The organism is Verrucomicrobia bacterium S94, from assembly GCA_004299845.1.
Classification (GTDB): domain Bacteria; phylum Verrucomicrobiota; class Kiritimatiellia; order Kiritimatiellales; family Pontiellaceae; genus Pontiella.
In genome coordinates, this window is the sequence record CP036201.1 from 1095758 (window position 1) to 1211100 (window position 115343).

Genomic DNA, 115343 nt, shown 5'->3' on the forward strand with positions numbered 1-115343 from the left:
ACCATTGAGGCATCGGCATCGTACAGTTTCCGGTTTTCGGTTTTTGTAAATTCCGGATAGTTTCCACCGCCAAGGGCGTGAGGAGCTCCGGGATACCGTTTATCCGCATTCCGGTAAAATTCCACATAGTTCCGGATTTGCTCGGTCAGATCGGGATCCCAGCCGGCGCGCTGGCTGTCGCCCCCGTTATGTCCGAAATAAGGGCCCGTTCCACGTCCCGGCGAAATCCGCAGTTCCCGCAGTTCTTCCGCAAGCGCTTCATCGAACATGCCGGGGATGTGATAGGTGCGGAAATAGATGTTCCGGTCTATTTTCGCAGTTTTGTGCGGTCCGGCCTGGAGGGTAATAAACGTATTGGGTTCAATCTGAAGTGTTGCCGCCCGGCAGGCACAGGTTGCAAGGGCGATTACATAGTAACAGCGGGACATCTGCTAATGCCTGCCGGTATACCGGTCTGTATCCTGGGCGAGCGGCTGAGGGGGAACCCGTCCGTAATCCGGATCAAACCGGGGAATGCCCATGCCTTCGGGCGTCTGCCAGCCTTTGAAGGGTTTGTGCGTTACATAGACATAGTAGGGGGTAGAGATTTCGCCGCCGCCGGAAAAATAGGGGGCCAGTGTGGTCAGGCCTTTTTTAAGTTCCACCCTGAAGGTGATTTCCTTTGCTCCGGCCGGGATCGGTTTACTTTGTCTGAAATCCCCGATCTGTATGGTTGCCGTATCAAAGTTGAATCCTTTGTATCCGTTGGCTTCATTGATGGGCAGGTCGGCTTCGACCGGCCAGCGGCGCAGGGAGAATTCATAGATGCCGGCGTGTTCCGTTTCGACCGCCCAGTGTGCTTTTTTTGCATACATGCCATGCATGATCTGGGCCTGGTTCCAGGGGATCTGTTCGACCAGCCAGTCGTGGGAGCAGAGCTTAACAATGGGCGATTTATCGGATCCGATAATCATGTAACTGGTCAGGTTGTGTTCCCGGGAAACGTCGGCCCACCAGGTTTCATAGCTCCCGCGCAATCGTTCAACGACTTCGGGGTACTGTTCGGCAATATCGGTTTTCTGTCCGGGATCTTTGAGAATGTCATAGAGTTCTTTGCCGTCAACGAGTCGCCAGCGTTCGGTCATAACGGAGCATTTACGCCATTTAACCGGGTCGACTACGCGTTGTGTTTCAACCATGAGGGTCCGCTCCGGCCACGCACTGCCATCTGTATAGAGCAGATTTCGGATGCTTTTTCCATCGAAAGCAATATCCGGAGCATCCAGTCCGCAAAGATCGATAAGAGTCGGAAGGATGTCGAAGTGGGCGGTCAGCTGTTTCACACTTTTACCTTTATTCAGTCCGCCGCCGGGCCAGCGCAGAAAGAAGGGAACGCGGTGGCCTCCTTCGTATTGCGAGCCTTTGGTACCGCGCATGCCGGCATCAAATCCCTTGCCGCCCCAGATTCCGCCGGCCGTGCCGTTGTCGGTGGTGAAGATGAGGATGGTGTCATCGGTAATACCACATTTATCCAGCGTCTGGAAAAGTCGCGCCATGTTATCGTCAATATGCGTAATCATGCCGTAAAAACCGGCATTAGGAACTTCTGGATTGTCCTTATACCGATTGTAATATTCCTCCGGGCAGTAGAAGGGACCATGCGGGGCATTGGGGGTAATATAGACCAGGAACGGTTTGCCGGCTTTGGCATTCCGCTCGATAAAGCTGATGCCTTCATTGAACCAGATGTCGGTACAGAAGCCTTTGAACCGTTTCAGTTTTCCATTCACGGAATAGGTATCGTCAAAATAATCATTACCCCAGTAATCGGGGGCCTGACCGACACCGCCGGCCTGATGAATAACGGAATACTGAAAACCGTTGTCTTCAGGGCGGTAGGGATAGACATCACCCAGATGCCATTTCCCGAAAATGCCGGTAGAATAGCCGTTCTGGCTGAAAATATCGGCCATGGTGATTTCGCGGCGACGGATCATGTTGCGCCCCTGAACGGTGTGCCAGACTCCGACGCGGTTTGAATAGCGTCCGGTCATCAGGGCCGAGCGGGAGGGGGCGCATGTGGTATCGACATGGTAATTTTCGAGTCGGATGCTCCGGGCGCCGAACCGGTCGATATTCGGGGTCTGGATGAGGGTGTTTCCGTTGATACCGAGATCGCCGTAGCCCTGGTCATCGGTCATCACAATGACGACATTGGGTTTCTGTGCGCAGAACGCCTGTACAGCGAGCAGTCCGAAGAGAGCGAGTAGAAGTTTTTTCATGGTATCATCCTTGTGTCCCGGAGCTGTTTTTCAGCCGTCGGAAGTTCTGTTGGGTTAATAGGGAAAACGTTATAGCAGAGATCATTTGGACATTCCCGGCCCGCGACGATTTTTTTTGCGGTAGGCCGATGGCGAAATGTTGAGGTGAGAGCGGAAACTGCGGGTCATGGAGCTCTGGTCGTAGAAACCGCATTCGTCGGCAATTTGGGCAATAGAGCGGGTGGTTTCGGTCAGCATCCGGCAGGCGGATTTGATACGGAACTGAATAATATATTTCGAGGGGGTCGTACGGAAAAACTTTTTAAAATCCCGTTCAAACTTACTGACGGAGGCATGCATCAGAGCCGCCAGTTTCGGAATCTCGATCCGTTCGGAAAAATGATTTTCGATATAGATAAAAACCTGTTCAAACTGCTGGAAATGTTCGAGAGCGGCTTTGGAGCGTTTAATATCGCGGGCAATCCCGGCCAGTCCGATGACGTGTCCATTCTGGTCGTGAACCGGAATTTTAGTGGTGATAAACCAGTTCATGGTTCCGTCGTAGGACTGGTTGAGCTCGAGAATGTCATAGCTCGGTCGGTTGGACTGCATCACCTCAAGGTCATCTTTAATATATGCACTGGCCAGTTCCGGTGGACAGGTTTCCTCGGTGGTTTTTCCCAGTAGGTCGGTCGGGTTTTCATACCCCAGCCGCTGTGCAAAGTTGTGATTGAATCCGGTATAGCGGCTTTGCCGGTCTTTCATGAAAAAGTGGATGTCCGGAAGCTGATTGAACAGCGTTATGACGGAGGAGGGATCGCCCAGATTTTCTATAAATCTTTTATCAAAAAAATCCATATTCCGGCCTGAATTTAACGAAGGGATAGTTCTTTTGGTTGAATTTAGCCGAAATATTACAAAAAATGTCCCAGCGGTTACAAGAAAAGCGTCACTCTGTTTAGGTATGTTGTTCAGGCATCAGAAAAGCGGTTTTTACTGTAATCAAGGAGTGTTCAAGCATGAATAAAATGAAGAGAAGATCGGTGCTCAAAGCCGGTACCGCGGTTGCAACTGCACCCGCCCTGTTTTCCATCGGTAAGCCGGGACCGTCGGCCAACAGTAAACTGAATATTGCTATGATCGGAGCGGGTAATATTGCCGGAATGGCTTATGGCGGCTGCAAGGGGGAGAATATTGTGGCGTTGGCCGATGTGGATTCTAATATGTTCCTGCAACAGGCCGGCAAACATCCGGAGCTGAAAAAGGCCCGGCAGTTTGCTGATTTCAGGGTGATGCTCGATAAGATGGGGAATGAAATTGATGCTGTCTGCATCAATACGCCGGATCACACCCATTTTGTGGCGACCATGGATGCCATGCGCCGCGGCAAACATGTCTGCACCCAGAAACCCCTGACGCACAACATCTGGGAGGCCCGGATCTTGAAGAAGGCGAAGAAAAAATATGGGGTCGTTACCAATATGGCGGTGCAGGGGCATACGTTTGACGGAATTCGCCAGATGCGAGAATGGTATGAAGCAGATGTTTTCGGTCAGATTACAGAAGTGCACTCCTGGCGGAGCGGTCCTCCGTGGAAGGCATATAGCGGCGGGGATAATTTTTATTGGCATAAGCCCGCAGAGTTTCCGCCGCCGGCAGCGGCAGTACCTTCGAATTTCAACTGGGATCTGTGGAAGGGGCCGGTTGTGACCGATCTTCCGTTCAATCGGTTCTATCACCCCAAGAGCTGGCGCGGATTCAATATGTTCGGTAACGGAATTTTCGGCGACTGGATGCCCCATATTTCCGATGCTCCGGTCTGGATTCTGGATCTTTATGAACCGGCGGTGGTTGAGCTGGAAGAGAAAGAAGGCGGCAACGAATGGATGGTACCGGATGGAAACCGGGTACGCTGGGAATTTAAACAACGCGGGAACAAAGCCCCTTGTACTTTTTACTGGCATAATGGCCAGGGCGAGGTGGGTCCGGAATATTTTGATGACTGGACCTGGAGCAAAAAGCTGCCTTGGAGCGGAACCATCTATCGCGGGGAAAAACAGAACGGATTTACGGATCACCGTTCAAACCATCCGCGGCTGGCCAATAAAGAGGCGGCTAAAGCTTTTAAGGAATCGGGATATCCGGCAGAAAAATATCCTCGTATTGAGGGCGGGCCGTTTCAGGAATGGATTCGTGCAATCAAGGGCGATGGACCGGAACCGGGAGCTAATTTTGATTATGCTTCGGCGTTTACCGAAATGATGCTGATCGGTGTGCTGGCGGCACGCTTCGGAGGCCGGATTGAGTGGGATTCGAAGAATATGAGAGCCACCAACCGTCCGGAACTGGATGCGTTTATTCGGGAACCCGTCCGTAAGGGCTGGGATTATTCTGAATATCTTTAGTAACCAGCGCGGGAAGACACAGCGGGTCGGAGTGTTCCGACTCGCTGCAATGAAGGATGGAGACAGAATTATGAAAAAACTTTTAATCCTGGCCGGTCTTGTTGCGGTTTCTGCGTTTGCCGAAGAGGGGTTTAAGCCGATCTTCGATGGAAAGACATTGAGCGGATGGCACATTATGCAGAAACCGGCGGGCGATAAATATTATGCTACCGATGAGAACTTTTATGCGAAAGACGGCGCGATTCATTGTTTCCAGACGCCGGAAAAAAAAGGCGGCCTTCTGCTTAGTGACGAAAAGTACGGAGATTTTATTCTGGAAATGGAGATTAAAAGCGACTGGGGGTGTGATTCCGGCATTTTCCTTCGCTGTACGGAAGACGGCCGGGGTATTCAGGTGCTGAATGATTATCTGAAGGAAGGGAATGTCGGGTTCCTTTTCGGACAGGGTACGGGGGGATATATTTCCCGACCAATCCGGTTCTCGGAGGCGGGTGACAATGGCACAGCTTATGATGTCTACGATGGCGTTGAAATCGACGGTCTGAAATACGGTATTGATGCCGAAGGCTGGAATGCGATCTGGAGGCATGGTGAATGGAATACGGTCCGGATTAAATGTGTTGGTTCGGAACCGATCATTACGACGTGGGTTAACGGAGTGAAAATCATGGAAATGGATGGTACCGTGTATAAAGCCCGTATGCTGAGAGATGAAAATAAAAAGAATTGGTCCGCTCGGTCGGCGTGGGATCGTGAAAAGGTGCAGGATATTACCGGAGGGAAGGGTTCGATTGCATTTCAGATTCATCCGGGCGGCCGCTGGAAACCGGGAGGCGCGGCCATGTATCGTAATATCCGGATTAAAGCGCTTTAATTCTCCCGTCTGCGGTCATAGGTGCGGGCTGGCGTAAAAGTGCATGAATAAGCCGTTGCTGTCGGTATGAACCGGTTGCGCGGCTTTTTATCTTCCGGAAATGAAACTTCAATTGCTGCCCGTGCCTGATGAATCGGTATTTTCCGATCCGGATTATTTTATCTGGGGGGCATCGATGGTTCGGGAATCGAATGGTTTGTGTCATTTATTCTATTCCCGGTGGAAAAAAGAGTATGGCTTCAATGCCTGGGTCAGCCATTCGGAGGTGGCGCATGCCGTTTCTGAAAATCCGTCAGGACCGTACCGGCATCTTGATGTGGCGCTTCCGGCGCGAGGGGCGACGTACTGGGATGGATGTTGCACCCATAATCCGACGGTTCGGGAGGTGGAGGGCAGGTTTTATCTGTTCTATATGGGGAATACCGGTGACGGTAAAACGGAGCCGGATTCCGAGGTATGGAATTGGACGCACCGGAATAGCCAGCAGATCGGAGTGGCCGTTGCTGAACATCCTTCCGGCCCCTGGAAACGGACGGATCAGCCGCTGATTGCTCCGGATGAAACAGAATTGATGGTTTCCAATCCGGCGGTGACGCAAAGGCCGGATGGCGGTTTTGTCATGATTTATAAAGCGGTAAAAAAAGAGCGGCCGCTGCCGTTCGGCGGGCCGGTGGTGCATCGGGTGGCCTTTGCTGAAAAACCGACGGGACCGTTTGTGAGTGAGCCGTTTCCTATTTTTGGAAAAACAGGAGATGATTTTCCGGCAGAAGATCCTTTCCTCTGGTTTCAGGAAGATGAATTCCGGATCATCCTGAAGGATATGAACGGATCATTTTCAGGGGTGGGGCGCTCTTTGGTCATGTTTCATTCCAAGGATGGTAAAAACTGGAATCTATCAGATCCGCAACAGGTTTCCGGTTGTGATGTCCGGTTTTCAAACGGAGTATTGCGTACGTTTGATTTTCTGGAACGGGCTCAGTTGTTTATTGAAAGCGGCAAGCCATCCATCCTATTCTGCGCGGCGAGATCGGGGAATGATACGGTTAATATACATATCCCTGTCCGTACGGGATGAAGATGAAACGGGTCAGAGAAATTAAACGTGTGGCGATTCTTGTGGATTCCTCCACTTCGTGGTCGCGGTTGCTTATTGAAGGTATTCTTGAATATTCCAAGATTCATGGCCCCTGGCATATTCATCTGGAGCCGCAGCCGCGGGATCAATTGCTGCATCTGCCGGAGGGCTGGGAGGGCGATGGGATTATCTGTCGGGTTGCTTCCAAGGAAATTGCCGATCGTCTCCATACACTGAATCTTCCGGTGGTGAATATTTCGGCCATGCAGATTGAGGGCGCGGATTTTCCGCGGGTGATTACCTCGCCTGAATCGGAAGCCCGGCTGATTCTGGAAACGTTTAAATCGCGCGGTTTTCGAAATCTGGCCTATTTGGGTGATCTTTCACAGGCCTATGTAATCCGGCACTGTTCGATTGTGGAGTCGGAAATAAAAAAAGCCGGAATCCGTATGGACCGCTTTTCCACTGCCGAAGGTCGGGATATGACGGAGTGGCTGAAAAATCTTCCAAAACCGGTGGGGCTGATCTGCTGGGGACCGAGTCTGGGACATCAGGTGATCGATGCCTGCCAGCTGGCCGGTATTATTGTACCGCACGATGTTGCTGTGCTGGGGACGGACTATGATGAACTGCTGAGCGAAGCGTCATATCCTCCGCAGGCCGGTGTTCGTTTTAATGTGGAGCAGATCGGTATGACCGCCGCTTCGGTGCTCGATTGCCTGATGCAGGGAGAGGTGCCGAAGCAGAAAGAGTGGTTGCTGGAGCCAAAGGGCATTGTTGAGAAACTATCGATCGATACCGTCGCTGTGGAAGACCGGCGTATGGCATCGGTGATGCGTTATCTCAAGGAGCATGCACTGGAGCCGATTTCCGTTAATGATATTCTGAAGGCCAATCCGATGGCCCGACGCTCGATGGAGCGGAAGTTCCGCCAGCTCTATGGCTGCTCCATTGTGGATCAGATCCGCCAGCTGCGGATCAACCATGCCCGGAAGCTGCTGGCAGAAACGGATGAACCGGTTACGGTGATTGCCGAGGAGTGCGGTTTTTCCTCGTATAATTATCTGAACCGGGTTTTCAAGCAGGCCACCGGTCTGACACCCAGTCAATACCGTGCCGAGCAACATGCCGGTCCGGTGAAATAAGCGCTGTTGAAATCGGTTATTTTACAGAGTGGCGCTCCATCAGCTCCGGCGGCAGCAGTTTTTCCTTCGGTTTCGAAGTGCCGTTCTGAATTTGATGCAGCAACCGCTTTACGGCGGTTTGACCGATCCGATTTCCGTTCTGACGAAGTGTGGTCAGCGATGGAGAGAGGTAGGGGGCGAAATCAAGGTCGGCATAGCCGACGACGGCAAGATCTTCCGGTATGCGGAGACCGAGCTGCTCGGCGGCTTTATAAATCTGAGCGGCATAGATGTCGGTAATGCAGAAGACCGCATTGGGGGCGTTGCTTTTCCCGAGAAACTGAATCATTGGCTGAAGATTTTCCTCCAGGGTCCAGGTGCTGAGCGTCAGTTCGCGGATTTTTTTTCCGGCGGTTTCCAGCGTCCGGATAAAACCGGCGGCGCGCTGGCTGAGATTTTCAGAGGGACCGGAACTCTGGACAATACCGAACTTCCATCGTTTGGAAATAGAGAGTAAATGTTCGGCGGCGCACGTTCCGCCTTTGAATTCATCGGTGCCCACAAAATCAACCGGTTCGATATTTCTGAGCCGTGCATTTATGGTAACAACCGGAATACGGCGTTCGATGATTTCGGAAAAATGATTGGAATCGACCTGGTTTTCATGCGGGATCAGTAGGATACCGTCGACCCGGCGTTCGACCAGCTGGCGGATGCAGCTGCGCTCATCGGCATTTTCCGAGGTCTGCAGAACAATGGGGGCCCAGTCGGTATTGATGAGGGCATCCTGAATTCCGGTCTGTATATCTGCGAAAAAGGAGTCGCAGTTGGCGCGGGGAACGAGCACGCCGATACTGTAGGTTTTTCCGGCCACCACACTTTTGGCCAGCAGATTGGGGCGGTAGCCCAGCTGATCGGCGATCTGTTTGACACGATCCACCGTATCCGGTTTGTGTTTATGTTCTTTGCCGCCGAGGATACGCCCCGCCGTCTGGCGCGAAACGCCGGCCGATTCGGCAACCTGAGCCAGTGTTGCTGTCGATGTTTTATAGGTTACATTTTTCATACTGCTTCATTCCAGTTGATCGAAGAATACGAAAAGCGGGGAAAAAATCAAATAAAATGAGCACGAGAACATTTGTAGGTTGATTTTGTCCATTTCCAGAGTGTATATCCGTTCTGTTTAAAAATGAGCACGAGAACATTTGAGAAATGGATGAAGTGGAATGTATGTAGTTTAATGCTGTTTTTGGCGGTTGGTGTTCAGGCTCAGCATATGCCGGGGCAGTTTGAGGATGGCAGTGCGGAAGCCTATGTGGATTCCACAAATGGAAAACCGATTGTGCCGCGAATCGAAGAAAAGGATGGCAAGCGGTATTATTACTGGCCTAATTTTCATCAGTGGCAGAATGGTAAAATGCAGCTGCATAATGAACGGACGGATCATCCGGATGCGCAGTGGTGGCCGGAAGCCGGTTTAGGGCTGTTTATCTGCTGGGGTATGCCATCCGTGTTTGAACCCAACGGGGAAGGGTGGAGTGGCCGATGGACGCAGGATAAGGAGGAACGCGGGGTGTATTATCCGCAGACTGAACTGTGGAAATCCGTTGAGCACTGGAATCCGGAGCTCTATGACCCTGAAAAGTGGATGTCGGCGGCGGCAAAGGCCGGGTTTAAATATTCGGTGCTGACACTTAAACATCATGGCGGTTTCGCGATCTGGGATTCTGACTATGCGCTGATCGGTGTGCGGCAGTCGGCGAACGGACGCTGTCTGGTTGATCCGTGGGTGAAAGCCTGCCGCGACAACAATATTAAGGTCGGTTTCTACTATTCCGGTATGGATTGGTATTTTGAACGCGACTACATGAATTTCAGTATGCAGCCTGGTGACATTGTAAACTATAAAGGAGAGCATGTAAAAAGTCTGCCGAAGCGTCCGCCCGGTTTTTCGAAAGCTTATGAGGAATTCAACAATAACCAGGTTAAAGAAGTCATTGAAAAATTTGATCCGGACATCTGGTGGGGTGATGGTGGCCACGGGGCAACGCTGGAGCAGATTCGGAAATGGCGTCCCGGCATTGTCGTCAACAACCGGGGAATAGGCGGAGGAGACCATTGTACGCCGGAAGGGTTTCACATGGCCGAACCGCAGTATATTCGGAAGCCGATTGTTGAAAACGGCTGGTGGTGGGAAGTCAATGCCATTATTCAGGGAGGTTCCTGGCATTATGACCAGCATTTCGGTGAAAAGGTTTTCAGTACGGATAAGGTGCTGATGCAACTGGCTCAGGCACGTTGCATGGGCGGTAATCTATTGGCCTGCATCGGGCCCCGGCCAGACGGGAGAATGCAGGGGGATGCCTACCGTCTTTTTGATGAAATGGCGGAATGGATGGAAACAAATTCCAATTCGGTGTTCGGCATCAACGGCGGCGGTCCGTGGCCGGAGCTGGCCAGTGTTCCGGTAACCTGTCGTGACAATATCTGGTTTTTCCATGCCAGCAAAAATCAGCAAATTGAATTGAAGAAAATTGCGAAAAAGCCAAGGGCGGTCACGCTGATGGCAACGGGAGATCAACTGGATTATGTATTCAGGGACGGTAATCTGAAGGTGACCATTCCGGAGGAAAAGAAATCCAAAGTGGCAACAGATGTGGTGATTGTGGAGTTCGGTGATGATTTTGATTATAAGCCGTATCTGTTTAGGCATTGGTAGCAGTCGGTTATCTGAAACCGATGATTGGGGTTCTGTTAAAAAAACTATGAAAGGAATGAATGAGATCTGAGCAGGGGAGAAGAAGGTAGTTCCGATCTGAGTGATTGACTTTTTATTGGCTCAGATTAGTTGTCGAATGCAGCTTCGTTCGTCGGCTTTTTCTGATGTTTGAAGAATTATCGGGGCCCATTCGGTATCGGTCAGAGCATCCTGAATGCCGGTAAGAATGTCGGCAAAAAAGGAATCGCGATTTGCACGGGGAACAAGAACACCTATGCTGTAGGTTTTTCCTGAAACCACGCTCTTGACCAATAGGTTGGTGCGGTATCCGAGGTCGTCGGCAATCTGTTTTACACGTTCAACGGTATCGGGTTTATGCTTATGCTTTTTACCGCCGAGAATACGCCCGGCCGTCTGGCGGGATACGCCGGCGGCCTCGGCCACCCGGGCCAGCGTGGCGGTGTTTTTTTGTAGGTCTGATTGTTCATGTTTATATTTCCTGTTGTCTGGAAAGATACATGAACAGGTGGTTTTTTTAATCCCGATGAGCACGAGATCATTTTTTATATTGTGCTGTCCATATATGGCTTGTATATCCGTTTTATGTTAAAAGTGAGCACGGGAACATTTTAAAGGAGACGATGGATGAATATAAAGGGGATAGGATGGATTCTGATCTTGGTGGTTGGGGTAAATGCGCAGCATGTTCCTGGTCAGTTTGAAGATGGAAGTGTTGATACGTATACGGATTATGATGGAAATCCTGTAGTTCCTCGTATTGAGGAGCGCGACGGTAAACGGTTTTATTACTGGCCTCATTGGAATGAGTGGAAAAACAGTAAGATGCAGCTGCAGGGTGAACGGACTCAGCATCCCGATGCGCAGTGGTGGCCGCATGCGGGGTTGGGTCTGTTTATCTGCTGGGGAATGCCCAGCGTTTTTGAGCCGAATGGTGAAGGCTGGGCCGGGCGCTGGACACAGGCCAAAGAGGATGCCGGTATGTTTTATCCGCAGGCAGAGTTATGGGCTTCAACCAAAGGGTGGAACCCGGAGCACTACGATCCGGAAAAATGGATGTCGGCGGCCAAACGAGCCGGTTTTAAATATTCGGTACTGACGTTGAAGCATCATGGCGGATATGCCATGTGGGATTCTGATTATTCGGTTTATGGTGTGCGTCAGGAAATGGGCGGTCGCGATCTGGTGGCTCCGTGGGTGAAGGCCTGTCGGAACAACGGGATCAAAGTCGGGTTCTATTATTCCGGTATGGATTGGTATTTTGAACGCGACTATATGGATTTCAGTATGCAGGCCGGAACGCATGTAAACTGGAAGGGCGAAAAGGTGAAGAGTCTGCCGAAGCGCCCGCCGAGTTTTAAGCTGGCATATGATGAGTTTAATCAAAATTCAGTCAGAGAAGTGATTGAAAAGTTCGATCCTGATCTCTGGTGGGGTGATGGAGGACACGGTGCTACTGCTGATCAGATTCGTAAATGGCGTCCTGGGATTGTCTGCAATAACCGTGGAGTCGGCGGCGATTATGTAACCGCTGAAATGTTCGAAATGGCACAGCCGCAATATGTGAAAAAACCGGTCGTTGGCAATGGCTGGTGGTGGGAGGAAAATTCCATTATCCAGAAAGGGTCCTGGCATTACGATAAACATCTGGGCGAAGAGGTTTATCCGGCTGACCGGGTTCTGATCGAGCTGGCCCGTGTGCGTTGCATGGGCGGAAATTTTCTGGCGAATCTCGGGCCGCGTCCCGACGGCCGAATGCAGGACGATGCTTATCGTCTGTTTGATGAAATGGCGGAGTGGATGGAGACGAATTCCAATTCGGTATTCGGAATCAACGGGGGAGGGCCTTGGCCGGAAAAGTGCAACGTTCCGATTACCTGCCGCGACAACATCTGGTTTTTCCATGCTTTGAAAAATGAAGCAACCGCGAAGAATCCAATTATTCTGACCGATTCCGCCAAGCCGGTTTCCGTGACGCTGATGCGTACTGGTGACAGGCTTCCGTACGAATACAACGATGAAACGCTGGTAATGAGCGTCCCCGAAAAACTCAAAGCCGGCAATGTAACGGATGTCATTCTGGTTGAATTCGACAGGAAATTTGACCCCGGTCCCTATTGTTTTACGCATTGGAAATCGGATGGCAATATCCATGATAACGATGACTGGGGGGACAATGGCTGCAAAGAGGAGGGATAGCCGTTAGTTAAGCACACGATTGTTGAAGGGGAACGGCACTGGCTGCGGATTCAGGACAGATGAATGTTCGGGAAACCGGAAGTGTATGGTCTGGTTTATAAAAAGGTTTTAGCTGCGCGAAAGCCAGGTGGAAACAGTAGAGGTAAACGAGTGGAGAGAGCAGAATGACAAAGAAAAAAAACGGAGTGTTCGCGTTAATGCTGGTGGGTGCGCTGATATCGGCAGAGTCGAAAGAGGGGGCTGGTTCAATGACGGAAAAATATACTCCCGATTGGTCATTCTTGAAAAAGCACAAGGCGGCACCGGAATGGTTTCAGGACGCCAAGCTGGGGGTCTATTTTCATTGGGGTCTTTATTCCATTCCGGCCAGCGGTGGCGAGTGGTACCCGCGCTGGATGTATACGCCGGGAATCAATGACCGCGGCCAGTGGGTGTATGATTACCATCAGAAAAACTACGGCCCTGATTTTCAGTATCATGACTTTATTCCGTTGTGGAAAGCGGAGCGGTTTGATGCGGCAGAGTGGGTGGATCTTTTCGAGGAAACGGGCGCAAAGTATGTGGGTGCACTGGCTGAGCATCATGATGGATTCTCGCTGTGGGACAGCGAGGTGAACCCGTGGAACTCGGCGGATATGGGACCGCGTGTCGATATTCTCGGCGCCATTCAAAAAGAGGCGCAGAAGCGTAACCTTAAATTTATGGCCACGTTTCATCATGGATTTCACATGATGTATTATCCGAAGCCTGAGAACTCATATCCGCGGCCAGAGAGTAATTACAATATGCCCGAGAATCCGGACTTTACGTATCCCAAAGGCGGCGATTTCGACAAGCTGTACGGCAACATGTCGATGGAGGATGCCAATGAATACTGGCTGGCGAAGCTGAAGGAGGTGGTCGATCAATACTGCCCGGATTACATGTGGTTCGATTTCGGGCAGAAGTTTATCGGGGAAGAGCAGCGGAAAGAATTTCTGGCCTACTACTTCAACGAGGCTGAACGCCGGGGACAGGAGTCGATGGTGAATACCAAGGGCACGTTCTTCCCGACGGATCTCGCCATCGTGAATATTGAACGGGCGACCTTTCCGGACATTACGGAATTTGTCTGGGCCTCTGATTTTAAGCTGGGTCCCAACTGGAGTTTTAATCAATCCAAACGTACGGCGGTCGACTCCGGGCAACTGATCCGCATTCTCGCGGAAATCGTGAGTAAAAACGGCACCATGATTCTCAATGTGAGTCCCATGGCCGACGGAACACTACCGGCGGAGCAGGTGGACTCGATGCGGAAAATCGGAGCATGGCTGAAACGCAATGGAGAGGCCATCTATGCAACTCGGCCGTTCGTTGTTTTTGGCGAAGGGGTAACGGAGATCAAACCGGACATGGAGTTTGAGTGGAATACCCGCAACATGATTCGTACGGGGTTGTGGGATCTGAATGCGGGTGATGTACGGTTTACCCGAAAAGGAAATACGGTTTATGCCATCCAGTTAGGCTGGCCGGGAGCCCATACGCGCCTTTTGATGACGAGCTTTGCTGAAGAGGCAGAAGATCTGGTGGTCAGGGATGTTTCTGTACTGGGATCAGACGAGCCTATTCGCTGGAAACGTACCGCTGAAGGATTGGAAGTTTTTGCACCGAAAGAAAAGCCTGCAGAAGCCGATGCTGCGATGGTTTACCGGATTGAACTTAAGTAAGTTGGAATGAATAGAAGAAGGAGAGTTAAGTATGCGATTTTCAAAATCAGTATTATGGATATGTGCAGGGACGTTATGCGTTTCTGCTCAGGCAGCCCGGCTGTCGGGGCAGCAGAATGTAGATGGCAGTGCGGCGGCCTATTCGGGACAAAGCAGTGAAGATTTGGTTCCTGAAGTTCGGATTGAGAATGGAAAGAAGTATCTGTACTGGCCGGGCTGGAATCAGTCCAAAAACCGTAAACTGCAGGTAAGGCGCGAGCGGACGACGCATCCCGGAGCACAATGGTGGCCGCATGCCGGATTCGGAATTTTTATGCACTGGGGCATTGTCAGTGAATTTGAGCCGACCGGTGAGGCCTGGGCCGGGCGCTGGACACCGGAGCGGGAAGAGCGTGGAGAGTTTCATCCTCAGCAGGAAATCTGGGATGCTGCGAAAACTTTTAACCCGGTGAAATATGATCCTGAAAAATGGATGGCCGGAGCAAAACGTGCGGGATTTAAATATGCGGTGTTGACCACGAAGCATCATGACGGCTATGCGCTTTGGGACTCAGACTGGGCGCTGATGGGTGTGCGGCAGTATCTCAACGGCCGTGATCTGGTGGCGCCTTTTGTAGAGGCCTGTCGCAACAACGGTCTGAAGGTGGGGTTCTATTATTCCGGTATGGATTGGTATTTTGACCGCGACTACATGAATTTCAGTTTTGATCCGGACCGGAAAATGAACTTTAAGGGCGAGTGGGTGAAAACGCTGCCGAAACGTCCTGCCAAACGGTGGGCTGCGTATCAGGAATATAATGAACATCAGGTGAAGGAGCTGATTGAAAGGTTTGATCCGGATATCTGGTGGGGAGATGGCGGTCATGGCCTGTCGGTTGAAGAGATCCGCAAACTGCGCCCCGGAATTGTCTGTAACAACCGTGATCCCGGCAGTGGTGATCATGCGACAGCGGAAGGGTTCGGTATGTCGGATCCGAAATTTATTAAGCCGATTCTTGAAAACGGCTGGTGGTGGGAGGTCAATTCCATCATTCAGGGGGGATCGTGGCATTATGACGCCCGTTACGGAGAAAAAATTCATCCGACCGATGCGGTCTTAATGAAGCTGGCCGAGGCACGGTGCATGGGAGGAAACCTGCTGGCTAATATCGGGCCGCGTCCGGATGGAACCTATCAGGATGATGTATGGCGTCTTTTTGATGAGTTAGAAGAGTGGATGTCCACCTGCAGCAACTCTGTGTTCGGTATTAACGGCGGCGGTCCGTGGCCGGAAAAATGCAATGTGCCGATCACCTGCAAGGACCGCACGTGGTATTTCCATGCGAAAAAGAATATGGCCACAGAACAGAACCCGGTTGTGTTGAAAGAGTGTTCTGCAAAGCCGGTTTCCATGACGCTGATGCGGACTGGAGATGCCATTCCGTTTACGTATAAAAATAAAACCCTGACCTTTTCGATTCCTGAAAAACTGAAAGCCGGTAAAGTGACCGATGTGGTGAAGGTTCAGTTCGGGGATGAGTTTGATGTGACTCCTTTTATATTCACGCATTGGTAAAGGATTTTAGTGCGCATTGGAAAATCAATGACTTGGAGCTGTTCTTTTTCCGGCCCGGTCAGGAAGCACATTCCAGGTATGATAGTGGTCTGTCTGCTCCTATGGGGGCAGGCAGTTTCTGCGCAAACCGTTATCCGTGAAATTGAGCGTGTTCGGGCGCTGTCTGTTGAGGATGCTGATCGGCATATTCCTGTTGAAGTGGACGCTCAGATCATCTGGAAGCATCCGCGGCGGTATGGTGTTTTCATTTTTAATGGAACGACCGGAGTTTTTGTATCGGCGTCTAAAGATTCTTCATTGCTGAAAGAGTGCCGCACGGGAGACCGGGTTAGGGTGCATGGGGTGACGTCTGCAGGAAATTTCAATCCGGTGATTGCCCTTGATTCCATCGAAGTGCTGGCACATGACCCGCTCCCCGAGGCCCGTTCCTTCGACGTGGATGAGGTTGAACTTTCGACGGTTGACTGTGATTGGGTTTCCGTTACCGGCCGGTTGATTTCGATGAAGGTTATTTCTGAATATCAGTCCATTATGCTGGTGATGAAAATCAGGGGACATAGGGTGGATGTTCAGGTTGTTAATACGAAGGCGGCAGTGGAACGGGTGTCTGAACTGCTGCAGCATGAGGTTGAGATTCGAGCGGTGGCGGGGGTGCTTTTTAATTCGCAGCGCCAGATGACAGGCCGTATTTTTTATGTGAATTCAGCTGATGATATTATGCCGGTTCAGTCTCCGGATGCTGATTCCGTACCGAGATTCTGCGCGATTCACGATTTGCAGCGTGCAGATTTTGATTGCCGTGAAATGGTGAAAACGCATGGCTGGGTGACCTATGCTGACGGCGGGGATACCTTTTTACGCGGAGAAAAAACATCCTTATTGGTGCGGATGCAGAACAGTTATCACGTTAAGGTGGGGGATTATGTGGAGGCGGTCGGATATGTCTGGCCGCAGCGAATCGGGCCGGCTTTCAGGGCGAGAACCATTAACGTCAAGGAGAGGAGAGGGCTGCCTGAACCGATTCGTCTGGATGCGGAGGTTCCACTTGCGGCGGAATTGAACTATGAACTGGTAGAGGTGGACGTCCGGCTGGTCGAGATCGGGAAATCATTCGGGAAAAGTGCCGGGAGTCAGCACACGTTGCTCTGTCGGGCGGGAGACTATTCATTTGAGACCCGCCTTCCACCGGGAATGGATGTCAGCGAACTGGAATCCGGCGCAAAACTCCGTTTGACCGGGATTTGTCATCTTACCTTAAATCCTAAAATAAGGTATCGCCTTGATTTTAACGGCTTTTGGCTGGTGCTGCAGGATGAAGACGGAATTGAAGTGCTGCAGGCGGCTCCGTGGTGGACCGAAGAACGTTTACTGCGGGTGCTGGGTATGGTGTGCGGAATTCTGGTGTTAGCACTGGTTTGGGGGTGGATGCTGCGCCGAACTGTAAATAAACAGACCGGAATTATTCAGGAAAAAGTGGCGGAGGAAACGATTCATCAGGAGCGGCAGCGGATTGCGCGGGAACTCCATGACAGTCTGGCGCAGGGGCTGGCCGGTATTGCTCTTCAGTTGAAGGGCTGTTTGAAGCTGGTTGATGTCAGCACTCAAAATCGTCTGGAGTGGATCAGTCAAATGACGGCGTTGTTGAAAGACGGGAATTCTGATATGCAGCATCAATTTTCGGAGTTGCGGGAGCTGGTGCTGGTGGATGACGAAAGAACCCGTGATTCGATTAAGATTGTTCAGAATGCTTTGTCGCACTGCAGTGCGGAATCACGGAGTATGATTTTTGATTTGCGGGGAGGTCTGCTTGAACGGATGGATCTGCCTTCGGCTTTACAGGAGACGCTGCAGGCATTGACTGAAGAGTGCGGTGCAGAACTGGTGATTCATGTTTCCGGAGAGATCTCGCGGTTGAAGCCGGTGGTGGAGCGTAATCTGCTGTCGGTTGCGAAAGAAGCTGTGATCAATGCTGTCCGGCATGGATCGCCGAAACGGATTGATGTGGAATTAATTTACACGGACTTTTCGGTGAAGCTGTGTGTCCGGGATGACGGATGCGGATTTAATGCGGATCAGCTGCCGCCGGTTGGACATTTCGGGCTGCGGGGCATGCGCGAGCGTCTTAAAAAACTGGGTGGATGTTTCCGGATTCAGAGTGAACCGGGACACGGTAGCACTGTTACAGCGGATTTATCGTTGTAGAAAGAGCGGGGATCGGAGTCGGTATGAGTGAGCGGATTCGGGTGATGATAGTGGATGATAATGCTGTGCTGCTTGTGGGGCTGATGCAGGTGATTGCGGCGGATCCTTTACTGGAGTCTGCAGGATATGCCGAGAGCGGTGAGGATGCTGTTGAGCTGTATCGGAGGTTGAGACCGGATGTTGTGACGATGGATTATGAAATGCCGGGCTGGAACGGGGTGGAGACGACGAAGGCTATTCTTGAAGAATTTCCGGCGGCAAAAATAATTCTGCTTTCGGTTTATGAAAAGGAAGAAGATGTCTGGCAGGCTTTCAGGGCCGGCGTAAAAGGATATCTCACCAAACGGGCGGGTGAGGTTGAGGATATTCTGGAAGCTATTCATGAAGTTGCCGCCGGCGGAACCTTCTTTCCGGCCGGCATTGCGCAGAAAATTGAGTACCGGAAAAATCAGCCCGAACTTTCTGTGGCGGAAATGAGTGTGCTGCAGTGGTTGAGTCGGGGATTGTGTAATAAGGAAATTGCGGAACGGCTCGTGATTTCCGAGGCCATGGTTAAGTTTCATATCGTGAACCTTCGGAAAAAACTGGGCGCAGCGGACCGCACACAGGCGGTTGTCGCAGCCTGTAAACGGGGCCTGATCCGGTTGGAAGAGTAATTCGGTACTTCGCATTTTTTTCATCGATTAGTCATTATCATATGGATAGCTGGCCGTTTTCTTTTTCTATGAGACATTCCATCGCATGATTTTGAATAGACGATTCAGGAAACCTATAGGATTCAACAGAAAGAGGAATATCATATGAAAAAGATTCGTTTACTGCTGATGTGTACTGTTATGCCCGTGTTCAGCAGTCTGGGCTTTTTTAATGCCGCAACCGATATTTTAATTCCGCAGTATGACAGCAATCATGATCCCGACGATATTCATTCAATTGCGGCACTGGGTTGTATGCTGGCTCATGAGGATTACAGCAATGTGAACTATTTTGCCGTTCATGGTGCCTACGGTATTCAGAACGATAATAACTTTATTGATTCACCTCAGTTTTTTAAGCTGGTTTTCGGGCAGGAGGATGAGAAATGGGTGAATGCTTCGCCTCAGGATCCGGACTGGAACGGGGCTGTTGCTAAAATAGCAGCAAAGGTGAAACCGGTTCTGGATGCCGGTGGGAAGGCCTGGGTTGCCGAGGCCGGGCAATCGGATATTACGGCAGACTGGGTTGCTGCGCTGATTGCGGATGGGGTTCCTGAAGCCACGGTTAAATCCAATGTGGTTGTGGTTCAGCATAGCGACTGGAATGAAGAGCACACTACGGCGGAGGATCTGGCCTATGTGAAACTGAAGTGTAACTATCAGGTCATTAATGACGGCAACGGCACCTCAACCGCTCGAGATCCCGGTGCTCCGGCGACACCAAGCTATCGATCGACAACCACCAGCTTTCAGGTGGATGCAATGACTTCACCGAACAACAAGGCCCGGGCGTATTGGCTGGAAGCGGACTGGGTTATTCAGGATGAAGGGTATCTGCCGAGTCATTCGTCCATTACCGTCGGGGGTGTGGATTTTTCCGATGCGGTTGAGGCGCACTGGATTTTCGGTTCCCCGACGGACTGCAATACCATTGCCAAATTCTGGGATAAATTTGTAACCAATGTTCCGGATCCCAATCCTGAACCTGAATATCCGGCACGCGATTACGGAGCCGGCGGAGAAGAAACAGAGACGGACGGGGTCTGGATCGAAAATAACGGGATTGTTGTCATTGAACCGGAACATGGAGAACTGCATGAGGACTGGGTGGTTCAACCCAGCACGTATCTGGATGATCCGACGATGGCCGGAAGCATGGGCGACGGCTGGATTGAGTGGAACGGGGCTCAGAAATTCAGCACGACATTAGACGATGCGCTTGCGAACGGAATCTCCACCTTCCGCTTTGAAATCAAGACGGCCGGAGACTACACATTCCGGTGGCGTTCAAAACAGTATGATGATGTAGAGGCCGGTGATGCCGGTAATGACACGTATGTGAAATTTGAAACCGGCACACCGTTGCCGATGACGGCGAACGACGGCAGTACTCAGACGATAACCAAATTCACAAAGGTCTGGGTGCAGAGTCAGGCTTCCTGGTCCTGGAATACCAGCTTTGAACCTGTGCATGGTGTATTTGTAACGAATCCGAAAGTACATTATGACGCCGGGATTCATGAGATCAAAATTGCTGGCCGTTCCAAGGGACATGCCATCGATCGGCTCATTCTTTATCACAGCACGGCAAATGGTTCGACAGCTCAGAATGCCCCCGAATCTGAACGTATTTCGACAGAGTCCTACGTCTATGAGGCGGTAAATGATTTTCCGGAAATCAATGCCGGAGAGGTAAATTACTATAAGGATAACGGAAACAACGCTCTGGCTATTAATGCCGCAACGGTAAGCAACCGGGGTAAGTTTGCCCGGGCAGAAACCGTCTTCAGCGGTTCAACAGGAGTGTATGATGTCACGATCACGGCGCTCAGGGAACTCGATGGAGAATGTGTTTATCAGTTTCTTGTTAACGGGGTTGTGAGAGGGTCTGCAACAAACAGTCCCGCTACTGTTGATTATGAGGAGCAGGATCACACCTTCCGCAATATCACCATTCCGGAAGGAGCCACAATTGCTGTTCAGTCTAAAACAGATTCCAACGGTCTTGTTGCAGAGGACGACGGCTTTGCCTGGGCGCGGGGACGCTGGCGCACACTCAGCGTGGTCGAAAACAGTTCGGGCACGGGACTCTCCGTATCAGCAGGTCCGGATCAGACGCTGTATTTTCCGCCGGCATCCACCCTGATTCAAGGTTCGGCGTCTGATGACAGTGCGGTGGTATCCACAGAATGGACTCAAGTTTCCGGGCCGAATAGTGCGACGTTGTCTGGCACAAATACTGTAACACTGAGTGCTTTAAATCTGATTGAAGGGACCTATCTCTTCCGTCTGACCGTCATGGATGATGAAGGAAATATCGGAATTGATGAGGTTTCAGTTATTGTAGAGAACGAGCCGCCGATTATTCCGACGATTTCGCTTTTGAAGGAGGATTTTGAGGGAGCAGCCACCGGAAGCCAGTCGCTGGCGGGAACGGTGGTTGAAGCCGCTAATACATTGTCGGCTAAAGTGGTTGAAGCTCCGGCTGCCTTTACCGGTGCATCCGGAAATGTGATTCTTCTTTCAACCGGTGCAAATAGTTATTCCGCCATACGGTCGCCCGGTGCAATTGATCTGAGTTCGTATTATTTCCGGGATGGTGATCACTATTCTATTTCGTTTGATATCTATATTCCGATCAATCTGGCGGTATCTGTAGGCGGGGTAAATTTCCGCTGGAAAGATGCATCTAACACCGGTAACGGGCCGACGGTTTCTGACTTTGCCACGTTAAGTGCCGGGGTTCATCATATTGATTATACAGGTACCTTTCCGGTAAATACCGGCGGCAGCGACTTCAATCCCTCCAGTGTTCAACCCTTTATCTGGTTTCATCAGGATGGTGCTGAGCTTGCTGATTATGTCTACATGGACAACCTCGAATTTAAAATCTGGGCGCCGAATGTGGCTCCTGAATTTGCATCCGATCCGATCAATGGCGGTTCGGTGCAGCAGGGATATTCCTACGTTGGAGCACTCGCGGATCATGCATCCGATCCGAATGGCGATGCTCTGGTTTTTTCAAAAACCAGCGGCCCCGCATGGCTGGAGGTTGCAGTCGATGGAACGCTGAGCGGAACGCCGGCGGAATCGGATGTCGGTACAAACCGTTTTGATGTGGTTGTTGAAGATCCCTCCGGGGAAACAGATACGGCCGAGCTGACCATTGTTGTGCTTGATGGACCGCCGCCATTGGAACAGACCATGTTATGGGAAGAGGATTTCGATACCATTGCGGTAGGAACCACTTCCGGCAATAATCAGACGCTGGCCGGCACAGCGGTGCAGACCGCGAATACCTTAAGTGGTGAAGTGGTGGCTGCTCCTGCCGGATTCAGCACGGCCTCCGGGAATGTATTCGTGATAAGCACTGCGGATAATGCTTATTCCGCCATACGGCCATCCGCTAATCCGATAGACCTGTCTTCCTATAATATTCAGGCCGGAGATGAATATACGCTGTCCTTCGATATGTATATTCCTGCGGATCTGGCAGCGGCGGTCGGGGATGTTCAGTTCCGCTGGAACAATGTCAATGATACTGCGGATACAACATTTGCAACGTTGTCGGCCGGAGTTCACCATATTGAATACAGCGGAATATTTCCTGTTTCGGTTGGGATTCCAACGAGCTGCAGACCGTTCATCGGTTTTGATCAGAATGGTACGGCCGTATCGGAATATGTTTACTTTGATAATCTGAAGTTTGAAATCGGCCCTGCCGGCGGAAATTCCGCTGAAAAAACCGGATTTGAAAAATTCGCGGAAGACCACGGTCTTTCCGGCGGGGTACTGGATGACGATGATTCGGACGGTATTGTTAATCTTCACGAATATGCTTTTGGCGGAAATCCGTCGGATGCCGGAGATGCCGGTATTCTTCCGGTGTACGTAGTGGACAATCAGGCCGAAAGCAATGTGTTTAAATATGTCTATGTTCGCCTTACTGATCCGGACAGTGGAATTATTTACCGTCTGGAGGTGAGCGACAGTCTGAGTTCAACGAATTGGGCTGATACCGGATACACCGTTTCCGTGGGAACAGAAAGCAACGGATTTGAGTCGGTTACCAATAGCATTCCAATGGTTGGAACAAATCAGTTTATTCGTCTGCTGATTGAATCGGGGGATGAAGAGTAAGAGGGGTTATCAGATAAACCGCAGTTCAATGCGGTTGTTGTTGGGTGGCTTCTCCGGGATTCCGGAGAAGCCTTTTTATGTTCAGCATATCCCGGTGAATTTTACCGGTATAGGGCCGACTATCATTTGATAGGTTGTGGCAAAATCTCTTCCTCTATATTTTCCCCGTTTGGCTGGTATCGGGCGGATGCGTAAGTACGAGCCGGTTTGAATGCAACCATGTGATCAATAAGGGAATTATGAAAGCGAAACAGATTATATCTATTTCAGTTTGTGTGCTAATGAGTCTGGCTTCCTTCGGAAGGGTTTCCGGGCAGCAGAATGTGGATGGAAGTGCTTCGGCATATAGGGATGATGGAAACACCGGAAAAGTCGTGCCTCGGATCGAAGAGCGGGACGGTAAAAAGTTCTATTACTGGCCGATGTGGAATGAGAGCAAAAACGGGAAGCTGCAGGTGGAGAAACCGCATACCACCCATCCGGATGCGCAGTGGTGGCCGAAAGCGGGGCTGGGCCTTTTTATGCATTGGGGCATTGTCAGCGAGTTTGAGCCGAACGGTGAAGCCTGGTCCGGACGCTGGACGCCGGAGCGTGCAAAGAAAGGGACGTTTTATTCGCAGCAGAAAATCTGGGATGCCGCGAAGACCTTTAATCCGACGAAATATGATCCGGAGAAATGGATGTCTGCAGCTGCGAAAGCCGGTTTTAAATATGCGGTGCTGACAACGAAGCATCACGACGGTTATGCACTGTGGGATTCCGACTGGGCGCTTATGGGAGTGCGGCAGTATCTGAATGGGCGCGATCTGGTGGAACCTTTTGTGAAAGCCTGCCGGAATAATCATCTGAAGGTCGGTTTTTATTATTCCGGCATGGACTGGTACTTTATTCGTGATTACATGAACTTCAGTTTTGATCCGAATAAAAAGATGAACTTCAAGGGGGAGTTCGTGAACTCGCTTCCGAAACGGCCGAAAGCGCTGGCGGCGGCCTATCGGGAATATAATGCGGCCCAGGTTAAAGAGCTGATTTCCCGATTTAATCCGGATATCTGGTGGGGCGACGGCGGTCATGGGTTGCCGATGGAGGAGATTCGTAAGTTGCGTCCCGGTATTGTCTGTAACAATCGTGATCCGGGCGGTGGTGATCACGCCACCGCGGAAGGGTTCGGTATGGCTAAACCGGAATATATCAAACCGGTGCTGGCCAACGGCTGGTGGTGGGAAGTCAACAGCATCATCACGAAAGGTTCATGGCACTACGATAAACATAAAAGTGAAGAGGTCTACCCGTCGGATGTGGTTTTGATGGAACTGGCTAAAGCACGCTGCATGGGTGGCAACTTCCTTGCGAATATCGGTCCGCGTCCGGACGGGCAGTTTCAGGAGCAGGCCTACCGGCTGTTTGATGATATGGCGGAATGGATGGAAACCAACAGCAATTCTGTTTTCGGCATCAATGGCGGTGGACCCTGGCCGGAACAGTGCAACGTTCCGATCACCTGTCGCGACAATATCTGGTTTTTCCATGCACAGAAAAAAGACGCCACAAGGAGCAATCCGATTGTTTTCCGCGGGGCTGCGAAACCGGTTTCCGTCTCGCTGATGCGAACCGGGAATAAACTGCCGTTTGAGTATAAGAACGGGGTTCTGAAGTTGACGGTTCCTGAAAAGCTGAAAGCCGGCAATGTGACGGATGTGATTATTGTCGAGTTCGGTAAGGATTTCGATACGTCGCCTTATCTGTTTACGCACTGGGACTAGAAGCGTCGCGTTCCGCCGTTGGATCTTCGGTCCAGGGGCGGAACGGAAGTGAAATGTTAATAAAGAGGGTGAAGATGGGCAAATGGGTTGCTGTCTGGGTGAGTGTATGGGTTTCCGGAGTCTATGCGATTTCGTTGACGGAGTCATTTATTACACCGGATTCGGTCCGGATTACGGTTTGCGATTATCAGGTTTAAACAGCTTCGCGCATGGCTGCGCTATCTGAGGGGTCGGGGCTGGTTTGGGGCGGCGGCTATACACATGCTTCGGTCAGTGCGTGGCAGGGCAGTGTTTTGATTTCGGGAAGTAACCGGAGGCTGGAGCTTTATGCGGTCGGCAGTGGCGATAACCGGTCTTTCCGGAACCATCCGGCCCTTTAAACATATTCTGGGGCGGCGAACCAATCTGGGGCATTTCCTGATCCTTCATGCAAACACGTCTGTTACAAATGAGCCCACAACACTTACTTTGGTCTGTGATTCGGAATCTGAGCCATCGGTGACGGTTGAACCCGCTTCGGCTCTGGTTTCCAAGGTTTGGACCGGGAGCGAGTTGAGCATTACATTATCCCATGAAAATCATGCCGTGAACATGCGGGTGGACCTGCCGTTGCCGGTTGCTGTTATCAGCAGGGGGGTGACACCCGAGGGATATTATGCCTTTGATGTTTTAACTTCTGTCGATCTGGAAAATGACATTCAGGTGTCTGGGATCTGGTTTCCAATGTCTGGAACACGGTGGAAATCGTGATGGATAAGGATTCTTTCACGTTTGTGGATACCAATGCTCCTCGGCATGAAGCTCGCTTCTACCGCGTTGTTTTCAGTGAAAAGAGTGCTGAAATCCATGTAGATCCTGAATCTGAAAAATGAGGGGACGGTTTGATTCCCTCGTGAAGTAAATTCCTTTTCTCGGTTTAAAAACAGACGTTGTGCCGGATGTTTTTTGGGGGACGAGTTCGCTATAATATGAATAGGTTGGCGTATGGAATTCTACTGATAAGTTGTCACAGTTACGAAGGTATATTCCTTTTTCATCGAGGCAGTTCATACGTGAAATAGATTCGGAGAAAATACGATAATGAAAAAACTGATGGTTCATTTCGGATGTGCAGTGCTGAGTGCGGTTTGTATGCAGAGTCAGGCTGTTGAACGACCGAATATTGTAGTGATTGTGGCTGACGATCTCGGGTATGGGGATATCGGCTGTTACGGGAGTGAATCGATAAAAACACCGCATATTGATGCTTTGGCAGCTGAAGGATTGCGGTTTACAGATTTTCATTCCAACGGGGCGGTATGCAGTCCGACACGGGCGTCTTTAATGACCGGACGCTATCCGCAGCGTACGGGGGTGATTGGTGTAATTACGGCACATAAGCATCGCCATGTGGGCCTGGCTCTGGAAGAAACCACCATTGCGGAAGTGGTGAAAAGTGCCGGATATACCACGGCAATGTTCGGGAAGTGGCATCTGGGCTATCAGCCGAAGTATAACCCGGTGCATCAGGGATTTGATGAATATATCGGATTTGTTGCCGGCAATGTGGATTTTCATGCCCATCTGGATCAAATCGGCGAAGAAGACTGGTGGAAACAGGATCAGCTCTGTCCGGAAGAGGGATACACGACCGATCTCATCACCAGGCATGGTGTTGAATTTATCAAACGGAATAAAGATAAACCGTTTTTGCTCTTCTTAACGCATGAGGCACCGCACTACCCGTATCAGGGGCGAAATGATCCAGTGCAATATTTGCCGGGAAAAGGTCTGGTGGGGTCGCCGAAGGGAACACCGGAAATTTATAAGGAAATGATTGAGGTGATGGACGAAGGTATCGGTCGTATTGTTCAGACTCTGAAGGATTCCGGACTCAGTGAAAAAACGCTTGTCTTTTTCTGCTCGGATAACGGTCCGGCGGGATTGGGATCTGCCGGCGGACTGCGAGGTAAGAAAAGTCATGTGTGGGAAGGGGGGCATCGTGTTCCGGGGATTGCCTATTGGCCGGGGGTTATCGAAGCCGGACGTATTTCGGATGAAACGGTGATGGGGGCGGATTTGTTTCCGACGATTGCTGAACTGGCGAATGCTCCGCTGCCAAAGGATGTCGTACTGGATGGAATTAATCTGCTGCCGCATATCACGGAAGGCACTGCGCTCTCATCGCGGCCGCTTTTCTGGGCGAACTGGCGGGGAATGGCGGTACGCCAGGGCAGATATAAACTGGTAACCCAACCGAAAAACTTTGCTGATCCGGAGCTGTATGACCTGAAGAATGATCCTGCTGAAAAGGTGAATATTGCAGCGGAGCATCCGGAAAAGGTTGAGGAGCTGCTGCAATGCTTGAAAAGCTGGCATCATGAGGTAACTGACGGAGTGAAAAAGATTCTATGAAGTGGAAAGAAAAAGTTTACCTGGGAGTTGTGTTAAGTGTGACCGGTTTGCCCTGTTGGGCAACGGGGCCAAGCAGGCCGAATATCCTTTTTATTCTTGCTGATGACCTGTGTTACGAAGCGCTCGGCTGTGTAAACGGAGAGGTGCAGACCCCGAATCTGGATCGACTGGCGGATGAGGGCGTTATGTTCAGTCATGCCTATAATATGGGCGGATGGGACGGGGCACTGTGTGCCGCCAGCCGGGCGATGTTTAATACCGGCCGTTCTCTGTGGCATAACTTTAAGCTGGATCGTGCTGTGCGCAGCAGGAAGTGGTTGAATCCGCCGCCGGAAGTGGATACGGGGACCACATGGAGTCAGTGGTTTTCCGCGGCGGGTTACCATACCTATTTTGCCGGTAAGTGGCATACGATTCTGCATGATGCTGAAAATGTGTTTGATGAGGTGGGGATCATTCGTCCGGGAATGCCGAATCAGACGAAAGAGCGGTATGAACGGAACTGGGAGCCGGGGTGTTCGGATTGGGAGCCGTGGGATAAATCCAAAGGGGGATTCTGGCAGGGCGGCCAACATTGGAGTGAAGTGCTGCGGGATGAGGCTATGGCGTATTTGCGTAAAGCTCCGCAACGTTCAAAGCCGTTTTTTGCATATATCTCCTTCAATGCTCCGCATGATCCGAAACAGGCACCAAAGGAATACATTGATCGGTATCCGCTGGAGGCGATTAAGGTGCCGGAAAACTTTCTACCTGAATATCCGTATGCACGTGAGATTCAAAGCCGGAATATACGCGGGGAACGGCTGGCTCCTTTCCCGCGGACCGAATATTCAATTAAAGTCAACCGGCAGGAATATTATGCGTTGATTACACACATGGATGATCAGATCGGTGCGATACTGGCGGAGCTGGATAAAACCGGCATGCGTGATAATACGTATATTATTTTCACGGCGGATCATGGCCTGGCGCTTGGGCATCATGGCATGATGGCCAAACAGAATATGTATGAGCACAGTTTGTGTGCTCCGTTGATGGTGTCAGGTCCGGGGATTCCGAAAGGAAAACGTTTTGATGAGCGGATCTATATTCAGGATATTGTGCCGACCACGCTGGATATCGCAGATATTCCAATACCGGAACAGGTGGAGTTCAAGAGCTTTCTTCCGTTGCTGAACGGTGGAGAATATCATGAGCGGGAAGCGATTTATGCTGCGTATAAAGATGTGCAGCGTGCGGTTATTGTGGAGGATTTCAAGCTGATCTACTATGCCGACATTCCTCTGTATCGGTTGTTCAATCTGAAAAATGATCCGTATGAAATGAACGATCTGGCGGGCAACCCGGAATATGCCGGAAAGATTGAGGAGCTGAAGCGGGTGATGCTGCGTGAGATGTCGCGTTATGATGATGAGCAATTGACCCCACGGCGGCATTATCGGAAGGAACCTAAACCGGATACTACCCCGAAATGAGGGTGAATCGCTGAACCTTGAAATACTTAAAAGCAGATTGTCGGAAGACCTTTATATATTTAGTGAATCCCGTAGTTTGTGATGGAGATCATGATGGGAAGGAGAGCTTTGGGAATGAAAGAGAATATGATTATTTCTGTATGCGCGCTGTGGAGTTCCATACTATGCAGAACGGTGTTCTTCTTCGTTTTTGTATCCGTTTTGCTAAATGCATATATTGTGAACAGTGCACCATTAGAAAAGCCGAACATTATTTTTATTCTGGCGGATGATATGGGGTATGGCGATGTGTCGTGTCTGAATCCGGAGGCGAAATTTAAAACGCCGAACCTGGATAAGATGGCAGCGAATGGATTGACACTGACGGATGCGCATACGTCATCGGGCGTTTGTACGCCGAGCCGGTATTCGGTTATGACCGGACGCTACTGCTGGCGTTCGAAGATGAAACGCGGTGTGCTTGGCGGTTACAGTCCGGCTCTGATTGAAGACGGAAGGGAGACTATGGCCTCGGTACTGAAGGCGCAGGGTTATCGTACGGCCTGTATCGGGAAATGGCATCTGGGAATGGACTTTCCGACCACGGACGGGAAACCGGCAAAGCAGTCGGGCGGCGGAACGATGACGTATCGTAACGGGAAGCGATTTATTGATGACGGGGAAATGAAAACCAATGTGGACTGGTCCGGCAGCATTCTGCGTTCGCCGACGAGCAACGGGTTCGATTATTTCTACGGAATCAACGGTTCATTGGATATGCCGCCTTATGTCTATATTGAAAATGATCGGTTTACTGGAACGCCGACTGAGATCAAAGCGTTTCATCGGCCGGGACCGGCACTCAAAGATTTTGAAGCGGTTAATGTTCTGCCGGAACTGACAGACAGACTGCTTGATTATATTCGGAAGCAGGATGGAACTGCGCCCTTTTTTGTCTATTTCCCGATCACAGGTCCGCATAATCCGGTTGTTCCGGTGAAAGCTTTCCGGGGGAAAAGCGGCATTGGTGCCTACGGCGATTTCTGTATGCAGATTGATCACCATGTGGGGCAGATCATGCAGGTGCTGAAAGATAAAGGGTTTTATGAAAATACCCTGGTTGTTTTTTCTTCCGATAACGGGGTTGAAAATCATGGGTATGAACAGTTCAGAAAAACGGGACACAGTTCGAGTGCACAGTTCCGCGGGGTGAAGCGCGATCTCTGGGAAGGCGGACATCATGTACCGGCGCTGGTGCAATGGCCGGCGGTGATTCAGGCCGGACGGGTTTCTGATGAAACCATCTGTCTGACCGACTTTATGCCGACGTTTGCCGAGATAACCGGTTTCCAACTGCCGGAAAATGCAGCCGAAGACGGTGTCAGTCTGTTTCCCGTTCTGCAGGGATTGGAACTAAAAGAGCCGTTGCGTGAAGGAACGGTACACCACAGCCTCAAAGGCGAATTCGCTATTCGGGTTGGCGATTGGGTCTTCATTGATGCGCCAAACGGCAGTGACCGGGATAATGAGCCGGAGTGGTATGCAAAGGCCCGTGGCTATATTCCGCATAATGAGCCCGGAGAACTGTATGATCTTTCGGTGGATCTTGAGCAGCGGAAAAATGTTTATGCTGAACATCCGGAGCGGGTACAGCGGATGAAGACACTGCTGGAAAAATATAAAAAGGAACCGCGCAGTGTTCCGTTGAACCGCTGATCATATTGAACATAAGTACAGTATCTTAATTTTTCCAGGCGCTGCATGCTGACTGGCCTTTAGAAAGGGATCAGATATGCAGTGTTTATATTCAGTATGTATTGCTACAGTAGTTGCCGTTTCGGCGATTGCGGATACCTCGGGGGTGACGGTTACGCTTGAGCCGCAGTGTATTCGTAATATCGGCGGCGTGACGAGGTTCTGTCGGAAACAGTTTATTACGATTCATGAATCGTTCGGTTCGATCGATTTCGCGGATGAGGATGTCCGCTATCTGGAAGAGTATCTGGAGGTGGAATACGGGCGCGACGGCGGCCTGATTCCCTGGTTTGCCACAGAGGCCGAAGCGGATCCTGAGAATCCGGACACATTCAAAGAGACCGATGTGGTGGATTTTGCGGCTGAACTGCGGGCGAATACGTCCGGATTCAGGCTGAATCCGGAAGATACACAGGAAACGGTGCTTTGCATGCATCCGGAATGGATGCATGCCACGCCGACCAATGATTTCCGTCCGTGGGGACCGAGAACCTATCAAACCACGGCGGAATTTATTGAAAAGACGCTGAAGGCGATGTGGCCGGACGGTGAAGGGATGCCGAAATATCTGGAGGTGCTGAACGAACCGTTTATTCATCGCGAGAAAAACGGTCACAATATCGATGATCTGTCGGAACAGCACAATGTGGTGGCGGAGCATCTGCATAAAACCGTTCCCGGTCTGATGGTCGGGGGGTACTGCGCGGCGTGGGTTGATGTGGAAGGCGGCGACTTCAACCATTGGAAAACCCATCAGAAACGGTTTATGGATATTGCCGGGCACAACATGGATTTCTGGTCGTATCACATTTACGACGGAGTAAATGTCAAGGGCACACCATCGAGCCGTGTGGGGAGTAATTCGGAAGCGGTGATGGATATTATCGACTCCTACAGTTTTATTAAATTCGGAGAGGCCAAACCGATTCTGATTTCCGAATTCGGCGGTATTCCACGTGGTAACATGAATGTGGTGCCCTACGATTCCGCTCGGTCGGCCCATATGATCCGGTCGGCGATGGGGCAGCTGATCACGTTTATGGATCATCCGGATCGCCTGCTCAAAGTGATCCCTTATTTTCTGGGCAAAGCCACGTGGACCTATGATTTGCGGGGGGACTACGAGCCCGGCAACGCCAACCCGTTTCTGCTCTGGCGCCGTTTGGCGGATGGTTATTTTGTAAAGACCGATCTGGTCAAATATTATGAGTTCTGGAAGGGCCTGAATGGAGAATGGCGCCGTGCGGTCAGTTCGAATCCGGACATTCGTGTTCAGTTGTTGGCTGACGGCGATGTGTTGAACGTGATTCTGATGAATATCGATACCAAAGAGCAGAACGTGAAGCTGGAAGGGCTTGAAGGGATTGTTCCCGAAACTGTAGTTATGCGCACATTGCGTACGGATGGGGATGAACCGGTATTGGCTAATAAATTTGCAGAAGAGGTTCCGGAAGAACTGACTCTGGCGGTTGGAGAAACCGTGATGCTGCGAATTTTCATGAAAAAGCCGGTGGAGCCGACGGAACAGGTTGAAGAAAGCCGGCATTATGCAACGGATTATCTGAAAAAGATTCATGCGCATCAGCCGGTTCAGTTCACGTTTGAAAATGTGCCGACTGGTCGGGGAACGGCCGTTCTGCGGGTTTCGGTTGGGCGAAAGCGGGATCGTAGTGTATTGCCGGAGTCGGTTGAGTTTAACGGACATCCGCTGGAAATTCCGGATAACTGGGCCGGGGATCAGGGGAAGCGCGGAAACTTTTTCGGAGTTACGGAATTTCAGGTGCCGATGGACCATGTTAAGTCCGTCAATGAAGTTAAACTGGTTTATCCCGATGACGGAGGGCATGCGGCCTGCGCAGTACTTCAGCTGAACCGGGTGGGGAAACTGAAATGAGGATGTTTATGGCTGAATATATGTTCCGGAGTCGGGTAGTTGGCGGAATACTGCTGTTTGCCATCGGATGTACAAATCAGCAGGCGTGCAAAGCGGAAGTTGTAGAAACCCGTGTGCTTTTTGATTTTGAAGAGCAGGAGCCAACGAATGGAATCACCGGCGATGCGGTGCGGCTGGAGTGGGTTGAAGATGCCGGGGGGACATCGGGTAAACGGGCTCTGAAAGTGGTTTATCCAGTTGAGTCGACATATAAAAAAGTTGTTTTTGAGCCGGCTGAATTGTGGGATGTGCGCGATATGGGATATTGTGCGCTTGCTGTGGATCTCCACAATCGTTCAGCGGAATCGGTTCAGCTTTTCATGACCCTTGCGGATACCAACCAGAGCGTCACCGCTCATGCAAATATCGCGGCAGGACAGTCGGGGACCTTTTATTATGATATTACGGGACCCAATACTGGACTGGATCTGGGGATGACCGGCTGGCCGGGGCGCCCTGCTGAAGAGATCGGTTTAAATCATCCGGAACCTTTCCGCTATGCCTGGGGCGCTCGCGTGCTGGATCCGGCTGCATTGAAGCAGATTGGCTTTTACCAAACCGGTATTTTAAAAGAACGCACACTGATTTTTGATAATCTGCGGGTGGTGTCTAATCCAAACGGTGATGCTGCGGAGCTGAATCCGCTGGTGGATAAATTCGGGCAATATGTCGGGGAAGATTGGCCGGGTAAAGTGCATTCAGAAAAAGAATTAGGGAGCATATCCGGAAAAGAGATGGAAGCTTTGGCTCAGGATTCCGGGGTTAAAGAGCGGTCGAGGTTCGGCGGTTGGGTGAATGGTCCGAAGCTGGAGGCGACGGGGTTTTTCCGTACTGAAAAAGTGGATGGAAAATGGGCACTGATTGATCCGGAGGGGTATCTTTTTTTTGCGACGGGGATCGCTAATTGCCGTATGTCAAATACCTATACTGTGACAGGAGTTGATTATGAAAATGCGGCAGAACGCAAGGGGGCTTATATTGCTTCCGAGTTCCGGCGCAATCTGTTTGCCTGGCTGCCGGAGGCGGATGATCCGTTAGCCGTGCATTACGGTTATGCCGGACATGTACATAGCGGACCGCTGAAGCATGGTCAGACCTTTTCATTTTACGGGGCCAACCTGCATCGGAAATACGGTGATGATTGGCGGAACAGATGGAGGGATGTGACACTGGACCGCATGAAGAGCTGGGGATTTACCTGTTTCGGCAACTGGACGGATCCGGCGTTTTTCGGTAACGGCCGGGTGCCGTATTTCGCCCATGCATGGATCGGTGGAAAGCACAAACGGGTTTCATCCGGCAATGATTACTGGACCCCCATGCATGATCCGTTTGACCCTGAATTTACGGAAAGTGTACGTGCGAGTCTCGCGCGGTTAGATGCTCAGGTGAAGGACGATCCATGGTGCATCGGAATTTTTGTGGAAAACGAACTGAGCTGGGGCAATGAAAACAGTGATGCCAGTCGTTTCGGGATGGTGATTCATACGCTCGGCCGTGAGGCTGAGTCCTGCCCGGCCAAAGCGGCATTTGTGGATATGCTGAAAGAAAAATATTCAACGGTTCAGGCGCTTAATAAAGCATGGAATTCCACGATCGCATCGTGGGCGGAATTTTCGGAAGGGTTCAGCCATGAGGGTGCACTTGACGGTGAACGACGAGCCGATTTTTCCATGCTGTCCGAGGCGCTGGCTGAGGAATATTTCCGTATTGTAAACCGCGAGCTGAAAAAAGTGATGCCGAACCATCTGTTCTGCGGATCGCGTTTTGCGGATTGGGGTATGACCCCTGAAGCGGTTCGGGCGGCGGCCAAATATACGGATGTTGTCAGTTATAATCTTTATAAAGAAGGTCTGACGGATTCCCTTCGCAAAGTGTTGAAGGAAATGGATCGTCCGAGTGTTCTGGGAGAATATCATTTCGGGGCAACGGATCGGGGCATGTTTCACGGCGGTATCCGCACGGCTGCGGATCAGAAAGGTCGCGGCTTGAAATACCGCAATTACATGATGTCGGTGATCAACGAGCCCTGTCTGGTCGGTGCACACTGGTTCCAGTATGTGGATTCTCCAACGACCGGGCGGGCGATTGACGGTGAAAATTATAACAGCGGTTTTGTGAGTATTACGGATACGCCGTATTCGGAGCTGATTGATTCCGTCCGGAAACTGAACAGAGAACTCTATTTGATGCGGTTCGGTAGATAGTGTCGTTTTTTATAAACGGTTGCAGTTGCTCCGGTCGTCGGACGGTGTGGGTGAATATATTTTGACATTCTCTTAATGAGAATGTTACCATTTTTCTCTTTTTATATATTTTCAAGGAGATGATGATGGGGAAAATGGTACAGGCAGGGTTGTTTCTATTCGGGGTTGTACTGGGTGGAAATGCCCAGGTTGCCGTGATTGACGAGGGGTTTGAATCGCTGTCTCCGAGCGAAACGGTGGGCATCAATCAGCCGATTGCAGATACCGGACTCCGCCTTCATAACCATATAACCGGAGAGGTTGTCACCCCGGATCCGGCTTTTATTTCCGCCTCGGGGCTGGTTCTTCAGCTGACAACCGGAACGAATCCGACGGGCGGGTGGGGTATCCTGTCCGCAGATAATCGTCCGCGGGCGGTTTCGTTGATTGAAGGGGAGGAGATCATTCTGGAGTTCGATCTGTTTGTGCAGGCCGTTCCTGAGGGTAGCGGAAATATCGAACTGAGCCTTTCCTTTGATGTCGGAGATTCTGTGGAGATTCCGTTTGATGCATTTACCGGAGCTTCTGCCGGTGATGTTCTTCATGTTTCGTGGACCAATACGGTTACGGCCGGTATGACCGCCGCATCCACCATCAGTCCCTCGATCGGATTTGAAGGCAGTCCGCAAAATTTTTCAACCACCGGTCCGAACGGCGACGGAACCGAAGTGAACGTGGCGCAGATTGACCATATTAAATTATTTGCACGGCCGGCTCCGACAGCGATTTATTATCTGGATGCCGATGGCGGAAATGACAGCAATTCGGGTACATCTCCCGCTGAAGCCTGGAAGACGCTGGACAAAGCAAGCTCGGTTACGCTTGCGGCCGGTGAACAGCTGCTGCTGGAACGCGGGGATACCTTTACCGGAAAGCTGATACTCGATGATGAAGCCGGAACGGCACAACAGCCTGTTATTATCGGGGCATATGGTTCCGGAGACCGCCCGGTGATTGATGCGGCGCAGTATGAGGCCGGAATTCGGATTTCGGATGTGAGTCATGTTTTGATTCGGGATTTGGAAATTACCGCTGATTCAGGTATCGGGCAGTCTCCACTCGACGGCTCCAATATGCAATATCGCTACGGTGTGTATATCAAACCGACGAGCGGCAATGCGGCCTCGGATGTAACGCTGACGAATCTGTATATTCACCATATTTTCCCTCCGCAGGAATCGGAAAACGAGGGGCATAATCCGACCACGTATATGGGGAGCGCCATTGAGGTGATCGGGCAGTCGGGCAACCGGAGTAAGGATATTGTTATTACGGATTGTGAAATTTCGGACACCGGCCACAAATTCCTCGGGCTGAAATATTGCGACAATGTGCAGGTACTGAACAACTATATGGAGCGGATCGGCGGTCCGGCCATGGTGCCCAATAATATTGATGATTTGGTGGTGCGCGGTAATACGGTGAACGGTTCCGGTCAGTATACGGATCCGCGCATGCATGGCCGCGGAAGCGGTATCTGGCCGATCAACTGTAATCGCGTACTGATCGAAAATAACCGATTTATGCATGCGCGCGGGCGATATGATTCCTGCGGTGCGCATATTGATATCGGGAATAAAGACGTCATTATTCAGTACAATCTCAGTATGGATAATGAAGGCGGTTTTGTCGAAATTCTGGGGGTCAACTCCAACTGTACCTACCGCTATAATATCAGTATCAATGACGGTGCGCGCCGTGCGGGTGTGAATGAAAACGGGCTTGCGCAGGGTAGCGGGCATACCATTCTGTTCAGCGGGCATAATTTCGGAGAACAGGAACGCCATGGCCCCTACAACAGTTATATTTATAACAATACGATTTATGTAAAAGAGGAGCAGCTGGCTTCTTTCTCCGTTGAGCAGGGTACGCTGGGTGCGCTGGTGGCGAATAATATTTTTTATATTGAGGGAGAACTCGAGGATGAAAGCCCCTATTGGCGAGGGGATTTCCCCGCCAATGTGATTGAAGGAATGGTCTGGACCAACAACCTCTATCAGCGCGGCGGTATTTTTCCGGACTGGGTTTTTGAGGAGGACGATCCGATTTATGGTAATCCGAAACTGGCCAATCCGGGCGGTCTGACGGAGTCGGATTATATTCCCGCGCCGGGAAGTATCGTTGAGGGGCGGGGGATTGATATTCCTCAACTTCCCGAAGACCCGGACGGTATTATGGGCGGTCTGACGGTAACTCAGGACTTTTTCGGCAATCCGATTGTCGGGCAGCCGGACATCGGGGCGGTTGAAATCGGGGGCGGCATTTCGACCGAAACCGGATCGGCGTTTGAGCCCTGGCCGGAGGAGAAGGATGGCTCCGTGGAAATGACGGCGGTTCCCGGGCCGGCGGGAGCGGAATATTATTTTGCCGAAACGTCTGGAAATGTCGGCGGTGATGATTCGGGATGGCAGTCTTTTCCTCATTATACGGATACCGGCCTGCTGCCGAATACGCTTTATTCCTACACCGTCACGACACGTAATGCCGCGGGTGTTGAAATCGGAACAAGTGTTGAAGAGGCGGTGCTGCCGGTTTCATCGCCGCCGTTTCCGGATCATATTATTCTAAAGGATGATTTTTCCTTGGCTGTAAATCCGGAAAACCATACGGCTCCATTTCCGGAAAATACCTGGTATCTTGTCGATGGAAATGATTACAGGGAAAATCAGTCTCAGTCGGTGTCCACCTATTCCGGCTGGCTTCAGCTTGGATTCGGCTATGAGGAAATGCGCCTTCTTTACTGCAGCGACCGGAACTGGAGTCTGAATCACGATTATGAATTTTCCGGTGATTGGAAAATTGATACGCTGTTCGAGAATCATCTAGGATTTTCTGTCGGGTTCGGGGAGTTTGATCCGGAGACGAGGGAACTGCTCCATTCGATTACAAATCTGCATGTGGGCAATCTGGATACGCCGACAACAAACGATGCCGGATCATTCACCCTGTATCTTTCGGCGGAGGATCTGCAGGCAGAATCGGTGAGCCCGTCCAATCGCGTGGGTGTTTATTTCTATCGTGATGATGACGGCATAGAAGGTGTACAGGGTTCACCTAAGAGTGATATCTATCTGGTAGATAATCTGTCAGTCCGGCTTTATGGGGATGATCTGGATGAAGATGCTGATGGTATTCCGGACCATATTGAAGAGGCTGTCGGGCAGGATCTTGAATCTGACGGGGATTATGACGGAGACGGTTTGCTGAATGCTGAAGAGGTACTGGTGGGTACACCGGTTGATTCGTCCAACGCACTGTTTACGGCCGGAATATCCAATATGACGCAGATTGTTGTGACTGAACCATGGGTGCTGTCCAACCGTATTTACATTCTGGAGCAAAAAGAATCGCTCATCTCTTCCAATGGCTGGAAAACGGTTGATTCAGTGAGCGGAACGGAGGATGCCGGAAACGGTGATATTGTCTTCCCGGCTGCGGGAATCACGAATCAGTCCTTCTATCGTGTTCGCATCGAATGGGAGTAGGGGCGGGTTATCGGAATGCGCGCGGAGAAATGCCGAACGCTTTGCGGATGCACTTGTTGAAATACTGGAGATCTGTGAAGCCGCAGTCGATCGCGATGGATTTCACCGGCTGATCGGTTTCGGTTAAAAGGTGTTTTGCCCGGGCCATGCGGCGCTGCCGGATATACTCGCTGATGGTGCAGTTCTGATGTTTTCTGAAAAGATGGACAAGATAAGGATGGGAAACGCCGGCGTGTTCCGTCAGTTCAGCTATCCGCAGTGTATGTTCCAGATTCAGTTCAATGTACTGAATACATTTTTCCAGAGCCGGATGCCGGACACTGTTGCGTTGTTGCTGTTTTATCCATAGCTGTTCAGCATCCAGCAGCAGGCTCCAGAGTTTCACATCGGCGGCCAGCGGATGGGGGGCGTGGAGGTGGAGCACCTTATGGAGCGCTTCGGAAAATTCCGGATAATGTGCGCCGGTCGGCATGATTCCGGGAAGGGTCTGGCCGGTAACGGCGGTATCGGTGTCTAACCGGAAATGACAGGCAAGGTGTGTGCCGGTACCGTAAACGGCATAAGTAACGGTTTTTCCGGGCGGAATAAATCCGATGTCGCCGGGGTGTACATCAAGGCACCCCTCTTCCATAGTGAGGGTTCCTTCGAAATCATACAGATGGATGCTCCACAGATTCGGGAGACTGTAGGTTTTATTGTTGTGTTCTTCCGAAACACCGGTGCCGATATAATGACAGACCGGTTTGCCTGTCAGGTTGATTGACCAGTAGATTCGTTCCATGAATGAATACATATACCATCAGTTTTTTAATTAAAATCTGATTTCGTGCGAAATAACTTCTTTTAGCGGAATGGCTGTATGCGAGGAGAATGATACTAAAGTACAGTAGATGATGCTGGTGAGATCTGTAACATCCCGTTTTTTTATGGCTGGGTCAGGTGGATTAAGCTCGGTGTCATATACCGGACCGGTGTTTTTAAACTTAGGGAGCAGGGATGAGGAAATCAACGCGGGATAAAGGTCGTGGCGTGGTTAAGGGAGCCCCGAGTGGTTTTGTGATCAGTATGGCCATTCATGCGGCGGCATTTGCGCTGGCCGGAATGCTGGTGGTTTTCAATGTGGTGAAAAAGGAGGAGAAAAAATTCGTTCCTCCGAAACCGGTGGACCGCCCGAAGATGAAATTGAAGAAGCCCAAGGTTAAGGTGAAAAAAACATCAAAACCGAGATCTACCACGCGCATAGTGACCAAAGTACAGAAAGCCAGTATGCCGGATATTCAGCTTCCGGAAATGACCGGAATGGGTGAAGGGCTGGTTGGGGACATCGGCGGTTTTGAAATTACTCCAAACCTGGAGGAAATCAGCGTATTCGGGGCCGGTCAGGCCATCGGGAATGATTTTGAAGGGGAGCTTTATCATTTCCGGTACGACAGGCGCGGCGGAAAAATTTCATCCATGGATCTGGATCCGTTTTTCGATATCGTGCGTGAATATGCCCGGAAAGGATTTAAAAAATCGGTTTTGGCCCCTTATTACCGATCGGCGAAAAAGCTCTATACGACACATTTCATTGTTCCCCAGGTTCCCTCGCGTATGGCACCGGGGCTCTTCGGAGAACCGGATAAGGAAGGCGATTGCTTTTTTGTGAATTACAAGGGAAAGCTGGTTTATCATGAAGATATAAAGTTTCGTTTCTGGGGTTCCGGCGATGGGTATATCAGTGTTATGGTCGATGGGGAACATGTATTGCTTAACGGGTGGGATGCGCGCCTTGAGGTTCTGGATTACTGGCAGTCCTCCGACTCGCAGTCCGGTAAGCATTATTGTGTTGGAATGGGTATGGCAGTCGGTGACTGGATTGAGCTGAAGGCCGGAGAGCCGAAAGATATGGAAATCTTTTTCGGAGAATGGGGCGGCGGCATTATGTCGGCTGCACTGCTGGTGGAAGTTGAAGGGGTTGAATATCCGCAGACCAAGTGGGGCGGTCCGTTACTGCCTGCATTCAAGACCGAGGAATTTACTCGCGATCAGCTGGAGGAAATCTACAAATTTCTTCCGCCGGGTGAGCTGAGTCTTACCAACGGCCCTGTATTCCGGGATTACTGAGGAGGTCACGATGAAATCTGTTATACTGTCTCTGGTCCTTGTTTTCTTCGCTGCGGGGAATGTGTCGGCAGGAGAAATCCGGATGTGGACGCTGAACAGCGGAAAAACCGTCGAGGCGGAATTTGTTTCGCTGATCGGAGGAAAAATCGCCCTGAAAACGCCCGGAGGAAAGCTACTGAAAATTCCGGAGAACGGAATATCTCCGGATGACCTGAGCTATATTGAACTGCAGAATCCACCCCGGCTCGATTTTTCTTTTTCCAAAATGACCCGGCAGCATGTCTATGCTCCGCTCACGGAATGGTTTGAAAATGACACTCCGCCGCCGCGCTCTCTCTATTACACTTTTTCCACACAGATCAGACAGCTTTCTCCCAATCCGTATAATCACGAATTAACTGCTGAAATTTTTGTTATGGCGGCCGAAGTGGACGGGGATAAGAATATTCTGATCGATTACCGGAAGGAACCGTTCCGTTTAACCGATGAAAACGGACGGGTTGTTAATATTCCCGGAGTTCAGGAGGTTATGCTGACAAGTTATCTGGCACCGGGCGGTATGTGGAGAGGGGAAAAATTTGCCGGTTATCTGATCGTCGTGACCGATACGCGGGGTGAAATTATCGCTCATACCGAGACTCGGGAATGGTGGTTTGAAAAACTCGAAAATCTGAGGAAAGTGCCGGTCGGTAAAACCTTCGATAAAGAAGGTAATCGTTGCTGGCCCACCCGCCCCAAAGAATCCGACTATTAACGGGCTGATGAGTTTCGGGTTTAAAAGCGTCCTTAAAGGGCGCTTTTTTTGTGGATGTCGGTTTAGAATAATCCTTATTTATTAATTATATTACCACTATAGTCCACTATCTTTTCTTATATTATATTTAAATGGCGGGTATATTTATTCGATCGGTAAAGGATAATTACCACTTACGCAAGGTGTGGAGATAAGGGACGGGTTTATGTATAAACGGCTCAATGTATTGATGATTTCCGGTTTGTTGACGTTTTGCGCCCGAGCGGATCTGTCGCCGGAAATCATCGAGCAGATCGGTCCGGCAGGTCGCGAGGCGTATGAAAATCATCAGCATCTTGTTGATGTGGTGATGAAAAAATATCCCTGCGAAACCAGCGTGCAGGTGAACGCGTCCTATGAACGGCTCAACGCGGTGACGTTTACTTCGGGTCCGTTTACGGTTGATGGCATTGCGGAAATTCCGGTTCCTCCGGAAGTGGCACGGCATCGTTCGGCATTCCGTGCGTTTGTGATTAAAGGAGAGGGACTGCTGGGCATTTCGTCGATCAATTTTGTTTCGGCCACCGACGGTTTCCGGGAAGCGAAAATGAGCCATCAGTCCGATACCGACATCATTATTGAAGCTATGCTGGCCACGATTAAAGCGGGTACGGAATACTGGATTGAGATTAAAGGGCAGGCCCGTATAGAAAAAATCTCATTGGTGAACTGGGAGGGCATTGCTGTTGAATTCAACCCCGGTCCGTATATTGAACCGGGACTGAATAAACCGGTTCTGTATGCGGACGTGAATGTCGATGCAACGGCATACCGTTCTATTCAGGGTATTTCGGGAATCAGGCGCGACCGTTATTTCAGGTATTATGCGGCTCCGAACATGGACCGTTCGGGGCGGGAACCCTACTTTGCCGGCAAAGGCTTTCTGCCGGGCCGGCAGATTGAAAAGCTTTCGTATAATCTCGAGCATCGTTATGGCGCAGCTGACCGGATGGATCATCTGGTTGAGGATCCGGCCCGTCCCGGATATGCGGACCTTTCATTTTTTGAGCGGAATAAAGGCATGTGGTGGCGTTACGAGGGTGTGGATCCGGATCTGACCTTTGCGATGTGTTTTGACAACTGGCCCTCATTTATGGAGCCGGATGCGGAAGGCATCAATAACAGTGCAGGCACTCCCGGAAATTACGCCGCGGCAACGGAGTTGGCTGTGGCTCATCTGAAGGCGGAGGTACGCGACAGCGGTCGAACGGCAACGTGGTGGGAAGTGAAGAATGAAAGTGATATCCAGGTGGAATGGATGTGGCATGGGCAGAAGGGGTATGACAGCTGGAAAATGCTGGCCGATTTCCATAATGTCATGGCTGATGGAATACATGCGGCATTCCCGGAACTGAAAGTCGGCGGTCCGGCTTCGGCTCAGCTTCAGCCGCAGCGTAACCGCTTCGGTGTCTGGAAAAATCACAAACGTTTCATGGAGCTGACGAAAGGCAGGCTCGATTTTTATTCGCACCATTTTTACGAGGTGGCATCCAACAATTCCTATCAGGAGCAGTTTGCGGGACGGACCAGCTATGCACAGGGCATTCTGGAATGTGCTCTGGATATGGTGAAGGCGCAGATGACGGCCATGGGTCATGAAGTGCCGCTACTGATTACGGAATATGGAACACTCAATGCTCCGACCGGCGACCGCGGTTTCTGGATTCACGTGAAAAATGTTAATAATCTATTGGTGAATCTGCTGGACCGTCCGCAGGATTTTGAAATGACGGTTCCATTTATTCTGACCTTCATGCACTGGGATCCCCACGCCACGGAATCGTTCATTCATATGAAAGAGGATGGCGAATTCTATAAAACCAAAAACACCTATCTGCTGGATCTCTGGGAGGGTTTTCGTGGGAAACGGGTGACGGCAGAAGATAATCATCGCAAGATTTTCAGTTTTGCCGTACTCGATGGGGATGTTCTGCGTGTGGTGCTGAACAACCGCTCGGACCGCCGGGCGCTGCTTCATCTTTCTGTCGTGCTGTCCGACGGGGTCGAGGTGGTATCCGCTTCCCGGAAAATGCCGGTTTTCCGGAAAGGGGAGATGCTGTTTATTGAAGAGGAACTGTCCGATCTTTCAGCGGTTGATATCGGTGTTGAAGTTACCCAGATTCTTAATCTCAAACTTTCATCGTCGCCGGAGCTTCACACGGTTCGCAATGAAACAGTCTGGTATGCGGGAGAGACCGCTGTGCAAGCGGATAACCCGGTGGAAATGTCCGTTGAAATCGATCACGGTGAACTGCGGAAAAAACGTTTAGCGGCACGGATCCGTGTAGGTGTTGAACGGCCGGGCGGTTTTGAGCAGGGCATGACCGTTTCGATAAACGGCCGGGAGGCCGGGTATGTGGATATGAGTTACAGCAAAGGGGCTCAGCAGTTTTTTGATTATTTTGAAGTGGATATTGATCCGGAGTGTTTGAAACCCGGCAATTCGGTTCAGGTGGTTTTCGATGAAAAAGGGGCCCATGTGTCATCAGTAAAAATCATCCTGACCACAGAGGAAAATTCTGTCGCTCAATCGGGAAATGAAGAGGAATAAACAGGGATAAACGCGATGAAGCAGATCGCTGCGATGATCGGGGGAATGCTGTCTATAGCGGCTGTGTGTTCTGCTGTGGTGCAGCCCAACGTGATTATTGTCATTACAGATGATCAGGGGTACGGCGATTTGAGCTGTCATGGCAATCCGGTCGTAAAAACACCGAACATCGATAAGCTGTATGAACAGTCGGTCCGTTTTGCCGATTTTCATGCGGATCCGACCTGTGCTCCGACGAGAGCGGCATTGCTGACCGGGAAATATTCCCATCATGTCAAGGGATGGCATACCATTGCGGAAGGGAATTATCCTCGTGTTTATGAGGTGACGATGACGGATCTGTTTAAGGCTGCCGGTTACCGCACCGGATTATTCGGGAGATGGTATTTGGGGGCCAATTATCCGTATCGTCCGATGGACCGCGGTTTTGATGAACGGCTGGGGCAGGAGGGTGACGGCGGAACGGGGATGACTGATGACTGGTTTGATAATGATCGTGTGAATGATATGTACTGGCATAACGGTGAACGCGAGCGGCGTGAAGGCTATGCACCCGATGTGTTTTTTGATGCCGCCATTGATTCCATCGTGGAAAAGAGGAAACAGCCGTTTTTTGTGTGTCTTGCCACCTGTCTGCCGCATGAACCGCATACCGTTCCGGACCGGGTGATGCTTTCTGCATATAAGAGTATTGTTTCTGATTACGAAGGGGCTTCTGCTGGACGAAGTCGGGCAGACGCCGGCCGGTGCATATTATATCTATGTCCACCGGAAATAAGAGTGGAAGCGTAAGCGAAAAAAGTAAACAGGAGCAGGGCCCGGGGTTTTGCTGAAGGGTCTGAACAGAGGATAATCAATGACAATGACATCGAAAGAACGTGTGCGGGCAGCCTTTGAACATAAAACACCGGATCGGGTTCCGTGTTTTATGAAGGGGGTGAATGTGGCCTATGAAAAGCTGATGAAGCATTTCGGAGTGGATTCCTATGAAGCGGTTCACGATAAGCTGGATATTGATGTGTGGTGTGTGGATGCGCCGTATATCGGCCCGGAGCTTCCGGTCGGTAAAGATGCGGAGGGACGCAGGGAATTCACTCATCCGTTCGGATATAGATACGTGATGCACTGGAACGGAGCAGAGTATAATGCACACACAACATACTATCCGCTGCAGGAGACGAAAACCATTGAAGAACTGGAGGCCTGGACCTGGCCGAATCCGGATTATTTTGATTATGAGGCGTTGGGGCGTGAATGTGAAAAGCATGAAACCCGCGCGTTGCGTATCGGCTGGCCGGGTGTTTATCAGTTCGTCACGAATCTGGTGGATGCGGAAAAGCTTTATGTCGATATGGCGCTGGAGCCGGAATATGCACAGTATCTTTTTGACCGGATGGTGGATTTCGAACTCGAATATTACGGGCGCATGTTTGAAGCTGCGGATGGACGGATTGATATTCTGTGTGTCTGTGATGACTACGGGACCCAGAACGGGATGCTGTTCAGTAATGAAATGTGGAATCAGTTTTTTGCAAAGAATACAAAACGTCTGGTTGAGCTGGCGCATTCGTATGGTGCGTTCTATCTTCAGCACTCCTGCGGGGCAGTACGTTCAATTATTGGAAATCTGATCGACTGTAATGTGGATGGCCTTGATCCGATCCAGAAGGTATCCGGTATGGAACCGGAAGGGCTGAAGGCTGATTTCGGGGACCGGCTCTGTTTTCACGGCGGAATTGATACGCAGGACCTGCTGCCGCACGGCACTCCCGAAGCGGTGAAAGCGGAGGCGGAATATTTCATTGAAACGCTGAACCGTGACGGCGGTTATCTTCTCGGTCCCAGCCAGGATTTTGAGGGGGACGTGCCGCTGGAAAATATTCTGGCACTGTACGATGCCCGCGGTCTGTAAACGGTGCGGCATTTCTTGTGTGGATCCATGAATGCCGCGTGTAGCAGGCACCGGACGGACTGGCCGTAATTTTACGAACATTGGAATCATGCTGACAGGGGCTGGTCTATATCGAAGTCTATTTCAACTGCGAATCGGCTGACCGAATTTTCCGCTGGGTCGTGTCCTTTAAACCGGGATCGCTGAAAGGGGGTGCCCGGAACGGGGAATGCGTAGAAGCTGAGCGGGAGATTGAAACCGCCGGCGATCCTGCAGGACAACCGGGGGATCAGTGCCGGACGCCAGGGGCCGGTGTCTGATTATTCTTCAGAAAGGCCGGAGCGGAGCGGGCGATGCTTTGCTGACGGCAGCCGGTGAGGGGCTTTGCAGCAGCACCTGCGGCGTATTTTTTGACCAAAAGGCCGATTCCGGCCGCATAAAGTAGCCGTTACTGTGTAAACTTTGCGTACACGGAGCGGTCCGGGGATGGTTGAAAGGGCATTGAAACGCATCAGGTATATGCTACGTTGCGCATTGTGAATGTAAACACTCCGGATTTCCGGGGAATGCGGAAGCAGACGTATAGTAGGTAACTCACGATTTAATTGGGATAGATGATGATGAAGAAGACGTTGACGGCAGTGACGGCGATGGCCGTGGTGGTTCCATTGCTCAGTGGAGCTGAAACAGAGCGGGTTGAGGTTAAGCTTGATCCGGGGAAAGTCCGGAATATCGGAGGTGTATCGGTTTTTGACCGGAATCAGTTTATTACGATTCACGAAGGGTTCGGCTCGACGGACCTTGAAGATGCCGATCTGAAATACATTGAAGAGGTGCTGGAAGCCAATTACGGCCGTGACGGCGGTCTGATCTCGTGGATGGCGGAGGATCTTCCGGCTGATCCGGATAATCCGGATATGCCGGATGTAAGCCGGCTCAAGGCTTTGTTTAAAAAGAAATTCCGCGATGAATATGCCGGGCGGAGGATGAATCCCTCAAATATGGAGAAGGTGATTCTGTGCACTCACCCGGAAATCATGCACGGGCATGCAGGCAATACCTCGACACCGTGGGGACCGAAAACGCCGGAAGCGACGGCGGAATTCACTGCTCAGTTTCTGAAACACGCCTTTTCCGATGCCGAACGGCCGAAGATTCTTGAGGTGTATAATGAACCTTTTGTGAAAGCTAAAAAAATTCCATGTACTATTGAAGAGATGTGTGAACAGCACAATGTAGTGGCCCGCCGGGTGAAAGAACTGAATCCGGATGTGATGGTCGGCGGCTATTCGGCGGCCTGGGTGGAGGTTGAGAGCCGGAATTTTGACCACTGGAACGGCTGGCAGAAAACATTTATGGATATTGCCGGGGAAAACATGGATTTCTGGTCATATCATATTTATGACGGGGTCAATGTGCAGGGCACTCCCCGCAATCGGACGGGCAGCAATTCCGAGGCGATCATGGATCTGATCGATACCTACAGCCACATAAAGTTCGGTGTGGCCAAACCGATTATGATTACTGAGTACGGCAAGATTCCGGAAGGGAATATGAATACCATGCCCTACAGCGCGGAGCGGTCGGCCGGTATGCTCTATTCGGCGATGGGGCAGCTGATGACCTATATGGATCATCCGGACCGTCTTATGCGCACCATTCCGTTTTTTCTGGGTAAAGCCACCTGGACCTACGATATGACGGAGAATCCGGTGCCCGGCGAGGCCAACCCGTTTCTGCTTTGGCGCAGATTGGCCGATGGTTCATTTGCGGAAACCGATTTGACGCTGTTCTACTATTTTTGGAAAGGGGTCAACGGGGAATGGCGCCAGAGCAGTTCCTCCAATCCGGATGTGCGGGTGCATATGCTGGCCGACGGCAATCGGCTGAATGTTATTCTTATGAATCTGGACGAAGATTCGAAACAGGTCGGTCTTTCGGGGTTGAGCGGTCTGATTCCGGAACGTGTCATGATCCGTTCGCTGACGACCAACTGTGAACGGCCGATTCTCGGCGAGCATCCTGTAAGTGCCATTCCTTCGAGCCTCGATATGGAAGAGGGTGATGTGGTGATGCTGATGATTGATCTGAAGGAGCCGCTTCGGACAAATGGTCAGGTTCGCGAACATCGTGTTTATGCAACAGATTATCTGCAGGATATAGAAGCCGGAAAGAAGGTCAGGTTTACATTCCGGGATGTTCCGACCGGAAAAGGAACGGCCGTACTGCGTCTTTCGCCGGGACGGGAGCTGGGAAAACAGCCGCTGCCTTCGACCATTTCGCTGAATGGAACAGAACTGGAAATTCCGACCAACTGGGCGGGGGATGATCAGGAGGGGCGGGCCAACTTTTTCGGTATGGTTGAGTTCCGTGTGCCGATGGAGGCCCTGAAGAAAACCAGTGTGCTGGAAATGATCTATCCGGATACCGGCGGGAAAGTGGCCTGTGCGGTTCTGCAGGTGAATTTGAATAACTGATATTGAAATTACGGGAAACAGAAAATGGAAGAGAAAGAGAAAACACGTCCGGAAGTGGTATCGGATTTCTGCAGGCGTCTCAGCGCCGGTGGCCGTATTCTTGAAGACCCTGATTATAATATCTGGGGCTGTGCTCCGATATACGGTCCGGATGGAAAAGTGCATGTTTTTTATTCACGTTGGAAAAATGATGCCGGGCACGAAGGGTGGCTTACGGTCAGTGAAATTGCACATGCTGTGGCCGATGAGCCGGCCGGGTCGTATACAACAGTGGATGTAGCGCTGACCGGCCGCGGCGGCGAGTGGTGGGATTCCATGACGATTCACAATCCGACCATCCATAAAGTCGGTAATAAATATGCGTTGTTCTACATGGGAAATTCCGACGGTACGGTAATGACTAAACGTGTGGGGGTGGCGACCTCCGATTCACTGTATGGTCCCTGGAAGCGTTGCGACGAGCCGCTGATTCTGCCTTCGGAGGATCCTCAGGCCTGGAACTCGGTATGTACGTCCAATCCTGCATTTCTTCAGCATCCGAACGGGGAATTCTGGCTCTATTATAAATCCTGGCGTGTTGCCGACTGGCAGCGGGATCTGGATACCGGCGACTGGCGTAATTCCAATCGTCAGTACGGTCTGGCGGTTTCTAAAAATCTGGAAGGTCCGTATGTGAAGCAGGGGGAGGATGCTCTGATTAATCTTCGGGAAAAGGTTCAGGATGCGCAGAGTGAGGATGCCTATATCTGGCATGAAGACGGGACGTTCAGAATGATTATGCGGGATATGGGATTCTGGAATCATGAATACGGATTGCTTTTTGAATCTGACGACGGACTGAAGTGGGGTGATCCTCAGATTGCGTACTGGGATGCCTTCCGTTATTTCGACGAACCGGGCACCGGCGCCTGGGGTGAAGGTCGGTTTGAACGACCGCAGCTGCTGATGAAAGACGGCCGGCCGGAATATCTTTTCGGGGCTTATCGTGGCGGAAAATACGGTACCTCTACCGGGGTTGTGCTGAAACTGAATTAACCGGAACATATTTATGAACTGTAGAAAAATCGTTTCATTGAACGGCGATTGGAAATTTATTAAAGAGGATATTTCCGGAGCGGAGGCGGCGGCTTTTGATGATGCTTCGTGGCGTACTGTGAAAGTGCCGCATGACTGGAGTGTTGAGGAGTCGTTTTCGGAAAAATGGGAAGGCGCAACCGGTTATCTCCCGGGCGGTATCGGCTGGTACCGTAAAACATTCCAGGCTCTGGACAGGGAGGTGACCTATCTCCATTTTGATGGGATCTATAACAATGCGACGGTGTATCTTAACGGAGAGAAGCTGGGCGACCACCCGTATGGTTATTCGCCGTTTTATTATGATATTTCCGATAAGGTGAAAAGCGGTGGAAACGTGCTTGCTGTTCGGGTTGATCATTCGCGTTATTGTGACAGTCGCTGGTATACCGGTTCAGGCATTTATCGCAGTGCCGAACTGATCGGCACCTCCGGAACGCATATTCCGGTTTGGGGCACCTTCATCACTACGCCCGAAGTGCTGGAGGATCGGGCAACGGTCCGGGTGCAGGTGGAGATTTGTGAACCGGTCGGGGCTGTGCTGACTACGGCCATTCTGGATCCTGATGGCGAGCGTGTGGCGGAAGTTTCTGCGCAGGCGGAGGCGAGCACCATTCAGACGTTGGAAATTTCCAATCCCCGTAAATGGGATGTTGAATGTCCCAATCTTTATACGGCGGTAACAACGGTTTCCAGAGATGGAAAAGAAGTCGATGAAACCACTACGCTATTCGGTATCCGTTCTATCCGGTTTGATGCGGATGAAGGATTTTTTCTGAATGGAAAGAATATGAAGATCAAAGGCGTATGCCTGCATCACGATGGAGGGTGCGTGGGTGCCGCTGTGCCGAAGGATGTCTGGCGGCGGCGTTTTGAAACACTGAAACGGGGGGATGTAATGCGATTCGAATTGCGCATAATCCGGGCTCCAGTGAATTCCTTGATCTCTGCGATGAAATGGGTTTTCTGGTACAGGATGAATTTTTTGATGAATGGGATAATCCCAAGGATAAACGCCGGAATCAGAATGAGCAGCATGATGATTATATCTCCAGAGGATACTGCGAGCATTTTCAGCAATGGGCGGAAACGGACCTGAAAGCGGTCATTCGTGCGCATCGGAATCATCCTTCCATATTCCAGTGGAGTATCGGTAATGAAATTGAGTGGACCTATCCGCGCAATGCCGAGGCCACCGGTTTCTTCAATATGGGTTGGGAAGGGAATTATTTCTGGGAGCTTCCTCCGAATTCCATTGAAGAGATAAAACGGTTGCTGAACGAGTTGCCGCGCGGTGAATATGATGTCGGCGAAACCGCTCAGAAACTGGCGAAATGGACCCGGGAGATGGATACGAGCCGCCCGGTCATTGCCAACTGTATTCTTCCTTCGTCCAGTTATGAATCGGGCTATGCCGATGCGCTGGACGTGATCGGTTTCAGTTATCGCCGCGTCATGTATGATTACGGGCATGAGCATTATCCGGATCTTCCATTGATGGGGACGGAAAACCTGGGTCAGTGGCATGAGTGGAAGGCGATTGAAGAGCGTCCGTTTGTTCCCGGCACCTTTCTTTGGACCGGCATCGACTATATGGGTGAAGTAAACGGACAGTGGCCCAAAAATACGCTGGATTCCGGTCTGCTGGATCGTGCGGGTTTTGAGAAGGGCTCTTTTCATATGATGAAGACGCTGTGGTGTGATGAGCCGCATGTGCATCTGACTACCCAGACACTGGAAAAGTCGCCGTATGTTTTTGATGCGTCGACCGGATTCATCGGTGAAGAGGATTCCGAGGCCTGGAAGCAGAAACTCTGGATCTGGCATGATGTGAATACCCATTGGAATTATACCGAGGGTGAAATGATCGCCGTTGAGGTGTATTCCAACTGTGAATCGGTGGAACTGTTTCTTAACGGGGAGTCGATGGGTAAAAAGAAGCTGTCTGATTTTGAAGATCATATCTACAAATGGGCGGTTCCGTATAAGCCGGGCAAACTCGAAGCGTGTGCGGAGGGGGCATCGGATCAGCTGGAGACCGCGGGTGTTCCTGCCGCGGTTCAGCTTTGTGCCGATGGAATGCATGTGATTGCCCAGCTGGTTGATGAGTCGGGGGTACCGGTGAAATCCGAGGAACGGGAGATTTCGTTTGTTGTTGAAGGCGGCAGGATGCTCGGTGTGGATAATGGTTCGCCGTTCAGTATACAGGATTATCAGTCGGACCGTATAACCACCGCGAAAGGACGCTGTCTGCTGGTGGTGGAGAGGGGTTGTAAAGTTTCGGCGGCCGCAGATGGGCTCGCCGGGGCGGCTGTGGAGATGGAGTAATGTCGATCTCTTTTAAGGATGCCCGCCGGAAGCGGACCGGTCTAACGCATCTCCGCCGGCTTGGGGGCTTTGTGTCCGGCCTGATGATTGTGTCGGTGTATGCAGCGTCTATGGAGCTGGTATCGTTCAATGAAGGTGCAGGGCTTTCATCGATAGAGTTTACGGATACCGCGGTTTCAAATCGGTATGGAGATACACTCGAAATTTATACCGGCGGAAACGATGAATGGCCGAGCGTAACGTTCAGGGCGGAGAACGGACCCTGGAACCTTACGGGGTATTCCACGGTTAAAGCCGATTTTACAAATCTGGGAAGTGCACCGATCTATCTGGGAATCCGGCTGGACAGTGCATCGGCATCGGAAATCGAAACGCCTCAGTATGCACAGGGGTTTGAGCGGCTGGAGCCCGCAGAAACACGGACCATCAGTGTTCGGCTGAGTACGGAGGACTGGGTGTTTTCCAAGCCGCTGGAACTGGTGGGGATGCGCCGTCCGCCGGGCGTTGAGCTGATGGATCTGGTGAATATCGAGCGGATTCAGATTTTTGCCGGACATGTTCATGAACCTTCGTGGTTTGCGGTATCCAATATCCGGGCAGAAGGTGCGGTGAAGCGGGTGGATCCGGATGGATATCTGCCTTTTGTTGATACTTACGGGCAGTACAGGCATCGTGACTGGGAAGATAAAATCCGGTCGGATGCCGATTTTGAACAGCGCCGGCGTGCGGAGGAAAAGGATCTGGAAGCTCATCCCGGGCGTTCAGACCTCGGAATGTTCGGGGGGTGGAAAAACGGGCCGCAGCTGGAGGGTACCGGTTTTTTCCGGGTGGAAAAAGTAGATGGAAAATGGTGGCTGGTGGATCCCGAAGGCTATCTTTTCTGGTCGACCGGTCCGACGTGTATGAATCCGGATTTCGGCTATACCGGTACTGAATTCCGAGAGGCGTATTTTGAAAGCCTTCCGGCAGGCGGGGAATTCGAATCGTTCTACCAGGACTGCACCTGGGCGCCACACGGTTTTTATAAGGATAAAATTCCGTTTAAAATCCTGCAGTTTTATAAACTGAATCTGTATCGGAAATACGGCGAAGACTGGATGGCGCAGTTTATCGATCTCGCGCATCGGCGACTGAAAAGCTGGAATATGAACACGGTGGCCAACTGGGCGCTTCCGGAAGTGTACCGGGTACAGCGTACGGCCTATGTGGCGAATTTTTTCATACGCGGCAATCGGGAGCTGGACGGCTCCCGCGGGTACTGGGGAAAGTTTCATGATGTGTTTGATCCTTCATTCCGTGCGGTGATTCAGTCCAATCTGGCTGTTTTGGCTGAAGAAGCGGCAGATCCGTGGTGTATCGGATTTTATGTGGATAATGAACTTTCCTGGGGCTATGACGGGATGTCGCTGGCCATTGAAACCCTTTCCTGTCCGGCGGATCAGCCGGCGAAACAGGAATTTATCGCGGATCTGAAGCGCAAATATGGACGTATTGAACAGCTTAATCTTGCCTGGGGAACGGCCTATACATCCTGGACGGCTTTGCAGGAATCGACGGAAGCGCCGGATCCGGTACGGGCCGGGGAGGATTTGAGGCGGTTTTATGCGAAGACGGCGGAGACCTATTTCAGAACGATTCGGGAGGAGCTCAGAAAAGCGGCGCCCAACCATCTTTATCTCGGATGTCGTTTTGCATGGGTGAATGATACCGTTGCGGTTGCGGCTTCCCGGTATTGCGATGTCGTCAGTTATAATAAGTATGAGCACAGTATCCGCAGTATGCGACTGCCGCACTTTATCGACCGTCCGATGATGATTGGTGAATACCATTTCGGGTCTACTGAACGGGGGCATTTTCATCCCGGCCTGAAAGAAGCGGATACGCATGCGGGCCGTGCGGAAAAATTTAAAGATTATGTGTACAGCGCACTCGATAATCCGCAGATGGTCGGTGTTCACTGGTTCCAGTATGTGGATGAGCATATCGCCGGGCGCGCGGATGGGGAAAACTATAACGTTGGGCTCGTGGATATCTGCGATACTCCGTATGTTGAAATGGTAGAAGCCATGCGGGAGGTCGGAGCCGGTATGTATGAGTATAGAAAAGGGAAAAGAGATTAATCATGTCTGAAAAAAATAAGCACGAGAATGAAGAACAGCCGCAAATCAAGCCGGAGGATAAAATCCCGCTGCTTCAAAAGATAGCCTATTCCATGGGGGTGGTTTCTGATCACTATGCGAATGTCTGTCTTGCCTGGATTTTTCTGACGCCTTTTTTCGTCGATTTTCTGGGGCTGGGAGCAACGGTGGTGGGTCTGGCTTTGGGGGCGGCCCGTTGCTGGGATGCCTTTACGGATCCGCTTGTCGGACGGATTTCCGACCGGACCAAAAGCCGGTTCGGTCGGCGGAAACCGTATATTTTTGTCGGGGCTATTCTGACGGGACTGATGTTTCCGCTGATCTGGCTGGTCCCTGAGAGCTGGTCAACGGCGGCGATTACTGCATATCTTTTTGTGGCGCTGATGATTTTCTTCTCCGTCTACTCCATTTTTTCAGTGCCTTACGAAGCTTTGGGGGCGGAGCTGACGCCGGATTACAGTGAACGTAGCTGGATTTTTATTGTCCGGAAATATGTCCAGGAGCTTTTCAACCTCGGCATTGTCTGGGTGTTTCCGCTGGCGATGTGGCTGGGTAAACGGGTCGGCGGAGAGATTAACGGGGTGCGTTCCATCAGCTGGGTTATCGGCGGAGTGATTATTGTGGCGGGGATTCTTCCGGCTATCTTCAATAAGGAACGGTATAAAGATATTGCGACAAAAGAAGGCTCCGGAAGTTTTAAAGAAGGTCTTACGGCACTCATCAGAAACAAGCCGCTGCTGATTGTGATCGGTGTGATTGCAACCTATCTTTTTGCCATTATGGCAACAGCCAATCTGGCCTATTTTGTGAATGTCTACTACATCTATGAGGGTGATGTGGTGAAAGGTGCCGCACTTGGCGGTATTGACGGAACACTGCGTCTCGGTTTTGCACTGACCACGGCCTGGGTCATCGGACTGATTGGAAACCGGGTGGATAAACACAAAATTATGCTCGCATCCTGTGCCATCCTGCTGGTGGCTTTTGTCGGAATGTATTTTACCACAATTACCGGCCGTCCTTGGCTTGCGCTTTCAATGAAGCCGCTGGTAGCCATCGGTGAATGCGGTTTCTGGGTGCTGATTCTTTCGATGCGGGCCGATGTCTGTGACTGGGATGAATATAAAACCGGCACGCGCAGTGAAGGGCTGATTGCCGCTATTGCGAACTGGTGCAATAAAATCGCCATGACGTTGGCGATTGTCATTTCCGGTTGGAATCTGGAGCATATTGTTAAGTTTGACAGTAAACTGGACGAAGCCGTTAAAACCGAAATCGTTGCTCAGGCGGAAGCGGAATACGCGGAAATGACGGAAGCGGAAAAGCTTGAAGCCGGCGGAGGCGAAAAACCGATTTCGCTTGAAGTATATACGGATATACTTGAACGTAAGAAAGTGATGGAAAACCTGGAACCGGGAACCATGAAACGGCTGCGTATATTCTACTCGCTGCCGCAGGCCGGAGCATTGATTCTGTGTCTGATCATGCTGAGCCGTTATCCGCTCACCCGGAAAAAGATGGAGGAGATTCGAGCGGAGCTCGAAGCGCGGCGCGGTGTGGCCGCTGTCGAATAAATCCGGGATAAATCCTGCCGGTTTAAAGGGCGTGCCGATTGGGCTTTCCGGAAGGCTCATATCGGTTGCGCCCTTTTTTAATGAGATCATTAACATTTTCTGTCCTTTTACATCTGTGCCCGGCGTTGAATGCATAAGATGAGTGAGGAGCTGAAGCATGAAAAGAGTACTGTTTGGGGTGATGGCTGCATCTGCGGGGTTGACGGTTGCCGCGGAATACAAAGCTGAATGGTCGGATCTGAACCGCTATCCGCAGGCGGAATGGATCAGCAAGGCGAAGTTCGGGCTGTACTGGCATTGGAATTATAATTCGATTGCCGGTTTCAACGGCTGGTACGGACGGAATATGTATAACGGTCCGGACGGGTATGTTTTTAAATACCATAAGGAAAAACACGGAGATCCGGCAGCGTTCGGCTACAAGGATTTTGCGCCGTTGTTTACGGCTGAAAAATTCAGTGCAAAACAGTGGGTGGATGATGCCGAGCGGATTGGTGCGAAGTTTATTGTCGGTATGGCGGTACACCACGACGGATTTGATCTGTATGATTCAAGCTATACCCCCTGGAATTCGGTGGATAAACCTCCGCATATCGATGTGATCGGTGAGCTGGCGAAAGAGGCCCGGAAAAAAGGGTTCAAATTCGGGGCAACGTCCCATCTGGCCTGGAACTGGACCTATTTCAGTTCTTTTATGTATCCGGACAAATATGACGCGAAGAAGGCACCGGAGCTTTACAATATTCATGATCCTGAAAAGGGACCGAGTGAAGCCTGGGTGAAGGAATGGTATGCGCGGACGACCGAGCTGATCGATAAATATAAACTTGATTTTCTCTGGTTTGATTTCGGAACGATGGACAAAGGGTTCAGTGATCAGTATACCGCAAAGCTTACCGCGCATTATTATAATAAATCGGTGGAGTGGGGAAAAACCGTGGCGCTGGCTACCAAGGTCGGTTTTGAAAACCGCAAGAGCCAGGTTCATGATGTGGAACACGGGAAATTCGGATACATCCGCTATCCGCAATGGATGTCGGACAGTACCCTGAACAAAGGCTGGTTCTATATGGGTGCCGAAGAGGATCCTAAACAGATAACCGGCGAATTCTGGCTGTATCAGCTTATCGATATCGTCTCCAAAAACGGCACGTTACTGCTGAATATCGGCCCGAAGGCGGATGGCTCATGGAAAGAAGAGTGGAAGCAGGAGCTTTTCCGGATGGGGGACTGGCTGAAACTGAACGGTGAAGCGGTGTACGGAACGAAACCGTGGCATCGCTACGGCGAAGGTCCGACGCATGACGGCGATGCGGAGCATTACAATCTCGGCCGGAACCTGACCAAAGACGATGTGCGGTTTACGCGTAAAGAGAACGCACTTTATGCCACGGTTTGCGGTTGGCGGGGTGAGCCGATCAACATTCGTTCGCTTGGCCGGAAAGAGCTGCCGGGACTTGAAATTTCAACCATTTCCATGCTGGGTTCTCCTGATCGGATAAAATGGGAACTGAAGGATGATGCTCTGAGCGTTTCCTTTCCTGAAAAACCGCCGTGCGAATATGCCTATGTTTTTAAGATCGAAGGCAAAGGACTGTTCCCGGAACGGGCTCCGGAATATCTGCCGGTTCATGTTGAGCCGCCGAAAGAAAAAGTTGCGGCACTGCGGATCAGTCTTCCGGGAGATCATCAGCAGCTTTCGGTTGCTGAGGTTGTGGCGGTCGGACGCTCAGACTGGGCTAAAATCAATCGGGTGCCGGAAGCTGAAATTACGATGTCTTCGTGCGAAACCGACCCCATGCTTGCGGCGGATCTGAATATGAACGGCCATCCGAACATGCATTCCGTGGCCCGTTCTGAAACTGAAACCGATCCGTGGATGCTGGTGACCCTTCCTGAGCCGATGAATATTCTGGATCTGGAAATTCTCGGCGGTATGGAACATTGGGATGAATTTGCCAAAGAGGGGAAAATTGAAGCACTGGATGCCGCTGGAAAGGTGATTCATTCCTGGCGTGTGAAAGAATGCCTTGAAGAACAGAAGGCCGAGACGGAATATCTGGGATTGTCCGGCTGATCTAGGCTTGCAGCAGATGGGGAGCAGCGGGTGAATTTCGGGTGAATGCTTCAGCGGTTCCGGTCTGCATATCGCTCAGCTGTCGGGCTTTTCCTGTGTGACATTTTTTGATGGGAATGGCTCCCGGTCGCTCATACCAGGCATGGCTGGCCGGTACGACGAAGCGGTCGGTGCTGTGCACAATGACGATATTGGCAAACGAGTTGCCTTTTGCGGTTTCCTGATGGGGTACGTCGGCGGGCATGATGCAGATTTCTCCTTCATTCAGCATGAAGGTTTCTTCGCCGCATCGAAAATGATTTTTACCGGATAGTTGAATGAAGATTTCCGGGAATGCATGGAGCAGGCTTTGGGGAGATGCACCATGGGGAATGTCTGGATGCTGAAAACAGTCGACAGAACTTCACGGGCCTCTTTTGTCAGAAGGGCCGGGGGTGTCGAATGTGCGCGTTGAAATCATGATGTAATAATAGTACTGAAACATAAAAAGGCAGCGGATTTATTTGCTGGCGAATGGAGTGGGATTTGGGGAATCTGTCAGTTTTGAAAAACCACCGAATACACTGACAGACATAGGGCAAGGAAACTTTTCCACGTATTCGGTGCCTTCCGTGGTTGGTCAGAATTCTTTAAGGGGATGAACATGAAGTTGAATAGACGTACAGGATTGAAGGCCGGACTGGCTGCCGGGGCGGCCATTAATTTTATTCCGCAGCCGAACGACCGGATTAACCGGCATGTGTTGGAGCGGCGGTAATTTTTTAGTGGACGCTGATGGGTCTTGAACGGGATCCGCATGTAAACATTGTTGCGTTTGCTGATGTTGATCAAAGCGATCGGGTGAAGGAGATGATTAAGAATTACGCAGACAAACCGCTCTATGTTGATTTCCGCGTTATGCTGGATAAGCATCCGGAGATCGATGCGGTGGTTGTATCGACTCCGGATCATACCCATCATTATATCGCTGCAACCTGCATGAAAGCAGGCAAGCATGTGTATGTGCAGAAACCGCTGGCGCATAATATTGCCGAGGTATGCGATTTTATGCGTCTTGAAAAAGAAACCGGCGTGGTTTGTCAGATGGGTAATCAGGGGCATTCGGGCATCGGTATAAAAATATTGGAACGGTGGGTGGGCGCGGGATGCCTTGGAGAGATTCGGGAGGTGCACAGCCTGGTGCAGGCAGGTGAGAAGTGTCGCCGATAAGCGGCCTGCAACGGAACCGGTTCCGGAAACTCTGGACTGGAATAAGTGGTTAGGCCCGCTGCAGACCGTGGATTACAGCCCGGCTTATCTTCCGGGTTATTGGTGCAGCTGGTTTGAATCCGGCACCGGAACTCTGGGTGACTGGTTCTGCCATAATGCCGATGCGCCCTATGCGATTCTCGGGCTCGACTGCCCGACTTCGGTTGAGATTGAAAGTGCGGGAAAGAAAAAACTTTTGTTTCCTGGTCACTCAAAGGTGATATTTACATTCCCGTATGCAGGGTGAGAATTGAAGTTGAACTGGTATTCCGGGAAAATTTTTTCGCCGCCGGTTCCTGAAGGAATGGAAAAGGATGACCGTTTTGAAGATCCGTAGGGTGGAACGATGATTGTAGGTTCCGATGCCGCCGCGCTTACAAAAAGCCACGCGAAGCCATGCATTGGGGCAATATTGCGCTGCACATCGGGCGGAATCTTAAAATCGATCCCGTTAAACGAACGGTTATCGGTGATGAAGAGGCTGCTGAATTAATGCGCTGGCCGGCTCTCCGTGACGGCTGGAGCATTTAATACAATTTACTAAAACATTCCGGTCTTAATGACAGCGTTATTCCGCGCAGAGACGCTGAGAGCGCGGAGCCGTTTATGTCTGAATTTCTCTGCGGCCTCAGCGCCTTTGCGCGGGATCAAATTTATGCCGGATAGTTTTAACGTTTGGTATAACCGGTTAGGTTTCGAATATTCTGAAATCTGCGTTTCGTTCAAAAACAGAGAATCGGTCATAAATGAGATCGATAACATTTTTGCTTCATACTGTCCTTTTGGTTAGGTTATTGGCGTTTGTTTCTTAAAATACCGGGATCTGATGCTGATTATGAAAAAAGGGTATCTCATAAAAACAGCCGCCGGCGTGGCAGAGGATTATAACCGAACTTTTCCGGGCGTGGCACATTCTGTATTTTTTTGCGTTCCGGGATGTCGTTTGGGGAACCGCGGCATGATTGCCGTAGGGTCGATCAGACTATGAGTGATGTGCGATTCCGGTATTTTACGGTTATTCTGCTTCTAATGCGGATGGTCTGTTCTGCAGACACACCGATGACTTCTATTTCTGAAATCCGGAGCATGATGCCGGGTGAGGTGGATGGCAGCTCAATCACTGCCGAGGTTGAGGGGCAGGTACTTGCGCTGCCTTTATTCTACGGCATCTTTCTCTATGACGGAACAAACGGGATTTATGTTTCTCATAAACCGGTTCCCGAGTTTGCGGACAGGCTGAAGCCCGGGGACTGGATCCGGGTGAAAGGAATTGTTGAACCCGGTGGTTTCAGTCCTGCAATTATTGCGGATCAGATTGAAATGGTTGATCATCGACCTCTGCCGAAACCAATGGCGTATATACCGGATAAGATGCGTCTGGCAGAAATGGATTGCCAGTGGGTATTTGTCGCTGGACGCCTGATTGAGGTTTCGATAGCTGAAAACGGGCTCGATGCAATGGTGAATATTGAAGCCGGTGAAACCCTGTATTCCGTACAGGTGCCGTATTCCAGAGCCGGGGTTGAACGTCTGCATGAGATGATGTATCGCGAAGTTGAGCTCAATGCGGTTGTCGGTATTCGGTACAATAGCCGGAAACAGGCGGTCGGGAGGGCGTTCATCGCCAATTCCATTGATGACATCATCGCTGTCGATCATCCGGATTCCGAAAAAGATCCTGTTGAAGTTTCCCTATCCGAACTGATGTGTAAGGAGACGCCATCGTATGGTCTTCTGAAAATAAGGGGTGTGGTAACCGGCGTTTTCGGGAATGAACTTTTTCTGCGGGGAGATGCGGCAGGACTTCGTGTTCAGACCGCCAAACCGGCAGCGGTTGAGCCTGGAGATGATGTTGAAGTTATCGGCTATGTCTGGCCGCAGCCGATCAGCCCGGCGTTCCGGGCGTTGAAGGTAGAGCGGTTGCGGCGGCTGCCGCCGCCGGACCCCCAGGTAGTGCATCTTGGGGCCGTCCCTGATGAAGCGTTGAATTATGATCTGATCGAGCTCCATGCCGAGCTTGTCGATATCGGAAAGCAGTTTTCGGAGGGGGGCGCAGAACAGCAGATTCTGTTGTGCAGGTCCGGACCGCACCGCTTTGAAGCGCGGCTTCCGGTCGGAGAAAAGGCGGGGGACGGCATTTCGGCCGGTGCAGAGCTGATGTTAACCGGAAATGCACATTTACTGCTGAATCCGCATACACAGGGTATACTCAAAATAACCGGGTTCTGGCTGCAGCTCCGCGGTTCAGAGGATATTCAGCTGCAGCAGGCTGCTCCATGGTGGACGCCCGAAAGGATGATGTGGGTATTTTCCGTATTACTCGGGGTAATCTTTCTGTTTCTCGGATGGCTGGTTCTTCTGCGGAAGACCATTCGACGGCAGACCGGGATCATTAAAGAGAAAGTAGAGCGGGAAGCGGTGCTTGAGGAGCGTCAGCGCATTGCACGTGAACTGCATGATAATCTGGAGCAGGGGCTTGGAGGGATCGCCATACAGCTTCAGAACTGTCGTATGCAGAATGCGCTTATCTCGGAAAAACCGAAGGCGGATGTTCCTGAAGATTTAAAAAAAGACATACAGAAAACGGACCGGGCGATTTCCGTTGCCCAGCATATGCTCGCGCATTGCAGTAAAGAGTCGAGGGCGGCGATTCTCGACCTGCGCGGTGTTGCGCTGCAGCGTAAGGCGCTGGCGGATCTGGTCAAAGAGGCATTGGCGCCGGTTGCGGAAGAGTGCGGAGCCAGGCTGGAAATGACGGTCAGCGGAAACCCGATTCAGTTATCGCGCAGGGTTGAGCGCCATCTTATGCTGATTGCTAAAGAGGCCGGGTCAAATGCCGCCCGGCACGCAGCTCCGAAAATTCTGAAGGTCGGATTGCGGTATGAGCCGGGAAGAGTTGTTCTGACGGTTCGGGATGATGGGTGCGGCTTTAATCCGTCCTCTCCGGAAAAGGAGGGGCACTTCGGCTTGATAGGGATGCAGGAGCGCGCCGTAAAAATAAATGGAACCTTCCGCATAACGAGTACTCCGGGTGAAGGTACAGAGGTACGTGTTGAGGTATCCGGCCCGCAGGAGGAACAGCAATGATAAGGGTAATGATAGTTGATGATAATGCAATTGTCCGCATGGGTTTATGTGAAGCACTGGCCTTGAAGCCGGACCTGGAAGCGGCTGGCACAGCCGCGTCCAGTGCAGAGGCTATTGAAGTTTTCCGGTCAGAGCGCCCGGATGTAGTAACGATGGATTATCAGCTTCCCGATGGCAACGGCATTGATTGCACACGACAGATTCTGGAGGAATTTCCTGACGCCCGGGTATTGATCCTTTCTGCGTTCAGTGCGGAGGAGGATATCTGGAATGCGGTTCAGGCCGGGGCAAAAGGCTATTTAACCAAAGCGGCGGGCGAGGTTGAGGAGATCGTGGATGCCATTCACGAAGTGGCTTCCGGCGGAAGTTTTTTCCCAGCGGAAATTATGCTCAAGCTGGAGCATCGAAGAAATCTGCGGGAACTCACCCCGCGTGAAAAGGAAGCGCTTCGTCTGCTGGTCCGGGGAAAAACGAATAAGGAAATTGCCCATGAACTCGGTATTTCCATTGATTCCGTGAAGCAGCACATCACCAATCTGCGGGTGAAACTTGATGCTGCTGACCGTACTCAGGCGGCGGTGGAGGCGATCCGACGGGGCATTATTCAGCTGGAAGAATAAGTGGAGACTCCGGGAGCTCAGGACTTTGGACGCGGCCGGGGCATCTCTTTTAGGGGGGTAGTCGATGGCCGGATTTTAAAGGATTCTGTGTATTTCATAGGATAAGTCAGGAGAAGCATGATGAGAGGGATCTCTCGTAAAGGATTTTTAAAAACGGCTGTTCTTGCGGGGGGCGCCATCGGGTTTCCCGCGGTTGTTCCGTCTGCCGTGCTCGGGAAAAACGGCAGTGTTTCGCCGAGTAACCGGATTACGGTCGGGCTGATTGGCTGCGGCCGGCGCAGCGGTGTCGGCGGCGAATACAACATGGTCAGGCAGTCAAAGCTGCTGGCGGTATGTGATCCGGTAAAATGGCGTCGTGAAGCCAGTGCCGCGGAGTGGAACGTTCCTGATGCCCATAACGATTTCAGAGATGTTCTCGCACGGGATGATATTGATGCGGTCCACATTGTAACACCGGATCACTGGCACGTACCGATAGCACTGATGGCCGCGCGGGCCGGCAAGGATATGTATGTGGAAAAGCCGCTGAGTCTCTGTATCGGTCAGAGCCTGGCGGCCCGGGAAATCACAGAAAAGCACGGCCGCGTTTTTCAGTACGGCACGCAGCAGCGTTCAATGCGCCATTTACGGATGGGCATCGAAATTGTGCTGAACGGGCATATCGGCAACGTGAAAGAGGTATATGTGTGGTGTCCGGGCGGGGCCAAAGGCGGTTCAGCGACCCCGGAACTTCCGGTGCCGGAAGGATTTGATTATGAACTCTGGACCGGTCCGGCACCGATGAAACCGTTCTGTGAAGACCGCTGCAGCCCGCACGGTCCGCCGAAGGCCACCTATTTCTGCTATGATTATTCCATCGGAATGCTGGGCGGCTGGGGCGCCCATCCGGTGGATCAATTGCAATGGTGGGCCGATGCTGAAAACAAGGGCATTCCGGTTGAATATAAAACGACCGGTTCCCTGCCGACGGAAGGGCTATTCAATACGGTGGTGACCTGGCAGATGGAAGCAACCTATGCCGACGGCACCAAACTTTATTTTATGGATTCAAAAACGGCGCGAGCGTCGCAGGAGATTCCCGGTATTGAAAAACTGAAGCAGTTTGGAAACTGTACGGTGTTTGTAGGTGAAGAGGGCTGGGTGGCGGTTTCGCGCGAGGGTATGCTGGCTTCAACCGAAGCGCTTCGGCGCAAGGCGAAAGATCCGGGGCCCCGTAAACTGCAGGAGAGCAGCTGGCATCCGATTGCTTTTGTGGATGCTATTCGTAACGGAACACAGCCCGTGTCATCTCTCGATTCAGCCATTCGTTCCGACATCATTTGTCACATGGGTGATCTTTGTGTTCGTACAGGGAAAACCCTGGGTTGGGACGCACAGAAGGAGATGGTGACCGGCTCGGCTGAGGCCGTAAAAATGATGCATCGGACGATGCGCGATCCCTGGACACTGTAATACCTTTCTAACGATGGAGATATGGATGAAAAATTTACTGGTCGCAGTATGTGCAGGTGCAGCAATGGCCTATGGCCATTCGGACTGGAAACCGAGTTTTGAAGAAAAGAAGGTCGTCACTGAGCAGGAGAAAAAACGGATTGCAGAGGCAGTACCGAAAAAGCCGATTGTGAAACCGAAAAAAGACCGCAACGTGCTGCTGTACAGCGCCACGGCCGGGGCGCGGCATTGGTCGATACCGATAGGTAAAATAGCCTTTGAACAAATGGCCGAGCAAAGCGGAGCTTTTGAGATCGTGATCAGCGATGATCCGGAAAATTTTAAACCGGAAAATCTGAAACAGTTCGACGTGGTGATTCTGATGAACAGCACGGGTAATTTTTTCATGCCGTGCACCCGTGGTGAAGATTCCATTCGCGATCAGTTTTCGGATGAAGAATGGGAGACGCTTAAAGCGCGCGACGCTCAGCTGATTGGAAATCTGGTTGAATATGTTCGTGAAGGCGGCGGACTGGTGGCAATGCATGCGGCAGCCGATGCGTATTACGGCAACCGGGATTACCGCAATATGATCGGTGGTACGTTTATGGGACATCCCTGGCATGGGAATCAGAAAGTAACGATTTGTATTGAGGATCCGGATCATCCGCTGATGAAAGCGGCGTTCGAAGGAAAAACGGAGATCAGCATAACCGAAGAAATTTTCCAGTATAATGAGCCCTATTCGCGTGAGTGCCTGCGTGTACTGATGACGCTGGATGTTGAGAAATCGGAGAAGCCCAAAGGTGAGATGAAACGGACCGATGGGGATTATGCGTTGGCCTGGATTCATGAAGAGGGTAAGGGCCGTGTTTTCTATACCGGTATCGGGCATAATTATGAGCACTACTGGAATCCGCAGATTTTGAAACATTACCTGGGGGGTATACAGTATGCGGCAGGCGATCTGGAAGCGGATGCAACACCGAGTGCAGAACTTTAATTCATATGGAGGAATAATCATGAGTTTGAATAAACGTAACTTTATAAAATTATCCGCAGCCGCCGGAGCTTCACTGCCGCTTTTCAGTATCGGAGCTTCTAAAACCGGAATGGAAGACCTTAGAGTCGGCTGTATCGGCATGGGCCGCATGATGTACTGGCATGTCAATGGATTTATGCAGCGCTGCAGGCTCGTGGCGGTTTGCGATGTCGACAAAACCCGTCGGGAAGCTGAGCGAGATCGGGTTAATGCGCATTATGGAAACAGGGAATGCGTGGCGTATAATGATTACCGGGAACTGCTGGCACGCGATGATATTGATGTTGTCTGCATCGCCACTCCGGATCACTGGCATGCCACCATCGTTATCGATGCCGCGCGCGCCGGAAAACATATCTATTGCGAAAAACCGCTGACGCACGATATCGATGAAGCCATCCGGGTGATGAAAGAAGTGAAAAAAGCCGGGGTGGTGCTTCAGACCGGGTCGCAGCAGCGGGGAATGAAAGAGTTCCGCGTGGCGGCCGAGCTTGTTCGCAATAATGTGGCCGGAAAAGTTCTGGAGATTAAGTCCGATTTCTGGGGTCCGGGCCGTCCGTTTGATCTTCCGGAAGAAGAGATGGAGCCCGGTCTGGATTGGAACCGCTGGTGTGGTCCGGGACCGCTGAATCATTATAATTCCAAATTGAGTCCGCGTGGGGTGCATGACTTTTTCCCGATGGGCTGGCGGAATACCGTTGTATACGGCGGCGGCGGAATCTGCGATATGGGAGCGCACCATCTCGACATAATCCAGCTGGCGCTGGATATGGATAAATCCGGTCCGGTAAAAGCGCTGCCACCGGCCGGCGGCGGAAACGGTTACGGTGCAAAACTGATCTATGAAGGCGGTCTTGAAGTCACCCGCGAAAAAGGGTTTATGGTGGATTTTATCTGTGAAAACGGACGTATTCAGGCGAGCCGGGGCAAATTCCGGTTCGAGCTCGACGGCAAAGTGATTCATAAGTTTTTAGAACCCTCCGACGGTTCACTGGCCCGTGAAGTGGTGCTGACCGAACGCGAATTTCTGGCCGACGCCAAGGTTAAACTTCCGGTACAGAAAAAGGGTGGTCATACCCAGAATTTCCTGGATGCAATTGTCAACGGTACACAGCCGATGGTGCCGGTGGAAGCGGGAGCCCGTTCCGCGATCTGCTGTCATCTGATGAATCTTTCCTACTATTACCAGCAGCCGATCCTCTGGGATCCGGAAAAACTGAAATTTTCCGATAGATCCTGTGATCCGGCCTGGCTGGCCGGTTCACGTCGGGACTATTTAAAAGCGTAATATCGAATGAAGCTGTATGGTCTCATTGCGGTCGTTACCGGGTTCTTCAGTCTGACCTGTATGTGCAGTCCAGGGGGTGAACCTGCAAAGGTTACGGTTCATCTTCTGGACGAACAGGTGCTCGGTGAAACATCAGAGCTGGATCGCAGTACTTTTTTTAATGTGCACAGCAGTTATACCGGTGTCGCATTAACGGCTGACGATCTGGAACAATTGAAGTCGCTGAACGTGGGGTTTGGTCGTGCTTTCGATGGGCCTTTCAGCGGTCATCAGAATGGAACGCCTTATCCGGAAACGGCAGTGATCAGGAAAAGGTCGTCGGGAGTTATTGCCAGGGCTAAGGCGGATCCGCTGTATGTCTATCGAACCACGCGGCGCATTATCACGGATGAGCCGGGAACCGTATTCAATATGCAGGATGATCCCGCAGAAATGGCACGGTATGCGGCGGATATTCTCGAGTATAATTATGAGGATGATTTCAGGCCTGATTTTTATTCCCCGATCTCTCTGCCTTTTGTAGCTGCCGGGAAATATGGCGGGGACCAGGCAGCTGTTCGGGAACGTATGACTCAGGTTATCGCCAGGATCGGTGAAGAAATCGATCGGCGCGGGCTTTCGACCCAGGTGATTGGTTATACGAGTGCCTGGCCGATGATGCATTACTGGGATTTCGGGCATTGGCATGGGCGGATGAAAATGTTTATGGATGTGGCCGGGGAGCATATTGACGCCATTGATTTTATTCTGATGGATGCAACGCAGTATGAAAAAGACGATAGCCGCAGAAGCGGCAGCCGGGTTGAGGCGCTGCTGGATTTAGTTGAAACGTATGGGGCCATGAAATGGGGAAAACCGAAACCTTTTGCCTTCAGTGAATTTGGTGATGTTTCCTCGGGCTGGCCGGAAGGGGATACCTATTCGCCGGCACGCAGTTCGGCGGAGCTGAATGCATACAACCATTTTCTTTTTTCCCTGCTTGGCCGGGAAGATCGGGTACTTATCGCAGTGCCGTTTATCACGACAAAAAGTCCGTGGTATTATAATAACCCTAACCATCAGTGGCAGCCGTATTCTGCCGATCTGTGGCGGCCGGATCCGGAAAGTATTGTGGAAGGAAAACCCTCCCGTTTTCTGGAAACTGAAAAGATGGAGTTTTACCGGTTGTGGCGGGATGTTAGGGGAAAGCGACGGTTTGCTGAGTCCAGTGATGCCGGCATATCTGTTTATGCCTTTGCTGAGGGAACGGATGCCTTTATCTGCCTGAACAGCTTTAAAGATGAACAACATACGGTTTTGCTGGAACTTTCGGACGGGTTGCCGGAAATAAGGTCTGTTGAATTAAAACGCATGTTTGTTCCGAAGCAGCAGGCTGTGCTGTACTCTAAAACGAAAATCGGTTCTCTGCCTGATCTCCTCAACATGAAGCCGCATGAAACGATCATTTTACATGTAAGCTATGCTGCTCCGCCGGCTTCGCAGCATCATGTGAAAACGCAGACGTATTACAGTGACAGTTATCTTCTGCCGATCTCTAAAAATAAACCGCTGACTCTGTGCATTCATAATGTGGAAGCAAACGATGAAACAACAGGAACACTGCGTGTGTCATTAGCGCGTGAACACGGGTTGTCGAAAAAGCCAACGCTGACTGTAAATGGTTACACTATTGATTTTCCTAACCAGTGGATGGGGGATGATCAGTCGAATCGTAAAGGCGGTTTCTTCGGTTCAATACCCGTTAATATTCCTGCCGGAATTATCCTTTCCGAAAATGAAATCACACTTACTTTTCCTGATGAGGGTGGACGGGTGAGTACTGTAGTTATGGATGTTCATAAACCAGAGGGGCCATCGATCGATGACAAATAGAGCAATCAACGGTAAACGATTTGTCGGAATAGGCATGCTGTCTGTACTTCTGTGCGGAGCGGCTGTTCAGAACGTACTTGCTGTGCCGGAAAAACCGCGCCTGCTGATTATGGCCGATATGGGGAATGAAACCGACGAAGAGCAGCAGATGATCCATATGCTGCTCTACTCCAATGAATTTGATCTGGAGGGGTTGATTGCCTGTTCCGGGTTGTATCTGCATTCAGGAATCGATAGTGAATTCCGCAGTAAAGTGCATCCGGAGCTGTTTACGAAACTCATCAATCAATATGCAAAGGTACGGCCGAATCTCGAGAAGCATGAAAGCGGCTGGCCTGCACCGGAATACCTGCACCGCATAGTTAAATCCGGAAGTACTGTTTTCGGAATCGATGCGGTGAAAGCAGGGCAGGGGAATGAAGGGTCAAGGCATATTGAATCAGTCATTCTGAAGAAGGATCCTCGCAAGCTTTATATTGTGGCCAATGCCGGAACCAATCCGCTGGCCCAGGCGCTGGTGGATCTGGACGCGAAGTATTCCGACGAGGAGATGAAGCGGCTTTGCGAACGGATCATTGTTTTTGAAAACGGAGCGCAGGATAACTGCGGGGCGTGGATCATGAGCCGCTATCCGCACATTGCGTGGCATCGGAGTAACCACCAGACATATTGTTACGGCGGACCGGACTATGGAAAATTCGGGGCTGCGTTGGGACCATATACCTGGGAACCCTATGAACGTACTTCCGATGGACAGGATGCATGGGCCGCGGAACATATCAGAAACAATCATGGTCCGCTTGGTGCAATCTATCCCTATCGCAACCGGTTCATCGAAGGCGGTGGAACCATTCCGTGGATCGGGCTGGCCATGCCGGGGCTTACCGACCCGGAAAGGCTGTACTGGGGCGGACAGAGCGGCCGGTTTTCGCGAACAAAACATAAAAATGTGATGTCACGTCATCCGAAAATCCGGGCGGATGAAGAGACCTTCGGCGATTTTTATATGTTTGAATCCGATTCAGAGTCGGAGTCGTGGACCTGCCCGGTAGAAAACAAAGTGTATAGCGGGCGTGAGGTTCCGGTCTGGCGTTTCCGACGTGCCATGTTCAATGATTTCAAAGCCCGTATGGACTGGTGTGTGAAGGATTTCGATGAAGCGAATCACAATCCGGTCGCAGCCTTTAATGGCGATGCAGGCGATGGTATTATCCAGCTCAACGTCAACCCCGGACAGACACTGAATCTTAACGCTGAGGCCACTGCGGATCCGGATGGCGATCCGGTAAAGATCTCCTGGTGGATATACAAGGAGGCGGGCACGTACAAAGGTGCGGTTTCGCCTGACGATGCATCCGCGGCAAACACCGAACTCAGAATCCCTGATGATGCAGGGGGCAAAGAGATACACCTGATTCTTGAGGCGCAGGACGATAATCCCATGGGCTCCATGTATGATTACCGGCGTATTGTACTGAACGTATCGGAATAAAGAGGTGCGTATGTTGCGATATGATATTGCCGGAATTCAGGTTCTGCTGATTAGCTGTGGCGTCACTTATGCTCAGGAGGCCTTTTTGATCAGATAAAAAACGGACGGATCGAATCATCGGACAATATCACCTGGACTCAGGAGGGACCGGGGAACGGGGGAATGAGTGATCTCGTGCGTTATCATCCGAATCATCCTAATACCGTTTTCCACGGTCCGGATATGGGGGGGGCAATTATCAGTCTGATCATAACGGAACCTTCTGGTACAGTGTTCGGGATTATGACGGCGACAGCTCAATGAACCGGCTGCGCGATGTGCAGTATTCGCGATCGAACAGCGAACGGGCCGTTGCTATTGATGTTGCCCGTCTGTGGGAATCTTCCGACCGTGGCAGGAGAGCTGGTCGCTGGTACGGTTCTGTCCGTGGTACACGCCAAATTCTGACGGAACAGATGGAACAAGCTGGATTTCTAAGGTTTCTGCGCTGGCGATTGATCCGAATGATTCAGAGATCTGGTATGTCGGGGCCGGAAAACATACACGCGGGCAGATGTGGGGAACGGATTCTTTGATGAAAGACGCTACATCGGCCAATCCCCGCGGGGGCTTCGCACGATCCGTCCGGTATGATCTGGAAAACTTCCGATGGGGGTGAAAGCTGGACTGCGTTGAGCAGCGGTATCCATACGAATGCCCAGGCACTCGCGAGCCTGGAAGAGGCAGGTGATGAGCTGCTTGCTGTTCATGGTCTGGGAGCTCCCGGCACACTGAATACAACGCTTCTTAACACCAACTGCATAGAGAACCCATTCCGTAATGTCCGTGCTAAAACCCGGCGTGTAAGCCGCTGGCGAACCGATACCAATATGGCTTCAAAATGGCTGGCGTATGCATTGCTGGAAGCGGAGCGCGGGTTCAGGCGGATCAATCACTGCAAGGACATGAAACAGCTTGCAGAAATCCTGCAAAGTTTTTCTCCCCCTCCTCCGGAGGAGGGGGAGAAGGCTACGCCTTCCCTTTCCATCGTTGACCAGAAACCCGCAACCAACTACAAACCGTAACCAACGAACCGGAGGCTACGCCCCAGTTTTAACAATGGAAAAGACCCCCCCCCGCAATATACCTGCACAGCGATATTCCGTATATGCAGTGCGTAGAGTGCGGCGTCTACCTCCTTTAAATAAAACAATATCTTTGTATCCATTTTTATATGGATATTAAAATTATATTTATTCGGCTGAATGGAGATGAATCTTTTGAAGTTTAGTTGTGAGCGGATCAGTTGCCGACCACGGCATTGGGGGGCAGGGGGACGTTATTGGTTTTCCGCCATGCTTTGAGCTCGCGTAACAGCTGTTCGGTCAGTTCCGGATTATTCGCGGCGATGTTGTGCTCTTCTTTGGGATCTGTTTTCAGATTGTAGAGTTCCACTTCGCCGGTGGCCAGGAACTGCACCAGTTTCATATCGTTTTTGCGGATGATGGAGCTGGTGGGATTTCGGAATTCGCTGGCGAGGTGCCAGAACAGCGGGCGGGCGGCGAGGGAGGGATCATCGCGGCGGAACAGCGGTACGATGGATTCGCCGTCGAGTGTTCCGGTGTAGTGGATGCCGGCGAGGTCCATGAAGGTGGGGAAGTAGTCAACGCAGTGAACGGGCACCTCTGTGCGCCGTGCAGTGACGTGTCCGGGCCAGTTAATGAAGGTGGGGACGCGGATTCCGCCTTCCCAGATATACCCTTTTTTACCACGCATGCGGTTGTTGATGCCGGCGTTCCAGCCGTTGTCGGAGGAAAAGAGAATCAGGGTATTTTCGCGAAGTCCGTTCTTTTCGAGAAACTCGACCAGGCGGCCGACGTTGTCATCGAGCGATTCAATCATGGTGGCATATTCGGCGGTATGCCGGCGGCGTTTTCCCTCCTGCATACCCTGTCCGCTTTCAGGATCGCCCGGCTTGTTGAGGTATTTCCGGACGAGTTCTTCGCTTCGTCCGCGGACGGGGGCGTGTACGGTGTAGTAGTGGAGGTTGATGAAAAAGGGGCCCTCTTTGTATTCACCCATAAACTTAATGGCTTCGGTGGTGAGGTAGTCGGTCAGCCATTTATCCTTCGGATTTTTTTCGGGGATAAACGGATTGTTAAAGGGCGCCCAGTAACCGCCGGTTTCCCCCTTGTAGCCGCCGATCTCCAGCGCCGGATCTCCGCGATAGGTTCCGCCGATGTTTTTCAGGTATCCACGGCCTTCGGGATAATATTTAACGTATTCTTTTTTATGTTTTTCGGCCCAGCTGTAATCCCAGGGATCGGGCTGGCTCAGTTTTTCTTTGCGCGGCCATTGGCCGTTCAGTTCCTCTTCGGGATAGGGGCCGACCAGGTGCCATTTGCCCAGATGAATATTTTTATAGCCGGCTTCCGCCAGCGGCTGACTGTACATAATGTGTTCTTCACCGACGGTCCAACGGGAAAAAATACTGACCTGGTCGTCGCCCCTTTCCAGTACCGGCACGGTGTATACGCCGGTGCGGAAGGACTGTTTTCCCGTTGCGATGGCCGTTCGTGAGGGAGAACAGGTGGGATACATATAGCTGTTTTCGATGATCAGGCCGGTGTCGGCCAGTTTGTCGATATTCGGCGTTTCATAAAACGTCGAACCGTTGAAACCGACATCACCGTACCCGAGATCATCGACGAGAATGAAAAGAATATTGGGCCGATCCGCCGCAAATGCAGTACACCCAAGAATACAGAGCAACAGAACAAACCAGTATTTTTTCATCGTATCTATCCTTATTTTACCCAATTCAGATAATAGCCGCCTTCGGATGCCATGGGCAGGTCATCCGTGCGGAAAGGTCCGGCCGGAAGGCCGGCCCGGTTATACAGCGTCGGCGTCACCCATTTATGCCACCCGTAACGTACGTAAACCGGGGAGGACACTCCTTCAGCCGTCAGAACAATTTTTCCGTTTTTCAACGCCGCTACAGCGGGTTTGAACAGGCCGTCGCTTCCGGCCAGTTCAAACGTGTTTTCGCCGCCGGATTTCAGGGTCAGCTCTTCCGAGTCAAAAGAGAGCACTGCTTCCGAACCCTGGAATTCCACGTTTTTAAAACGCGGACCTTTGCAGACCAGATCCTTTTCCCCGTAAACTTTATTCCGGGCCAGCAAGCCCAACCGATATCCGGCGATATCCTTGGAGTGGGGGTGAATATCCTCCTTTTCGCCGCCGTCGAGCAGGATGGCGATTCCGGTGTTCGGAACATGATCGGCCACCCATTGCTGGGCATCGCGGACTTCCGGCCAGTGGGCATCATCGCCCCACCCGAGCGTCGCAAGCTGGCAGAAAAAGAACGGCAGGTCCGGTTTACCGAATTCGCTGCGCCACTCTTCGATCAGTGTGGAAAAGACCGTGCGATAGTGCAGGCCGGCTTTCTGACTGGCATTGTTTTCTCCCTGATACCAGATGACGCCTTTGACGGTGTAGGGGATGGTTTGGGTCAACATATTTTCGTAGAGTCCGCATGGGCGTTTAAAATTGCGTGGACCCATGATTTCCTGCGGTTTTTTCACCTTTTTTCCCTCTTTCCGGAGGCGGCTGTATTCCTTTTTTGCCCGGCTGTATTCTTTCAGGGCATTTTCATAATCGGCATCGGTTGGAAATTCGCGGGCAACATGCCGATCATACGCGTCAATGGTTCGTTTCAGCTCCGGTTTACTGCTTAGCGTTTCGCGGCTCATCCAGGCTTCTGCAGGAGTTCCCCCGGTGGCACAGACCACAATACCTACCGGGACATCAAGATGTTTGCGCAGCTCCTTTGCAAAATAGTAGGCCGTTCCGGAAAACTCCTTTATATTTACGGAATTTGTTTCCAGCCATTGGGGCTGACGTCCTTTGTTATGCCCGGGAAAGTGATTCTGCGGAATGGTACAGAACCGCAGCAGCGCATCGTCTGCGCGATCCATTTCCGGTTGTGTTTTGCGTTTGTAGGTCTGCATTGTTGTGGCCATGTTGGACTGGCCGCCCGCCAGCCAGACCTCTCCGACCAGGACATTGCCGATGGAAGATTGCAGACGGCCGGAGGAATAGAAGTTGAGATCACGGCTTTCACCGGACGCAGGAAGAGGGGACAGTTTTACCAGCCAGTGTCCTTCGGGATCGGCCGTTATGGATTTTTTCTGTCCGGCAAATTCAACCGTCACGTTTTCGCCCGGGTTCGCAGTTCCCCAGATATTTACCGGTTCGTTACGCTGCAGAACCATCCCTTCAGAAAAAATTCCGGCGGGTTTAACCGCAGCCTGCAAAGAAATGGCGGCCAGCAGGGTGGACGATATAAGTACTCTGAACATGGTCATATAATTCCCTTAGGTTAAGTGTATGAAAAATAAACGAAAGCAAACGCGCTAATCATACGCTACCCCCGGAAAAATAAACCGGCAATCACCCGGATTGCCGGATAACAGCATTGCTTTACGAGTATGCGCGGACTTCAAAAATCTTGGCCGTCGGTTTTCCGTGCGTCTCCTGAATCCGGAGGCGAATGGCCGTTGCTTTCACCTGGGGAAACTCGACCCGGATTCTGCGGACCAGATTGTTTTGCACCCGGGCCACTTCTTTCCACTGACCGTTCACCTGTGCTTCAACCGTCATGGCTTTGATCAATTCCGGCGGAACAGACGTATGCTGCCCCTTGTTTTTAGCCGGATTTTTATGCATGGCGATTTTTTTATGGAGCTGGGTATCGGCCTTGAGTTCAACGGTGGAAACTTCTACCGGTTTTTCCCAGACTACCTGGAGCTCCGCCGGCAGGTTGATGGATTCCCAATGATGCAGCTCGCCGTAGATATCGCGTCCAATCCCATCGGTCAGCAGCGCCGTATCCCCGCTTTTAGCCGGGGAGCCGAACAGCTGTCCGCTGCGAACGAGATCCTTCGGATCATTGGCCGGACGGTTGGGAATGAAAACATCATCGCGGATCAGCTGTTCCTGAAGTTCCTTGATGTGCTCCCGGCCGATCTGCCGGGGATTTTTACCGTATTTGAGGCACAGGGCCGCCGCCGTACCAACGGCCTGTCCCATGAGCGCACAGGTGCTGATAATACGGGTGGAGGAGAGGGCAATATGAGAGCAGCTCGCATTGCGTCCGGCAAACTGCAGATTGGTAATATTTCTTGAATAGAGGCTGCGGTAGGGGATTTCGTAGAGTTTCGAGAATCCCTTGTGGAAATAACTCGCCGGTTCTTTCAGGTTCTCAATTCCGCCCGGATTATGTTCATCCAGCGACCAGCCGCCATAGGCAACAGCGTCCTCGAAATGACGGTATTCCAGCAGATCGTTCTGCGTGAGAATATGATCGCCCATAAAGCGGCGCGATTCCCGGCGGCCGGGAATAGAGCCGATCCAGTCCAGTGCCAGATTTTCCGCTTCCGGGAAATCGCCGGAATTTTTCACATAATCCCAGACGCCGTAGAAGTAGGCCATCAGTTTATGCCGGATTTCTTCGCGGTTTCCGATGATGTCAAAATCATCGCCGACTTCGATCCACCAGAAACCTTCTTTAACCTGTTTGATTCTCCGGTGTTTATCTTTAAAGGCGGTTTCGTGGTCAAAGGGAAGGGCATATTCCGGCGGATGGAACGGTACGGGGCGCCCCATATCCTTAGTGATCATCATAATGCAGTCACCCATGACCCATCCATCCGGTTTTTCCGGAGCAAAGGATTCATTGAATTCGGCGCGGCCTTCGCGGCCGGTACGGTATTCCGCACCCGCCGTTGCGGCCAGCAGGCCGTCGCCGGAGCAGTCGATAAACTGTTTCGCATGAATGGTATATTCGGTTTCGTTGGTATATCCCCAACAGACCGCCGCCTTGATTTTATTACCATCCATAACCGCTTCTGTGGCCTGTGTATTGAGCATCAGAGTCAGATTAGGTTCACGGTGGACAAAATTGTACAGTACATGGTCCCAGACCGGATAGGATTCCTGCGGGTTGTAATACCAGTTTTCGATCATGATTTCTTCAATGATCCCGGTTTCGCGCTCTACCCGCAGTTCTTTCGGAGCATCGCGCAGACCATGCACGCCGTTCACGGTCACGCGCATTTCACTGGAGGCATTGCCGCCCAGCACCGGACGGTCCTGAACCAGCACGGTTTTTACTCCGGAACGTGCCGCCGCAATTGCTGCCGAAATTCCGGCCATTCCGCCTCCCAGTACGGCTATGTCAAAATCGAGCGTTTCTTTGCGTTTCGGCAGGCCTGTTTTTCCGGTACTCATCTGCAGCCATTTGTCGGTGACGCGTTTGCCGCTTTCATTATAGGCAATCGCTGCTTCTCCGTTCATGGAAACCAGTCCGGCCGCACCCAGTGTACCGGCTGATGTTTTAAAAAAGCTTCTACGTTTCATTGCTGAAAAACTCCTCGTCTGAATTTAATCAAACAAGGTAGATTCACGTCGGGATTTTCAATAGAGCGATTAGCGTAAAAAACATACTTTTTTTTGCCACCGGGACCATGGAGCATCCTGGATACGGAGTCCTCTCGGACCGTATTCTGTATCTGCCGGTATACCTGTTTTAAAAAAGATCAGCTGTATCGGCGTGTTCCGGTCGCGCGGTTTTCAGTACATTCAAAAAGCCTGAACTTTGCATGGATTCACTTCACCAGTACCTTTTTGAAGGTGCTCTGAACCGCGCGGTTTTCATGGCCGTGCATCGGGATACTTTTCAATACAAACCAGTAGGCTTCGCCCGGTTTCAGCGGACCCGCATCATAGGTCAGTTCCAGGGTGCCTTTCGGAGGCATCCGCCGGCGTAATGCTTTGAGTTTTTCCGTGGTATGCACATGCTGAAGCTCCACAAAAACATCGAGTGTCTGCCGGTTTTCGAACTCGACTTCAAAGGTGATTTTACCTGAAGCCGGAATCCGGTCGGGGAAGGTGTGGCTGACCACTCCCTCTTTCAGCGGTTCGCCCCAGACATGAAAATCGGCATCTTTAAAGCGGGAAAGTCCCGGCTGCTTTGCACCGTCAGAATGCGCGAAGAGTCCGGCATAAAATTCCGCTCCCAGATCCGCGATGGTTTCGCCGGTTTTTTCCCAGTTCATATCATTGCTTGAAGAGATAAAGGAGGTTATGCGGTTTCCCCGTTTTTCCATACGAAGCCAATAGGGGGCCCTCAGACTTTGTTTTCTGATAACTTTTCCTTCATTTTCAAAAACGAATCCGTCTGTCCGGGAGATTGTTGAGGAAACGGTGCGCGCATCAGGGCCGAGGTTTTCGCGAAACATCAGTCCGGACAGAACTGTTTCAGGAGAAATATCCTGCGAAAGAACCAGAACGCGGGCGGAAATATCGCCGGTCATTTTCCGATATATAAAACGCCCATGCCGGCCGCTGCCGGAGGCTTCAACACGGAACGTATTGAACCTTGTATTAAATCCGGTTTTTCCGGGCGAAGGCACAGGACCCAGGTCGACAACTTGCCAGGGCGCAGGCAGCGGGGTGGTATAAACCTGAGCAGTCTCGGCATCTACTATTCTCCGGATGTGCCGGTTAAATCCGTCACCGTCGAACGGAACAACAATAATTTTACTGCCGTGATTATCGCTGCCCCGATCTTTTCCTTTGTGCACATCGATCACAGAAAAATTGAATGCTTTAACCATACCGTTTTCGGTATAAACCGTCGGGCGCTGAACAATATTCCAGTCGTTCCGGATTCCGTCTGTATAACGGAAAATCCCGGCCTTTTTATGAAAAGCCAGCCCCCGGTTTGACCAGTTATGAATGCCGTCTTCCGATGTCAGATGATAGGTGATATCCCCGCCGCCATGGTGATTGACGACAATGTGATAAATTCCGTCGCTGTACCAGATGGTTGGATCTTCATTTTTAAACTGCGGCATATTCTCCAAACCTTCCCAGGCCCGTCCGTTCAGCATTTTATAGGGTCCGAGGATGCCGTTATCGCTGATCATCGGAACGCAGTGGCGGGCCAGCATCATGTAGCGGTTGTCCGGGCGCAGGATAATCATCACATTTGAAAGATGACCCAGTACTCCGGCACGTACCGCTCCGTCATCAAGTTCATCATACCGCGCCCAGCCTTCATAAAAACCATTGGGATCAATAATGAATTCTCCCAGATGCTGAAACGGACCGAAAGGGGAGGACGATACAAAAACATTGCCGGGAGTAACTTCGCTGCTGATCAGAGCATAACGGCCGTCATGCATGCGCAGTCCCACCACATTGTGTCCGGACCCGTTGTTCCACTGCGGCCAGGTTTCTCCCAGATCGGTGTACGGTCCGCAGAAGTTATCACTGACGGCATGAATGCCTTTGGACTGTTTATTCCATCCGGCACTGTGCGAATAAGCCTGATTCCAGCGGCTGGCATACATGTGGTACCGGCCGTCATCATCTTTAACAATGCTGCCGTCCCAGTAGCACCAGTTTTCCAAGGTCGGATCTTCAAGCCCATTATCGATATCGCGGGGCAGTACATGATCTGCGCCCCAGATACCGTCTGAAACCCTATTTCGAGGTTCCATAGGCAGAAAGAAGTCGATCAATGTTTTTTCTCCGGCATTCACCAGGGTTGATGTCAGAACGAGTGCTGTTACAGGGGTCAGTTTCATAAAATCTCCAGTAACCGCCATCATGATCTCTAGTTCGGGCGGGTGATATATACAATTGCGTAAACTTTATTTACGCATACACCGAAACGCATTCTGCGGGTATAAATCCGCAGTAATCCCGCGGCAGAACATGCCGGGCGGCCGTCTTTCAGAATGATCCGGTTATTTTTACATGCTGCGGTTTGCGGGAAGATGGTTTTTCAGCCGGTTTGCAACGATACGGTATTTTTCTTTGTAGTTGGAGGGATGCATCAGATTGGTGATTTCTCCGGGGTCTACACTGTGATCGTACAGTTCTTCGGATCCGTCGCTGTAGCTGATGTAGTGCCATTGATCGTGTACAACGCCGATCTGGGTTCCGCCGGTGCTGGTAATAACAGCCGGTTCAGTTCGCTTTGCTTCAGGATTTTCAAGAAGGGGAAGCAGACTGGTTCCATCCAGTTTATGCGGCGCTTTCAGCCCAAGCAACTCAACGAGAGTGGGGTAGATATCAATCATGGATACCGCTGAATCCGCTGTACCGGTTTTTCCGTTCGGCATACGGATAATCATCGGCATGCCGGATGCTCCCCGCCAGACCTTTGCTTTACCCAGGCGGTCTTTTTCACCGAGCTGATACCCGTGATCGCCCATAAGGATCACGATGGTGTTATCGGCATACCCGCTCTTTTCCAGGCCATCGAGCAGAATGCCTACTGCCGCATCGGCATAGGTGGTACAGGCATAGTAGGCATGCCGCAGATAAGCCCATTCCTCCGGCCAGTCTTTCACATATTTTGCAAACCAGTCCTTTCCGGCTCCGGCGGCTTTCGGAAGATCCATGATGTCGTCCGGCGGAATATCAGGCATTATAAGGCGATGTTTATGTTCCTCGGTTTGGTAGAGATCAAAAAATTCCTTAGGGCAGATCAGTGGAATATGAGGGCGGAAAATGCCGCAGGCCAGCAGCCACGGTTTTTCATCCGGCGACGGGGCCGATTTCAGCTTCGGATCGGACCGATCTTTATTCAACCAGGCCGCGGCCCATTCCGCCGTATTCCAGTCCAGGGTATCGGTCGGTTCGATATCCTCTTCGAGAGGCCCCCAGACCCAGGTTGATTTCAGCCGTTTCCGGTCTTTCGGATCAACCTGAACACGGGTGTTCAGTACCCATTTAGGCAGACCGTCCGGCTGATGAAAACGGTTCTTGAAATCGTGTCCGAAATATTTTCCGCCAGAGATACCCGGCTGATACGTCCAGGATTGAGGGTCCGACTGCGGGTCCGGAAGATCACGGGAACCACGACGGTGATGAAACACTTTGCCGGCGGCTATGGTGTGATACCCATTGGCCTTCAGCAACTGCGGGAAAGTGATCAGATCTTTAGCCGGCGCGGTTTCCCTGAAGTGCTGGGTGTTGTTGAAAACTCCGTTATTTTCCGGCCGCTGTCCCACCATCATCGAAACGCGCGAAGGATTGCATGAAGGGCAGGCTGAATAGGCGTTGGTAAATTTGATGCCGGTTTCGGCAAACCGGTCGATGTTCGGGGTAAATGCCGGGCCGTCGAAACAGCCGATCGAGGTGTTCAGATCGTCGACCATGATCAGCAGAATATTGGGCCTGTCTTCTGCAAACAGGCTTAATGTCAGGAAAAAGCTTCCAAATATAAGCTGCAATTTCACGACTGAACCTCCTTCTTTTCATTCTTCACGATGTTCTGCATATCACGGTCAAAGGCTTCTCCATCGAAAGGAACCACAACAATTTTGCTGGCATGGTTGTCGTTGGCACGGTCCTGTCCTTTGGTCACGTCGATGACGGAAAAAATAAAATGGGTCACGTGACCGGTCTGTTCATCGACGCAGGCGGTCGGGCGTTCCACAAACTGCCAGTCGTTGATGGTGCCGTCGGTATATCTGAATATTTTCGATTCGTCTTTTTTAAAAGCAATACCACGGTATTTCCAGTCGTGGATGCCGTCGATGGAACTGAAATGGTGTGAGGTTTTGGACGGCCAATGGTTATAGACCATGTGATACATTCCGCCACTGTACCAGACCGTCGGATCTTCGTTTTTCGACTGCGGCAGCTGCGGATAGTGTTTGTACACGCGGTCACTCATGATTTTGTAAGGTCCCAGAATACCGCTTTCGCTGATCATGACACAGGTTGAACGCGGAACAATCATGTAGCGGCCGTCCGGACGCAGCAGCACTTTTACATTGGACATATGGCCTTTGCCGCCCTGATATGCCGCGAGTCCCGGGTTGAATCCGTTGGCTTCCCATTGGATGGTCCCCAGCAATTCAAACGGACCGTCAGGGGAATCTGAAACAAAAACCTCCCCCTGTGTGATTTCACTGGTCACCACGGCGTACCGGCCGTCGTGCATGCGCAGACCGATGACATTATGGCCTTTGCCGTCCTTCCATTGCGGGTAGACCAGCCCCAGATCCCGGTATGGTCCCATAATGTTTTCACTGACGGCATGGATGGCTTTTGAGTTTTCCTTCCAGCCGGTTGAGTGAGGGAAAGAATGATGCCAGCGGCTCGCATACATATGATATCTGCCGGCATCATCCTTAACAATCCGTCCATCCCAGTAACACCAGTTTTTCAACGTTGAATCTTCGAGTCCGTTTCTGATATCCCGGGGCAGCACATTCGGATTCCCCAGATGCCCTCGGAAACCAGAGGTCCCAGAGGTTCCATGGGCAGAAAATAATCCACCAGCGATTTGCCGGAACAGACCTGGCTGCAGATTCCGAATACGATAAAAGGGAGAAGTTTTTTCATTATTATCCTTTAAGCACATACGGACGTTTGTTTTTCAGTCCGGGTTCATCAAACTGCTTCATCTGTTTGAACAGTTCATTCTGCAGCCGTTCGGCAATTTCCGCATATTCCGGGTTATTGTATTGATTCACCAGTTCATCCGGATCCTTCTGCAGATCGAACAGCCAAGGTTTTTCATTTTTATCCAGCACCAGTTTGTAGCGTCCGTCGACCGCCGCCACCCACCAGCCGCCACTTTTGGCAAAATAGGTAATTCGGTTGCCGGTTACCGTTTTTTCCGGGCTGAGGAAATCGGCGGAGGTGTCGGAACCATGGAAGGTTGCATCGGTATTTACGCCCATCAATGCCAGGGTGGTGGGGGTGAAGTCGCAGTTGGTATATGCCTTATTGATCACTTTTCCGGAAGGAATGGCTTTCGGATAGCGGATGACATAGGGAATTTTGGCTGAGGCCTCGTAGGGTACCCCTTTGTTGTGCCGGTTGTGTTCATAGAACATATCGCCGTGGTCGGCAGTAAACACAACAATCGTATTCTCCTTCAGTCCGTTTTTATCGAGAAAGGTCAGGATACGACCGACTGAATCATCGATATGTTTCACCATGCCGAAATACTGACGCAGTGGTTTGGGATCGAACCCGTCGGCTTCATTTTTATCCATTTTATTCAGCGGTTTGGCCCAGCCCGGTTTAGCGGCGGTATATTCCGGGGCCTGTGTTTTCGGCGGCTGGAGATCCATGTGATCATACATCGTGTGGTAGGGCGGGCGGGCATAATCCGGGGTATGCGGGTCGGGAATCGAGAGCATTACGGCAAACGGCTTGTCCTTATCCCGTTCGAGAATTTCCAGCGTTTTATCGGTGAAGAAATCGGTCATGTGTACCACTTCATCTTTCGGCAGTTTGTCCGCAGTTTTTTCGCCGATGCCTCCCTTGAACACGGCGTTGTTTTTCACCTGGAAAAACGGAGCGTGGCCGCCGCGCATCATGTAGGTGTTATCTGCAAAGCCGGCTTTGTACTCAATTCCGAAGCTGTATTTGTCGTGGCCGTCCAGATGCCATTTGCCGACATAGGAAGTTGCATAGCCGTTTTCAGTAAGAATGGAGGCAAAGGTAGGGATATCCTGCCGGATGCGGTCACCGTTTTTCGGAGCACCGGTCGCCTGGGGATACAGACCGGTGATCAGCGAGGCGCGTGACGGGGTACAGACCGGGGAGGAACAGTAGTAGTTGTTGCAGATGGCCCCTTCGTGCGCAATGGAGTCAATATTCGGAGTGTCGACTCCGTAGTCTTTTCCCCAGACAAAGGCCTGTTCCGGACTCAGCTGTTCGCGGTAACAGCCCAGCGTCCTGAAGTTATGTTCGTCGGTGTGAATAATAAGCAGGTTCGGTTTTTTTGATTTTGCAGCCAGTGTAGTGCGCGCCATGCTGCTGAAACCGGCTGCGGTCATGATGGATGAAAACTGACGTCTGTTCATTTTTATCTCTCCTTAATCTATGGTTGGGGCCCCGGTTTTGCGCAGTTCAAAGCAGCGTTGAGCCATTGATTGTATTTTGGATTTATATTCCGGGTTACGGATCAGATTGTTTTTCTCAGCAAGGTCATGTTTCAGGTTGTACAGACCGAAAGGCTGCATTACGCCGGGCTCCAGCAGTTTTTCAGGTTTGAATTTAAAATCCGGAACGTTTTCCGCAGCTTTCAGGATCAGTTTCCAATCGCCCTCGCGAATCGCCCAGCATGGTCCTCCGGATTGCTGGTGCATTAAAACGGTGTGTCGTTCCGCCGGTTTCCGCCCCTGGAAAACGGGGATTAAGTTGAGTGAATCTTTGATGAGATTGCGATCAACCGGCCGGCCGGCCAGCGTGGCGACGGTTGCCACCATATCGTGGGAAACAATCGGCTCATCGCAAACCGAACCCGCTTTGATTTTTCCCGGCCAGACCGCAATGAACGGTACGCGGTGTCCGCCTTCCATAATGGAACCTTTGCTGCCGCTGAGTCCGTTGGAAGTGTTATGTCCGGCTTTTTTCATATCCTTATCCCAGGACAGTCCGCCGTTATCGGAGGTAAAGACAAAGAGCGTATTGTTGTATACCCCGGCCTCTTTCAGCGCGCGAACCAGCATGCCGACCTGTACATCGAGCTCTTTGATCATGTCACCGTGTTTGCCCGGCGTGGTTCCCCTGATTCCGACCCCGTCCAGCTCTTCCGGCGGAGCGTGAGGGATGTGTACAGCCTGCGAACAGTAATAGATAAAAAAAGGCGCGGCGGCATGAGTAGAGATGTAGGCGACGGCTTTTTCAGCCAGCATCGGTCCGGCCAGAGTCGGATCCCAGTTGGAGTCGGCTATGCCGCCGCGATCGAGATGTTTTTTTGAGGTGGAATAATGTGTCTGGTCGGCATCAATTTCGGTGATGACCGAATCGTCGGCCAGTTTCATCCAGACCTGGTTTTCATAGAAGGCAAAGGGAATGTTCTGAATGCCTTCGGGCAGTTCGAGCGCATAATCAAAACCGAAGTGAAGGGCTCCGCCGGACAGTTTTTTCCAGTCGATCGGATACCTCAGCCAGGAACTGCCCAACCCCCACTTTCCGAAAAATGCAGTCTGGTATCCGCCCGCTTTAGCCAATCGGGCAATCGTGGTGAATCCACCCTTATCGATGCCGGATTTTTCTTCCGGCTTCCAGACGCCGAACGGTTTGTGATTCCGGTAGGAATAATTTCCGGTCAGCATTGAAAAGCGGGTGGGGGCGCATAGTGATGCAGGAGAGTGAGCGTCGGTAAAGTGCATGCCTTCAGCAATCAGACGGTCAATGTTCGGCGTTTCCACCGTGGGGACTTTTCTGCCCTTCGAACGTTGGTAAAAGCTGATATCACCCAGACCGATATCATCGGCCATCACCAGAACCACATTCGGTTTTCCGTTTGCGAGCACTGCGCACAGAAGCACTGCCGTACCTATTCCGATTCTAAACATCCCGTTTTCTCGTTTAATGGTGTATATGTAACGCTATACGATACACCAGCAGGACGGGAAATGGGTTCAATATTGCGGAAAAGACATGTGTTATTTCGTCACTTCAGGGACTTTGTTTTTCCGTTAACCCGGATAGCCGAATTTCCGTGAAATCGTTAGGGCGGATTCCACAACCTTTTTTCCAACCATCGGGAATTTTTTCTCGGTGAGATTAAACGAAGTGCCCGTGGCCCAGATCATGGCAATCGGATAGCCGGCGTGGTCGCGGATGACGGTGCCGACGCAGTGACAGCCTTCGAATTCTTCGGCCAGATCTGTGGCGTAGCCTTTTTCCCGTATTCGGGCAATTTCGGCCATCATGGCTTTTCTGGTGGTGATGGTGCGTTCATTGAATTTGGTTAAGGTGATTTTTGAAAGGATTTCGTCGCGTTCGTCATCGGGCAGAAAGGCCAGCAGGGCTTTGCCCGGAGCACCGGAGTGCAGATTGAAACGGGAGCCTAGATCGACGGAGAATTTAAAGGGGCTTCCTCCGGTAGCCTGTTCGAGAATGACGCCTTGTGTCCCTCGAGCACAGCGAGATAAACAGACGCGTTGACGGCATCGCGCAAGTGGAGCATTTCGCTGAACGATGCTTCGACAATTTTTCGGTCACCCATCGCGGTTGCTCCGAGCGACATCATTTTGCGGGTAAGAAAATAACGCCTCGTTGGCTCATCACGCGCAATATACCCATGATCAATCAGCGTTTCTGTAATTCGGTACACGCTGTTTTTTGAGATTTCGAGCGCATCAATCATCTCCTTTTGGGTCATTCCCTGAGGGTGATCCGCCAAGAGCTGAAAAATATGCAGAGCTCGTTCCAGATTGGGGACGTGGTATTTGCTGTCTGCCATGGAAGTTGTCCTTTATGTATTTTATTTAAAATTGCGTCTTCAAAACGGGTGAACGTACGTCTATATTATGAATGGTATTTAGACAGTAGGGATATATATGAAACCAAAGGCATTATGGATAGGAAAATGCGTGCAAAAAACGGCACGCTTCGGGATGTTGATTTTTCTTGTTATTCCGATGGCAGGAAGTGGCCGGGAAAACTCTGCAGCCTCGCTTCGCGCTGCTATTGAATATCTATCCGCAACTTTTGGAGAGGAGTATCCGCATGGTGCAGAATATCTTCGCCGGTTGGAGCAGATTTCAGATGAAACAACCCCGGCTTTTACAAACCTGCAGCGAGAGGCATTGCTGAATCATCCTCATGTGAAGGGGTATGATTGGTTGGTAGAGGTGCGGAATCAGTATTGGGGCAGTCATGGGCCGATCAATACCATGTTCCAGAACGGGGATGTGAACAAAGGTGACCTTGCCGGTATTAAGCATTGGCACAGTCACGGCGGCCGTCTGGAAGTGATATCTATTCAGGATGACGGATCCGTTGTGCGTAAAGCCGTGCTGGCGGAGGAGCCTGAGGGGACGCTGCGTGATGTGGATGTGCATTTTGACGGGAAGAAAATTCTTTATTCGATGCGGCGCAATAAAGAGGATGATTATCACCTTTATGAAATGGATCTGGAGACCCGGGAAACCCGTCAGTTGACATTCGGTTCCATGATTTCCGACGTGGATCCCATCTATATGCCGGATGGAATGATTATTTTCAGTTCCACCCGCGATCCGAAGTTCTGTCAATGCAACCGTCATATTTCCAACAATCTGTTTTCCATGGAAGGCGACGGAGCGAATATTCAGCAGATCAGTTTCAATGCTCTGGCTGATTTTCATTCCAGCCTGATGCCCGACGGCCGTGTACTTTACAGTCGCTGGGAGTATGTGGATCGACATTTCGGTCCGTCGCTGGGGCTGTGGACGACCAATCCCGATGGAACCCGCCATGCACTTTTTATGGGTAATAATGCCTGGAGCCCAGGGTTTATAGGGGATGCGCGGGTGATTCCGGGGACCGATCGGGTGGTCTGTATTTATGGGGCATGCCATGATTTGCCGTGGGGGGCTTTGGCTGTTGTGGATCGTTCGAAAGGGCTGGAGGGTCCGGAATCCGTCATTCATATGTGGCCGGAATCGGGGCGTGCTCTGATTTCGCCGGATGATGAAAGTAATCAGGACATGAAGCATGCATGGCATATCGATAAATTCCGCAAACTGCCGGTGCGTTATGAGGATCCCTATCCGGTTCACCATGTGGAAGCCGGAGAGGGTGGCGGGTATTTCTTTCTGGTGGCGAAGGCGTTGGACGGGCCGTTGGTCGCCTATAAAAATGCATGGAAAAAGGATCCGGTCAATATGGCGATTGTTCTGGTGGATGTGTTCGGTAATGAGGTGGTGGTTTATGAACTTGATGAACCGCATCAGAGTCCGTACGGACCGGTGCCGCTGGCGGCGCGTCCGAAGCCGCCTGTAATACCGAATGCGGTTGATTTCTCCCGGGATTACGGACAGCTTTATGTGAACGATGTTTATCTGGGCACAGGTAACGAGATGACCGGGCTGAAACGCGGCGAAATTAAATATCTGCGTATTGTCGAAGCCCCGCCGCGCAGAATGTGGACGGAAGGACAGATCTGGGGTATCGATGCCGCGCAGGTGACCGCAATGAACTGGAACCTGACCAATAATAAAAAGATTCTCGGGGATGTCCCCGTGGAAGAAGACGGATCGGCATTTTTCAGCATTCCGGCAGATACTTTTGTGCAGATTCTTGCGTTGGATGAAAATAAACAGATGGTTCAGGCGATGCGATCCGGCACCGTGGTGCGTCCCGGGGAAACCCAGGGCTGTATCGGTTGTCATGAAAACCGGCTCGATGCTCCCTCGGCCACCAATCCGTTTCCGTTGGCCATGCGGCGCCCGCCGAGCCGGCTGGAACCCTGGCTGGATACGCCGAGTGTGGAGGACGCTAAACCCTTTAATTATCTTACCGATGTGCAGCCGGTTTTTGATCGGCACTGTGTCAGCTGCCACGACTACGGTACCGAAGGGGGCGAAGTGCTGAATCTGTGCGGCGACCTGAGCTTGCCGTTTAATGTTTCCTATACTGAATTGATGGCTAAATCGGGATTACGTTATGAAGGCGTCGGCGAAAAGCTGGTGAATGCTGTACAGGACGGTCCGCCCGGCGTTTTACCTGCCTATGCCTGGGGATCGCATCGTAGCAAACTGGTTCGTGTGTTGCAGGAAGGGCATTATGATGTGAGTTTATCCGACGACGAGATGCACCGCATTATCAGCTGGATTGATGTGAATGCCGTCTATTATGGAGCCTATGCTTCGTATTACAACGGTCGGAATCCGATCCTTTCGCTGAAGGATGGATGGAACAAACAGAAAAAAGTGATGCTGGGCATGGAAAACCGGAAAAAAATTGCGGAATATTATGTGAAACATGGCCATTTGATTAATTTTTCGCGACCAGAGCTTAGTCCGGTTTTGAGAAAAATCCAGGATGAGACACAACGAGCGGAAGTGTTGGCCGTTTTACAGGAGGCATCTGCTCTTCTTGCAGAATATCCGCGGGAAGATCAGACGAATTCCAACGTGGCACAATCCGCAATCGACAAGCATAATGATGCGCGTTTTATGTCGACCCGCAGGGCTAAAGAAGAGGCCGTTAGGGCCATTCTTGAGGGCCGGAAGGTCTACCCGTTTAAAGAGTAGTTTTCCGAGGGATAAAAAGAGCGGCCAATTACTGTCCCGAACGGGGAGCCGTGTTCGTCACCTGCAAAATAGATAAAGCGGGAAATATATGAAATACAGCTTGGTTTTGGGAATGATTCTGCTGCCGGTAGTGCTGCCGGCCGAGGCTTTGGTAGAGGTAAAGTTACATCCGTCGGTGGTCCGAAATATCGGCGGGGTTACGGAATTTGACCGGAATCAGTTTATTACGATTCACGAAGGCCCCCGGAATTCGCGGCTTAAGGAATATTACAGCTATCTTGAAGATGAACTGGATGTACGTTACGGCCGTGACGGAGGTTCTCTTTCCGGTGCGGCGCGCGGTGTTCCCGCTGATCCGGACCGGCCTGATTTTCCTGATATCGAGCAGATGAAATTGCGGGGAGCGAAGCATATCCAGCGTTCTGAATGGCGTCGGGATGCCGATCCTTTACAGATTAGGAATACGATTATATGCACGCATCCCGAACGGATGCATCCTATGCCGGAAAATGATTATACGGAATGGGGACCGCGTACAATGGAGGGGGTGGCGGAATTTTATGCGCATTTTCTGAAATATTATTTTACCGATGAAACAAGGCCGGCATATCTGGAAGTGCTGAATGAACCTTTTGTGCATGCAGATGAAATCGGTACCACGGCGGAACGGATGGCGGAACAGCATGTGCATGTGGCCAAACGGGTGCGGGAGCTGAATCCGGACGTTATGATCGGCGGGTATACCGCCGCCTGGATTGAAGTGGAGCAGCATGATTTCCGTCATTGGTTCAATTGGGAGAAGATGTTTATCGATACGGCTGGGGAAGAGATGGACTTTTTCTCCTACCACACGTACGACGGGGTCAATGTGACCGGCGAACCGCGCAACCGCACCGGGGCGAATACTGAAGGCATCATGGACCTGTTCGATACCTACAGTTTTCTCCGGCTGGGTGCGGCCAAACCGCAGGTGATTTCCGAATACGGGAAAATACCCGAAGGCGGCATGGCGAATCATATCTACAGCTCCGAGCGCACCGCCGGGCAGCTGTATTCGCTCAACGGTCAGCTGATTATGTTTATGGATCATCCCGACCGGATCATGAAAACGGTTCCTTTTATTCTTGGAAAAGGACTCTGGACTTATCGGCCCGACCGTGAAAAGGAGGCCGCCAATCCGTTTCTGCTGTGGCGCATGAAATCCGACGGTTCATTTGTGGAGACGGAGCTCTCGCTGTTTTACCATTTCTGGAAGGGAGTTTCCGGGCAATGGAGATGGAGTTCGTCATCCAATCCAGACGTGCGGGTGCATCTTCTGGCGGATGGAAAGAAACTGAACCTGATTCTGGTCAATCTTGATTCAAAAGAGAAAAAGGTGAACCTGACCGGGCTTCCGGATATCGGAAACGGGCGGGTGTCTTTCCGAAGTCTGGAAACCCATGGTAAAGCGCCGCGTTTTCATGAAGGGGAACTGAAACGTGTTCCGGACACAGTGAAGCTGCACCCGGGACACAGCATGCTGCTGAATCTGGAGTTGGAAAAAGCGATGCCGACGCGCCGGACCGTTCGGGAACACCGAGTCTATGCCACGGATTACATGAAGGATATTGTGGAAGGCGAAGCCGTCGCTTTTACATTTCCGGAAACCCCGACCGGAAAAGGATCGGCATTTCTCCGGATTACTCCGGGACGTGAAAAGGGCCTGGCGATTCTTCCGGATCAGGTGCGGTTCAATGGAGAGCCGCTGGAGGTTCCGGACAACTGGGCCGGAGATGAACAGAAGGGGCGTTCCACCTTTTTCGGAACCCTTGCTGTACCGGTTCCGGTGAATCTTCTCCGGGAAGTCAACGAAGTGGAAATTGTTTATCCCGATTCCGGCGGCCGGCTTGCCTGTGCGGTTCTTCAGGTCAATCTGCTCGAAGAGTAGCTGTCAATTTATCATATATCATTTACGCAAACGTATGTTTTCCGCCGGTCGTGCGGCATCGTATAAACGATCCTCAATTTACCGGGGATTTTATATACATGAGATGGATCACGCTGATACTGGCGCTTTTCACGACAGCCGTTGCTCCGGCCGGACGAACCCGGCTGGGCTTTGATGAAAACTGGAAATTTAAATGGGGTGACGGGGCCGGTCAGGAGGTCCCGGCGTTCAATGACAGCAGCTGGCGCACCCTGAATCTGCCGCACGACTGGAGCATCGAGGGCCAATACAGCGAGAACCATCCCATGGGGGATCAGTGCGGTTATCTTCCCGCCGGCATCGGCTGGTACAGAAAAACCATTGATGTCGATCCCGCATGGAAGGGGCAGCATGTGGAGATTATTTTTGACGGCGTATTTATGAATTCCACTGTGTGGGCGAACGGCCGGAAACTCGGGACACGGCCTTACGGCTGGATCACATTTGCTTATGATATCAGTGACCTCGTTCAGGAAGAGGATTCCATCACGTTTGCGGTGCGGGTGGATAATGAAAAACAGCCGTCAGCCCGCTGGTATACCGGAAGCGGAATTTATGCGCATACCTGGCTGGAAATCAAAGGGAAGGTGCATGCAGAACGCGATGGCATTTTTGTCCGCACTTCCGGCAATACCGTTTCGATAGATACCGAGGTGAATAACACCGATGAAACCGGCCGTGCCGTGAATCTGCAAACCTCTGTTTTTGATGCCGACGGAAAACAGGTTGCTCATATAAAGACCAGTTTTTTTGCCGTAGCCGGAGAACTTCAGGCAGTGGCAGGGACGATTTCGCTGGAGCAGCCTGCGATGTGGTCTCCGGAGTCGCCGTATCTCTATAAAGCGGTCAGCGAAATCTATGCGGATGGAACGTTGAGCGACCGCGTGGAAACCCGGTTCGGCTTTCGCGATATTGAGTGGAAACCGGAAAGCGGCATGTGGCTGAACGGGAAAAACATCAAACTGCGAGGAATCTGCAACCATCAGGATGCCGGTGCGCTGGGTGCCGCTGTTCCGGATAAAATCCTGCGTTTTCGGATTCAGCAGCTGAAGGATATGGGGGTGAACTGTTTCCGAACAGCGCATAATCCGCAGACGCCGACGTTTTATGAGCTGTGTGATGAAATGGGCATGATGGTGATGGATGAAATTTTCGACGGCTGGGGACGAAAAGCCTATGAGGATTACGGGGCGCGGTTTTTTGATACGTGGTGGGAACGGGATCTGACCGACTGGATCCGACGCGACCGGAATCATCCGTCGGTGGTGCTATACAGTGTGGGCAACGAAACCCACGGCGATGTGGCTCCTGCGCTGGTGGCGAAATGCCATGAACTGGATCCGACGCGACCGGTGACTTCCGGCCATTCCAATCAGGAGGATATGGATATTGCCGGCTTTAACGGGCACAGCGAAAAGATGGGCTGGTGGGACGAATTTGAAGAAATGAATAAGGAAAATCCGCGGGTTTTCATCGGAACGGAAAATACACACACCTGGCAGGTGCGGGGATTCTACCGTACGAAAACCTGGTTCCGGGATGGATTCCCTAATGAAAAACAGAAACCTTATCCCTGTCCTGATCTCACGGAGGAGGAGATTTTCACGTATGACTGGATTCGGGATGGGGATCGCTCCAGCGGAAAACAGATTTTCAATTCGAGTTATGATAATGCCATGGTCCGTCTGACCGCGCGGAAGAACATTGAGCAGCTGCGGGATATCCCGTATTATGCCGGTTCTTTCCGCTGGACGGGACATGATTATATCGGAGAAGCGGGATATGTGCATGGCGGATGGCCCTTTAAAGCATTCATGGGCGGGGCGATCGATCTGGCAAATTTTGAGAAAGATCTTTTTTATCTCTATCAGAGCCAGTGGACGGAATCGCCGATGGTGCATATTCTCCCGCACTGGACGCATCCGAATATGAAAGAGGGAACAAGGGTTCCGGTTCAGGTGTATTCTAACTGTGAAGAGGTTGAACTGTTTTTCAATGACCGTTCGCTCGGACGGCAGAAACCGGGCAGAACATGGGACAAAATGCAGTGTCAGTGGATGGTGCCGTGGAAGCCGGGTACGCTGCGTGCCGAGGGTTTTGCGGACGGGAAACCGGTGGCCCGGGAGACGATCCGGACGGCTGATGCGCCGGCTCGGATCAGGTTGTCGGTTGACGGGGAGCCGTTGAAGGAAACAGGCCGTGATCTGGTTCAGGTTCGTGTGACCACAACGGATGCAAAGGGCGAGTTTTATCCGTATGGAGAAAACCGCACCTGGTTCAAAGTGATTGGCAACGGGCGGATTAAAGCGCTGGATAACGGCAGTCCGGTTGATGTGGAACCGCATTACGGTACGGACAACCGCATTGCATTTTATGGTTTAACGCGTGCCTATATTGAAGCTGTTGGCGATGGGGATGTGGCGCTGCTGGCCGCCTGTATTCTGGGAGAGAAAAAACTGAAGTTTTCTGATCAGGTGTCCATTGGTACGGATCTGCTCTCACTTCGCGGCCCGCTTCCGGAGATTGATACGGAGATTTTCTATACAACCGACGGCCGGGAGCCGACGACAGAGTCAGTGCCCTATACCGGAGCGTTTAAGGTCGAACCCGGAACCACGGTGAAGGCGCTGGTTGTGGTGGACGGGAATCCGGTTTTAACACTGGAAGAACGTTTTGCCGACGATGAAGGATTTATCTGGGAAGGCGGAGGTCAGCCGACGACTTCTCCCGGAGCCCAGGCGGAAACCGCCCATTTCAGCGGTGCGTCGGTGGAGTCCTGGGGGGAATATTATCGCGGTAAAGGATATCTTAAATTCCGAAAGGAGGCCGGGGCCTATGTGGAATGGTATCAGGAAAATGATGGTGGAGCGGGTCCGGCGAAACTGGCTATTCGCTATGGAGGACGGATTAAAGATGAAAAAGGACATACCGTTAAACTGATGATCAATGGAGAAGTCGTCGACAAAGCACTGCTGCTGCCGAATACGCGCCGTATCGGAAAGGAATGGTCCACTATCAGCGTTCCGGTAGAAATCGGACGTGGAGCGAATACCATCCGGATTGAACCCAATGCCGGAGACGGTCTGTTAATAGACGAAATTATAATTCGATAAGTCAGGTGTCCTGTTTAGAATGTGACATTCATTCTTTTAACCAACAGGAGATGAACCATGAAACGATATTTCACTGCAACACTTGTAATCGGTCTGTCGCTGGTCTGCACAGGATTCGCCGGAAACTGGAAGACACTGTTTGATCAGGAGTTATCGAACTTTGAAGTCTGGATGGGGATTCCCCATGACTCAGTTGAGGGGCTGCCTCCGGGAACACCCACTTCGCCGGATTGTCATAACGGGATCCCGATGGGGCTGAATAATGACGTTAAGAATGTTTTCAGCATAATTGAGGAAAACGGCGAACCGGTACTGCATGTCAGTGGTGAAATATACGGCGGCCTGACCACCCTTGAATCTTTTGAAAACTATCATCTGCAGATTATGGTGAAGTGGGGCGATAAACAATGGGCACCGCGAGAGAACACGTTACGTGACAGCGGCATTCTCTACCATTGCCACGGTGAACACGGGGCCTTCTGGAAGGTCTGGAAATCGTGCCTGGAATGTCAGGTTCAGGAATCCGATCTGGGCGACTTTATCCCGTTGGCCGGTCCGCGTGCGGAGGTCCGTACGGCGGTCGTCGAGGGAACAAAACGCCGGCGCTATGATGCCGAAAGCGAAGAGTATACCGGCGGCTATATCAGCGCCTGGCCGGAAATGGATAAACCGCATGGTGAATGGAACCTGATGGAAATTTATGCTCTGGGCGATACTTCCGTTCATGTGGTTAACGGCAAGGTCGTTATGGTGGTTGAAAATGCGCGTCGCGCTGATGGTAAACCACTGACTAAAGGACAGATCCAACTGCAGTCCGAGGCCGCTGAATGTTTTTATAAAGGAATGCGCATCCGTTCAATCGATGTGCTGCCGATGGAAATTACAAAACAAATTCGCTTGAAAGGAACTGAATGAATCGACGCCGCTTTACCGCATTGACCGCTGTGGGGGCCTGTATTTTCCCCGGAATTGGAACTGCTGCCCGGAATGAGTGGCTGGCCTTGAATCGTAGAGTTGAGGCCAAACAGCAGCAGCTCGGCCATTTAATTCGAGATGCGCAGCAAAGAGGGTACGTGGTGGACTATGCGGTGGCGTCGTATCAGATTATCGGTCTTTTTATTGTAGCGGCCAATCATGATTATGAACATCGGGAACGAGCTGCCGAAATTTTTGCCCAGCGATGGCACTATCGGAAAATGGCCCCGGAATATGCGGCCGATTTTGCGATCAAAGAACTCAACAGCTGTATTGAGGTGGCGGATTATGCTATCGGTGAGTTACAGCGGCAGATGTCCGGGGAAATCAAACCGGTTTCGCCGCCGGATTTAACCGTTGGAACCATGAAGCTGGAACGGAAAGCCTACGAGCTGGAAGGCAGAAAGGTATTTCCGAGCTCATTGGTCTGGACCCCTGCACGGAAAGAGGAGCTGAACTGTTTTGGACGTATTGGAGGAGGGTACCTGCAGATTACGCAGTTGCAGCAGGATGGGACTCCCGGGCCGCATTTGCATTCCAGACTGAAAGCGCTGGCCGAGCAGAACGCTTTCCATATGTCGCCGCGTGTGTTTCTGACCGGACATAATACGCCGGGCTGGATGAAAGAAAAGTATCCGGAAGTGCAGTACGGCGGGCGGAACTTTACCACCTATGATATCGACAGTCCGCTGATCCGCGAATGGATCAGAAAACTCTATTCCTCTTTTCTTCCGGAATATGCAGAGGCCTGTAAATCGTTCCCCATGGTGCATCTGCTGGCTAACGAGCCGCATTTCGCTACGCGAAAAGGGGGATGGAAGGCGGGGAACGGTCTGTCGGATACCACCATGGAAAAATGGCATCGCTGGCTGGAAAAGAAGTATTCCACAATTTCCGAATTGAACGGGATTTACGGTACGGACTATGCCGATTGGGATCAGGTGCTGTTTTATGGGCTGGAACCGGAACAGCGGCAGATAGATCCGGCGTTGCGCGGAACTCCGGTTTGGTATGACTGGGTGCGGTTTAATCATGACCGGGTGAATGAGTGGTTTACATTCCTGAAAAGCGAAGCGCAGAAAAATGACAGCGGTCGTAATGCGCCGGTATCGATTAAGGTGCTCGGTTACAGCCTTTCCAAGAGCGAGCGTGATGGCGGAATGGATATGGAATATCTGACCGACCTGCAGGAGGTGATGGGTGCAGATTTGCGCTGTGCACCGCAGGGCGCGCAGTTTTTCGGCAAGCATGAAGAGGGGATGGATCCGAAAACGGGATGGCAGGCGCATTTTGCCTATGAATGGTCGGAGCAGTCGATGTTTCTGGACTGGTCGAAATCGATGTATCCCGAAAAAGTTTTCTACGATTCTGAATGGCATGGTTTCAGTGCAGTCAGCTGGCGCCATTTTAATATGAATCGTGACTATGTTCGGTCGGCCCTGTGGTTGGCGTTTACACATGGCATGGGCATGATCAATGCCTGGCTTTGGGGGCGGGGAACGGACGGAGCACTGAGAGCTCAGGGGGATCATATCGGTGAACTGTCGGTCCAGCCGATTGCCGTGGATGCGTTCAGCCGGACAATGAAAGAGCTGAATGCCCATGCGGAATATGTGGTGGGCATTCAGCCTGAACATCGTGATTTCTGGATTTATTACTGTGAGGAAACGGCCATTCAGGATGAAACCTATACCCACTTCATGCAACAGATTTATGAGGCATTGAAACTGCTCAATTTTACGGTCGGTTTCACAACGCCATCGAAGATCGGCGGGCTGGATGCCGAAACGCAGACGGTGATTGTTCCGCCGACAGCTTATATTCTCGATAGAAGTCTTGAAGCTCTGAAAGCGTTCGGCGGGCGGCTTGTTCTGATCGGTGCTGAAGAGAGTTTCCTAAAAGATGAATATGGGCGTGACCGTTCCGGGATTTGGCAGCCGGAACCGTTTTCCGTCATTCCTAAAGGAGAGTGGCCGGATCTGCTGCAGCCCCTGGAAACGGTACTGCGTCCCGTTTCCACTCCTCTTCTTCTGCCGGTTTCTGTTACCAACTTCAATGGTGAAAAGGCGATAGGGGTGAGCCTGTTCATGAAGAAGGACCCGGAAAGCGGCCGCATGATCATCGCCCTCAATAATATCAGCAAAGAGGTGCGTGTGGTTTCTCTTCCGGACAATTCAACAGCGGTGGATCTCGTTATTCAGCAACGTTGCGAAAACCGCCTTGTTCTGAAACCTTGTGATGTGCGGCTGATCATGGTTGCGTAATTACGAATATTTTATCCGCATTTCCGGGTATTCGCATAGCGGCATCTGTTGCAGTATAAATGGTATGAATAAGCTTTTTGTACTGATCAGTTTGCTCCTGTGTTCCGGCTCCTTTGCTAAAGTTAATAAGTCGCAGTATGTGATCCCGGATGGTCTTGTGGAAGGCGGTGCATTCATTGACCGGTTTCTGCCGGTTCCTTATGTCGAGGAACCGCGGTCAGATCTCTGGGGTGGAGGAAATGTGCTTCCTCGGGACGCCGCAAATGGGATAGAGGATGCGGAATATTCCTATTGGGGGGGTAATATTGTTCGCGGGGATGATGGAAAGTTTCACCTGTTTGTCTGTCGATGGCCGGAAAACAATGTGAAAGGCGGCGGCAGAAAATCCGGACATCATACCTGGTGGAGTTCAGTGATCGTACATGCGGTGAGTCCTCAGCCGCTCGGTCCGTATAAAGTGATCGATGAGGTTGGCAAGGGGCATAATCCGGAAATCTACCGACGTAGCGACGGCTCGTACGTTGTCGGTGTGATGGGGGACAAAGCCTACACCGCGCCGACGCTGAGCGGGCCATGGGAGCAAACAGAAACCACCTTCGACTGGCAGGGTGAAAAGTTAAACACGAGCAATCGCACCTATGTCCCGCGTGAAGACGGCTCGTTGCTGATGATGAATAAAAATGGCTATATATTCGTCAGCGAAAATGGCGAGGAGCATTTCAAACAGGTCACTCAAAACTCTGTGTATCCGAAAATTAAAAAACATTTTGAAGATCCGGTTATCTGGAAGGATGAGGTGCAATACCATTTGGTGGTGAATGATTGGGACAAGCGGCACGCGTATTATATGCGCTCGCCGGACGGCATAAACTGGAAATGGGCACCGGGGTATGCCTATGACCACAGAATTATGGTTCACGAGGATGGAATCTGCGAAGCGTGGTATAAACTGGAGCGTCCGAAAGTACTGCAGGATGAATTCGGGCGCGCGGCCTATATGAATTTTGCGGCCATTGATTGCAGAAAAGATGATGATGTTGCGAATGATAATCACAGCTCGAAAAATATTGTCGTCCCGTTGCGGGTACCCCGCCGGATTGAACTTTTAAACCGCGAGCCGATTACCGCTGAAACGGAGACGATCCGACTGCTGATCAAATCGGAGCCCGGATTCGATCCTCTGAATAATGTCGATGTAAATTCCTTGCGTCTCGGTGCTCCGGAAGCGGTCAATTTCGGGCGGGGGTGTAAAGCGATGAATCGGGAAGCATCCGGTCAGAATCTGGTGGTTACTTTTGATGCCAGCGGGCATGAAATTACGGATGAAAATTTCACGGTAAAATTAATCGGCCGGGATACTGCCGGTGAATTGCTGTTTGGTTATGCACGGTTGCATTAGGTGAAGAAGATGAGAAAAATTCCGGTTACATGGTTAATGATATCCTCTGTTTCCGCATTGTTTGCGGGAGAAAAATATGAGCCGACCTGGGAATCGCTGGTGAACTATGAAGCGCCGGAGTGGTATGAAGATGCGAAACTCGGTTTCTGGGTGCACTGGGGCGTTTATTCGGTCCCTGCATTTATGGGAGATCATGCGGGCGAATGGTATGGCCGCTGGATGTATGTGCATGAAGGGCAGAGTACACGGCATGATCAGGGACTGGCGACGGCGCGGCACCATCGGGAAACCTACGGCGACCCCGGTACGTTCGGCTATAAGGATTTTATTCCGATGTTCAAAGCGGAACATTTTGATCCGGATGAATGGGCCGATCTCTTTGTTATGGGCGGTGCCAGATTTTTTACGATGATGGGCGCGCATCATGACTGTTTCCTTCTGTGGGACAGCAAACTCTCCAAATGGACTGCGGCCAAAATGGGGCCGAAAAGGGATCTGGTGGGTGAAATAGAAAAGGCCGTTCGGAAGAAGGGCCTGAAGTTCGGCGTTTCCAACCACACGGCATTTAATGTGCAGTTTTTTCAATGGAATCATATTAACGGCTATGATGCGAAAGATCCGGCCAACCGGGATCTGTACGGAGAACCGGTTATTCTGGAAAAGGGGCTTGAACATGCCCGGGTTAAACCGGAAGAGCAGACCGAAAATAAGGGCCGCTGGGCCTGGTTTGCGCGTACACGCGATAAGGTTCGGCCGAGCCCGCGTGATGTACAGCGCTGGATCGATCGCACCAAGGAGCTGGCGGATCTGTATCGTCCGGATCTCTACTACTTCGACTGGGGACATCGTCTGGAGGAATATGAGCCGGGACGCCGGGAGTTCGGCGCGCATTACTACAACCAGGCGATTGAATGGGGAAAAGGTGAATACGGTGCTCCGGGTGTGGTGCTGAATTACAAGTCGCGCTGGTACAAACCCGGTTCGGCGGTGCGCGATTATGAGCGCGGCGGAATGGATAAAATCGGGGATATGGTCTGGCAGACGGATGACTGCGTTTATGACGATCATAACTGGAGTTATGTCCCGGGTGTGGCCATCAAGCCGACGAATACCATTGTTGATCAGTTGATGGATATTATCAGCAAACGCGGCGTTCTGATGTTGTCGTTTGCGCCGAAAGCGGATGGCACGTTTCCGGAAGACCAGAAAAAAATGATGCGGGAGCTGGGCGACTGGCTGAACATTAACGGCGAGGCGGTTTACGGCACCCGGCCGTATGAAGTCTACGGAGAAGTCGGTGATCAGTGGTATGAAAAGGATGTGCATGGCCGAATAAAGATGGAGGCGACGAAAGAGGATATCCGGTTTACGCGAAATAAAGAGAATAACATCCTCTATGCCACGCTCCTGAAATGGCCGGGAGAACATGTGTTAATTGAAACATTGGCAGGAGCGGATCTTTCCGGGGTGGAGTCTGTCATGTTGCTCGGGAAGCAAAGGAAGCTTGATTGGACCGCTACTGAGCAGGGGATGTCGGTTTCATTGCCGCCAAGACCGGATTATGGTTTTGCTTATCCGATCCGTATTACATTCCGCGACCGTATTGTTTCGCCAAAGAATCGCTAGAACAAAAAAGTTTAAGGAGCTGTAAAATGCAAAGCAGACGTTCGATGATCAAAGCGGCCGGAGCAGGATTTGCTGCGGCCGGTGTGGCCCGGGGAGCGGCCAAGGTGGAGCAGTCCGAGGATGGCTATGCCTCGGCATCGACCTTCAAAAGCGACCGAAGGCTGGAACGGATTAAGATCAGGGTCAAACCTCCTCTGTTCTGTCCATATCACAGTCTGTCCGGCGGCGGGGCGGAAAAGGGCGGCGGGGCGCATTATTACAAAAGCGTTCCGTTTGAACATAATCCATTTACGATTAATGCTTCCGGCATGTCAGGTTCGCCGGTGATTGTTGATGCGGCCGGGCAGTTTGTTGGATTCATGACGACCTTCGGGTTTGAACAGTCGACATTTGCTTTTGATGGAAAACAGACGCTGAGGGTTACTGTTCCTGAAGGACAGGAGCTTTTTGTGGAAAAAGGCGGCGATGCGGCGTGGAAAAAATATAATTCCATTATGATGCAGCGGCTGAACTTTCAGCCGCTGAAAGATTATCCGGATTTCTGGTCGGACGTGGAGTATTGCACGTGGGTGGAGCAGAAGGTACAGAGTAAGGTGCGGCGGGGTCATTTCAAACTGTTGAATCATGACTTTGTAAAAGCCTATATCGATAAGCTCATTGAATTCGATTATCCGAAAGGCAAGCTGACGCTCGATCACGGTTGGAGCATTTTTCCGGATGGGACTCTGGAATCCGGGTTCGGTTCGTGGGAGCCGGATCCGCAGACGTTCCCGAATTTTGAAAAGACCATGGGCATGATTGCCGAGGCCGGATTTACTCCGGGTCTCTGGATCGGGTTCCCGAAAGTCCATCACAACAGTATCATCGGAAAACGTTATCCTGAAATTCTGGGGAATTGGAGTGCCGGCAAACCGGTGAAACCGAATGCAGAACGGTGGCTGAACCCGAAGGCCGATATTTTCAGTTATGCAACCGAAGTGATCGGGCGTTACCGGAATATGGGTGTGAAAAAATTTAAAATCGATATGTCGTACAATACGAAGTCCGACATGCTTCACATTCATAAAGAGCTCTACCGTGCCGCCAAAGTGATTGATCCCGAGCTGGAAATGGAATTTCATGTGCCGGATATTTTCTTTGCTCCTTTTGCTGATGTAAACCGGACCAATGATATCTGGATGAATCCGAAATATGACTGGCCGGGCCGTGTAAAATCACATTATACCGTGACCTATAAATCCGCCCCCGGCCGGGCGATCAATCTTGACCATATCGGAGGGAATGACACCGGTCCCCAGGCGCTGACGGAAGAGAATTATCTGAAACATCTGGCAATGTACAAAGGGAAAACCGGTTATCCGCTGGTCTCCGTTCTTCCGCATCATATCAGCCGGAAATGTGTGGAGGCCACGGGTGAATATCTTTGGGATTACTGCCGTGGGAATCGTCAAATCGTTTCCGGTTTTTTCGGGGCATAAAAAAACGGCGTAAGGAAAAAGAGGAGGAAACCTTACGCCGAGAAACAAGAACCCAACAAAAGCTTCTCGTTTTTGAGGAGATGAGACTCTTATGTGCCATCAAACTCGTTGCTGTAAATGTAGCGCTGAAGGTGTCATTGCGCCTATATGCCATTGCGTTTTAGATATACGTAATTTCTGCACGTTAAAGAATCAGGAACAACGTTTTAGAATCCTGGTCGCCGCTGAATGAAAAAAGATAAACGCAACGATTCCGGGTTCCGGTATCGCGATCCCCCCGAGAAGATGAAAATCCGGTATACCAGGTGTCGGTTTCATAGATAGATGTATCCAGAGTAACTCCGGTCTGAACCAGTCTGGACAGCGACTCTCCAGTGCGGGCATTCAGCAGTTCCACCTCAACGGACCAGTCCGCTGGCGTGTCTCCTTTCTCCATGATCATCGTCATGGTCAGACGATCAGAAACGGCACTTTCTCCAAGGCCGATTTTCTCTTCAGGGACAGGACTGGAAAGATAGAGTTTGTTGTCACTGGACTTAAAACCGAATTTATAAACAGGAGAATCTAGTGTGCGGATAAAAAAACCGCGTAAAGCACCTAATCCCGATGGTCGTTCATTGATCATCAGACTGAAAATGTCGGCACTTCCTCTTCCGTTCAATGTAAATCCGAAATCGGCTGAAATGCTGCAGGATGTGTTTTTCTGTGCATCAACCGGTATTCCATAGAATGATGATTTCCAGGTTTCAGAACTCAGGATAAATCCTCCGCGGTTGAAATCAATGACACCGCCTTCTGAAAGCCATGATTGCTGCCCTTGCAGGTTGCCTTCGGTAAAACCGCCTTTTTTAGAAAAAAGGCTGGTTTCAGCCCCGGAGATTTCAGCCGTGCAGATTATTGCTGCAAGTATATAAACTGATTTCATTCTTACCTCGTTTTATAAACAGGTAAGGAGAATAGGAGCTCTGGCGGTGCGGTAACTAGAGGTGATTACGAAATATATATATTTGATTTTGCCACCAATAAAATACAGGGGTCTAAAATGCGCGCATTTTTTTGCGGTAGTCGCGCGGTGTTGTTCCGGTGACCTGTTTGAAAACGTGCGTCAGATAATTATAGGTGGCAAAACCGCAGGCTTCGGCAATATCCTGCATGGGCAGATCGGTTTCGGCCAGTAACTGGCGTGCTTTATTGATACGAAGCCTTCGGATTTCATCAATGGGCGATCGTCCGAACATCTGCATGAACCGGCGTTCCAGCGAACGACGGGCCATGGGAACCTCTTTCAGGATGTCGGCCATCGTGATGGATTCAAACGCATGTTCTTTGATGAAGTTGACCACTTTGACGAGTTTTGGATCGTCGACGGCCAGCGTATCAGTGGATAGGCGGTCTACAACACCGAGAGGCGGAATGTATATGGTTTCGGGCGTAACCTTTTCCCCCAGCAGCATACGGTGCATGAGCTCTGCGGCTTTGTAGCCGATCTGTTCCGTGGGACTGTTGATGCCGGAAAGAGTGGGGAAACAGGCGTGGCTGAGAAGTTCGTCGTAACTTCCGCATAGAATGGCGATATCGTGCGGGACGGAGATGCCGATGCTCATGCAGAGATCGACGACAAAGCGGCCGTTTCCGTGTCCCCAAACCAGAAGCCCGGTGGGTTTGGGCAGATCTTTAAGCCAGGCGCTCATGCGCTCGAGCTCCTCTTTTTGAGATTCTTCGCGATAATATTCGATGCTGTCGAGTCCGTATTTCTTCAGGGCCCGTTTAAATGCTTTCCCATACCAGATCGGGTTGGGGTTATGACATGAACCGACATAGGCGATTGACTTGAAGCCACGATTCACCAGATGGTCCGCGGCCATTTCGGTGGCTGCGGCATCATCAGTCCGGACACAGGGGAAGGTGTATCCTTCGAGCGGAACATCGCCGACATTGACAATGGGCAGATTCAGCGCTTTAAGCTGTTCAGCAAAATCATTGGAAGCCACACGGCCGATAATCCCGTCACCGCGCCAACCTTTCGGCAGTTCGTGCAGGTTACTTTCCGTGGAGGGGTTAACCCAGATGTGCCAGGGACCGACTTCGTTGGCATAGGTCAGAATTCCTTTAACGATCCGTCGCCCCCATGCGCTGGAGGTGCTGACCATAATGGCCACCTGCAGAATTTCATCCTTTTTAGGCATGTGACAAAATATTGCATATAGAATGCGATGGATCAAGTTTTCCTCTCATTGAAATCATTTATCCGGTTGAACCGGTAGTTGAAATTCCACGAATGAAAATTTTCTGCGCACGGAAAAAGAGCAGAACAATAGGCAGGGTAAACAGGGTCGCCGCAGCCATCAGCTGGGTCCATTCACTGTCGTGGGTTCCCATAAACTGCTGAAGTCCGTAAGCGACGGTATAGTGCTGCGGATCATTCAGATAAAGCAGCGGTCCGAAAAAATCGTTCCAGGTGGAAAGAAACTGGAAGAGTGCGCAGGTCACCAGAGCCGGCTGTGCAAGGGGCAGCATGATCCGGGAGAAAATCCTGAATTCCCCCGCGCCGTCAATGGTTCCGGCTTCAGCAAGATTTGCCGGAATGGTCTGGAAGAACTGGCGCAGGAGAAAGACGTAAAACGGATTGGCGAAAAAGGCCGGGACAATCAGCGGAAGCATTGTTCCATACCAGCCGAGGCTTTTAAAAACAGTGAACAGCGGTATCATGGTTACATGTCGGGGAAGGGCCATGGAGGAGATCAGCAGAATAAATAGAAATTCCTTCCCTGGAAACCGCAGACGGGCAAATCCATAGGCAACCAGCGCGCTGGAAAAGACGGAACCGATCACGTTCAGGGTGCAGAGCAGCAGTGTGTTGCGCAGATACAGCGCAAACGGACCGGTTTGCCAGGCGGCCTTGTAATTCGACCATTGCGGTTTTTCCGGTATGAAAGAGGAAAGGCTGAAAGTTACTGCAGCTTCATCGGCCTGTGGAAAAATATCCTTATTGGATTTCAGCGAGGTGGAAACCATCCAGACCAGCGGCATGATGAAAGGAATGCAGAGCACAATGAGAATAAAATGCGTCAGAATTTTCTGCTTACGCGAAAGCTCCAGCGGAGATCTATTCCGGCTCATGGTTCACCGCCTCTCTCCGCCTGATCTCGGCCTGTATGTCTTCTTCCAGTATAGCGAGTGCCTGTTTCGGTGTAATGTTTCCGCGCGATGCAGATTCGTCGGCGCGCTTAATCATATCGAACAGCAGAAGCTGATAGGGAACGGGAGGCGTCGGTTCCATATTCGGACTGTCGAGCAGGTTAATGAAGGTTTCAAACTGCGGATGCTTTTCAACATAGCGGGTAAAGACTTCTGATTTTGCAATCTGGGGCAGCGGCGGGAGCCAGCCGGCCCTGGTATAATGCACCGCAGCGTCTTCGGGATCATCGAAACCGATCCAGAATTTGATAAACGCCCAGGCGCCTTCAGGATTGGCAGCACCGACGGGAATAATCATAAAATTTCCGTGGACCCACCCGGCATTTTCTCTGCCCCCTTCACGCGGAGGAGGGAATGGAGCGGTCATGTAGGGAAGATCGGGGGTATATTTTTCCAGCTGGGCAACCCGCCACTGACCGTCAATCGTGATGGAGCGTTTGCCCACGGCAAAAGGCCAGTCGGCTCCGTGTTTTCCCGTCAGAGACGAACGGAAGCGAAGCAACCGATCGAAACCGAGCACCTTGTTCTGTTCCGTGATATATTCCAGTGCCCGGAGATTTTCCGGCGTGTTCAGAGTCAGTTCACCGGTTTCCCAGTCATAAAAACCGCCGCCGAAAACCGGGGCCATCATGCGGAACCACTGGGGGATGAATCCCAGTCGGGCCAGCCGTCCTTTGTCGTCGAATCGGTTGAGTTTCCAGCCCCAGGAAACCATTTCCTCCATGGTGCGGGGCATATATTTGAGCATCTCCTGATATTCGGCTTTGGTGGTTACCCGCGCCGGTGCGGAATCGGGCAGAAGTCCTGCATCACGCAGATGATCAAGCCGGAAATAACAGGCCCGGACATCAAGTGCAAGCGGTACGCAATAGTGCCGTCCCTCAAAGTAGGCGATTTTCTGTGCAATCGGAAAGGCGTGATCCAGAAAAAACTGATACTCTGCGGAAGACATAAATTCATCCAGCGGCATGATCAGCCGGCTGTCCGCAAACTGGGGCACAACCTGATTCCACTGGGCCATACAATCCGGCGGATCACCGCCCGCCGTTGCCAGCAGAAATTTGGAGTCTGCCACATTGGCAGGAATGGAAAGAGGGATAACCTCATACCGGTCCTGGCTCCGATTGAAATCATCACAGATATCCTCCACGATTTTTTTCCATCCGGACGTCCACATGTGCCAGAAATAGACCGGTTCGCGGTCCGGATAATTCCGGCCCGAGGGTGTTTTGAGGAACCAGCCCATGAGAAAAGCAAATAGAAGGAGCAGACTCAGGAGGGTGCCGGTGGTTTTCAGATGTTTCCTGAAATCAGCCCCCATAATGCACCCACTTTCGATGAGTCAGAAACAGGACGACAGTAATGGTCATCACGATCACAAAAAGAATCCAGGCCATAGCACTGGCATAGCCCATATCCAGATAGCGCCAGGAGCGTTTGAAAAGATAGAGGGCATAAAAACTGGTACTGTCCTCAGGACCGCCCTGTGTCATGATATACGCCTGAGCGAAATACTGGAACGCATTGATGGTTCCCATGATCAGATTGAAAAAAATGACCGGCGTAAGCATAGGCAGGGTGATATGTACCGTACGGTGCCAGGCGTTAGCTCCGTCGACCACCGCCGCCTCATAAAGTGAAGCCGGAATATTCTTCAGACCTGCCAGATAGATCACCATGCTTCCGCCGACGGACCAGAGGGACATCAGCACCAGCGAATAAAACGCCCACGGTTCACTCGATAACCATGCCGGTCCCTCAATGCCGATGAGCCGCAGTATGCTGTTCATCAGCCCGATCTGCGGATTCAGAACCCAGGAAAATACGGCACAGGTGGCTACCATGGGAACAATGGAGGGAAGGTAAAATGCGGTGCGATAAAAACGTATACCTCTGATATTGAGATTCAGCAGCAGCGAAAGTCCGACTCCAACCACGGTTCCGAGCGGAACGGCAATGAGCGCATATTTTAGTGTGACGGCCAGCGATTTCCAAAAAACAGGATCATCGAAAAACAGGCGCCGGTAGTTTTCAGCTCCCACCCAGACCGGCGGAGAGACGATGTCATATTTGGTGCAGGCCAGATAAATACTGGCTACAAAAGGAATCAGCACAAAAATAATAAATCCGATGAGCCACGGGCTTATGAAAAGATATCCTTTTATCGTTTCGCGCTTCATGATGCAGATGGAGGAATCAGTGTTTCTCGGGCAACCTGTTCCGGCAGGGTGATATTACGCCCGGTTTCAGCATCGAAGAAATGAGCAAAGCGCAGATCAAGACCGAAGCGGATTTCGGGGGGATCCGTTTCTCTGAACTGATGCGGATGTATACTGGCTACAAAATCATGTCCTCCGCTCTTCATATGAAGCAGAATTTCCTCACCGATCATTTCTGAAATTTCAAGCGTACCATTCAGCATATACTCAGCGGTTTCTTCTGCATTTAATTTTTTCAGCGCCCGCGGCCGAATGCCGAAGCAGACGGATTTTCCGATATACCTTTTCATTACATCGGTATGTTCCTGCAAAACAGGTATGCGGAAGGTGCCGCCGTCGAAAACGAGACATTTCCCGGAAGCAATTGTACCTCTGAAGATATTCATGGCCGGAGTCCCGATAAAACCGGCGACAAACAGCGTAGCAGGATAATCAAAAATGGTTCTCGGTCGGCCAACCTGCTCAATCACCCCCTGATTCATCACACATATCCGGTCACCGAGCGTCATCGCTTCTACCTGATCGTGGGTAACATAGATCATGGTGGTTGCCACGCGGGTATGCAGTTGAATGATTTCCTTACGCATTTCCACACGCATTTTGGCATCAAGATTTGACAGAGGTTCGTCAAATAGAAAAACCGCCGGCTTGCGTACAATGGCCCGTCCCATAGCCACGCGCTGCCGCTGTCCGCCGGACAAGGCTTTCGGTTTGCGCTTCAGCAGTTTTTCGAGGCCCAGTATTTTTGCCGCCCGATTGACCCGTTCTTCAATCTCCTGCTTCGAGATTTTACGCAATTTCAGTCCAAACGCCATATTGTCGTATACAGACATATGCGGATAGAGCGCATAATTCTGAAACACCATGGCAATGTCGCGATCTTTCGGCGGGATTTCATTCACACAGCGGTCGCCGATATAAATGCGGCCCTCCGTGACATCCTCAAGACCGGCAATCATCCGCAGCGTCGTTGATTTTCCGCAGCCTGAAGGCCCCACAAGTACAAGAAATTCGCCGTTGGAAACCTCGAGGTTTAAGCCGGATACCACCGACTGTCCGTCCTCAAATTTTTTACTGACTTTCTCCAGTCTGACCTGAGCCATGACGCCTCCGAAACGTGCGGATTACAAACCGCCTCACAAGATAGCAGAATTCGTGGATGCCGGTACAGCAAAACAGCTGAATCGTTGAAGTATATTCTGTTGGTTCTACCGGTTGAACGCTCTGGGGTGATCCGTCGTTTTTTGAATTTTCTGTCTCCGGAAACCTTCCAGCAGTCTGGAAAGGACACACCCTTATAAAAACTGAACGGGCCGAAGCCGGATCTGTTTGGATTTCAATTTTACAGTGGAAAAAATAAGCGGCCGGAATCCGCCTCCCAGGCCAAAGCCCCTCGTGTCGGAATCATTCAGGTTTCACGAAAGCGGCGGATATGCGGATTCTGTTTGCGGTAATCCGCGGGTGACATGCCGACATGTTTTTTGAACTGCCGTCCGAAGTGTGTGTAATCGTTGAAGCCGACCTCGTAGCAGATATCAAGAGCATTGTCTGTGGTATCGCGCAGCAGCACACAGGCCCGTTCAATCCGCAGTCCATTGAGGTAGTTCAGAAACGTCATACCGGTTTCATGTTTGAAAAGCCGGCAGAAATAGGTTTCCGATGCTCCGCTCATGGCCGCCATATTCTCGAGGGCCAGTGGCTCTGTATAGTGGTCGTGAATATAGTTCAATGTTTTGCGCAATCCTTCGAGATAACGAGAAACGGGAACAGACAGATCGGCCTGAACAGTCTGGTCCACGCCCTCGTTCCGTTCATACTCTTCGGTGAGAAAAGAGAGCAGGGCGAGAAAATGATAGCGGGTGAGGGCGGCACCACGTTCGGAGATGTCCTGAGCCTGCTCTTTCAGTAGTGCGAAAAGTTCTGCCACTTTTTTCCGGTTTTCCGCGTCGAATTTCAACTGCACTGCGGATATGCCTTCGTCCGCCAACGAGATGAACGGTTTGAAAAAATAGCGGTTCGGTGAACTGGATCCTTTCAGCACTTCCAGGGAGTGAATCTCGGAATCGACAGCCTGAGGCAGAAAACTGCAGCAATAGGCCTTTCTTCCTTTTTTCTGAAGAGTGTCGTCCAGAAGGTGAAGAACATAGGGTTTCATAATGAGCATATCGCCCGGCTTCATCACCACTTCCGTACCCTTGAATTTGTTAATCAGCGAACCCCTCTCAACAAACAGCATTTCAAAATACTCGTGACGGTGGAGCTCTTTCTGGATCAGGGTTCGATCAACTACGGTTTCCACAGTAATGGGAAATGCAGCTTCGCCAAACAGCTCTCTGGATTTTACCAACGACATAAATCAGCTTCAGTTTAATGTGTGCTCAGTATGCAAATTTTTCTAATAAAGACACCGGTTCCGGTTAAATAAGAATTTCTTTGCGGGGTTAACACTCCGGCCGCGCGGCTTCCCATCCTTCTGAAAAGTGTTTCATCATCATTTCTACTACCTCGGGGTGACTCCTTGCAATATTGACTGTTTCAAGTGGATCCGTTTTATGGTCATACAGCTCAATGAACAGCGGTTCTCTATCGGGGTGTGCCGCGTCTTTCCACACGGTTAAACGGTAACGGTCAGTTCGCATGGCATAACCGGTCAAATTTTCTTCGAACAGCTTGCGGTCCCACTGACCTGGCAGCTGTTTTTGAATCCGTTTTTCCATTTCATCGGCCAACGGACCGAAATAAGTTTCCCGCATTCCGGGCCGAAGTGCAATCGAGCCCCATTCGCGCAGAGCGGGGGTGGGGAATTGACTGAAAGCTGCTTTTTTCCATGGACGGGAAGGGTTGGTGAGCAACGGTCTGAAACTGCTTCCTTCAACATGTTCCGGAATCTGAAGGCCTGCTAGGTCGGAAAGGGTGGGATACATATCAATCAGTTCCACCAGCGCATCTGTTTTCTGACCGCGGGTTTCCTGCGGCATGTCCGGAGTCCAGATAATCAAGGGGACACGTGTTGCAACTTCATACGTGGTTGCTTTTCCCCAGGTTCCCATTTCTCCGAGATGCCAGCCGTGATCGGCCCATACAATGATGATGGTGTGATCGCGCAGCCCGGCTTCATCCAGTGCATGTATCATTTTCCCGATCTGGGCATCCACATAGCTGACACAGGCCAGATAAGCATGCTTAAGCGTTCGTGCAAGTTCCTCATCAAATGGTTTCCCATCGGTTGGAATACCCTGCCGCACTCTGAGTTCGAATGAGGGATGAAGTCCCATAGAGGCACCGCCAACCGGTGCTTCGGTATTCTGTGCCAGCGGAATTTTATCCCGGTCGTAGAGATCCCAGTATCGTTTAGGGGCCACCCAGTTGAGATGAGGTTTTTTAAAGCCAATAGCCAGAAAAAAAGGTTTTTCCTCCTGCGCTAACTCTTTGAGAGTTTCAATGGCAATCAGCGTGTTGCGACCGTCGGAATAGGTTTCATCCGGTACATCGGCACATTCCCAGGCCGGTCCGCTGGCCAGACCGTATTTGGCCATCTCGCCATACCGGGCAAACATTTCTTTCCGAGCATTCTGCTGAATTTCAATATTTTCCGCCAATGCAAATCCTTTAGGTTTAGGTAGATCGGTTTTAGCAGGCTTCCTGCTCCACGAAAATGCATCATCGGTGTGTTTTCCATGAAAAATTTTCCCATGGTAAACGGTTTCATATCCGTTGTTTTTGAAATGCTGAGCAAGGGTGATGACATCCGGCCGGAGATCGCGGAATTCCAGATAGTTGTGAGTTACACCGCTGGAATCCGGCCGCAGTCCGGTCATCAGACTGGCCCGGGACGGGCCGCAGATCGATTGCTGACAATAGGCCCGGTTAAAAAGCAGGCCATCCGCCGCCAGCCGGTCGATATTCGGTGTAACCGCAATCGGAGAGCCGTAACAGCCCAGTTCCGGCCGCAGATCGTCAACACCGATGAACAGAATATTCGGTTGTTTCGCGAAAGCGGAAAGTGCGGTAAGCAGAAAGAAACAGAAGGATAGTATTTTCATCTAATCAGGCCTCGTAACAGCGGATTTCAAACAGTTTTGCATTAGGAGCCCCATAGGTTTCCTTCAGGTTGATGCGGATGCCGGAAGTGCGGATTTGATCAAAATGGAATTTGATTAAACGCCGGCGGTTATCATCATTGGAACCGACTCTGATCCATTTCCCGTCAATACGGGCTTCCACGTCGAGCGATTTGAGCAATTCAGTCGGGACATCATTCCAATAGTTGAAACTGACTTTGGAGTCTTTACGCATGCAGATGTTGCGCTTCAGATTCGTATCGCACTTAATCTCGACTTTCGACAGGTTAATCGGCTCCTCCCATTCCATGATTACTTCGGCGGGAAGTCCATGCGATTCCCATCCGTGTTCAACGCCTTCAAAATCGCGGGCAACGCCGTCGTTCAAAAGAGCGGCATCACCGCTGACCGTGGATGAGGCGGCAATAAGCGCGGCTTTTCGCGCCAGATCCTTTTCGTCTTTTGCCGGGCGATGGGGCAGAAAAGAATCTTCACGCAGCAGGTTTTCCTGAAGTTCGTTGATATGCTTCTGCGCAATGTCACGGGGATTGCAGTTTTTATCGATGCACATCGCCGCTGCGGTTCCGACCGCCATGCCCATAGTGGAGCAGGTGGCCATCAGCCGGGTTGATGAAAGAGCAATGTGCGTCTGACTGATATTGCGTCCGGCAAAGGAAAGATTGGTAATGTTTTTGGAATAGAGCGAGCGATAGGGGATCTCGTAAACCTTCCGGAAATGGTGATGGAAATAACTGGGCGGATCCTCGAGATTTTCAATACCGGCCCAGCAATGTTCGTCCAGCGACCAACCGCCATACCCGACGGTATCTTCAAAGTGTGTATGGTTGAGCAGATCGCCTTCGCGCAGAATATAATCCCCGATAAACCTTCGGGATTCGCGTTTGCCCGGCAGCGACTGCACCCAGGTCAGTGCATGATTTTCAACATTCGGAATCTTTCCGGAGTTTTTAATGTAATCCCACACTCCGTAGGCATAGCACATCAGTTTATGGCGGATCTCCTCCTGTTCGCCGATAATATCGGCATCGCTGCCGACCTCCATCCACCAGATACCGTTATGAAAACCATTGAAGCTACGTTTCGGATGAGATTTTTCCGCATCATAAGGAATGGCCCAGGAGGGGGCCTCAAACGGCATCGGCCGGCCCATGTCCTCAGAATGCATCAGCAGAGTGGCTCCCATCTGCCAGCCATCGGGTTCATCCGGTGCAAACTGTTCGCCGAACTCTTTTTTACCTTCACGTCCGGTACGATAAAGAGCACCCGCCGTAGCGGCAAGCAGACCGTCGCCGGAACAGTCGATAAACTGCTCGGCCTCAATCATAATTTCGGTTTCGGTCGTCAACTGCCAGCATCTGGCGGCTTTGATCGTACTCCCGTTCATAACCGCTTTTGTCGCCTGGGTATTCAGCAGCAGCTCAAGGTTGGGTTCAGAGGTAACAAAGTCGTAGAGGAGATGATCCCACACCGGCCAGGATTCCTGCTTGTTGTGAAAACGGTTATGCAGCAGCAGTTCTTCAATAATTCCGGTTTCGCGTTCTGCATAATTATCGGGACGGAGGTGATTCACGCCATTCACATGAACGCGCATTTCACTCGACGAGTTTCCTCCCAGCACCGGACGGTCCTGTACCAGTATGGTTTTAGCCCCGTTGCGGGCAGATGCAACCGCTGCGCAGATCCCGGCCAGTCCGCCGCCCAGCACAGCAACGTCAACGTTTTTTGTGATATGACGGATCGGCAAACCGCGTTTACCGCCGGCAACCTGATACCAATTATCCATAATACGTTCGCCCTGGAGACCCTGATCCTCGGATGCTTTTCCGACTATGGGAATGCTTACCGCGGCTGCGGCACCGGTTTTAAAATAATCCCGCCTTTTCATATTTTTTCACCTCGCTTTATTTCCAAACGATCGGCAACCAGACTGTCATTTCAGCAGTGCCTCGATTGCTCCATGCATAATATGGAACAAATTGGGTTTCGATTTTATCCCATTCCGGTTTTTCAAGTATACTGTACATCTGTCCCATCTGCGATTTCTGAATCAGCACTTCGCCTTTCAGCGTGACTGCTCCATCGATCAGCTGTTTATCGGTTGCGGGTTCCAGTTTGATATCCGAAGGAAGATAAACGTCCAGAACCGAGGTATTTTCCGGAAGGTCGGGCGTTTCAATGCAGTAAACCACCGGTCCCCGTTTGATGGCAGCCTGGTTGCGGGTCTCTTCAATCAGCGCATGACCTGCCAGCAGTTTGGCTTCCAGCGGAAGGTTCAGCTCAACTGTGTCTCCGGATTTCCATTTTCTGGAAACAATGGAATATGATCCCGGAATAACGCGAACATCCGCTTGCTTCCCGTTCACTTTCAGCGAAGCGCCTTCCGCCCATTCAGGGATACGCAGCATGACATCAAAGGGTTCCTTTTTGCATTCAACGATTGAGATTTTCACTGCACCGTCCCACGGATAGCCGCTTTCCTGTTTCAGTTTAAGCGCAGAACCGTCGAGCAGTTCCGTATCGAGCTGATTGCCGCCGTAGAGGTTTACGGCCACACCATTGGGTGACAGGCTGTAGGCCCAGTTCGAAACCTTGGCAATGGTGCGCACGAGATTCGGTGGACAGCAGAAGCAGGGGATGTACGCTGCGCGGTTTTCATAATCGGTAATGCCCATTTTTTTGTCGAAGGTCCGGCGCAGCGGATTGGTGTAGAAATAATGCGTTCCCTCCTGGCTGATACCGGAGAGGGCGGAGTTGTAAAGCACCAGTTCCATGATATCGGCATATTTTGATTCACCGTGAATACCGAGCATGCGATAGGAGAACATGGCATTGCAGATGTTGGCGCAGGTTTCATTATAGGCTGTAGAGTTGGGCATCATATAATCACCGATGAAACCTTCGTGAATCATGTCGACTTTTGAAGATACACCGTGGTGTGTCTGACCGCAGGCGCCGGTCACATACATTTTATGGTTCACCACACTGTCCCACATACGGTCGAGTGCGTCGACCAGTGCCTGTTCGCCGGTTTCCATATAAATATCAGCCGCACCGGCATAGTAGTACAAGGCCAGCACCGAGTGCCCTGCCGCTTCTTTGGCTTTGCGCAATGGAGTGCGTTCCTGAACCATGTCACCGATAAACTTATAATTTGCTTCGGGAGCCGGATTCATTCCGCTCTTTCCACGGCGGTTTACGAAGTCCTCTGCCAGCTGAAGATATTTTTCATTTCCGGTTTCCCGGTACATTTCCACGAGTCCCATGATCTGGGTCTGATTGAAACCGAAACGTTTCAGATGGTCGGGGCAGGGCATAAAGGTTTTTACCAGAAAGTCGGCATGTTTTTTTGCAATGTTAAAGAAGTTTTCCTGCCCGGTTACTCTCTTGTGGATGCAGGCGGCTGTCAGCAGATGACCGGAATTATACATTTCGTGCAGCTGACGGTTCGCCCAGCGTTCCTGTTTTCCGCGCTTGATATCGGGGATCTGCGTTTGTGTTGATAGGTAGCCGTCATCACATTGGGCCTTGGCAATGACTTCGATGATTTCATCCAGCTCCTTCAGAATTTCCGGATCCTTATTGATGGAATAAACGTAGGTGGCAGCCTCCATCCATTTATAAAAATCGCCGTCGTGCCAGTTCATGCCCTGGTGCATGCCCTCTTTCAGTCCGGCAGCGATCTTGAAATTATCGTACGCGAACCCGATGTCACCTTTCAGAATTTCACCCATGTGCGGAACCATGACTTCTTCGCACAGTTTGAATTTATCCGCCCAGAATCCCTCGGTCCACCGGCAGTCACCAATGTCGGTGTTTTTGAATTGAACGTATTCCGTGCAGGCCATATTCATAAGCCCATTCTGCTGGCCTGAAACAGCTGTCGCCACAGTTATGATGGTTAAAGCAATTGTCGATTTCATCACGCTTTTTCTCCTGTCAATATTAATCAGTCAGTTAAGGGATCCGCCGATAATATCGGCTGAATTTCGATAAAAAGAATGTCGTAAGGATGCATTAGCGGAACGGTTTTCAGGGCGGTCCCATCCAGCAGGTTCCGGCAGATAAACCGGCGGCTTCCGTTTTTTAAGCGAAGATCAAGTGCAGCATCGGTGTTGCCCAGATTCACAATTGATACGACATAGTTCCCGGCATTGTTTTTAATACATTTCCAGGTGCAGCCGGGAACGGTATTCCCGTTGGTTTCCACGAGTTCCACCTCCGGCATGAGATTGCGAGATTCCAGCAGAGTCAGCGCGGCAGCTTTCATAGCTGGCAGCGAATCAACCGTCAGCAGGATTCCTTTTCCCTGTTTCAGCGGTGCGAGTGGTTCTCCATATTCATTTTCCAGACCGCCTGCGCGGTCCGTGATGATGCAGCCGCCGCCGTTCAGATATTCCTGCAGAATGCTGTGCTCATTTTCGGTGATTCGATTTGTCTTATACAGCAGGACCGCATCCCAATTGCTGCGATCCTGCCGTCTGATGATGTTTTCTGTGGCAAACCCGAGAGACAATCCTTCAAAATTCAGGGCTTCATACAGATCGAAAATTTCATCCATGTAGTCCAGGTTCTGGATGGCAGAGGTTTTGGAATAGAAAATGCGTAGCGGTTTGCGTTGTCGCTGCATGGCCGTAATCGCTTCGCTGTGGGCATTAAGGTCGATCATAGTGGAGTGAATCGCTTGCGTGACGCGGGGCTGCTGATTGTTCGACCCTGCATATCCGTTGCCAACATTTCTGCGGATAGAACCGTCTTCACGTCGTGGCCAGAACCAGATCTGGGATGCATTCAGGCCTAACGTGTGCGCCGCCCAGGTCACTGCGCGGGGATAGGCCGGGTCCATATAGAGATCACGGGAATAGCCGGTTGAAAGAAAATGACTTTCCGTGTTGAAAATAATCTGATCGGGACTGACCGATTTCAGGAAATCATACGACATATACAGTTCCCGCCATCCGAAACTATACCGTTCTTTCCAATCCGGTGTTTCCCTGAGATTATTATATTCTGCCGCGCAGTCGTTGCCGATGATATCGCTTAATTCTGTAAGGGCCTCGAGATCAATTCCGGTACAGGGGTCATTATTGCTGAAAAATGACGGCATGATTTTCAGATGGGCTTTAGCTGCAGGGTCGTACCGGCGCAGTTCTTTTTTCATAAAACGATACCAGTCCGTGACCCGCTCATCATTAAACGCATTCCAGTCATACCACCGGGGGGTTCCAACCATTGCAATGTCAATCGGGATGTCCAGCTTCACTTCACTGAATCCGGAAAAATCAGAAGCCCAGAGGTGATTAAGCCTGTTGATCGAGCCGTGTTTCTGTTTCAGCCAGCTCCGGAATTTGTTCATCGTGAATTCCGAAACCCCGCCATTATACCAGACTTTCTTTTTCCCATCCCGATATGTAATCCAGCGAGGCTCATTGCAAAGCATATAACCCAGTTCTGTATATTTTTTTCCGGCCATTTGCGGAACAGTGCCCGCCAGCAGTGCGCTCATCATTTTGCGAGCTCCGGGGTGGTCAATATCGTAGGCATGAAACGGCGCGCCTTCGTATTGTGTAAATTCCTTGCCGTAGACATCGGTGGCCCATCGGGGCACGGCATTGTTATTGATGAAGATGAATCCCAGTCTGCCGTCCGGTTTTCCTCTCAGCTGATGCAGAATGTTCGGTGCAATATTTCCGTCTTTATCCAGCAGGTGGGTGGGGCTGATGTAAAAGCCGTCCTGTTGCCCGAAATATTCCATCAGCCGGGGAGTTTCGGGTTTCCAGGTATAATCGGCCAGAAAGACCGGCCGGTTTTTATAGGTCAGCTGATCTCCTTCATGTAACACTTCCGCCCAGTCGATCCGGGGGGATGGCTTACGGACCACGGTGCCGTCGATCAGCTT

The 115343-nt window shown here is 51.2% G+C and carries 76 protein-coding genes and 1 pseudogene (2 of these 77 running past the window's edge); 48 read left to right on the top strand and 29 right to left on the bottom strand.

Going from position 1 to position 115343, the window contains the following annotated elements; genetic code table 11:
* From EGM51_04675 to EGM51_04685, 3 genes are all read right to left on the bottom strand, one after another.
* Positions 1-428, bottom strand: partial view of a hypothetical protein gene (locus EGM51_04675; protein QBG46724.1) — the 5' end (the start) only. 1459 nt of this gene lie to the left of the window's left edge; 428 of the gene's 1887 nt are visible here — the first part of the coding sequence; its start codon is at positions 426-428; its stop codon lies off the left edge, out of view.
* 3 nt (positions 429-431) lie between these two features.
* Entirely contained in the window at positions 432-2261 is a 1830-nt protein-coding gene (locus EGM51_04680) for an N-acetylgalactosamine-4-sulfatase (GenBank protein ID QBG46725.1), read from the bottom strand.
* Positions 2262-2342: 81 nt separating this feature from the next.
* Positions 2343-3098, bottom strand: coding sequence for an AraC family transcriptional regulator (locus tag EGM51_04685; GenBank protein ID QBG46726.1), 756 nt, complete (start codon positions 3096-3098; stop codon positions 2343-2345).
* 170 nt (positions 3099-3268) lie between these two features.
* Here EGM51_04685 and EGM51_04690 point away from each other — a divergent pair, with 170 nt between their 5' ends.
* From EGM51_04690 to EGM51_04705, 4 genes are all read left to right on the top strand, one after another.
* Complete coding sequence (locus tag EGM51_04690; protein ID QBG49242.1) at positions 3269-4645, top strand: Gfo/Idh/MocA family oxidoreductase; 1377 nt, start codon at positions 3269-3271, stop codon at positions 4643-4645.
* Positions 4590-5519: a DUF1080 domain-containing protein gene (locus EGM51_04695; protein ID QBG46727.1), complete on the top strand. Its 930-nt coding sequence runs from the start codon at positions 4590-4592 to the stop codon at positions 5517-5519. The genes EGM51_04690 and EGM51_04695 overlap by 56 nt, the downstream gene beginning before the upstream one ends.
* 100 nt (positions 5520-5619) lie before the next feature.
* Entirely contained in the window at positions 5620-6594 is a 975-nt protein-coding gene (locus EGM51_04700; protein ID QBG46728.1) for a sucrase, read from the top strand.
* Positions 6591-7739, top strand: coding sequence for a helix-turn-helix domain-containing protein (locus tag EGM51_04705; protein QBG46729.1), 1149 nt, complete (start codon positions 6591-6593; stop codon positions 7737-7739). The genes EGM51_04700 and EGM51_04705 overlap by 4 nt, the downstream gene beginning before the upstream one ends.
* A 16-nt stretch (positions 7740-7755) precedes the next feature.
* On the opposite strand, the gene EGM51_04710 is transcribed toward EGM51_04705, so the two are convergent.
* Positions 7756-8784, bottom strand: coding sequence for a LacI family transcriptional regulator (locus tag EGM51_04710; GenBank protein QBG46730.1), 1029 nt, complete (start codon positions 8782-8784; stop codon positions 7756-7758).
* Between the two features lie 174 nt (positions 8785-8958).
* On the opposite strand from EGM51_04710, the gene EGM51_04715 reads away from it, so the two are divergent.
* A complete protein-coding gene (locus EGM51_04715) occupies positions 8959-10437 on the top strand; it encodes a glycoside hydrolase (GenBank protein QBG46731.1) in 1479 nt (492 codons plus the stop codon).
* A 120-nt stretch (positions 10438-10557) separates the two neighbouring features.
* Here EGM51_04715 and EGM51_04720 read toward each other — a convergent pair whose 3' ends face one another.
* Positions 10558-10881, bottom strand: a complete 324-nt coding sequence (locus EGM51_04720; GenBank protein QBG46732.1) for a LacI family transcriptional regulator — start codon at positions 10879-10881, stop codon at positions 10558-10560.
* Positions 10882-11082: 201 nt separating this feature from the next.
* Between EGM51_04720 and EGM51_04725 the strand changes: the two genes are divergently transcribed.
* The 13 genes from EGM51_04725 to EGM51_04785 all read left to right on the top strand — a co-directional run bounded on the left by EGM51_04725 (position 11083) and on the right by EGM51_04785 (position 37982).
* Positions 11083-12654, top strand: a complete 1572-nt coding sequence (locus EGM51_04725) for a glycoside hydrolase (GenBank protein ID QBG46733.1) — start codon at positions 11083-11085, stop codon at positions 12652-12654.
* A gap of 164 nt (positions 12655-12818) precedes the next feature.
* The gene (locus EGM51_04730) at positions 12819-14360 is read left to right on the top strand and encodes an alpha-L-fucosidase (GenBank protein QBG46734.1); all 1542 of its coding nucleotides are present in this window, start codon (positions 12819-12821) and stop codon (positions 14358-14360) included.
* 31 nt (positions 14361-14391) lie between these two features.
* Positions 14392-15915, top strand: a complete 1524-nt coding sequence (locus EGM51_04735; protein ID QBG46735.1) for a glycoside hydrolase — start codon at positions 14392-14394, stop codon at positions 15913-15915.
* Positions 15916-15942: 27 nt separating this feature from the next.
* Complete coding sequence (locus EGM51_04740; GenBank protein ID QBG46736.1) at positions 15943-18117, top strand: hypothetical protein; 2175 nt, start codon at positions 15943-15945, stop codon at positions 18115-18117.
* 23 nt (positions 18118-18140) lie between these two features.
* Positions 18141-18773: a response regulator transcription factor gene (locus EGM51_04745; protein QBG46737.1), complete on the top strand. Its 633-nt coding sequence runs from the start codon at positions 18141-18143 to the stop codon at positions 18771-18773.
* A 144-nt stretch (positions 18774-18917) separates the two neighbouring features.
* Positions 18918-22952 (top strand): hypothetical protein, encoded by a 4035-nt coding sequence (locus tag EGM51_04750; protein ID QBG46738.1) that lies wholly within the window; start codon positions 18918-18920, stop codon positions 22950-22952.
* Positions 22953-23233: 281 nt separating this feature from the next.
* Complete coding sequence (locus tag EGM51_04755; GenBank protein ID QBG49243.1) at positions 23234-24715, top strand: glycoside hydrolase; 1482 nt, start codon at positions 23234-23236, stop codon at positions 24713-24715.
* A gap of 1080 nt (positions 24716-25795) precedes the next feature.
* Positions 25796-27109 carry a sulfatase gene (locus EGM51_04760; GenBank protein ID QBG46739.1) on the top strand — a complete coding sequence of 438 codons (1314 nt, stop codon included), beginning with the start codon at positions 25796-25798 and terminating at the stop codon, positions 27107-27109.
* Positions 27106-28584 carry a DUF4976 domain-containing protein gene (locus EGM51_04765; GenBank protein ID QBG46740.1) on the top strand — a complete coding sequence of 493 codons (1479 nt, stop codon included), beginning with the start codon at positions 27106-27108 and terminating at the stop codon, positions 28582-28584. Before EGM51_04760 ends, EGM51_04765 begins: the two co-directional genes overlap by 4 nt.
* Positions 28585-28710: 126 nt before the next feature.
* Positions 28711-30279: an arylsulfatase gene (locus tag EGM51_04770; GenBank protein QBG49244.1), complete on the top strand. Its 1569-nt coding sequence runs from the start codon at positions 28711-28713 to the stop codon at positions 30277-30279.
* A 76-nt stretch (positions 30280-30355) separates the two neighbouring features.
* The gene (locus EGM51_04775; protein QBG46741.1) at positions 30356-32212 is read left to right on the top strand and encodes a beta-agarase; all 1857 of its coding nucleotides are present in this window, start codon (positions 30356-30358) and stop codon (positions 32210-32212) included.
* Positions 32209-34458: an agarase gene (locus EGM51_04780; protein ID QBG46742.1), complete on the top strand. Its 2250-nt coding sequence runs from the start codon at positions 32209-32211 to the stop codon at positions 34456-34458. Before EGM51_04775 ends, EGM51_04780 begins: the two co-directional genes overlap by 4 nt.
* 119 nt (positions 34459-34577) lie before the next feature.
* A complete protein-coding gene (locus EGM51_04785; protein ID QBG46743.1) occupies positions 34578-37982 on the top strand; it encodes a right-handed parallel beta-helix repeat-containing protein in 3405 nt (1134 codons plus the stop codon).
* Between the two features lie 7 nt (positions 37983-37989).
* On the opposite strand, the gene EGM51_04790 is transcribed toward EGM51_04785, so the two are convergent.
* Positions 37990-38775: an AraC family transcriptional regulator gene (locus tag EGM51_04790; GenBank protein ID QBG46744.1), complete on the bottom strand. Its 786-nt coding sequence runs from the start codon at positions 38773-38775 to the stop codon at positions 37990-37992.
* A 203-nt stretch (positions 38776-38978) separates the two neighbouring features.
* Between EGM51_04790 and EGM51_04795 the strand changes: the two genes are divergently transcribed.
* The 11 genes and pseudogenes from EGM51_04795 (at position 38979) to EGM51_04845 (ending at position 56991) form a co-directional block, all read left to right on the top strand.
* Positions 38979-40088: a hypothetical protein gene (locus EGM51_04795; GenBank protein QBG46745.1), complete on the top strand. Its 1110-nt coding sequence runs from the start codon at positions 38979-38981 to the stop codon at positions 40086-40088.
* A 10-nt stretch (positions 40089-40098) separates the two neighbouring features.
* Positions 40099-40842 (top strand): hypothetical protein, encoded by a 744-nt coding sequence (locus tag EGM51_04800; GenBank protein ID QBG46746.1) that lies wholly within the window; start codon positions 40099-40101, stop codon positions 40840-40842.
* A 205-nt stretch (positions 40843-41047) separates the two neighbouring features.
* Complete coding sequence (locus tag EGM51_04805) at positions 41048-43432, top strand: hypothetical protein (GenBank protein ID QBG46747.1); 2385 nt, start codon at positions 41048-41050, stop codon at positions 43430-43432.
* A 33-nt stretch (positions 43433-43465) separates the two neighbouring features.
* Positions 43466-44224 (top strand): hypothetical protein, encoded by a 759-nt coding sequence (locus EGM51_04810; protein QBG49245.1) that lies wholly within the window; start codon positions 43466-43468, stop codon positions 44222-44224.
* Between the two features lie 64 nt (positions 44225-44288).
* A complete protein-coding gene (locus EGM51_04815; GenBank protein ID QBG46748.1) occupies positions 44289-45344 on the top strand; it encodes a methyltransferase in 1056 nt (351 codons plus the stop codon).
* 599 nt (positions 45345-45943) lie between these two features.
* Positions 45944-47800, top strand: a complete 1857-nt coding sequence (locus EGM51_04820) for a beta-agarase (GenBank protein QBG49246.1) — start codon at positions 45944-45946, stop codon at positions 47798-47800.
* Between the two features lie 24 nt (positions 47801-47824).
* Positions 47825-48835: a glycosyl hydrolase family 43 gene (locus tag EGM51_04825; protein ID QBG46749.1), complete on the top strand. Its 1011-nt coding sequence runs from the start codon at positions 47825-47827 to the stop codon at positions 48833-48835.
* A gap of 13 nt (positions 48836-48848) precedes the next feature.
* A pseudogene (locus EGM51_04830) lies at positions 48849-51202 on the top strand (glycoside hydrolase family 2 protein).
* On the top strand, positions 51202-53322 hold the full coding sequence (locus tag EGM51_04835) for a beta-agarase (protein QBG46750.1): 2121 nt from the start codon (positions 51202-51204) through the stop codon (positions 53320-53322). Before EGM51_04830 ends, EGM51_04835 begins: the two are co-directional and overlap by 1 nt.
* Before the next feature lie 2 nt (positions 53323-53324).
* Entirely contained in the window at positions 53325-54914 is a 1590-nt protein-coding gene (locus tag EGM51_04840; protein QBG46751.1) for an MFS transporter, read from the top strand.
* A 157-nt stretch (positions 54915-55071) separates the two neighbouring features.
* Positions 55072-56991 (top strand): alpha-L-fucosidase, encoded by a 1920-nt coding sequence (locus EGM51_04845; GenBank protein ID QBG46752.1) that lies wholly within the window; start codon positions 55072-55074, stop codon positions 56989-56991.
* A 1-nt stretch (position 56992) separates the two neighbouring features.
* Here EGM51_04845 and EGM51_04850 read toward each other — a convergent pair whose 3' ends face one another.
* Positions 56993-57364: a cupin domain-containing protein gene (locus EGM51_04850; protein ID QBG46753.1), complete on the bottom strand. Its 372-nt coding sequence runs from the start codon at positions 57362-57364 to the stop codon at positions 56993-56995.
* A 401-nt stretch (positions 57365-57765) separates the two neighbouring features.
* Between EGM51_04850 and EGM51_04855 the strand changes: the two genes are divergently transcribed.
* The 11 genes from EGM51_04855 (at position 57766) to EGM51_04905 (ending at position 70135) form a co-directional block, all read left to right on the top strand.
* Complete coding sequence (locus EGM51_04855) at positions 57766-58200, top strand: Gfo/Idh/MocA family oxidoreductase (GenBank protein ID QBG46754.1); 435 nt, start codon at positions 57766-57768, stop codon at positions 58198-58200.
* Entirely contained in the window at positions 58181-58486 is a 306-nt protein-coding gene (locus tag EGM51_04860; GenBank protein ID QBG46755.1) for a hypothetical protein, read from the top strand. The genes EGM51_04855 and EGM51_04860 overlap by 20 nt, the downstream gene beginning before the upstream one ends.
* Before the next feature lie 689 nt (positions 58487-59175).
* A complete protein-coding gene (locus EGM51_04865) occupies positions 59176-61326 on the top strand; it encodes a hypothetical protein (protein QBG46756.1) in 2151 nt (716 codons plus the stop codon).
* Positions 61323-61946 carry a response regulator transcription factor gene (locus tag EGM51_04870; GenBank protein ID QBG46757.1) on the top strand — a complete coding sequence of 208 codons (624 nt, stop codon included), beginning with the start codon at positions 61323-61325 and terminating at the stop codon, positions 61944-61946. The genes EGM51_04865 and EGM51_04870 overlap by 4 nt, the downstream gene beginning before the upstream one ends.
* A gap of 117 nt (positions 61947-62063) precedes the next feature.
* Positions 62064-63398: a Gfo/Idh/MocA family oxidoreductase gene (locus EGM51_04875; GenBank protein ID QBG46758.1), complete on the top strand. Its 1335-nt coding sequence runs from the start codon at positions 62064-62066 to the stop codon at positions 63396-63398.
* A gap of 13 nt (positions 63399-63411) precedes the next feature.
* Complete coding sequence (locus EGM51_04880) at positions 63412-64380, top strand: ThuA domain-containing protein (GenBank protein ID QBG46759.1); 969 nt, start codon at positions 63412-63414, stop codon at positions 64378-64380.
* 25 nt (positions 64381-64405) lie between these two features.
* Positions 64406-65707, top strand: coding sequence for a Gfo/Idh/MocA family oxidoreductase (locus EGM51_04885; GenBank protein QBG49247.1), 1302 nt, complete (start codon positions 64406-64408; stop codon positions 65705-65707).
* Between the two features lie 6 nt (positions 65708-65713).
* Positions 65714-67579: a hypothetical protein gene (locus EGM51_04890; GenBank protein ID QBG46760.1), complete on the top strand. Its 1866-nt coding sequence runs from the start codon at positions 65714-65716 to the stop codon at positions 67577-67579.
* Positions 67539-69071, top strand: coding sequence for a DUF1593 domain-containing protein (locus EGM51_04895; GenBank protein ID QBG46761.1), 1533 nt, complete (start codon positions 67539-67541; stop codon positions 69069-69071). The genes EGM51_04890 and EGM51_04895 overlap by 41 nt, the downstream gene beginning before the upstream one ends.
* Positions 69072-69444: 373 nt before the next feature.
* Entirely contained in the window at positions 69445-69729 is a 285-nt protein-coding gene (locus EGM51_04900) for a hypothetical protein (protein QBG46762.1), read from the top strand.
* The gene (locus EGM51_04905) at positions 69701-70135 is read left to right on the top strand and encodes a hypothetical protein (GenBank protein QBG46763.1); all 435 of its coding nucleotides are present in this window, start codon (positions 69701-69703) and stop codon (positions 70133-70135) included. Before EGM51_04900 ends, EGM51_04905 begins: the two co-directional genes overlap by 29 nt.
* A gap of 217 nt (positions 70136-70352) precedes the next feature.
* Here the strand turns inward: EGM51_04905 and EGM51_04910 are convergent, their stop codons facing one another.
* The 11 genes from EGM51_04910 to EGM51_04960 all read right to left on the bottom strand — a co-directional run bounded on the left by EGM51_04910 (position 70353) and on the right by EGM51_04960 (position 84351).
* Positions 70353-71846, bottom strand: coding sequence for a sulfatase (locus tag EGM51_04910; GenBank protein ID QBG46764.1), 1494 nt, complete (start codon positions 71844-71846; stop codon positions 70353-70355).
* A gap of 11 nt (positions 71847-71857) precedes the next feature.
* The gene (locus EGM51_04915; GenBank protein ID QBG46765.1) at positions 71858-73420 is read right to left on the bottom strand and encodes a hypothetical protein; all 1563 of its coding nucleotides are present in this window, start codon (positions 73418-73420) and stop codon (positions 71858-71860) included.
* A gap of 115 nt (positions 73421-73535) precedes the next feature.
* Entirely contained in the window at positions 73536-75473 is a 1938-nt protein-coding gene (locus tag EGM51_04920; GenBank protein ID QBG46766.1) for an FAD-dependent oxidoreductase, read from the bottom strand.
* Between the two features lie 248 nt (positions 75474-75721).
* Positions 75722-77707, bottom strand: coding sequence for a hypothetical protein (locus EGM51_04925; protein ID QBG46767.1), 1986 nt, complete (start codon positions 77705-77707; stop codon positions 75722-75724).
* 168 nt (positions 77708-77875) lie between these two features.
* Complete coding sequence (locus tag EGM51_04930) at positions 77876-79369, bottom strand: DUF229 domain-containing protein (GenBank protein ID QBG46768.1); 1494 nt, start codon at positions 79367-79369, stop codon at positions 77876-77878.
* The gene (locus EGM51_04935; GenBank protein QBG46769.1) at positions 79366-80307 is read right to left on the bottom strand and encodes a hypothetical protein; all 942 of its coding nucleotides are present in this window, start codon (positions 80305-80307) and stop codon (positions 79366-79368) included. Before EGM51_04935 ends, EGM51_04930 begins: the two co-directional genes overlap by 4 nt.
* Entirely contained in the window at positions 80304-80483 is a 180-nt protein-coding gene (locus tag EGM51_04940; GenBank protein ID QBG46770.1) for a hypothetical protein, read from the bottom strand. The genes EGM51_04935 and EGM51_04940 overlap by 4 nt, the downstream gene beginning before the upstream one ends.
* A 2-nt stretch (positions 80484-80485) precedes the next feature.
* Positions 80486-81958 carry a DUF4976 domain-containing protein gene (locus tag EGM51_04945; GenBank protein ID QBG46771.1) on the bottom strand — a complete coding sequence of 491 codons (1473 nt, stop codon included), beginning with the start codon at positions 81956-81958 and terminating at the stop codon, positions 80486-80488.
* Positions 81959-81970: 12 nt separating this feature from the next.
* Entirely contained in the window at positions 81971-83458 is a 1488-nt protein-coding gene (locus EGM51_04950; protein QBG46772.1) for a sulfatase, read from the bottom strand.
* Positions 83459-83581: 123 nt separating this feature from the next.
* Positions 83582-84088, bottom strand: a complete 507-nt coding sequence (locus EGM51_04955; protein QBG46773.1) for a hypothetical protein — start codon at positions 84086-84088, stop codon at positions 83582-83584.
* The gene (locus tag EGM51_04960) at positions 83956-84351 is read right to left on the bottom strand and encodes a hypothetical protein (GenBank protein QBG46774.1); all 396 of its coding nucleotides are present in this window, start codon (positions 84349-84351) and stop codon (positions 83956-83958) included. The genes EGM51_04955 and EGM51_04960 overlap by 133 nt, the downstream gene beginning before the upstream one ends.
* A 154-nt stretch (positions 84352-84505) precedes the next feature.
* Between EGM51_04960 and EGM51_04965 the strand changes: the two genes are divergently transcribed.
* From EGM51_04965 to EGM51_05000, 8 genes are all read left to right on the top strand, one after another.
* Complete coding sequence (locus tag EGM51_04965; GenBank protein ID QBG46775.1) at positions 84506-87127, top strand: hypothetical protein; 2622 nt, start codon at positions 84506-84508, stop codon at positions 87125-87127.
* A gap of 88 nt (positions 87128-87215) precedes the next feature.
* The gene (locus tag EGM51_04970; GenBank protein ID QBG46776.1) at positions 87216-89054 is read left to right on the top strand and encodes a beta-agarase; all 1839 of its coding nucleotides are present in this window, start codon (positions 87216-87218) and stop codon (positions 89052-89054) included.
* Between the two features lie 98 nt (positions 89055-89152).
* A complete protein-coding gene (locus EGM51_04975) occupies positions 89153-92206 on the top strand; it encodes a DUF4982 domain-containing protein (protein QBG46777.1) in 3054 nt (1017 codons plus the stop codon).
* Positions 92207-92263: 57 nt separating this feature from the next.
* Positions 92264-93121 carry a DUF1080 domain-containing protein gene (locus tag EGM51_04980; GenBank protein QBG46778.1) on the top strand — a complete coding sequence of 286 codons (858 nt, stop codon included), beginning with the start codon at positions 92264-92266 and terminating at the stop codon, positions 93119-93121.
* The gene (locus EGM51_04985; protein ID QBG46779.1) at positions 93118-95445 is read left to right on the top strand and encodes a glycoside hydrolase family 42; all 2328 of its coding nucleotides are present in this window, start codon (positions 93118-93120) and stop codon (positions 95443-95445) included. Before EGM51_04980 ends, EGM51_04985 begins: the two co-directional genes overlap by 4 nt.
* Positions 95446-95542: 97 nt before the next feature.
* Complete coding sequence (locus EGM51_04990; protein QBG49248.1) at positions 95543-96844, top strand: hypothetical protein; 1302 nt, start codon at positions 95543-95545, stop codon at positions 96842-96844.
* A gap of 9 nt (positions 96845-96853) precedes the next feature.
* Complete coding sequence (locus EGM51_04995; GenBank protein ID QBG46780.1) at positions 96854-98470, top strand: alpha-L-fucosidase; 1617 nt, start codon at positions 96854-96856, stop codon at positions 98468-98470.
* A gap of 26 nt (positions 98471-98496) precedes the next feature.
* Complete coding sequence (locus tag EGM51_05000; protein ID QBG46781.1) at positions 98497-99948, top strand: hypothetical protein; 1452 nt, start codon at positions 98497-98499, stop codon at positions 99946-99948.
* Between the two features lie 184 nt (positions 99949-100132).
* On the opposite strand, the gene EGM51_05005 is transcribed toward EGM51_05000, so the two are convergent.
* From EGM51_05005 to EGM51_05055, 11 genes are all read right to left on the bottom strand, one after another.
* Positions 100133-100873 carry a hypothetical protein gene (locus EGM51_05005; GenBank protein ID QBG46782.1) on the bottom strand — a complete coding sequence of 247 codons (741 nt, stop codon included), beginning with the start codon at positions 100871-100873 and terminating at the stop codon, positions 100133-100135.
* A 112-nt stretch (positions 100874-100985) separates the two neighbouring features.
* Complete coding sequence (locus tag EGM51_05010; protein QBG46783.1) at positions 100986-102134, bottom strand: helix-turn-helix domain-containing protein; 1149 nt, start codon at positions 102132-102134, stop codon at positions 100986-100988.
* Between the two features lie 58 nt (positions 102135-102192).
* Positions 102193-103068 (bottom strand): carbohydrate ABC transporter permease, encoded by an 876-nt coding sequence (locus EGM51_05015; protein ID QBG46784.1) that lies wholly within the window; start codon positions 103066-103068, stop codon positions 102193-102195.
* Entirely contained in the window at positions 103055-104467 is a 1413-nt protein-coding gene (locus EGM51_05020) for an extracellular solute-binding protein (protein QBG46785.1), read from the bottom strand. The genes EGM51_05015 and EGM51_05020 overlap by 14 nt, the downstream gene beginning before the upstream one ends.
* Positions 104457-105326: a sugar ABC transporter permease gene (locus tag EGM51_05025; protein QBG46786.1), complete on the bottom strand. Its 870-nt coding sequence runs from the start codon at positions 105324-105326 to the stop codon at positions 104457-104459. Before EGM51_05025 ends, EGM51_05020 begins: the two co-directional genes overlap by 11 nt.
* Entirely contained in the window at positions 105323-106468 is a 1146-nt protein-coding gene (gene ugpC / locus EGM51_05030) for a sn-glycerol-3-phosphate ABC transporter ATP-binding protein UgpC (GenBank protein QBG46787.1), read from the bottom strand. Before ugpC ends, EGM51_05025 begins: the two co-directional genes overlap by 4 nt.
* A gap of 305 nt (positions 106469-106773) precedes the next feature.
* Entirely contained in the window at positions 106774-107718 is a 945-nt protein-coding gene (locus EGM51_05035) for an AraC family transcriptional regulator (GenBank protein ID QBG46788.1), read from the bottom strand.
* A gap of 88 nt (positions 107719-107806) precedes the next feature.
* On the bottom strand, positions 107807-109408 hold the full coding sequence (locus EGM51_05040) for an iduronate-2-sulfatase (protein QBG46789.1): 1602 nt from the start codon (positions 109406-109408) through the stop codon (positions 107807-107809).
* A 4-nt stretch (positions 109409-109412) separates the two neighbouring features.
* A complete protein-coding gene (locus tag EGM51_05045; GenBank protein ID QBG46790.1) occupies positions 109413-111332 on the bottom strand; it encodes an FAD-dependent oxidoreductase in 1920 nt (639 codons plus the stop codon).
* Positions 111333-111348: 16 nt separating this feature from the next.
* The gene (locus EGM51_05050) at positions 111349-113367 is read right to left on the bottom strand and encodes a glycoside hydrolase family 127 protein (protein QBG46791.1); all 2019 of its coding nucleotides are present in this window, start codon (positions 113365-113367) and stop codon (positions 111349-111351) included.
* A 26-nt stretch (positions 113368-113393) separates the two neighbouring features.
* A protein-coding gene (locus tag EGM51_05055) for a hypothetical protein (GenBank protein ID QBG46792.1) crosses the window boundary here: on the bottom strand, positions 113394-115343 show its 3' portion. The gene runs 345 nt beyond the window's last position; 1950 of the gene's 2295 nt are visible here — the last part of the coding sequence; its start codon lies off the right edge, out of view; it ends in the stop codon at positions 113394-113396.

Bases quoted from the DNA above. Each gene is read 5' to 3' on its own strand.
- EGM51_04680 (QBG46725.1), bottom strand. From the start codon at position 2,261: ATGAAAAAACTTCTACTCGCTCTCTTCGGACTGCTCGCTGTACAGGCG.
- EGM51_04685 (QBG46726.1), bottom strand. From the start codon at position 3,098: ATGGATTTTTTTGATAAAAGATTTATAGAAAATCTGGGCGATCCCTCC.
- EGM51_04690 (QBG49242.1), top strand. From the start codon at position 3,269: ATGAAGAGAAGATCGGTGCTCAAAGCCGGTACCGCGGTTGCAACTGCA.
- EGM51_04695 (QBG46727.1), top strand. From the start codon at position 4,590: ATGCGTTTATTCGGGAACCCGTCCGTAAGGGCTGGGATTATTCTGAAT.
- EGM51_04700 (QBG46728.1), top strand. From the start codon at position 5,620: ATGAAACTTCAATTGCTGCCCGTGCCTGATGAATCGGTATTTTCCGAT.
- EGM51_04705 (QBG46729.1), top strand. From the start codon at position 6,591: ATGAAGATGAAACGGGTCAGAGAAATTAAACGTGTGGCGATTCTTGTG.
- EGM51_04710 (QBG46730.1), bottom strand. From the start codon at position 8,784: ATGAAAAATGTAACCTATAAAACATCGACAGCAACACTGGCTCAGGTT.
- EGM51_04715 (QBG46731.1), top strand. From the start codon at position 8,959: ATGCTGTTTTTGGCGGTTGGTGTTCAGGCTCAGCATATGCCGGGGCAG.
- EGM51_04725 (QBG46733.1), top strand. From the start codon at position 11,083: ATGAATATAAAGGGGATAGGATGGATTCTGATCTTGGTGGTTGGGGTA.
- EGM51_04730 (QBG46734.1), top strand. From the start codon at position 12,819: ATGACAAAGAAAAAAAACGGAGTGTTCGCGTTAATGCTGGTGGGTGCG.
- EGM51_04735 (QBG46735.1), top strand. From the start codon at position 14,392: ATGCGATTTTCAAAATCAGTATTATGGATATGTGCAGGGACGTTATGC.
- EGM51_04740 (QBG46736.1), top strand. From the start codon at position 15,943: ATGACTTGGAGCTGTTCTTTTTCCGGCCCGGTCAGGAAGCACATTCCA.
- EGM51_04745 (QBG46737.1), top strand. From the start codon at position 18,141: ATGAGTGAGCGGATTCGGGTGATGATAGTGGATGATAATGCTGTGCTG.
- EGM51_04750 (QBG46738.1), top strand. From the start codon at position 18,918: ATGAAAAAGATTCGTTTACTGCTGATGTGTACTGTTATGCCCGTGTTC.
- EGM51_04755 (QBG49243.1), top strand. From the start codon at position 23,234: ATGAGTCTGGCTTCCTTCGGAAGGGTTTCCGGGCAGCAGAATGTGGAT.
- EGM51_04760 (QBG46739.1), top strand. From the start codon at position 25,796: ATGAAAAAACTGATGGTTCATTTCGGATGTGCAGTGCTGAGTGCGGTT.
- EGM51_04765 (QBG46740.1), top strand. From the start codon at position 27,106: ATGAAGTGGAAAGAAAAAGTTTACCTGGGAGTTGTGTTAAGTGTGACC.
- EGM51_04770 (QBG49244.1), top strand. From the start codon at position 28,711: ATGATTATTTCTGTATGCGCGCTGTGGAGTTCCATACTATGCAGAACG.
- EGM51_04775 (QBG46741.1), top strand. From the start codon at position 30,356: ATGCAGTGTTTATATTCAGTATGTATTGCTACAGTAGTTGCCGTTTCG.
- EGM51_04780 (QBG46742.1), top strand. From the start codon at position 32,209: ATGAGGATGTTTATGGCTGAATATATGTTCCGGAGTCGGGTAGTTGGC.
- EGM51_04785 (QBG46743.1), top strand. From the start codon at position 34,578: ATGATGATGGGGAAAATGGTACAGGCAGGGTTGTTTCTATTCGGGGTT.
- EGM51_04790 (QBG46744.1), bottom strand. From the start codon at position 38,775: ATGTATTCATTCATGGAACGAATCTACTGGTCAATCAACCTGACAGGC.
- EGM51_04795 (QBG46745.1), top strand. From the start codon at position 38,979: ATGAGGAAATCAACGCGGGATAAAGGTCGTGGCGTGGTTAAGGGAGCC.
- EGM51_04800 (QBG46746.1), top strand. From the start codon at position 40,099: ATGAAATCTGTTATACTGTCTCTGGTCCTTGTTTTCTTCGCTGCGGGG.
- EGM51_04805 (QBG46747.1), top strand. From the start codon at position 41,048: ATGTATAAACGGCTCAATGTATTGATGATTTCCGGTTTGTTGACGTTT.
- EGM51_04810 (QBG49245.1), top strand. From the start codon at position 43,466: ATGATCGGGGGAATGCTGTCTATAGCGGCTGTGTGTTCTGCTGTGGTG.
- EGM51_04815 (QBG46748.1), top strand. From the start codon at position 44,289: ATGACAATGACATCGAAAGAACGTGTGCGGGCAGCCTTTGAACATAAA.
- EGM51_04820 (QBG49246.1), top strand. From the start codon at position 45,944: ATGAAGAAGACGTTGACGGCAGTGACGGCGATGGCCGTGGTGGTTCCA.
- EGM51_04825 (QBG46749.1), top strand. From the start codon at position 47,825: ATGGAAGAGAAAGAGAAAACACGTCCGGAAGTGGTATCGGATTTCTGC.
- EGM51_04835 (QBG46750.1), top strand. From the start codon at position 51,202: ATGTCGATCTCTTTTAAGGATGCCCGCCGGAAGCGGACCGGTCTAACG.
- EGM51_04840 (QBG46751.1), top strand. From the start codon at position 53,325: ATGTCTGAAAAAAATAAGCACGAGAATGAAGAACAGCCGCAAATCAAG.
- EGM51_04845 (QBG46752.1), top strand. From the start codon at position 55,072: ATGAAAAGAGTACTGTTTGGGGTGATGGCTGCATCTGCGGGGTTGACG.
- EGM51_04855 (QBG46754.1), top strand. From the start codon at position 57,766: ATGGGTCTTGAACGGGATCCGCATGTAAACATTGTTGCGTTTGCTGAT.
- EGM51_04865 (QBG46756.1), top strand. From the start codon at position 59,176: ATGTCGTTTGGGGAACCGCGGCATGATTGCCGTAGGGTCGATCAGACT.
- EGM51_04870 (QBG46757.1), top strand. From the start codon at position 61,323: ATGATAAGGGTAATGATAGTTGATGATAATGCAATTGTCCGCATGGGT.
- EGM51_04875 (QBG46758.1), top strand. From the start codon at position 62,064: ATGATGAGAGGGATCTCTCGTAAAGGATTTTTAAAAACGGCTGTTCTT.
- EGM51_04880 (QBG46759.1), top strand. From the start codon at position 63,412: ATGGAGATATGGATGAAAAATTTACTGGTCGCAGTATGTGCAGGTGCA.
- EGM51_04890 (QBG46760.1), top strand. From the start codon at position 65,714: ATGAAGCTGTATGGTCTCATTGCGGTCGTTACCGGGTTCTTCAGTCTG.
- EGM51_04895 (QBG46761.1), top strand. From the start codon at position 67,539: ATGTTCATAAACCAGAGGGGCCATCGATCGATGACAAATAGAGCAATC.
- EGM51_04905 (QBG46763.1), top strand. From the start codon at position 69,701: ATGATCTGGAAAACTTCCGATGGGGGTGAAAGCTGGACTGCGTTGAGC.
- EGM51_04910 (QBG46764.1), bottom strand. From the start codon at position 71,846: ATGAAAAAATACTGGTTTGTTCTGTTGCTCTGTATTCTTGGGTGTACT.
- EGM51_04915 (QBG46765.1), bottom strand. From the start codon at position 73,420: ATGACCATGTTCAGAGTACTTATATCGTCCACCCTGCTGGCCGCCATT.
- EGM51_04920 (QBG46766.1), bottom strand. From the start codon at position 75,473: ATGAAACGTAGAAGCTTTTTTAAAACATCAGCCGGTACACTGGGTGCG.
- EGM51_04925 (QBG46767.1), bottom strand. From the start codon at position 77,707: ATGAAACTGACCCCTGTAACAGCACTCGTTCTGACATCAACCCTGGTG.
- EGM51_04940 (QBG46770.1), bottom strand. From the start codon at position 80,483: ATGAAAAAACTTCTCCCTTTTATCGTATTCGGAATCTGCAGCCAGGTC.
- EGM51_04945 (QBG46771.1), bottom strand. From the start codon at position 81,958: ATGAACAGACGTCAGTTTTCATCCATCATGACCGCAGCCGGTTTCAGC.
- EGM51_04950 (QBG46772.1), bottom strand. From the start codon at position 83,458: ATGTTTAGAATCGGAATAGGTACGGCAGTGCTTCTGTGCGCAGTGCTC.
- EGM51_04960 (QBG46774.1), bottom strand. From the start codon at position 84,351: ATGGCAGACAGCAAATACCACGTCCCCAATCTGGAACGAGCTCTGCAT.
- EGM51_04965 (QBG46775.1), top strand. From the start codon at position 84,506: ATGTTGATTTTTCTTGTTATTCCGATGGCAGGAAGTGGCCGGGAAAAC.
- EGM51_04970 (QBG46776.1), top strand. From the start codon at position 87,216: ATGAAATACAGCTTGGTTTTGGGAATGATTCTGCTGCCGGTAGTGCTG.
- EGM51_04975 (QBG46777.1), top strand. From the start codon at position 89,153: ATGAGATGGATCACGCTGATACTGGCGCTTTTCACGACAGCCGTTGCT.
- EGM51_04980 (QBG46778.1), top strand. From the start codon at position 92,264: ATGAAACGATATTTCACTGCAACACTTGTAATCGGTCTGTCGCTGGTC.
- EGM51_04985 (QBG46779.1), top strand. From the start codon at position 93,118: ATGAATCGACGCCGCTTTACCGCATTGACCGCTGTGGGGGCCTGTATT.
- EGM51_04995 (QBG46780.1), top strand. From the start codon at position 96,854: ATGAGAAAAATTCCGGTTACATGGTTAATGATATCCTCTGTTTCCGCA.
- EGM51_05000 (QBG46781.1), top strand. From the start codon at position 98,497: ATGCAAAGCAGACGTTCGATGATCAAAGCGGCCGGAGCAGGATTTGCT.
- EGM51_05005 (QBG46782.1), bottom strand. From the start codon at position 100,873: ATGAAATCAGTTTATATACTTGCAGCAATAATCTGCACGGCTGAAATC.
- EGM51_05010 (QBG46783.1), bottom strand. From the start codon at position 102,134: ATGCCTAAAAAGGATGAAATTCTGCAGGTGGCCATTATGGTCAGCACC.
- EGM51_05015 (QBG46784.1), bottom strand. From the start codon at position 103,068: ATGAGCCGGAATAGATCTCCGCTGGAGCTTTCGCGTAAGCAGAAAATT.
- EGM51_05020 (QBG46785.1), bottom strand. From the start codon at position 104,467: ATGGGGGCTGATTTCAGGAAACATCTGAAAACCACCGGCACCCTCCTG.
- EGM51_05025 (QBG46786.1), bottom strand. From the start codon at position 105,326: ATGAAGCGCGAAACGATAAAAGGATATCTTTTCATAAGCCCGTGGCTC.
- ugpC (QBG46787.1), bottom strand. From the start codon at position 106,468: ATGGCTCAGGTCAGACTGGAGAAAGTCAGTAAAAAATTTGAGGACGGA.
- EGM51_05035 (QBG46788.1), bottom strand. From the start codon at position 107,718: ATGTCGTTGGTAAAATCCAGAGAGCTGTTTGGCGAAGCTGCATTTCCC.
- EGM51_05040 (QBG46789.1), bottom strand. From the start codon at position 109,408: ATGAAAATACTATCCTTCTGTTTCTTTCTGCTTACCGCACTTTCCGCT.
- EGM51_05045 (QBG46790.1), bottom strand. From the start codon at position 111,332: ATGAAAAGGCGGGATTATTTTAAAACCGGTGCCGCAGCCGCGGTAAGC.
- EGM51_05050 (QBG46791.1), bottom strand. From the start codon at position 113,367: ATGAAATCGACAATTGCTTTAACCATCATAACTGTGGCGACAGCTGTT.